Source organism: Acinetobacter sp. R933-2 (assembly GCF_030325485.1).
Classification (GTDB): Bacteria; Pseudomonadota; Gammaproteobacteria; order Pseudomonadales; family Moraxellaceae; genus Acinetobacter; species Acinetobacter sichuanensis.
Genome location: NZ_JACAIJ010000007.1, coordinates 75,783 through 191,125 on the forward strand (window position 1 = coordinate 75,783; position 115,343 = coordinate 191,125).

Sequence of the window (115,343 nt, forward strand, 5' to 3'; positions counted from 1 at the left end):
TATATGGCAGTGAACTTGCAATGCAAAACCCTTCCGCTTGGGTTAGTGTTTCTAAGCTGCCTATATGGCAGTGAACAACAGGTACAGGGAAAACATGCGGTGCGGTTTTTTCTAAGCTGCCTATATGGCAGTGAACATGTAATATTTAAAGATGATTGTACTTTTGAATTTCTAAGCTGCCTATATGGCAGTGAACGTTGTTTTCTTATCGTTTAATAATGCCCTATATTTCTAAGCTGCCTATATGGCAGTGAACGTACTATTGGCTGTAACTCAATGAGTTTTTCATTTCTAAGCTGCCTATATGGCAGTGAACATTCAGGCGCGTCATTGGGGTAGAGGGCTATATTTCTAAGCTGCCTATATGGCAGTGAACACATTATTGAAGCCCCTGCCACAATCGCTGCGGTTTCTAAGCTGCCTATATGGCAGTGAACTTGTTCTTTGGTCTAAACTTGATACACCAAAATTTCTAAGCTGCCTATATGGCAGTGAACATTTTGGATGCAGATAAAACAGTCATGACTTTTTTCTAAGCTGCCTATATGGCAGTGAACGTATTGAGACAGGACTTGAATTAGTTGCCGATTTTCTAAGCTGCCTATATGGCAGTGAACACATGCACTTCGGGCAATGGCGCTAATTCTGATTTCTAAGCTGCCTATATGGCAGTGAACGGGACAATATCATAAAAAGTAAAGATATAACAGTAAGTTAAAACCTAAAATATCAAAATACCCAAGTTTTAAGCCATACCTATAACTTATTGATTTTATTAAAGTGTTAAAGAGTCAAAAAATATTGGGTAAAATCTTCTCTTACCCAATAGCTTAATTTAACAACCTATTCTCTTAAAAACCATACATCACTGTATTATTTTAAATAATAAATCAAAATATCTACCACATCGCATACAGCCAACTCACACCTTTCATTTTCATAAAAACGAGCAGCTTTCATCGAGTTATTCCCTATTTGATATTAACGGTAAACCATTCCACCATCCGTCAAAATAGACTGACCTGTCATGTAATTGGCATCTTCACTTGCTAAAAAAGCGACTAAGGATGCAACATCATCAGGGGTTTCAGCACGCCCCAAAGCAATCCCCTCAACATATTTTTTATAAGTTTCACCGACTGGTGCACCCGTGATTTCAGAAAAACGTTGGTCTATTTCAACCCACATATCTGTGCCAACCACACCCGGACAATAACTATTTACCGTAATAGCAGCACTGGCATACTCTTTTGCAGCAGCTTGAGTTAAAGCCCGAACAGCAAACTTTGTTGCAGAATAGACACCCAATAAAGCAAAACCTTCATGTCCTGCAATTGAGCAGGCATTAATGATTTTTCCAGCATGTTGACGTTGTTTGAACTTATTTGCCGCAGCTTGTATGCCCCAAAGCACACCACCAATATTTATATCGGTAATTTTACGAAACTCATCTGGAGTCACTTCAGCTAAAGCTTTTACTTGGGCAATACCTGCATTATTGATCATGATATCAAAACCATTCAGCGTTGCTTCTGCATCATCAATTGCATTGCTGATCTGAGTTAAATCAGAAATATCTGCAATATAAGTTGTTGCTTTAACACCAAATGCTTCAACTTCATTTTTAACTGCATCTAATTTGTCTTGATTCAAATCCACCAAGGCAATATGTACACCTTCTTGCGCTAATCGAAGTGCAATCCCTCGACCAATGCCCTGTCCTGCACCCGTAATCAATGCAACTTTATTCTGTAATCCTCTTGGCATAGCTCTACTCCTTAGATATGAATCACTCTTTGTAATGACGCTAAAATAGATTCGTGCATCGCTTCAGACAAAGTTGGATGTGGGAAAATCACCTGCGCTAAGCTTTCATCTGTCGCTTCAAGATATTTCGCGATCGCAAAGCCTTGAATATGTTCAGTCACTTCATGACCCACCATATGTGCGCCGAGTAACTCGCCAGTTTCTTGATTGAAAATAGTTTTCACAAAACCTGCTGCATCGCCCAGAGCCAAAGCTTTACCGTTGGCTTGTAATGGGAATTTACCCACATTAATGTTTAATCCCGCAGCTTTAGCTTTTTGTTCAGTCAAGCCAATACTCGCCACTTGTGGATGAGTAAAAATACAAGCAGGTATCTGTGTGCGATCTAAAGTATGCACATTGGCAACACCTGCAATTTTTTCTACACATAAAATGGCTTCATGACTCGCCTTATGTGCCAAACATGGTGCGCCTGCAACATCACCAATGGCATAAACACCCACTACATTGGTTTTGCAGTATGGATCCACTTTGATAAAACCATTTTCAAACTCAATGCCTAAAGTTTCTAAACCAAGATGTTGTGAATTGGGTTTTACACCAATTGCAGAAAGGACTTTATCCACTGTAATGACTTTAACTTCGGATGATGTTTCAACATGACATTGAACTTGCCCATTGGCTATTTCAACTTTCTGAACGGCTGATGCAGTTAAAACTTGCATACCCTGCTGTTCAAACTGCTTTTGCACATACTTTGCTACTTCTGCATCTTCACTTGGTAAAATTTGCTTGGCAATATCAACGAGCGTGACCTCGCAACCCAAGTCTTGATACAAACTGGCAAATTCACTGCCAATTGCACCAGAGCCAATGACCAAAAGAGATTTTGGTAATTCTTCAGGTACTAAGGCTTCTTTGTAGCTCCAAACATACTGACCATCGACAGGAACTTGAGGTAAATTTGCCGCTTTTGCGCCTGTTGCCACAATAATATGTGGCGCTGAAATCTGTTGTTTTTTCCCATCAGCATCGGTTAATTCAAGTTGTTCTTTGGCAATAAATTGCGCTCTAGCAGTAAAAACCGTAACTTGATTTTTTTTCAGTAATTGTCCAATGCCTTGAACCAATTGACTGGACACCTGACGACTATGTTGCACCAATTGTTTGATATCAAAATCGACGGCTGTCACATTAAAACCAAATTGCTGTGAATGTTTAAGTTGCTGAGCAATCGCTGCACCACTCAACAAGGCTTTGGTCGGAATACAGCCCCAATTTAAACAAATACCACCTAAATGTTTTTCTTCAACAATGGCTGTTTTTAAGCCCAGTTGGGCTGCGCGAATCGCAGCCACATACCCACCCGGACCCGCACCAATGACGATGACATCAAATTGCGTATCTGACATTTTATTCTCCTACACCAAAATCAATGCAGGATTTTCAACAAACTGCTTAAAGGCTGCTAAGAACTTTGCACCCAATGCACCATCAATCACTCGATGGTCACATGACAATGTTGCTGTGACAATTTGACGAACGACAATTGCATCCCCCTCAACCACTGCACGTTTTTCTGCTGCGCCCAATGCTAAAATTGCACCTTGTGGGGGGTTAATGATCGCATCAAATTGTTTAATGCCGAGCATCCCTAAGTTTGAGATACTAAAACTACCACCCTGAAACTCGTCAGGTGCAAGTTTGCCTGTCTTAGCACGTGTTGATAGATCACGCATATCATTTGAAATCTGCGCCAGAGATTTAGTATTCGCCGCTTTAATGATGGGCGTAATCAAACCATTATCAATGGCGACAGCAACAGAAATATCCGCCTGATCGAACTGTAATATTTGCTGATTTTCCTCATCAAACTGTACATTGACCTGTGGTACTTTGATCAATGCTGCCGCAGCAGCTTTAATCAACATGTCATTTATTGACAGTTTAACTTGTGGGACTGTTGCATTAATTTGCTGACGCAAAGCTTGAACTGCATCGACATTTAAATCGACTGTTAAGCGAAAATGTGGTGCATTACGTTTTGCAGCTTGTAAGCGTGAGGCAATGGCTTTACGCATCCCATTCATTGGAATCGCTGTCACTTGAGGCATTGCTGATGCAGAACAACCTACAGTTTCCACAATGGTTGGGTTTTCACGTTGATAAACCGCTTCAACATCTTCTTTCGATACTCGACCACGTGAACCTGAAGCTCGGCAGTCATGCAAGTTAATACCCCACTGTTGCGCCAAACGACGTGCAACAGGCGTTGCCAGAACATGACTATCATCTGCGGTAGATTTTGCAGCTTTCGTACCTGCCTGATGACGAATATCTGCCCATGCCCCACCTGCTGTGCGTACAGCAAGCTGAATATCTTTGACACTAATCCGACCTTCACGTCCAGAACCTGTGATCTGTGCCAAATTAACATTATGTTTTTCAGCCAATTTCAAAGCATGTGGTGTAGCGAAAATATCATCGACTTGCTGATAACCTTGCAAGGTAGTAGGTACTGAATAGCCACCTTGCGCAACAGGTTTAGTTGCTTTTGGCACACTATTTTGTACAGGCACAGCCTGAACTTTAGTTTCAACTGCTGTGACTGCCGCTTTTTCAGTCACAACGTCTACAGATTTTGTTTCACTTACTGAGGCTGTTGAACCACCTAAAGATTGTGCAAACGCCTCGATTTCTGTATCAGACACTTGGCTATCTGCACAAATGGCAATAATGCCACCAACGATTAAAGTATCACCTGCTTTGGCAATAATCTTACGTAATGTACTGTCGAATGGCGCTTCAAGTACATTGACGATTTTTGTGGTTTCAATTTCACAAATCTCATCACCCTTGCTAAAAGTCGTACCTTCTTCAATTAACCATTGGGCGATGGTACCTTCTTCCATTGACAAACCCCATTTTGGGATTTCTAAGGTTTTAATTTCGCTCATCCTAAGCCTCCAACGTTTTACGTACAGCCTGTTCGATACGTTCTACACTTGGTAACCATTCTTTTTCCAATACAGGTGAAAATGGCACAGGTGAATGTGGTGGTGTCACCAATTCGATAGGAGCTTTTAGATAATAAAAGCCTTTTTGCGCAATCAATGCCGCGACATCGTGTCCAAAACCACAGCGAGCCGCAGACTCATCGACAATCACCACACGACCTGTTGAAGCCACTGACTCCAAAATCCCGTCTTCATCAAGTGGTGAAATAGTGCGAGGATCGACCACTTCAACCGAAATGCCTTCTTTTGCCAGTTTATCTGCAACTTCATTGGCACGGTGTACCATTAAACTAAGCGCAATGATTGTGACATCTGTGCCTTGACGTGTGTAATTTGCAACACCAAATGGAATGGTATATGAACCATCAGGTACTTCATCTTTAATGTCATATAAAAGTTTATGTTCACAGAACACTACTGGATCGTCATCACGAATAGCTTGAATGAGTAAACCTTTCACATCATAAGCACTTGATGGCACAACAACTTTTAGCCCCGGTACAGCGGCAAAGACGTTATAAGGTGATTGAGAATGTTGCGCCGCAGCAGAAAAACCTGCACCAATCATCCCACGAACGACCATAGGCGCTTTGGCTTTTCCACCAAACATATAGCGAAATTTTGCAGCTTGGTTATACAACATGTCATGACACACACCGTAGAAATCCATAAACATCAAGTCTGCGACTGGACGTAAACCTGTAGCTGCTGCACCTGCTGCCATCCCAATAATTGCAGATTCGGTAATTGGGGTATCAATCACACGCTCAGAACCGAACTCTGTCCAAAGTCCTTTGGTTACCCCAAGTACACCACCAAAACCTTCGAGTTTATTGTCATCGGTATTTTTACCACCATGACCACCACGAACATCTTCACCGACCACGATCACACTAGGATCGCGGCGCATTTCTAATTCAATCGCTTCTTTAATTGCGTTTCGATAACTTTTATTTGGCATTGCTTTACTATTCCTTTAGTAAGAGACATAAACATCAGTTGTCAATTGGGAGACTTCTGGATAATCAGCAGCACGTGCTTTGGCAACTGCATCATCAACTTTGGCTTTCGCTTCTGCATCTATTGCATCGAGTTTGGCTTCATCAATTTTGCCTTTGACTTTTTCACGGAAAATTTTCAAAGGATCCTTATGCGCTTTGACATAATCGAGTTCTTCTTTTGAACGAATCAACCCTGGATCACCCTCAAAGTGACCATAGAAACGGTTGGTAATGGTTTCGATCACACTTGGACCTTCACCATTGCGGGCACGTTGAATGGCTTTTTGCGCCACGTCATACACAGCAAAGAAATCAGTCCCATCGACTTTTTCTGCAGGCATACCAAATGCGGCTGCACGTCCTGCAATATCTTTGCTGCCAACGGCATAATCATGCGCTGTACCTTCACCAAAACCGTTATTTTCAAAAACAAAAATTACAGGGAGTTTGAGTACTACTGCCATATTCATGGCTTCAAAGGTCAAACCTTGGTTCGAACCACCATCACCTGTAAATGACAAGCCTATGCCGCCTGTTTTTAAGGTTTTGGCTGTCAACGCAGCGCCTATTGCCAATGGTGGACCACCACCAACAATCCCATTCGCACCCAACATGCCTTTGTCCAAATCGGCAATATGCATCGAACCGCCTTTACCTCGACAAAGCCCATCATCTTTACCAAAAATTTCCAGCATCATGCCGTGAATATCACAACCTTTGGCAATACAATGCCCATGTCCACGATGTGTTGAAGTGATAAAATCTTTGTCCGTCAGGTTTTCACAAATACCTACAGCAACTGCCTCTTCACCACTGTAAAGATGAATAAATCCCGGGATATCACCTGTATTATTTTCATCGTGAAGTCGGTCTTCAAACTCACGAATATCTCGCATCCTTCTGTATGCCGCGAGCAATTGTTCTTCCGTTAATTGCATATCTGTTATCCTTAATTTCTACTTTTAAAATTAAAAAATCATTTTTAAATTTAAATCATGGTATTTAAAAACCCGTATATAAATATAAAATTATTTTCATTAAAAATAATATTAGACTAAAAATATTTTAAAAATAAATTATTCAAAAAAATTTAAAAAACAGTCATTTAAAAAGCAAAAAATATTTTAAATAATTTTTAATTTTCATCATCTTAACAAAACAAACCTTTAACCAACCTTTATTTTATAATATTAATATTTTGTGTCGATTTATTTATAAATAAAATAGTTTAAATATAATTGACACAGATTATAAAATATCATTCTATATTTAATTATTTTAATTAATGGACTATTTAAAATGGATTTAAAACGTTCAGTCATAACAGGTCAAAAATTACGTGGTGCAGATAAAATGGCACGTATTCCTGTCAAAATTATTGCCACAGAACATATTCCTAAAAAACCTGAGTGGATTCGCACTAAAATCAGTCATCCTGATGAAATTCGGCGTATTCAAGATTTATTGCGCCAGCAAAAACTACATACTGTCTGTGAAGAAGCTGCTTGTCCTAACCTGCCACAATGCTTTGGTGGTGGCACAGCTACGTTTATGATTATGGGCGACATTTGTACACGCAGATGCCCTTTCTGTGATGTTGCACATGGTCGCCCAAGTGCCTTAGATATCAATGAACCAAAACATTTGGCAGAAACGGTGAAAAACCTCAATTTAAAATATGTCGTCATCACTTCAGTTGATCGTGATGATTTGAAAGATGGTGGCGCACAACATTTTGCAGATTGTATTACTGAAATCCGTAAAACCAGTCCAGAGACACTCATTGAAATTTTAGTGCCTGATTTTCGCGGCAGATTAGACATTGCCTTAGAAATTTTAAGCGAAACTCCACCTGACGTGTTTAACCATAATATTGAAACAGTTCCACGCCTGTATCGCGCGATGCGTCCAGGATCAGATTATCAGCATTCATTAGACTTACTCAGAAAATTTAAACAGCTTCGACCTGATATTGCGACCAAATGCGGCTTAATGGTTGGACTCGGTGAGCTTGAAGCTGAGGTGATTGTGTTACTCAACGACTTAAGTGATCATCAAATCGATTATGTGACAATTGGACAATATTTACAGCCTTCTAAGTCACATGCACCCATTCATCGTTTTGTATCACTCAACGAGTTTGAACATTATCAGACGCATGGGCAATTATTGGGCTTTAAAAATATTTGGAGTGCACCTATGGTTCGTTCAAGTTACTTTGCTGACCGTCAATATCGTGGTGAAGCTGTACCACGACCATTTTCACGTGAAAGTTTTTAAATGAATATTGTAAAAGCTTTATCATTTAATCTATTTCTTATCACAATTTTTTACCATTTGAGAATAAAATAATGATATGTTTATAAGCGAATTAACATCATTGATCAGCTCAAAATCTATGCTGTTAATGATGTAACAACAGGACATAACACTCTTATAAATATAAAAAATACAGAGTGTTAAATTGATATAGCTCGATCATGAAGGAATATGATATGAATCTATCGAACAAAATACAACATGCACAGCAACCTTTACAAACGACACATTTTACCAACCTTAATCCCGTCAGTGCAGCGCCCTTACTTACACTCAACCAGAGTGATCAACCTTCTCTATTTTGTCGTTCTATTCAACATAATCAGCATGATTTACTTAAAATTGCTGAAGATTCTGGCATGGCAATCGGAATAACAGACCATCAAGGTACACTACTCTGGACATGGAGTAGTCAGCCAATGTTATCATCAGCAGAACAAGCACATTTTGTTGAAGGCGGACATTGGTCAACTCAAGCTGTGGGAACAAATGCCATTGGTCTAGCATTAAACAATCAGGTATCCAGTTGTGTTTATTCACATGAAAATCAAATGCAAAGCGTACAAGATTGGGTATGTTATGCAGCACCTATTTTAGATTCTGTTTCAGGTGAATTTCATGGCGTAATTAACTTATCAACCAAATATAAAAAACATACATCTTTAGGGCTTTTAGCTGTAGAACGCTGTGCTGAACTTGTCAAACGCGCCATTCAAATTGAAAAAAATAATTTCTTATATATTAAAGCACTAGGCACACCACAAGTCCAATTTAATCAACATATTTTACCGCTTACACATCGTCAAATTGAAATTTTATGTATTTTAGCACTTCATCCTCAAGGCATTGCTTTGAATGAACTACATTATATTTTATACGGTGATCGTAATGTCAGTGAAAAAACCTTAAAAGCAGAAATGTCTCAACTGAGAACATTATTGCCCAATTGTATTTTGTCTCGACCTTATAAGTTGACTTGTGAAATTCAAACTGATTTTATACGCGCAGAGCAATCTTTAGATGCAGGATTTCTTGCCAGTACATTTTCACTATATAAAGGTAGTTTTTTAAGTAAATCCGAAAGCCCATTTCTGAGCACATGGCGTGATTGTTTTGATGCGCGTTTAAGTCATTTAATTTATCAAATGCAAGATATTAACCAATTACTGCGTATAATGAGTAAAATTCCAGAAAGAATTGATGCTGCTCAACGCTTATTAGAATTGCTGCCAAGCGATAGTCCACATCGAAATCTTTGTTTAAAACTTCTTCATGCCTAACATAAAATACATTAACAACTCAAAATGGAAATGTATAAAATTGAATGAGAAAAATGGTGGATGCTTTGACCCAACAAGTATTTTATTTAATAAAAAACAAACTTTTCAAATATTTCAGTATATTGACAGTATTTTCAGCACTTCCAATGCAGGGTTTTGCAGAAACAGATCAACAACTTATGGCTGCGGGACAATGGCGTGATCCTGTCACAAAATTAATTTGGATGCGCTGTTCGATTGGGCAATCATGGTCAGGTTCTACATGTACAGGTGATCCACTTATATTTCATGATTCTAAAGACGCTGAAAATGCGATTAAAAAACTCAATGCTGCGGGTGGCTTTGCAGGTAAAACCAATTGGCGTTTACCTCAAATTAAAGAATTGGTCACTATTCGTAAATGCAGTCAGGGCTGGAGAAAAATAGGAGATATTAATTTACCTGAACGAGAGCGCAGAAATTTTGGTCAAGATCATGAACTCGAAATGACAAAAATACCAAAAGGAGGCAAAGTACCAAAAAACTGTACTGTTCACTCAACTGCGCCAACTTTAGATACGCATATTTTTCCTAATACACCACCTAATGGCGAATATTGGTCAAATTCTTTTTCATGGCAACCCATCGGTTATCAATATAAAGCATGGCATGTAGCATTCGGATCTGGCTTTGTTGCACGTACAATTAATTATACTGATTATCAGGGTCTTGCGCGTGCAGTACGCGAGCGATAATTGATAAAAAACACGACTAAGGGAATATTTAAAAAGGCAGATCCAACTAGAAAATTTCTAGAATTAGCACTTTAGCTAACTCTAGAAATGACCAAAAAAATATAACTGGGTTGAGTTTAAAGCCCTAAACGCTTTAAATCATGATTTTGATTCAACTTTATTTTTAATGAAATGATTCAAAATTTACCAAGCAATTGGCTGATTTTGATAGTCTACAAAATAGATTCCTGCTTGCCCTGCATGTTGCTCAATTGTATTAACCAATCCACTTGTACTCTCTTGCACACTTAGAGGTGCATTACTTCCCCCCATATCTGTTTGAACCCATCCTGGCATTAATGCAAAAATACTATGCTGACTTCCTGCACGAGTTGCATAGCTACGCAATAACATATTTAATGCAGCTTTACTTGCTCGATATACCTCAAAGCCACCTTCCGTGTTTAAAGAAACACTACCTAAAGCAGATGACATCACTGCAATACTGCCTTGTTTTTTAACTAAATGTGCTAAAGTTTCAATAGCACGTAAAGGACTTAAAGCATTAGTTAACATTAAATGGGTGAACTCATCTGTACTAATTTGCCCAACGGTTTGTTGAGGATCATCACTTACTCCTGCATTTACCAATAAAATATCCAATGAAATATCATCTAATTTTTCAGATAATTTTTTTAGATCATCAGATTGGTTAATATCAAGTTGATAAATACTTAATTGCGCTTCAAAATTTTTTTTCAAAAGTGCTAAATTTGTATCTGGTGCAAGAGTACGTTCTGTTGCAATCACTTGCCAACCTCGTTCAAGATATTGCTTAACCAGCCCTAAACCAATTCCTCGAGAAGCACCTAAAATTAATACTGTAGATTGCAATTTTGTATCAACCATAATGGTTCCTAAATAGTTAAAATAAAGATTTAGTTATATAACATATTGGAATTTTATCGTAATAATTAATATATTTTTTATCCACATTTTATGAGGAAATTTAGTTGAACTACTTTTAAAGTCATAAACATTTTCATATTATTTATGATTTATTTGCTATCTGTAAAAGCAAACGAGCATATTAAAATTTTTGATTTAGTTTCTCTAAATTGCCTATATGGCAGTGAACTATAATATAGAGAAAATAAAAGATATAACAATAAGTTAACACTTACAAATAACTCAAGTTTTAAGACTTTATTTTATCCAGTTGATTTTATTAAACTATTAAAGAATATAAAAATATTGGGTAAAATCCCTCTCTATCTATTGATGTATTCTAACATTTGATATTTTCTAAAACTACAACTATTTAATACAATTAATAGATCATTAATAGACAATTTAAATTTATAAAACAACCCTATATAAAAATCAAAAACACTCAAATGTGTAGCAACTTGCTTCACTTTTTTAAATTATTTTATTGATAAAAATGTCATAAATTTTTTAATCATTGTTTATTTTCGCAAAGACAGCCTATATTTTATAACCATAAAATTGGTGGTGTTCCCAAAAGTATGCTGAAAGAAAGACTGGTAAGAATTTGATACGAGAAGGAAATGCAAAATATGCAAACGCCAATTTATCGATGATCATGCATTGAGTGATCAAGGTTGTCACTCTGGTATCAAAAGTAAAATACTACGTCTGATAGTGCGAGGCAGTGGTGTCAGAGATATTGCCGAAGTTGAAAGAGTGAGTATGGGTAAGGTTTTACGTATGCTCAGCCAATCAAAATATCAACTTCAAGCACGGCAAACTCATTATGAAATCCTTGAAATAGATTATTTTTGGATTTTTGTTGGTAATAAGCAAAATAAACAATGGTTGATTTACGCCCATCATCGAGAAACAGGTGAAATCGTTGCTTATGTATGGGGTAAACGAGATTTAACCACAGTAAAACGACTTAAATTAAAATTAAAGCAGCTAGGTGTAAGCTATACCTATATATCAAGTGATAATTGGGATCGCTTTGTTACGACCTTTAAAAAAAATGTAAGTTGATAGATAAGTTTTTCACTGTGGGTATTGAGGTCAATAATTACCGCTTACGCCATCGGATTAGGCGAGGGTTTAGGAGGAGTTGTAACTTCTCAAAAAAGCTGAATAATCATTTCAAAGCCTTTGATTTAATGTTCTTTTATATCAACAATGGATTCGTGTAATGGCAGCATACTTTTTGAAACACCACCCAATATTCAAAGCTGATCTAAAGAAAATATGTTGTGTAAATCAAAGAAATAAAGCCGAAACTTTATTTCTTTTTTACTTCAAGTAGATGTTGAATAAATTCAAACCTATATTCGATCTAATGTTGGTTGTTTATAATTAAACTGTGTTTGCTCTTCAATCGCCAAAGCAATATTAAACACTTTCTGCTCTTGGAATGCTGGTCCAATAATTTGCAATCCAACAGGTAAACCTTCAATCAAACCACAAGGAATACTTAAAGCAGGCAGTCCCGTTAAATTACTTGGACCTGTAAAACGAATAATATGATTTAATAAATCAACATCTTCACCATTCATTTTAGCAGTAGCGCTGCCAATATCTGGAGGCAAAATAGGTAAAGTCGGTGCAATAAGTACATCAATTTCTTTAAATATATCTGTAAATTGCTGCTTTAACTCTCTTCTTAATTGCTGAGCTTGCAAATACTCAACAGCCGTCGGCAATTCTCCCAATTCAAATAATAAGCGAATGTCATCACCAAAATCATCAGGGCATTTTTGTAAATCTTCATGATGAATCGTTGCGGCTTCTGCCAAACTTGTAATTAATTCAGCATATTCAGCATTTTTCAAAGCAGGAATGGAAACTGTTTTAATGATCGCACCACGCTGCTCAAGCTGCTCTAATTGCTTACGAATGAGATTTTCAATCTCATGATCAACTTGATGAAAAAAATACTCCTCGTTGATTCCAATTACTTTGCCTTTCACATCTTGATCTAATAACGCAACATAGTCTGGTATTTCAACATGTTTAGATGTTGGGTCACGTACATCAAAACCAGCAATTACTTTTAACATTGCAGCAGCATCGGTCACTGTTTTAGCCATTGGACCAATATGATCTAAAGTCCATGCCAATGGAAAGCAACCATATTTTGCAACAAGACCATGCGTTGGCTTTAAGCCAACTAAACCACATGCAGAGGACGGTATTCGTATTGAACCTGCGGTATCTGTTCCTAAAGTAATGGTTGACATTCCAGCCGCAACAGCTGCACCAGAACCACCACTTGATCCACCCGGAATCTTTTCTACATTCCAAGGGTTATGACATGCACCAAAATGAGGGCTATTATTGGTAATTCCCCATGCATATTCGTGCATATTTAATTTACCAATAATAATGGCGCCAGCAGCTTTGAGTTTTTCAATCACAGTTGCATCATCATCAGAAATAAAATTCGCATGAATTTTGGATGCCATAGTCGTGACTTCACCGCCAAGATAAATATTATCTTTAATACCCATCGGGATACCGTGAAATACGCCCTTATATTGCCCTTGCGCAATCTCTGCATCAGCTTGAGCCGCTTCAGCTAAGGCTTTTTCTGTACGAAAAGAAATATAAGCATTTATTTCCGCATTACAATCTTGAGCATGTTGTAACATCAGTTTAGTTAAATCAACTGAGCTAATTTTTCGTGTTTGAATGTGCTGTGCTAATTCAGTAACAGAGAGGCTAAGTAAATCTTTATTTAACATGATCACCTCCCGCAGTATTCACCAGAGCAATGTCATAATCATTTTTCGCTTGACTTTGAACCAGCTCTTTCAAAGCTTTTATGCCATTCCAACGTTGCTCTAGTTCTGTTTGGGTTTTTGGATTTACAGGCACAGAAAGGCGCTTTAACATGTCCGCTGCACTAATATCCATTTATATTCTCCTATTCCTTGAATTTTTATCTATTATTACGCATATCAATATTTTATTAATCCAATAAAATAGCTGTAAAAACCCCAACCACATAGTGAATGAAATTTAAACAAGCCTCTAGTAACTTACAGTATAATTTTACCAAATGGAATATTTTTTAAATTTAAATATATAAAAATCATATTTTTATTTTTTATGTAAAATCCACAATAAACACCAGTAGTGAAAACATCTAACTTTGATTATTTTTATTTTAAAATAAAATTCAATAAAAAAACGCCCGATATAATTGATCAGGCATCCCATTATCCAATAATTTTCACGATCACCTGATTAAGATTAAATCTCAATAATGATCTTTCCTTGCTTATTCAGCTTAAATTGCTCAAGTGCCTGCGCAAAATCCTGAATAGGATAACGACCACAAATCAAAGGCTGAACATGACCTGCGCGATATAACTCAATAATATGTTCATGTGCTTGTTGTACCAGTTCAGGTTTAAACTTCTGATAACTCGTCCATTGTACGCCTGTAACCGTAATATTCTTTAACAATACATAATTGGCTTTAATGACAGGGATTTGACCACTTGCAAATCCAACGATGACCGCACGACCACACCATGACAACGCACGCAAACTCTCATCAAATAATGCACCACCAACAGGATCAATTAAAATATCAATCTGCGTATTTTTTAATTGATCACGGATACAGTTTTTACTGATGTTTTCGGCTACAAAAACCACCTGATCTGCACCACTTTGCTGAACAAGATCTGCCTGAGCCTGATTACGCACCACAGCAATAATCTTTGCACCCAAACCTTTAGCAATTTGCACAGTTGCCATACCTATGCCACCACCTGCGCCATTAACTAAAACAGTTTCACCTGCTTTTAGATCAGCACGATGCACTAATGCAAAATATGCAGTTTGATAAACCAAGCCTAAGGCTGCTGCATCTGCAAAAGGTAGATCTTCAGGAATAATGAGACATTTTGCAGCATCGACCTGTAATTGCTGCGCATAACAACCATGTTCAGCATTTACTAAAATATGATCACCAACTTTCAGATGTTTCACATCGACTGAAAGCTCCGCAATCACGCCTGCACCATCCATGCCCGGTGTAAAGGGAAATTCAGGAATAGATTGATACTGTCCTGACATCATCAGCAAATCAGGGTAATTAACCGATGTTGCTTTCATGGCAATACGTACCTGCCCTTGTTGCAATGGAGTCAACTGCTGCTCCTCAAATTGATGATCCGAACTATTGTCACTAAATGCCCGAACGGTAACTGCTTTCATGGTTTTTCCTTAACTTAAAAAGACAACAGGATGAATACTTTTAAAATACCCATCCCAAATTATAAAAATTGATTAATAATTAATATCAGAACAGCACAGCCAAACGTGTTGCCTGATTAATCGCTCTTAGTGCATCAAGCTCTGCGGCAACATCTGCTCCCCCAATAATATGCACATCTAGATTTCTTAATTTCAGTTGATCATAGAGCGTACGATTTGAATTTTGCCCTGCACATAAAATGACATGATCTACATCCAATACATGTTGCTGACCATTTAGGGTGTAATGTAATCCTGCATCATCAATCTTGTCATAGCTGACACCCCCAATCATGTTCACTCCCGCCTGACGCAAACGTGATTTTAAAATCCAACCTGTAGACTTCCCTAAATGTCGTCCTAAAGATTCTGCTTTTCGTTGTAACATCGTGACTTTTTTACTGACTTGATGCGGTTGTGCTTCTATCAAACCACCCTGACTTTGAATTTGAGCATCCACACCCCATGTTTTAAAGAAGACCTTTTTATCAAGGGATTCTGCCCAGTCACCCAACAAGAATTCAGCCGTATCAAAACCAATGCCGCCTGCACCAATAATGGCAACTTTTTCACCAACATGAACAGCTTTGCTTAAGACGTCCAAATAAGTCACGACTTTAGGATGATTGATCCCTTCAATTTCAGGGATGCGAGGCGTGACACCTGTTGCAATGACAATGTCATCAAATTTTTGCCGTGCAAATAGATCAACTTCAACATGAGTATTCAACTGTAGCGTTACACCTGCTTTTTTTAGTGAGACATTAAAATAACGCAGCATTTCATTAAATTCATTTTTCCCAGGCACTTGTTTTGCCAGATTTAACTGACCACCAATCTGACTTGTAGCTTCATATAAGGTCACGTGATGACCACGTTCAGCAGCATTAATTGCAAAGCTTAAACCTGCAGGACCCGCTCCAATCACCGCAACATTTCGTGGCTGTTGCGTAGGTTGCTCATCAAATTCAACTTCATGACCAGCACGGGGATTGACGAGACAGGTAGCTGTACGATCTGTAAAAATACGATCCAGACACGCCTGATTACATGCAATACAGGTATTAATTTCCTCTGCTTTGCCCAAACGGGTTTTCAGTGCAAAATCAGGATCTGCCAACAAAGGACGCGCCATTGAAACCAAATCACAGGCACCCGATGCAATCAATTCTTCTGCAATTTCAGGTATATTAATACGGTTAGATGCCATGACAGGAATTTTCACTGCCTGTTTAATATTTTTGACTGCATCTGACCAAGCTGCACGTGGTACTGTTGCTGCAATAGTGGGTACTGAAGACTCATGCCATCCCACACCTGTATTAATCAAATCAGCACCCGCAGCCTCAACCTGACGGGAAAATTCAGCAATCTCCTCTGCAGTCATACCATCTTGCATCAAGTCAATACAGGAAATACGATAGATCACCATAAACGGCTGTCTAACGCGCGCTTTTACAGCTTTAATAATTTCAAGTGAAAAACGGATTCTATTTTCAAATGAACCACCAAATTCATCTTCACGGTGATTGGTCAGTGCAGAAGTAAACTCATTCAGCAAATAACCTTCCGAGCCCATAATTTCCACACCTGCATAACCTGCTTGCTGTGCCAAAGCAGCGCTATGGGCAAAACTTTCAATCGTTGCCCAAACCTCTTCTGTACTTAATGCTTTAGGCTTGAATTGATTAATACGTGCCTTTATTGCTGATGGTGCAACACAGTTTTCCACTTTGGCATAACGCCCTGCATGTAAAAGCTGCAAAATAATTTTTCCACCTGTCTGAGTGACCGCTTGTGTAATGATTTGATGTTCAAGCAATTGCGTCGAATCATTTAAATACAATCCGCCTTCGTCCATAACACCTTCAGGCACAGGAGAATATCCACCTGTTAAAATAAATCCAATTTCCCCTTTGGCACGGGTTGCATAAAAAGCCGCCAAGCGCTCATGTGGTCGATCTAATGTTTCCAAACGGGTGTGCATTGCACCCATGACCATACGGTTCGGGATATCAATTCCTGCGATTGTAATCGGGGCTACCAAATGAGGATAATGTTCCATTCTTTGCGTCCTGTGCTATCAAGGTTAATATATCAATATATTTACCTATATTTAATATTTTTAGCACAATTTTTCAACTATTTTTGCAATAATTATTAAAATTAAGTCAATATAATGATATTAAAAACAAAAAGCACCCTCTTAGGGTGCTTCTTATAACATAACGATTAAACTCTACCGACCAGTTTTCTTGCGACAATTTCTTTCATAATTTCATTGGTTCCACCGTAAATTTTCTGAACACGTGCATCTACAAAAAATCTTGAGATTGGGTATTCAGTCATATAGCCATAACCACCAAATAATTGTAGAAGTTGATCGGCTATTTTCATTTGCATATCTGTACTAAAACATTTTAATGCAGCAGCATCATCCACACTTAACAACCCCTCTTGGTATAAATTCAGGTTACGCTGATAAAATGATTGTGTTGCCAAAAAGTCAATCTGAGCCTGTGCCAATACAAAACGGGTATTTTGAAATTTATCAATACTGCTACCAAAAGCTTTACGTTGTTGTACATATTCAATTGTGACATTCAATGCACCCTGAATCGCACCGACTGAATGCGCAGCAATGACTGTACGCTCACGTGGCAACTCCTGCATCATATAAACAAAACCTTGCCCTTCCTCACCGAGTAACTGTGACTTAGGTACTTTGACATGGTCAAAAAACAGCTCTGAAGTATCTTGTGAATGTAAGCCAATTTTGCTCAGATTATTGCCTTTTTGAAAGCCTTGCAAATGACTGTCCACCAATAACAATGAAACACCTTTCGCACCTGCTTTCATATCAGTTTTACACGCAGTTAATACCAGATCAGCATGCTGACCATTGGTAATAAACGTCTTTGAACCATTTAAGATATAATCTTCACCATCTCGTAAAGCAGTACTGCGAATGGATTGTAAATCTGTACCCGCCCCTGGTTCTGACATTGCTATTGCACCCACACATTCACCCGATGCCATTTTAGGCAGCCAATAGTGCTTTTGTTCATGTGAGCCTTTTTTCTCCAGATAGGGTGCAACGATATCTGAATGACACAATAAACCTGTGGACAATGCACAAAAACCTGCTTTAGCAGATTCTTCCACCAACATAAATGAATATTGAGTCGGAACACCATAGCCGCCATATTCTTCAGGCATATCTACGCATAAAAAGCCATTTTCACCCAGTTGGTTCCATACTGTACGTGGCATTAAGCCATCTTGCTCCCATTGCTCATAAAAGGGTGCGATGTGTTCTTGTAAAAACCGTTTAAATGTATCGCGAAATAATTCTAAATCAGCATCATATGCTTGCATAATCTCATCCTTAACTATTGATAAAGATGAGAAAATGACCACTAAAAATGTATTTTGTAGCGCAATTTAATCCAGATCATTCAATGAAACCTGACTCATGCCCTGATTTAACTTATTAATAAAATGAACCAGTGCCACTTTGTCATCAAACATAAAACCATTGAGTGCCTGACTGTAAAATTCATAAATTTTCACTTGCAAGCCATCCCAATATATGCGCCCTTTGTCTGTTAATTTGACCAATTTGACACGGCGATCAACCTCATCAGAAAAGCGCACCACATAGTCATCACGCTCCAGTCGCTTGAGTACACCATCCAAATTTTGTCGACTTACACTGAGATACTCAGTCAAATCTGAAAATGACATACCATCTATCACTTTTTTACGGGATAATGCACCCAAAACAGCCCAGTTGACAGGTGAAATGCCAAGCTCTTTACTGCTTTGTCGATCAAGCAAGTTTCCTGCCTGAAACAATCTAAAAAAAAGTCGGTTATGAATGCCTGATAAAGTTGGATCCAACTCAGGAATTTGATCCTCTTGCATTAGATAAATTCCTTCGTATTTTTTCTACAATTTCGAATGATCAATTGACTCATCTTTGTGCCTATATAATAAATCGGAGAGTATGCTGTTCTTTTGACTAAGACGCTGATCATATCAAATCATCATATTCAGTATCACTTAGCATGCCCATGCAACCCTTAAATTTCAACTGAGATTTTGAGAATATCGATCTCAAGCGTAATAAATTTAAGTGATATGCCGAATTATTACATAAATTTTGGACGATTAACGTCCTGTAAACTCAGGTTTTCTTTTCTCAAGAAATGCCTACATACCTTCCTGCGCATCCTCAGACTGCACCACTTGCTTAAAACTTTCAGCTTCAAATACCAAGCCATTTTGCAGTGCATAATTCTCTGCATATTGGAATGCTGTCAGCACCTCTTTCAATGCAAAAGGTGCCTTCTTAGCAAATCAGTCAATTGAGTGACTTCATAATGTTGCTGAAATGTTTAATTTTCAACCCATCAAAAACACCGATAATTTTACACTCAAGGTCATTCCCCTTTTTTAGAAAAGTCCTGACGAAAATCTGGCTTACGTTTTTCAAGGAATGCTTTTACACCTTCCTGAGATTCAGCAGAGTCATAATATAATGCCAATGCCTGCATTCCCATTGCACTGATCCCTCGGATACTTTCTGAATCGGCATTAAACGATTTTTTCGCAATTGCCAATGCTGTCGGACTTTTTTCCATCAGTTCACGACACCATAGATCAACTTCGACATCCAAATCCGCCATCGGTACAACGGCATTAATCAGCCCCATTGCCAAAGCATCCTGAGCTTTATAGCGACGGCACATAAACCAGATTTCACGGGCACGTTTTTCACCAACCACACGTGATAACAACGCGGTACCAAAACCGGGATCGACTGAACCCACTTTAGGACCGACCTGACCAAACTGTGCAGAATCTGCCGCAATCGCCAAATCACAACACGTTACCAATACATTACCGCCACCAATAGCATAACCATTCACACGAGCAATGACAGGTTTTGGTACATCACGAATAATAGTTTGAAGCTCTTCCACAGGTAAGCCAATCGTGCCACGACCATCATAACCACCATCATGTGCCGACTGATCACCACCTGTACAGAAGGCTTTTTCACCCACACCCGTCAATACAATCACACCAATGGATTTATCCCAACCCGCGCGTTGAAATGCATCTATCAGTTCATCGCAGGTTTTTCCACGAAATGCGTTGTACTTTTCTGGACGATTAATAGTGATGCGTGCAACGCCATCTTTAACTTCATATAAAATATCGGTGTAATTTGTCATTTGTAAAATCTCTATCGTAAAATTGATGAATTAAATCGCTTAACCGTGCATGGTTAAGCCGCCAGATACAGAAATAACCTGTCCTGTAATAAAATTGGCATCATCGCTTGCCAGAAAAGCCACTGCACCCGGAATATCCTCAGGTTGACCCAGACGCTTTAATGGAATTGCACGTTTTAAACCATCATAAATTTTTTGACCAAACTCGCCATCACCTGTAAATGACTGTAATAAAGCCGTATCTGTAGGACCAGGACAAACCACATTTACACGCACATTATTTCGTGCTGTTTCACGTGCAAGTGTTTTACTGAATGAAATAATACCACCTTTACATGCAGAGTAAACCGACTCACCTGATGAACCTACACGACCTGCATCGGATGAGATATTGATAATCTTACCACCGCCATTCGCCACCATTTCAGGGACTACCACATGTTGTAAATTTAATGGACCCATCAGGTTAATAGACACCACTTTTTCCCAAAAATCTGGTGTAGTATCAACAAACTGTTTTGCAATATCCCAGCCTGCATTATTTACAAGCACATCTATTTGATTGAACTGTGTTTTGATCTGTTGCGCTGCCGCACTCACTGCCGCATGATCCGTAATATCAAGCTTTACCAGCATTAACTGTGCATCATATTGTGCAAACTTTTCTTTTAACTGCTGCAAACCCTGTTCATTTAAATCACAGGCAGCGACTTTAGACCCTTCCTCAAGAAAACGCTGTACCAGACTCGTTCCGATTCCACCTGCTGCACCCGTAATCAGTACAACCTTATCTTTTAATCCACGCATGTTTACACTCCGATCATTTGAAATTTTGACAAAATTATTCTGTTCAAAATTCAACACTTAATTTCCACTTAATAATTCAATAACATGTTGACGCAATTTAAATTTTTGCAACTTTCCAGTAGAGGTGCGTTCTACATCCTCAAAGAAAATATGTTTTGGTGTTTTATAGCCTGCCAATATTTTTTTACTGTGAGCAAACAGCTCTTCCCGTGTCGTTTGTACATATTCAGGATGTAATTGCACAATCGCACAAGGCACCTCGCCCCACTTTTCATCAGGTACTGCCACGACTGCTACTTCATGCACCGCAGGATGTGTCAGTAAAGCTTCTTCCACTTCAATCGAGGAAATATTTTCACCACCTGAAATAATGATGTCTTTTAAACGGTCTTTGATTTCGATATAGCCATCTGCATGCCAAACTGCAAGGTCGCCTGAGTGATACCAATCACTTGCAAATGCTTCGGCTGTCGCTTCAGGATTCTTTAAATAACCTTTCATGCCAAGATTGCCCTGAAACATGATTTCACCCATAGTCACACCATCTTTAGGCACAGGCTCACCCGTTTGATGATCTGCAACTTTGAGTCGCCCACCCACTGTGGTAATTACGCCTTGGCGACACATCTTGTGTAAACGTTCATCTTCAGACAAAGTCTTCCAGTCTGGCTGATGCTCACAGACCGTATTAACACTGTGCTGCTCTGTCATACCGTAAACATGCAAAACTTTAAAACCCAATTTTTCAGTCTGTTTCAGCACTGAAAATGGTGGCGGAGCACCTGCACAGCACACTGTGATCTCACGATCAGGCTGCTGCCAATGCTCAGGTTTATTTTCTGCCAAAGTTGCCAATACCGCAGGGGCACCACTAAAATGTGTGACACCATGTTCCTGAATCAAGGTATAAATATCTTCTGCAACTACTTTTCTTAAACAAACATGTGTGCCGCCTACTGCTGCAAGTGCCCAGACATGACACCAGCCATTACAGTGAAACACAGGCAATGTCCATAAATACACTGGACGAGCAACCTGATTAAAACCCGCATAAATCACCGCACCTAGTGCATTTAAATATGCACCACGATGATGATAAATCACCCCTTTTGGCTTACCTGTAGTGCCTGAGGTATAACTCAGTGCAACAGCATTCATTTCATTTTCAGGAAAATGCACCTCAATCTGCTCTGGTGCTTGTGCTATAAAGGTTTCGTAGTCAATTTCTTCTGCTCTTAAATCCGCCTTTGCAACATCATCAAGCACCTGAATAATCTGAATCTCTCGCTCAGACAGCTTAACTGCCTCACGAATCAGCTCAATAAACTGGTCTTCCACCACAATAATTTTGCTTTCTGAATGCTGCAAAATATAAGCAACTGTGTTCACATCCAATCGAATATTCAGGGTGTTAATCACCCCACCAGATAAAGGCACACCAAACTGCGCTTCAAGCATGGCAGGGCGATTGGTCACAAAAAATGAAACCGTATCTTCTTTTTTAACACCCGCATGAATTAAAGCTCTTGCCAATTGAAAACAGCGCTCTGTGTACTGCTTCCATGTAAAACGACGCTCGCCATCAATCACAGCAATTTGATCTGCATAAACATCACGTGCGCGTTCTAGCAAACTGAGCGGAGTTAATGCCTGATAGTTAGCTGCTCCCTGATACATTCCCTGTTCAAATTTAGACATGATTTTCCCTTCGTTCAATAATTCCCTGTGTAGCCCAAACATCGCAAACCACATCAATAAAAAATGAGTACCAATGCTAAGCAATGAAATATTTATATCAATATATTGTCATATATGTCAACACCTTGTTTTATTCGAAAAAATAGAAAATTATTCAGATATATAATTAAACCAAATTTAAAAATAAAATATAATGAATAAAATCAAATATATAAAATAGAAATTAAAAAATAATAAGTAAATATATTGACAAATATTTTTTAATAAATACATTTAACATGGTATTTATCGCAGTTTAAAACAATCAAAAACACCTAAAGAATTTCAATTATAGGTAAATATAGTGACATATTTCATTTGATCAAGGAGATCAAAAATGCAGTACATAGATGTACAAAAAACCATAGATAATGCGAAGTTCAACCCTTTCCACCTAAAAGTACTTTTATGGTGTTTCCTAATCATTATTATTGATGGTTATGATATTGCTGTATCTGGAGCAGCCATTCCATCAATCATGGAAGAAATGGGGGTGACAGCATCGACAGCAGGTTTTATGGCAAGCTCTGCCTTGTTTGGCATGATGTTTGGTGCAATTTTCTTTGGCACACTGTCTGAAAAAATTGGGCGGAAGTGGGCTATTTCCATTTGTGTCTTTATTTTCAGTTTTTTTACCGCTGCAGCAGGCTTATGTAAAGATCCTGTCAGTTTCAGCATTATGCGATTTATTGCAGGTTTAGGCATTGGGGGCGTCATGCCAAACATTGTTGCGCAAATGACAGAATACTCACCTAAAAAAATTCGTAGCTTCATGACGACAATGATGTTCTCAGGATATGCCATTGGCGGTATTTTGGCTGCATTGATTGGCAAACAATTTATCTTAAGTTTTGGTTGGCAAATTGTCTTTTTTGCCGCAGGCGTTCCTCTGCTTTTAATTCCATTTATTTTAAAATATATGCCTGAGTCCTTTGCCTATTTGGTTAAAAAACAAAAATTTGATGAAATTCACACAACATTAGTCAAAATTCAGCCTGATTTAATCATTCACTCCGAGACTCAGTTACATTTCAATGAAGTCAATCAAAGCAGTGCTGCACCCATCAAAGAGTTGTTTAGCCACGGCAGAATGCTCAGCACTTTCATGTTCTGGATCGCATTTTTCACAGGTTTATTTATGGTTTATGCCTTAAGTACATGGCTCACCAAATTGATGGCAATGTCAGGTTATAGTCTAGGTTCAGCACTGAGTTTTGTAGTCGCTTTAAATCTAGGTGCTGTGATGGGCTGTGCAGTTGGTGGATGGTTGGCTGACCGTTTCCATATTAAATGGGTATTGATCAGCATGTATTTTTTAGGCAGTATTTTCCTTTACTTAATGACCATTAAAATGGATAGCACACTGCTTTATCTGGTTGTGGCTGCCATTGGAGCATGTTCTACAGGCGCTCAGATTGTGGCTTATGCATATAGTGGTCAGTTTTATCCAATGTCAATTCGTTCAACAGGCGTTGGAATGGCGACAGGCGTTGGGCGTTTGGGTGCGATTGTTGCACCATTGATTATTGGCGTTATTGTCAGTCTGAATTTACCATTAGAACAAAATTTTTTAGTGATTGCTTCAGCAGGTTTAATCGGGGCAATTGCCTTAGCGTTTATTCAGCATGACCGTGCTGCTGCATAAACTCAGATGAACCCGCCTCATGAATTATTGTGGGTAAAAATGCATTTATATAACAAAGCTATTTGAATAATGAAAAAAGACCTATCACCTTTTAGATGATAGGTCTGCATTGCTTAGAAACTATAGGTTGCTTTAATAAAGTAGTTACGACCGTACAACTTGGTATTAAAACCTGTATCTTCATCCTCTAAATCAATATCAGTAATGTTTTTAATGCCATAATCCAAAATCACACTTGGTGTTAGATTTGTAGAAAATGCAAGATCATACGTTGTATATGATGGTAGTTCTTTACCATTGCTCAACATTTGTGTACCGATATAATTCGCACCGACATTAATTTTATAGTCTTCTACTGGCATCCAATACACTGAGGTATTCCACATCCATTCTGGGCGCTCATTCAACTCTTTGCCCGTGGTTTTGTTTTCAGTGTCTAAATACGTAGCATTGGTTTTTACACCAAAATCATCATTGAAATTATAGCCTGCTGCTAGTTCCACCCCACGTAGCTTCGCTTTTGCAATATTGTCCCACTTATATGGAAAGTTTACTGGATCAGTCGATGCCTTATTGGTCACACGTTCAATCAGGTTTTCGATATTATTATTAAATGCTGTTACATCAAAATTCCATTGCGGACGTTTAACCGAGAGTGAAACTTCGTAACTGGTGCTTTCTTCAGGTTTTAAATCTGAATTCCCAGTAATGTAGCAACTTCCACCACACGAGATGAAACGATAATTATTATCTAACTGATATGGACCAGGTACTTTATAGGCTTGACCAATACCACCTTTGACCACAACGCCATCAAGCAGTTCATATGCTAAATAAGCTTTTCCTGTGGCTTTACCATCAAAGTTATCAAAATCATCATAACGACCACCAAGCGTAAGGGTTAAATCATTCGTAATGTGTGTATCATTTTGCAAGAATACGCCGTAGGATTTTTGTTCTGTACCACCTGTACTTGGATAACCTGCTGTATCTGTGACTTCTTGGTCTTTATAGTCAGCACCCAATGTTGTGTTATTTAACCACCAATCAAAATTTGTAAAGACACGCGCAATTGAATTCTCTTGTTTGTAGTTACGAGCTTTGGGAGCATCATAATCGGTATCGTAATCATAAATTTCGCCAGTTTCTTTACCGATATAGGCTTCAGTCTTACCCCAACTCCAATTCCCTCGATGCGTTAATCCAATATTAGTACGCTCCATCTGCATTTCTTGAGAACCACGCGCATGGTCTTGTGTTAAAGGACGGTCGTCTTTGCTATAGTTCACATCAACATCAATCTCTTGTTGATCATTGATATCCCAAGTCAATGTACCATTAATATTTTTGGTATCTTTCTCTACGAAATAAGCACCATCATTTGCAGTTGTACCGTCACGGTACCAAGCATCACGTTGATACGCATCACCTGTTAAGCGTAACGAGAGTTGATCTGTAATACCTGTATTTAAATTAAAACCATAACGGAATTGATTTTTACCATCGCCACTATCTGCGCGGTTAAACTGTCCGAACACTGAACCTGTGATTTCACCTGGTTTAGCTTTTTTGGTGATGATATTAATCACACCACCCATAGCATCTGAACCATATAATGAAGACATTGGACCACGAATCACTTCAATCCGCTTAATACTGTTTAATGGAATAGCACTCCAGTCAAAGTCATTACCACGCCACATTGCGCCTGATGAAGACATACGCTTTCCGTTTAACAATATGAGCGTATAACTACCCGAAGTATCTTGCATACCACGAATAATGATTTTGTCTTGTCCTGTATTATAGTTATATACGCCTGCTTCTTTTTGTAATACATCAGCGACGCTTAATGCTGCACTACGCTCAATTGCTTCACTGGTAATCACACTTATTGACGCAGGTGCTTTTTGTACATCCTGTTCTTTTAATGATGCACTCAGCACAAGGGTTTCTAGCGTTTGTACCTGTTGTTCGGTTTGTACACTAGCATCTGTAGCATATACCTGCGTTGCCAGAAACATTGTTACTGTAATAGCTAACCCCAGTCTTGTTTTTACCAATTCCATTCTTTGTTCTCCACGTCATCACAAATTGATAATGATTATCACTTTAATTTTTCGGTATCTTATAGATCATACTTCCTTAATGCAAACATAATTAATAAATTTAATGATAATGATTACCATTATTGTTATTATCTTTATTAATTCTCAAACCATTGAAAATGACAAGAAAATGCTATCCAAATTCTTTATTTCCCGCCCCATATTCGCTACCGTGTTTGCACTGATGCTTTTATTTATTGGCATTTTGTCCATGTTTAAAATGCCAATTGAACGCTATCCAAATCTGGCTCCGCCCAGTGTAAGTGTCGGTGCAACTTATCGTGGTGCATCTGCCGAAACCGTAGAACATAGTGTTACGCAAATTTTAGAGCAACAAATCAAAGGGTTAGATGATCTACTGTATTACACCTCCAGTAGTCAAGCTTCTGGTCGCAGCAGTATCGACATCTATTTCAAGATTGGAACCGACATAAACCAAGCGCAAATTCAAGTTCAAAATCAGATGAATGCGGTATTAAGCCGATTGCCAGAACAAGTCCAACGACAAGGGGTTGGTATTTGGAAATCTACAGGTGATTTATTGCTTATTGTTGGTTTATATGACCAAACAGGACGTGCCAGTAACATTGACCTCGCTGATTATATGGTCAATCACTTGGAACAACCGCTCTCGCAAATTCAAGGTGTAGGTGAAGTTGATGTCTTTGGTTCTGGTTATGCCATGCGTATTTGGCTCAATCCACTCCAACTGAAAAATTATCATCTCATTCCAGATGATATTGAAAGCGCGTTGAATGATTACAATACACAAATTGCCGCAGGTTCAATTGGTGCCATGCCATCATCGACCGAGCAAAATATTTATGCCAAAGTCACCGCAGGTTCGCGCTTAAAAACTATTGATGATTTTAAGTCAGTCGTCATCAAAGCCAACACAGATGGCAGTTTGGTGTACTTAAAAGATGTGGCAAAAATTGAGTTAGGTGCTGAAGAATATGAAAGTATCAACACCTTAAATGGCTACCCATCTGCAGGTCTAGGCATTACGCTTACACCTGCCGCTAATGCGATTGAAACAGCAGCCCTGATCAAAGAAAAAATAAATCAAATTCAGCAGCATCTCCCTGAAGGGTACCAACTGGTTTATCCACGTGATAACACGCCATTTATTCAAGAATCCATTCGCCAAGTCATCATGACCTTAGTCGAGGCGATTTTGTTGGTGGTCATCGTCATGTACCTCTTTTTACAAAATTGGCGCGCAACCCTGATCCCGACCATTACTGTTCCAATCGTGATTTGCGGCACATTCATTGTCCTGCATCTGCTGGGCATGAGTATTAATACTCTAACCTTATTTGCTTTGGTACTGGCAATTGGTTTATTGGTTGATGACACCATTGTGGTGGTAGAAAACGTCGAGCGTCTCATTCATGAACATGACATGGACATTAAACAGGCTTGTTTAGCATCAATGCAGCAAATTACTGGAGCATTGATTGGAATTACACTGGTACTTACCGCTGTGTTTATTCCCATGAGTTTTTTCACAGGTTCTACAGGCGTCATTTATCGACAGTTTTCGATCACATTGGCATCCTCCATGCTGCTATCGTTACTGGTCGCTATTACCATTACCCCTTCTCTGTGTACTTTATTATTAAAAAAACGAAAGACTCATCCTCCTAAACCTCCACAGAAGTGGCAAATTTGGGTTGATAAGAGTATGCAAAATATTGCTGGCTTTTTTTCTACATGTGCACAAGCCCTGATTCAATATAAATGGAGCAGTTGCATATTTATTGTTTTTCTTAGTCTGGTCTTAACCATACTATATCGTGCCCTCCCCACCAGTTTCATTCCTAATGAGGATCAAGGTTTAATTGCCATCCAATATAGTTTGCAGAACAGTGCCTCTTTATCTCAAACTCAAGCGATTGGTCGACAAATTAATGACTATTTACTGACACAACAAAAAGACAATGTGAACACTGTGTTAGTCGTTAATGGGCAAAATTTTTCAGGTAATGGCGCACATTTAGGTTTGGTATTTGTTTCTCTAAAACACTGGAATATTCGAGATTCGAAACATCGAACTGCTTTTGCTTTACGTAAAAGCATTCAAGCCGATTTAGAGAAAAATCTTGAAGCTAAAGTAATGGTTGGTTTGCCACCAAGTGTTTCAGGCTTAGGTCAATCCGATGCGATTTCGCTATGGTTACGTGATTTAAATGGGCAAGGTCGTGAGAACTTGAGTAAAAAGTTTGAACAAATGGAAAGTATGAGTCAGCATTACAAGGCTTTTCAACATCTCTCTCCTTTAGTACCTGAAAATAAAGCAGAAATCTTTGTGAATATTGATCAGAATAAAGTCAAAATTATGGATGTAGAATCAGATGTCATTCGCAGTACCCTAGCAACGGCATGGGGCGGAAGCGATGTAAATGACTTTATAGAACGTGGACGGATTAAACCCATTATTTTACAAGGCGATGCACCATATCGTTCTAAACCCGAAGATTTAAACCAATGGCATGTGCGTAATCGTTCAGGTGACATGATTCCCTTCTCCTATTTTGCAGAATCACATTGGACGGGTGCACCAGAAGTGCTTAATCGCTTTATGGGATTACCCGCTATTGAATTGGAAGCGAATGTTGCTGCGGGTTATAGCTCTGGACAAGCCATGCAGGAAATTACAGCATTGGCTCAGCAACAACAAGATGTTGATATTGCTTGGAGTGGCTTATCCTTGCAAGAATTACAATCTAGTCATCAAGCCATTTATCTGTACATTGCATCCATTGCTTTTATTTTCTTATGTTTAGCTACACTCTACGAAAGTTGGAAAATTCCTTTCATTATTTTATTAGGCTTGCCATTGGGAATTGTAGGTTCAATTATTGTGGCATGGATCTTTAATTTACCCAATGATGTCTATTTCCAAATCGCTCTGCTTACAGGTATTGGATTATCTTGTAAAAATGCGATTTTAATTGTGGAGTTTGCTTCGAAAAACTATTTAGCACATAAAAATGCCACACAAGCTGCACTTCAAGCATTAACACTACGGATTCGCCCTATTTTAATGACGTCATTGGCTTTTGGGGCAGGTATTATTCCACTTGCTTTGGCAACAGGTGCAGGTGCCAATAGTCGTCATGAAATTGGCATGAGTATTTTGGGCAGTGTGGTGTTTGGTACGATCCTCGTCCCTTTATTTACGGTATTTCTATTTACTTTGATTCAAACTGCACGACGTCCAGCACTTTCCATATTCTCTGCGAAACAAAAATATGCAGATGACCAAACCAGTGATCCGATTTAATTTCTGATATTACACATTGGATTTAAATTAAATAGCTGAAAAAAGCAAAAGCTAAACTTACACGACGGGATCTTACATCTAAAGTTGAAATTTGGGATTAGCCACTGCGTCTTGCACTTCGTCAAAGTATACTTTGACTTGCTCAGGCTCGACCTACTTTTGTTTCGGCAAAAGTAGGCAAAACCATTGTCATCCGCAAAACTCGTCGATCACCGCAAATTGATAAATACATCGCAGAAACATTTCTACCTAAAGTAGTCCTGCCTCAAACACGTTGCGGATGACGTTTTTGCGTATCCACATTTTTCTAGCTCCAAAGTTTAATTTTAGAGTTACTGCGTAACATCAGTTAATTTTAAATAAACATTTAAGAAGTCATTAAAAAACCGAGTGATATACAATCACTCGGTTTTTCTATTGTTACTATGCGTTAAGCGGCAATTTTCTCGATCCAAGCATCTAAGGTGGGTTGCTCTGCTAAATCCTCAAAGCTGACACGGCTTCCATAGGCTTGCCATACACCCACTAAGGTCATTAATCTGACCGAATCTAAACCCAAGAGCAGCAAGTCATCCTGCAATTGAATTTCTTCAGCAGGAAGCTGCAATTGCTCACTCACTGCACGTAAAATGCCAGCCTTAGATAAGGGATGAACTTTTTTCTCGCGACTGCTCGACCATGCTGTCAGCACTTGATGTGTCGACATCACTTGCGCGCAACGGGTACTTGCATATTTTAGGGCGAGATCATGCTCTTCACGGCTAAAATCAGCCAAAGCATCCCCCACTAAGAAGGGCTTAATATTCAGCATGAAAGCTTCTGCGGCACTTAATAAACAGCCAATATGAGCATAAACGCCACAAATCATGAGTTGATCACGTTCCCAATCTTGCATAAGCTGCTCAAGATTAGAAAATTTAAAGGCACTGTAGCGCCATTTTGTCAGCACAATATCTTCGCCAACAGGACTTAATTCATCGTGAATTTTGGTCTGCTCTGGGTCATCTTTTAAACCTGTGCCCCAAAAGTCGGTTAATAATTGGCGATGCTCTGGGGTCTGATCCCCCAATTGTGCGGTATAAACCACTGGAATATTGAGCGCGCGAGCCTGTTCTATCAAGGCTTTGGTATGCTGAATCAACTCAGGAATGGGTGCTTGTGATTGATCATAAAAATCTAAAAAATATTGCTGCATATCATGCACCAGCAAAACTGACTTTTCAGGATCAAGTGCCCAACGGGTTTTATTGTTAAAAAAATCATCTGCCTGTGGCATAGGATAACTTGCGATTTTAGGGATACTCATTGTTTAGACCTAATTGATATGTAGAAGTTTTAAAGTTGTTTCACTAGTGTTTTTTTGTCTATTTTCCCAAAAGCGGTGTAAGGAAAATGCTGAATAAATTCAACTCGATCTGGAATTTTATAATGTGCTAAACCATAATCTTTGAGATACTGACGTAAATTTAAGCCTCGGCGAATTTCACTTGGATCATCTTGCTGCGCTTGCCACGAAACAAAAGCACAGCTCTTTTCGCCCAGTACATCATCAGGCATGGCAACTAATGCCACCAATCGCACTTGTGGGTGAGTAATCAAAGCTTGCTCAACTTCTTCAGTAGCAATTTTTTCACCACCGCGATTAATCTGTTCCTTAGAACGTCCTTCAACCACTATGCATCCATCTTCTAAAATACGAACGAGATCTCCCGTTCGATAAAAGCCGTCTGGGGTAAATGAGCGAGCATTATGTTCTTCCGCTTTATAATAGCCACGAATGGTATAGGGTCCACGTGTGAGCAAATGCCCAACTTCACCTTGAGCCACAGGTTGGTCATCTTCATCTAAAACAAGAATTTCATCGTCTTCGGAAATTTTAAGACCTTGCGTATGGATGATTTGGTCTTTGTGCATACCGAAGCGAGTGTAATTGACCAAGCCTTCAGCCATTCCAAAGACTTGTTGTAAATTTACATTGAATTCATCTATAAGACGGTTCGCAACTACATCAGCCAGACGTGCACCTCCCACTTGCAAACAGTGCAAGCTCGACAAGATATCATCTTGATCACGTGCGGCTTTATCCATCCATGGGCGCACTAAAGCAGGAACTAGACAGGCATCTGTGACTTGATGTTTTCTAATGAGAGCGAATGAAGTTTCTGGGCTTGGATCTGTACCTAAAACCACTGCACCACCACTATAGAAAATACCTAATGCCCCCGCAGAACTCATGGAAAAGTTATGTGCCGCAGGAAGTACCATTAATAATTTAGAGTGCTGATTTAATTCACAAATCTTGGCACTTTCCCGCACGCTATATAGATAGTCATCATGTGTACGTGAAATTAATTTAGGAATTCCAGTACTTCCGCCCGAAAGTTGTAAAAATGCAACTTGATCTGCTGTACTGGCTTGGTTAACTATGGGCTGCACTGGATTGTCTTGAATTTCCAATGTATATAACGCTGAGATGGAGTCAAACTCTGCTGTTTCACCTAAAACAAAAACCTGTTTTAAGCTTGGATTGGACTGTTGGCACTGCCGAGCCAAAGCACGATAATCAAATTTTTGTGTACCAAAATCAGCACAAAAATATGCATTGGCTTCCGTTTGTTGAAAAAAACTATTTACTTCTGAAAATCGATGCGCTGGCAGTGACATAATTGGCAATGCACCTAATCGAATAAGTGCAAAAAAAATGATGTAAAAGGCATGATGGTTTGGCAATTGCACAACAGCTTTATCACCACTTCGCAAACCACGTTGATATAAACCAGCAACGCAGCAATCAACAGCAGAATTAAACTGCCGATAAGTAATTTTTTGCTCAGCACAATAAATTGCAATATTATCGGCATATTTTTCAGTGGCTTCATGTAAAAACTCACTTAAATTCTGTCCAATCCAGTAGCCTTTTTCTCGATATTTTTGTGCAAATTCTGCTGGATATGCGACCGCACCGTCTAAATATGTTTGTGGCATTGTTCTCATCCTTATATGGAAATCTGTTCAGGTGACAGCCCAAAGCCATCAAGAACTGTTCTAAATTTTGCAGCTGTTTCTGCACATTCGGCAGATGGATCTGAAGCAACAACAATGCCTGCTCCTGCAAAAAGACGAGCCGTTTGCTCATATACTCGTGCACAACGTACAGTCACCGACCATTCGCCATTGCCTTTGGCATCTGCCCAACCCATCGTTCCTGCAAAAAGTTCTCGATTAAATGGTTCAATCTCTGCAATTTTTGTACGTGCCAACGCAGTGGGCTGACCACAAATCGCAGGTGTAGGATGTAACTTTTCTACTAGATCGAATACATGTGTTTGTTCGTCCTGCAAAACCCCTTCTATTTGTGTCGCTAAATGCCACAAACGTTTGGTACGAATCAAACTTGGCTGCTTGGGAACATGCAAATTTTTACAAAATGGGCTGAGTTGATCGGCAATCATTTCAATCACTAAAGCATGTTCATATTGATCTTTTTCAGAAGATAACAATTGCTGTGCATTGTGCTGGTCTTGCACTGGATCTATACTGCGTGGTGCAGTACCTGCAACAGGTTTACTCCAAATTCTTTGTTGTTGCTTGGCGATTAATAACTCTGGGCTTGCACCCAAAAACCAGCCCTCTTGCTTCGGATTCCGTGCGACTGCATAGTTATAACCATCTGGATTATGTTTGGATAAATTATAAAATAGTTTCGATATATCAATTTTTTGATCGAAATCTAATTGTAAAATTCGGGCTAGAACCGCTTTATCCAATTCTTTATTTTTTAAAGCGTGTACTAGCCCCTCTACCGATTTCTGAAAGGCATCAGCACTCGGCAGATAAATTGAACCATCGAATGTGTTGCTTAAATCATAATCTGGCGTAGAAAACAGAATTTTTTGATAGCACTGTGCCTGTTGCATCACCATCAAATTCACATCTTCTGCACTGCTAAATGGAAGCCCTCCCATCAAAAGTGCATGTGGATTACCTTGCTGGAGTGCGTCTTGTAATTGTAATCTTGCTTGCCTCAGCCAATTGGACAAACTCTGCTGTGAATCAACCTTTACATCCGCCAGTTTTTGGTTGCTATGCAATACATAGTCTGGTGTGCTAAATAAAAATGCCGGTCTATCACCACAATGTAAAACCTCAGAAGCTAGGGCGATTTGAGTTTCGGTCAAATTATTTTGCTGAATAAAATAAGGGGGTTGAATGGACATCCCTCTTCTCCTTTTTTATTTCATAATCCAATGATTTTAATGACTATTTAAATTAACGATTGCGTTAAACACCAAGCGTTGCACCACCATCTACCACAATTTCCTGCATGGTAATTTGTGAGGCTTGATCTGAAAGTAAAAATGCAACGGTATTGGCAATGTCTTCGGGTTGCGCCATACGTTTTAAGGGAATACCTGTACGGAATTGAGATAAATCGCCATCTAAAATACTCGCTGGGGGGTGATCATCTTCCCATAACTGTTTCTGCATTTGCGTCAATGTTGAGCCTGGTGAAACTACATTTACCCTGACGTTAAAAGGTGCAACCTCCAAACCCAAATTACGGCTGAAATGACTTAATGCTGCTTTGGTGGTGGCATACATGCCCAACTGCGTTCTTGCCATACGCGCACTGTTTGAACTTACAGTGACAATACTGCCGCCACCCTGCTCACTCAAATGCTTTGCCATGTACTGGCTCAACATAATTGGTGCTTGTAAATTGACCGCAAGTGAATGTTGCCAGTCTTCTAATTTGGCACCTAAAAGCGATGTCATTTTCAGAATACCTGCTACATTCACTAAACCAATCACCGTATTTTTCTGGACAATCTCTTCAAGTAAATTCTGTACCTGATCGTATTGGGTAATATCTTGAGTTACGGCTTGCCAATGTCGTTTCTGTTCAGCACGCAGTTGTTGTTCGATCTCCCAACTTTTGGAGTCTGGGTTGGTATCAATGCCAATCACATCAAAACCTTGTTCTAATAGTTTCAGGGCAATTGCTGCTCCAATTCCTCTTGCGGCTCCTGTTACCACGATGGTAGAGCTCATAAATTACTCCGAGTCATTTTGACCATAAATGAAGTCAGGCAAAATAATCGCAAATAATTATCATTATTATCAATAGCATTTTATTACGCATAACGTCGCACCCTCATGGTTTCGTTTAAAATTCAATCTAAATTAAGACCTATATTATTGATATTTATTGTTTTAAATTTATTATCGGTTTTTTAATTGATTATAATGATAATCATTATTATTTACGACTGATAATCATTCTGATAGATTGATGCGGAAATTTCCCAATACTTGGACTTTAGATGGAGCTAAAATTTCATCCTACTCATTCACTGTTAAATCAAGAAAATGTTGGTTCAAGCACGTGGTGGGAGCAAATAAAACTATACTCTAACCCTCTCATTACTCACCATAATGGCAATAGTCGATGTAGCTTTATTTGGAAAAAAAAGGGAAATAAAAACAATATCTTAATTGATATTTACTCACAAACACCTTCTATCTATCAACAATGGAATCTATTTCATCAACTCGAAGGCACTGATGTTTGTGTCTATGAAATTGATTTACCTCAAGACTGGTTTGGCAGTTATGTGATTGTTGAAACTGAAGATGATCCACCTATGACAAATGAAGCGGTGTTACGTCGCAAATGGTGGATGAGCCAGTTACAGCATTTTGCTCAAGCTGATCCATTGAGCGCACATCCTCGTTATTCAGGACAAATTGCATGTGTGATCAATCAATTACATCTAAATCCACATACACCAAGCAAAGTAGAAAAGCTCAATAATCTACCAGATGTTCAGTCTAAAACATGGTTTAGCCATCGATTAAAAACGCAATATCAAATCGATTTTTTTTCAACAGCGTCGCTCCATCATCAACAAAACCAACCTCATAGTTTGCCAGTATTACTTTTTTTAGACGGTCAGATTTGGAGTGAACAACTGCCTTTGCTGCTCTTTCTAACAGATCGAACCGCGTCACAAAGTATTTTTCCTGCCACATTTGTATTTATTCATTCTGATGCTGCAAAACGTCAGCACGACTATGGTTGTCATGATGATTTTAGTCATGCGTTGGTTACTGAACTGCTTCCGTGGTTACAACAGTTTGATCTGCGGATAGATACCCAACAAACGTCGATTATCGGGCAAAGTTTAGGTGGATTGTGCGCGATACACAGTAGTTTGTTATATCCCAACTTCTTTCAGCATGTAGTGGCGCAGTCGGGTTCCTATTGGTGGTCTGATTTAAAAAATAGCCCATTTTTACAAAGTCGTCATCATCAATACCTTGTAAACCAATCGACTAAAACAAATGAAAAATCTCAAAAATACTTAAATTTTATCTCTAAACAAACATCTCAGCAGAACCTATTTTTTAGACATTGTCTGCACAGCAGTATGTCAATGACTTGGACACCAACCCAATTTCACATTAGTTCAGGACATTGTGAAACCGATATGTACAAGCTTTCGCAACAACTCGATCTGCACTTAAAACAAAATGGAAGTCACTCCTCATTTCATCGCTATTACGGCGGGCATGACCCTGTCAATTGGCACAAAGATTTACTTCAAACCTTAAACAACATTCTTTCATCAAAACATCTCAGTAAGGATAACAAACATGAGCCAGCTACAAGAAAACTATCTGAATCCATTTGATAATGAGCAACTTCCTTTTCAAGTCTTAAAAAATCAACACGGTGAATATAGCTTATGGCCTGCAACACATCCTGTACCACAAGGATGGGATAGTCAGTTTGGTCCTGATAGCCGTGGGGCTTGCATTGACTATGTCGAAAAGCATTGGCATTCAATCAATCCATTTCAGCAGGCTTAAGGGAGTAGCAGCATGAATCAACCATTATCCTACGTACTTCATCATGATGCGAGTTATCCAATGCAGTTTCCGCTGTTATCTACGCAGCGTGGCATTTTCCTTGCTGACCATTTAAGCGAAATTGAAGATTTATACGCGATCGCACATTGTTTGGAACTGCCGAATAACATTGATCTACACCAATTTAAGCAGGCGATTCAACAGGGGCTTTCAGAAGCAGAATCCGTGACTGCAACTTATTCTACACAGCCTGATCATGCTGTTTTGCACGTGCAACCTGAATCTCAAATGGTGATTGAAGAGTTTGATTTTCGCCATCTCCCACCTAAACAGGCAATGCAACGAGTGTGGGATTGGATGCCGACCGATCGTGAACATGCTAAATCGTTAAAGCAAGATCAACAGCAATTGTACCGCCAAGTCCTATTTATCACGCATGACACGATCTATTGGTATCAGCGTTATCATCACATTATGTTAGATGGCTTTAGTTTAATTAATCTGAGCAAGCGGATTATTGAAATTTATCAGCAAATGGCTGCTCAACAAACACCAAAACCCTCTCCCTTTATTGCTTTACAAGAGGTAATTCAAGAGCGTTTGGCTTATGAAAATAGTCAACAGTTCAAGACCGATCAACAATTTTGGCAGCATTATTGTGAAGATCTCCCTTCACCCATCACGCTCAGTATTCATCATGCTGCAGCGAAAACTACAGCGCGATTTATTAAGCATCAATTACGCTTTTCTCAAGGTATTCTAAAAGAAACTCAAGATCTTGCTACACAATACAAAGTCGCACTTCCCGATATGATGATGGCTTTGTCATTATTGTATCTTTACAAAATGAGTGACAAAGCTGATTTAGTCGTGGGCATTCCATTCATGCGTCGTCTTGGCTCTAAAGCCATCCGCTCGACCCTACCTACAGTCAATGTCCTGCCCGTTAAATTTCAACTCTCGCCACAAGAAGATTGGCTGAGTTTAGCCTTGCAGGTGCAGCAACAATTACAACGCATCCGCCCACATCAGAAATATGATGCTGAACAAATTCTACGCGATCTTAATTCAATTGATATTCACGAGCGCATTTACGGTCCAATTCTGAACTATAAAGCTTTCGATCAAGACCTGAACTTGAACGATCATCAGGTGAAAACACATCATATTTCGACAGGTCCGATTGATGATTTTGAGTTTTCATTTATTGTGCACAATCAGGAACTCATCATTGAGTTACGTGCCGATGCGCTGCGTTATACCCAAAATGAATTATTTGCACATGGGCAACGTCTCACGCTGCTTTTAGAACAAGGTTTATCATCACCTCGCCAAGCCATTCAAGATATTAATATCTTGCCGAAGTCAGAAGCACAAGTACTGATCAAAGCAGGAACTGGTGCGAAGATTTCTCATCCTGAAAAATACAACAATATTTTAGATATTTTCTATGAACAAGCGGCGCTATACCCTGACCGTATTGCACTAATCAGTGGTGAACGAGAGCAGCTCTATCAGCTCAGTTTTTCTGAATTAAGTCTTAAAATTAATCAACTAACACGCTACCTTCAAGCACAAGGTGCGCAAAAGAATACTGTGATTGCGGGAGCAATTCCACGCTCTGCAGAATCTGTGGTTGTGATGCTTTCTGTCCTGAATTCAGGGGCGAGTTTCTTGCCTCTCGATTTGGATTATCCGATTGATCGGATGCAAATGATGTGTGAAGATGCAAATCCGCTGTTTGCCCTTACTACGCAGTCACTGACCAATCAATTACCCAAAAACTTAAAGCAAATCCATCTTGATGATACCAATGTAATTGCAGCCATCCAAGATCAAGACTCAAGTACCATTCCAGCAATACAGCGCCATTTTGATTTTCAAGATGTAGCTTACGTTATCTTTACGTCAGGTAGTACAGGGCGTCCTAAAGGGGTGATGAATACGCATGGTTCATTGCTGAATCTCATTCTCTCGCATCGTGACACCATTTATCAACCTGCCTTAAATGCGGTGAATCAACAATACCCACATCGTCCACTACGTGCAGCACATACTCACTCCTTCTCTTTTGACTCGTCGTGGTTGCAAGTCTTTTGGATGTTATGGGGACAAGAGCTGCATATTTTTGATGAAAATATGCGCCGCGATGCTTGGGGCTTGGTTCAGGAAATTCAGCATCGTCATATCGATACTTTAGATTTACCACCTTCTTTTTGTGCACAAATGATCACCAATGGTTTATTTGCCACAGATCAACATCATCCTCGTCTGATCCTGATTGGCGGTGAAGCTGCACCTTTGGCGTTATGGCAGCAATTAAATGCGCAAACCCATTTATTTGCACATAACTTATATGGTCCAACCGAATATACCGTGGATACCTTCCGTGCTGAATTAAAACAGACGGATCGTCCAGTGATTGCCAACCCAATTGGCAATACCCAAGCCTATGTACTGGATCGCAATTTACAATTGTGTGCTACGGGCGTGATTGGAGAGCTATATATTTCTGGCTTTGGGATAGCTAATGGCTACCTTGGGCGCGCTGATTTAAGTTCAACGCGTTTTGTTGCCAATCCCTTTGATGTTGGGCAACGTATGTATCGAACTGGCGACTTAGTGCGTTGGAACAATGCAGGTAAATTGGAATTTATGGGGCGCTGTGATGACCAAATCAAGATCCGAGGTTATCGGGTAGAAATTGGTGAAGTTGAAAATGCCTTATCCATTCTGCCTAATATAGAAAGTGTGGTGGTCATTGCTGAACCGATTAACAATAGTCATCGCCTATTGGGCTACTGTGTAGTCAAAGATTTGACATGGAATGAAGAACAAGCGGAACAGTTAAGTCAGACTTATTTAAGCCAATTACGTCAAAATCTCCCTGACTATATGGTGCCTTCAGCATTGACGGTCATGCAGCAATTCCCGCGAAATGTCAGCGGTAAGGTCGACAAAAAAGCCTTGCCACGCCCACAAATTCGGACACAAAGTCGCATCGCACAAACACCTGAGCAACAATTGCTCTGTGATTTGTGTGCTCAGATTTTGAAAATAGAAAATATTGGTATTGATGACGACTTTTTCATGACGGGTGGCGACAGTATTTCTGCCATTATGCTGTGTACACACTTACGTAAACAGGGTTACATGCTTAAACCAAGTGATGTATTCCAACTTAAAAATATTGCAGCTTTATCTACATGCTTGCAAAAACTGGAGCAGCAACCTAGCATTCCTCAGCAGCTACATTCACTTATAGATGCAAAGATTACCCAAAAGATCAAAGCTGAATATGGCAATAATTACAATGTTTTGCCCTTGTTGCCATTGCAAAAAGGCATGTTATTCCATGCTCAACTAGAACAGCAGCAAGCAAGCTATAATGCCTTTACTCAAATCAGTCTGTACGGTGAAATCGATCCCTTACGCTTACAACAAGCACTGAATACTGTTTTACGCAAATACCCTCAATTGAGTGGTTGGTTTGATACCCAAAATACTGAAGAACCGATTTTTATCTATACACAACAGCCAACTCAAAATTGGCCGTTAACAAGCTTGGTCTGCGGTACGGATCAACTAGAAACGCAAATTCAACACGCCTTGCAACACACTATGCAATTGGATCAAGAATATGGCGCACTGCGTACAGTCTTGATTCAACATACTGCACAGCATGCGGAATTAATCATTATCGTCCATCACTTGCTGACGGATGGCTGGTCTACCCCCTTATTTATACAAGACCTGATTGATGCCTACCAAGATCCATTGACTCCGCTCAAAAGCTTAACTGATTCATACCATGACGTGGTGATGCAACTTATTCAGCAAGATCATACTGCTGCACGCCGCATTTGGGCTGAAGATTTACAGGATGCACAACCTCTCATTTTATTTGAACATGCAAAAAAACAAGCTGTCGAAGAATATGCTTATCAACTTAGTCCAGCACTGAGTACCCAATTGGAGCAACGATTACGTAAGGCAGGCATTACATTAAATGTCTTCATGCAAATGATCTGGGCAATGACCCTACAGACTTATGCCTACCGCGAAGAAATTGTTTTTGGTACGCCAGTTTCAGGGCGCACTGCCCCAATTATGGGTTTAGAACAACAAATTGGTTTGTTCCTAAATACCATTCCTGTTCAAATAAAATTGAACATGCAACAAAGCCTGTGGCAACAACTGGATCATTTGCAACACAGCCATGTTTGCCACCTCGAACAAGATGGTATGGGACTCAATGAAATTCAAACCCTGTTGGGTAAAGGCAATTTGTTCGATACATTATTAGTTGTTGAAAACTATCCTGATCATCATTACTTAAAGCAACAATTGGGTGATGCTAAAATTGAAAAACTGACCAATCGCGGCTATAGCCATTATCCATTGGCATTATTGGTCATTCCTGATCAATCGATTGAATTACTGTTAGAACATCGTGGTGTAATCGCTCAGCCTGAACAATTGATGGCACGCATGGTTCAATTCATTGAAACTGCATTAGATCAACCTGATCGGGTATTAGCAGAATATTCTTTACAGCTTCCTAAAGAAGCACAACATCTAAAAGCCATCAACCAAACACAGCATGCTGTGCCAGCAACGACTTTACAGCAACTCTTAAACAAAGCTGCGAAGCAATATCCTCAAGCCTTAGCTTTGGTCGATGAACAGCATCAACTGAGTTTGCAACAGGTTCGCGAACAGGTCTATGGCTTGGCACAGCAACTCCAACAGCACGGCGTTCAAGCAGGTGATGTGATTGCCATTGCCTTACCTCGTTCGGTCAAGCTCAGTCTCGCAATTCTTGCTGTGATTGAAGCAGGAGCAGCGTATTTACCGATTGATCTACAGCATCCAAATGAGCGTATTCAATATATGCTTCAAGATGCACAGCCACGACTCATCATTACTGAAGCATCATTACTGCCCGATGCTCAAATACCACGTTTTAACTTTGATGCTTTACTCACCCCCGACGCACTCGCATTGGTAGATTATCAAACGACGCTTGTGAGTCCACAACACCCTGCCTACATGATTTATACATCAGGCACAACGGGGCAACCTAAAGGCGTTTTGGTTTCCCACCAAGCAATTGTCAATCGAATTTTATGGATGCAAGACCAATATCCACTCAATACTACAGATGTGATTTTGCAAAAAACTCCAAGTACTTTTGATGTTTCTGTTTGGGAATTTTTCTGGTCATATTTAGTCGGGGCACGATTGGTCATGGCACCAGAACATGCGCATAAAGACCCACTAAAACTGTTAGATATTATTCAAAAACAAGGAATCACCACACTACATTTTGTGCCTTCGATGTTATCGGTTTTTGAAAATGCAGTGAGTACCTTGATGAGTGCAGAACAGCGTCGTTCACTTCCGCTGAAACGCGTGTTCTGTAGCGGTGAAGCATTGCCGATTGCATTAGCTACAAACTTTTTTCAGCATTTCAGTTGTGCTTTATACAATCTATATGGTCCGACTGAAGCTGCGGTAGATGTGAGTTATATGAATGCTCGTACGCCATCAGCAACTCAGGAAAATAGTGTTCCGATTGGCTATCCTGTATGGAACACCGAGCTGTATATTTTGGATCAATATTTGCGTCCTGTTCCTATAGGCGTACATGGCGAACTCTATATTGCAGGTGAGCAATTGGCGTTGGGCTATCACAATCGTCCTGATTTAACGGCAAACCGTTTTGTTGCCAATCCATTCCAAGTTGGCAAACGTATGTATCGTACGGGTGATATTGCACATTGGCAGGAAAATGGCAGTATTCAATATGTTGGACGTGCTGATGATCAATTAAAAATTCGCGGTCAACGTGTCGAATTAGGTGAAATTGAACAGCAAATCCGTCTAATCACACAGATCGATGATGTGGTCGTACACCCTGTTGCATTGAACGCATCACAAGAACCCCAATTAATCGCTTATGTAAAAACAAACACTAGCTTAGACACTGCCTCTCTGAAAAAGAAACTGGCAAAAGCCTTACCAGCCTATATGTGCCCAAGTCATTTTATGTCGCTGGCTGAATTCCCCCTCAGTCATAATGGTAAGTTGGATCGCAAAGCTCTACCAAAACCAACTCAGTTAGACACACAAATCAAGCGTTTACCCAACTCTAAAACCGAACATAAAGTTGCCATCATCTTTAAACAACTTCTAAATATTCAAGAAGATATATCAGTTGATGCCGATTTCTTTGCACTAGGTGGGCATTCGATTTTAGTCATGAAATTGGTGATTGAGCTGCGTAAAGTATTCAATCAATCCCTACCGATGGGCATGCTCATGACTCAAGTCAGCATTGAACGTATTGCTGCACTGTTACTTTCACAAGAGCGCTTACAGCATGTAGAACAAAACGGAATGCAACCAATCTTGCACATCCGTTCAGGAACGACTCACCCACTGTTCTGTTTCTCTCCTGGCTCAGGCTCTGCATGGCAATACACCGCTTTGTCCCCGTATTTAGACCCAAATATCCCGATCATCGGTTTACAGTCGCCACGTCCTGAGGGTTTACTCGCCAATAGTGCATCCATGGATGAGTTAGCAGAGAAACAACTGGAGTTAATTCGCAGCATCCAACCACAGGGACCCTATAGTTTCTTAGGTCATTCTTTAGGTGGCACAGTCGCATATGCAGTGGCAGCAAAACTTCGTGAACAAAATGAACGTGTTGATTATCTCGGTTTATTAGATACTTACCCTGCGGAAATCCACCAATGGTTAGACCCATCGGTAGAAGAAATGAATGCCGAAGCCGAACAAGAGCAGTTCTTTAATGATATTTTAGAAGAGGCTGATGTTAGTCTGTACCAAGAAACTCAGCGCTTACAACAGGACATTTTTGCCAACTATCGTGATGCAGTACGCTTGTTAAAACCGTATAAAATGCCAAAGTTTGATGGTCATTTACATGTGGTCGTGGCTGAAAAAGATTTGCTACCTTACATTCAGCCTCAAGCCCAGTGGGAGCCGTTGGTAGCACAGCTTTCTATCACAACCATGTCAGATGCAAATCACAGCAATATTCTATCCCCAAAACAATTGCAAAAATTAGGTCTTATTTTAAATACACACATTGAGCATGCACGTCAGTTAAAAGGTGCAGATCATGTCCTTTAAAATGCTGCTGACAGATTTTAGTATACTCAAAACCAATCGCCATTTTCGCAATGTCTTTGTTGCACGTACCTTGTCTTTATTGACTATTGGAATGTTGATTGTGGCAATTCCGCAACAAGTCTATCAAATGACGCATGATGTATTTCATGTTGCGATTGCCACTGCGATTGAAGGCATTGCCATGTTTATTGGTTTATTGCTGGGTGGGGTTCTATCTGACCGCTATGATCGAAAAAAGCTGATTCTGTTTGCTCGAAGCTTTTGTGGTATTGGCTTTATCGGATTGGCTTTGAATGCGATGTCTAACCAACCCTCGCTGAGTTTGATTTATGTTTTTAGTGCATGGGATGGTTTCTTTGGTGCCTTAGGTGTCACGGCGATGATGGCAGTCATGCCCATGATTGTTGGGCGCGAAAACATTGTGCAAGCGCGCGCGGTGAGTATGCTTTCCGTGCGACTCGCCACCGTGATTGCCCCAGCCTTGGGTGGCATTATTATTGCAGCGAGCAATGTCGCTGCTGCTTATTGGATTGCAGCCATTGGTACTTTATTGACTGTCATTCTGTTACTAAACTTACCGAGCCTCAAGCCTTCACAACACGGTGCTGTCATGGAATCCCCGCTACAACAGCTCTTGCAAGGTTTTAAATTCGTTTTTCAAAATAAGATTGTCGGTACGACCATTTTGATTGGCACTCTCTTGAGTTTCAGCAGCGCCATCCGCATCGTCTTCCCGCAAATGGTAGAACAACAGTTTGCAGGCGGTGCATTTGAATTAGGATTGATGTATTCGGCTGTCCCCTTAGGCGGTATCATCGCTGCATTTCTCAGTGGTTGGACCAATCAACTGATTCGTCCTGGCAATATCATGTTGTATTTCTGCCTAGCTGTTTTTGCCTGCATGATTGCGATCGGTTTAAGTTCATGGTTCAGTCTGACTTTGTTCATTCTGGCTGTGTTTGGTTATTGCGCTGCTGTTGCAAATTTACTGCAATACAGCATCGTACAAGGTCATACACCAGATGACTATTTAGGACGCATTAATGCCATTTGGTTGGCTCAAGATGCTTCAGCAGATTCTATCGCCACTACGGGCATGGGCTTACTCACTCGATTACTTCCAATCACGAGCAGCATTTTCTATTTTGGTCTGATCAGTCTATTGCTGGGTTTACTCTGTCTGATTGGCTTTACAGGAATTCGTAAAGCTGGGTTGCAAGATCCGAATTTACAGGAAAGTTAATCTGCTTTAACTCAGAAGAAAGCGCCATGCTTCCTTCTGAGTACTAATATCTATATGAGGCGCTGTATCTCTAGATCAATGCTATTTTTGGTCGGTCTTATATACCCAAGTCAGTACATAATCTTCCTGTATCTCCCAATAGCCCTCATACTCTTGAACCAATTGAAATTTATTCTGAATTTCATTTGAAAACTTTAATTTAACACATCGGCTTGGTAATGAAATTTCAGTAATCGCCGCATCTAGAAAATCAATATAGTGTTTAACTTCAGGATAAACGGCTTTATACAAGCTTTCCTTAAGGGAAAAAACCAAAGTCAAAAATTGCTGAAAACTTAATTCTGATTTTATCTCATCCCAAATTTTATAATCTTGATGGTTCAGAATCAGATGCTGACCCTCTGTAATCAAAGCCTCACTGACCCAATGTTCAATATCAATACCCAAATAAGCTGTAGATGCCGATACCACGACTACAATCTGATTTTTCGAATGGCTAATACTACCTCGAAATGGTGGAGTCCACTGTGGTAATCGCTGCGAAAGTGAAGTCACTCCTTCATAAACCTCATAATACTGCATCAGTATTGCCTGTATTAAAATTCGCCCACTATAAAACTCACTCAGCCGTGTTGATACAGCTTGCTCTAGATATTTTGGTGGTATGATATTTTTAAAAAGATGCACATCAATATGTTCTAAATCCAACTGGTAACAGACGCAGTCCTGCATCAGCTCAAGTTTTTGTGCATGTTCAAATACGTAATCGGTAAAATACTTTTGAAAATATAATGGCTCATTCATTGAAAATACAAAATAAGTTGAAGGTTCACAAAGGACGTCATTGTTAAAGGAAATTTAAATAGGATTCATCATTAGATATGCTAGTAAATAGTATTAAATTTCATTTGTAAATGATTATCAATTATATATACTGTCTAGCAAATAAACAATCGCTTATGATTTATCATCCTTATGAAAACGTTCGGAATCATACTTACGCTCTTAGGCACCTTCAGTATTTATTGCAGTCATTACAATCAAAATTTACTCGCATCTCCGCTTCCCAAGATTTTCAAAATAATTGGTCTTGGATTGCTGTTGCTCGCACTCATTGTGCTGTTAATCAGTTTGCCTAAAGTCGTCGCCTGCTTTGTTTGGGTCGTGTTAATGATCTTGGTTTGGTCGCATATTCCATTTATTACACTCTTTAAACGCAGGTTAAACCCATGAAAAATAAAATTGAAAAGACCATCCAACCAGACTGGTGGTCTAAATCTTTCGCTGGGGCAATCTTTGGATTAAGTTTGGCGATCGCTTTAGGAAATTTAATCGTGGTGATTGGCAAACACTTTATTGCAATGGATTTATTGGTGCAGCTCGCCATGTGGAGTATTCCTTGGTTATGGATGCCACTACTTTTCATCAGTTTTTTATTTCACACTGGCAAAGCCGCAATTTTTTATATGGCAGCCGCCAATCTTCTTGCCTATGCCTGTCTATTTCTATTACGAGGATAATCCATGAAAGTCCGTTCCGATCTCATGAAACTCGCTAAAAGTATGCATACTTGGGTGGGAGTAAGTTCAGGAATTTTACTCTTCATTTGCTTCTTTGCAGGTGGTTTGAGTATGTTTCAACATCAAATTAGCCAATGGGCAACCCCGCAGGAGCAGATCTTATCTGCAATTAAACCTGAACAATATCAGCAACTCATTCAACAAGTTCAAGCTCAATATCCAGCAACGGAAAAGTCCTTTACTTTAAATCTTCGTTCGACAGAACATCAATATGCCCCATTACTATGGAAAGAATCTAAACGTAATGAGGGTTTTAATATTGCACAAAGCACATGGCTTGCCAGTTTAGACTCACAAGGTCAATTAATTACACAGCAGACCAATCTTTCCAAAGCGGGTTGGCTCATTGAACAATTACATGAAACAGCTGGTATCCCCGGAATGGCTGGTCACCATGGATTTGGCGTCTATGTCATGGGTGTGGTTGCCATTTTATATTTTTTGGCGCTCATGACAGGTCTGCTTCTACTCTTGCCGACTTTGGTTAAAGATTATTTTGCAGTCCGCCCCGGCAAAAATAAAAAGCGTTTTTGGTTGGATACACATAATGTGGTTGGGATTACCAGTCTGCCCTTTCACATCATTATTTGCATTTCGGTTATTGTTTTTGCATTTCATGATTTCTTTTATGACTCGATTGGACAGCTTGCACTTAAAGGCAAACCTGTGTTTAGTCCAAGCAAGCAAGAGCAAATATATATTCCTTCAACTCAACTCGATATTGATAAAATTTTGGCACAAGCAAAAAAAATCGCTCCTGAATATGCTGTCGATTACATTGAGTTTAATAATTTAGATCAACCTCAAAAGGCTTCAGCTCGTATCGCTTTATATAGCAGCGAACAAATGCTGCGTGGTGCATCCAATGATTTTATGCGCATGCATCCCTACCAAGTTGAAAAGTTTAATTATAGCGGAATCAATACTCAAACCGATGCAGGTAACAAACTCATTAATGCCATGTTCAGCTTACATTTTGGCAGTTTTGGTGGTGATACCGTACGTTGGATTTATTTTATTTTTGGCATGGGCGGCGCATTTTTATTTTATTCTGGCAATATTCTATGGATTGAAACACGGGCTAAAAAGCAAAAACGCGCTCAAGACCCAATTCCTACACAGCGTAAAGATGTTACATTCTTTGCTAATCTCACGATTGGCACATGTTTGGGCTGTATTTTAGCCATTACAGGGACGCTTCTATTCAGCCGTTGGTTCTATGCCATCTTAGATATTTCTAGCATGAATCATTTCTTTATGTATAGCTATTACAGTATTTTTCTGATCTGTACTGCCTATGCTTTTGTTATCGGGTATGCCAAAGCTCTACCACACTTACTCGCCGCTATTGCGATCAGTTTAGCTCTCATTCCATTGACCTCATTATTTGCATTTCTCATCCCACATACTGGGGTTTGGCTGCATCATAATATGGTGATTTGGATTGATATCATCGCGTTCTGTACTGCACTCATGTTTATGCGCTTTTATCAACAAGCACAAGATCGCGCTAAAATAGCGAGCGCAGGTTCACTCTGGGCACCATAAACTTATCATCTTAAGCATAATCGTGATTACACGGTCATCATGATTTATGCTTAAGATAGATTCTGACCAAAACTCTATGCACATATACCCATTTTAGGATAATGCTGATCAGTCAAGAGATGTTTGTTTGATGATTAGCATTCATACTCAATCCAAGAAATTTTCTATCTGACCTGAGTTATAATGTATTTTTCTCAAATATGATTAATCCAATATGAGCACCTCTAATGACCCTTTACATGGCAAAAAACTTGCTGATATTTTAGATGAATTACTAGACTACTATGGTGGCTTTGAAGGCTTAAGTCGTAAAATTGAAATTAGATGTTTTTGCATAGACCCAAGCGTTAAATCATCATTGCGATTCTTGCGTACCACGCCATGGGCACGTGAAAAAGTAGAAAGCTTATATTTATACGTCTTACGCCAAAAGGCTAAACAGAAGTCATAATTGTTAATAATCAGATATTCCTGCTTAGCTTCGTCATATAAATTTATACCAAAGTGTAGATGAGATTGATTGAGCATTGATATGTTGGTTATTATTGTTGATTTATACCCAAAATATAGTGCCCAAAAATCAAAGTACACTGCCCTACCTTAAATGACATCACACAAAATAAAAACACTATATATCCGTTATATATAGTGTTTATTAAAATACTATTTATGTTGTTTCAAGTATTTTATGTCGGTGACTTTTCATCAAGTTGGTTATTCAGGTAGGGTATGAAAATGTCAGTTTTTTTATACGATTATTTAATCAGCATTTTTCAACCACCCCTGCTGCATGGCGTGACATAAATTGTTAAATTTCCATCATCTGATCAACCTGAGTCATCTAGTCAATTTTAGATCAACACTTTAACTTCATTCAAACATATCTATATGAATTTCAAATAGATTTATATTTATTTATGCTATTTACACCCTATATATGGGAATCTTATTCCCTTATTAAAGCTTTATGATGAGGACATGTAGCAAAATAGAGTAAAATATGACTGATTTAGTTCTCCCTCCCCACTTGGCACAGCATCGTGCATTTACACGTGTTTTTCAGCCAAATAAACTTAGTTTTGGCTTGATCGCCCCTTTTAAAGGCTATGCAGACAGCCCTATACCTGATATGTCCGATCATGCCGAACTTGCAAAAATGGCAGATAAAGGCGGGATTTCAGCTTTATGGATCAGAGATGTCCCATTCTATGATCCAAATTTTGGAGATGTAGCACAAATCTATGATCCTTTTGTAGACTTAGGTTATCTAGCAGCGATCACTGAAAATATTACTTTAGGTACAGCAGGTATCGTTTCGCCATTACGTAATCCTGTGCTCACCGCAAAACAAGCCACCTCTGTAGACCAACTCTCAGGTGGGCGCTTTCTCTTAGGCATGTCTAGTGGTGATCGTCCTGTAGAATATCCTGCTTTCGATTGTGAGTTTGAAAATCGTGCAGAACGCTTTCGTGAAGCATGGCACATGATTCGTACATTGACAGAAAATAAATTCCCTAAAATGACTACAGAACATCATGGTTCTTTATCAGGGCAAATCGACTTAGTTCCCAAACCGATACAAGGTCGACTGCCTATGTTAACGATTGGACGTGCACGTCAAGATATGTCATGGTTTGCCAATCAATCCGATGCTTGGATTTGGCATGGCGTCGATCCAAAACGTTCAAAAAGTATTGTACAAGAAATTGAACATCTAGGAGATGGCAGCATATGGCATCCTTTTGGCTATGCTAATTTTCTCGACTTAAGTGAAAATCCTGATGAGCCAGCACATTTGTATAATAATATTTTTTTAAGGACAGGTCGTAACGCACTGATGGAATTTTGGGAGCAACAGCGTCTAGATGGTGTCGCTCATATTACACTGAATTTAAAACCAACGCGTCGCCCTACCAAAGAAGTTTTGCAAGAACTCATCGAAGATGTTGTTCCTCACTTTAGTATTTCTACTCATTTAGAATGAGTAGATTTTATTATTGAGCTTTGTCTGAACTCAAAATACTGCTTATTGGACATAAATACCCCCCAATAACATTCATTCATAGTGATCAATTTAGACGTGAAATACCCCTATTTTGCGTCTATTCATTACGTTCCCAAGGCGGAAGATCTCCCCATTGTTCCACGAGATCATCAATAAACATACGAATACGAGGTGATAAATGTTTTTTACTTGGATAAATAATTCGAATAGGCTCATCTGTCAGCGCATAATCTTCTAGCACTGCAACGAGTTTTCCTTGATCAATCGCTTTTTTAGTTAAATAAGCAGGTAACTGAATAATACCAAATCCTAAAATAGCTGATTCCAAAATTGCATCTGAGCTATCTATTTTCATTTTTTCAGCACCATCAAAAACCCAAATTTGATGATCAATTTTAAATCGCCAGTTTTTACGTTGTGCGCTGCCATTAAAAAAAATAGTATGATGCTTGTATAAATCTTGTGGCTGCTCTGGATAACCATTTAACGCTAAATATTCAGGTGAAGCACACGTTTGCATACGCTGCCAACCAATTGTACGTGTCAAAAGCCGTGAATCTTCCTTAGGTTCACCAACACGAATACCAATATCAAAACCTTCATCAATAATATCGACAAAACGATCAGTAAATGAAATATCTGCATTTAAAGCAGACCATTTTTTTAAAAATTGATGTAATACAGGCAAAATATACTGATGCCCTAGCGAATGTGGTGCTGTAATCTTCAATGTTCCTGTCGGATGAATTCGTCGTGTTGCCATCACCTGATCAATTTCATCCAGATTTTGTAATAATTGCTGGCAGTACTCAAATAAAATACGACCGTCATCAGTCAAACTCAGACTACGTGTAGTGCGATTGAGTAAACGTACTGCCATTTGTTCTTCAAGTCGTACAATACTTTTACCAATCGCTGAGCGTGAAAGCCCTAAATGTTTACCTGCTTGAGTAAAACTGCCATATTTCACAGAACTCACAAAGGCAGATAAATCACTGATACGATTGATTTCCATACATATTACCTAGTTTAAATACAGCCCCTCAATAAGGGAAAATTATTCTACAATATTTTAATTATAATCAATTTAATCTTATTTTTTAGCAAATTTATGCATAAAAACACACAAAAACCCTTTGTGATTATTAGAGATTTCATCTAATAAATTAACTAATGCAAGAAGTCCAATCACCATCAATTTATCAACTCGCTCAAGTCTTTTGTCACCTTATTGGATGACTTTTTTATCAATAATACATGCTAATATTTTTTATTTATTGTCAATATTTATAGATTTTCATCTGTAATGCCGATGAAGCATCATGTAATAAACCACGACTTAAATACTTCTTTGTGATCCAAGTCAAAATCACAATCCAAAATAGTCATTTCACTTCTCATTCAATGTATAAGGATATACATGTTAGAAATTATATCTGTTATTTTCCCAATCTTTATAACGATTTTTATTGGCTATCTGAGTCTGTACTTTTCTATATTAAATAAAGAGGCGATGAAGGTCATTGGGCTATTTATTATTAAAGTTTCATTGCCTTGTTTGTTGTTGGTCAGTATTTCATCTCAAGATTTTCATTCGTTAATACAAATACCTTATCTCATGAGTTACGGTCTTGCGTCGAGTATCGTCTTTATTGTGACTGTATTGATTTATTTGAAGAAATTTGAAATGCCGATGAGCTATGCCGCTGTTATGGGAATGGGCGCAGCAATGTCAAATACAGGATTTATTGGCAGTGGTTTACTGTATTTATTCTTAGGAGAAAAAGCAGCGATTTATTTTGGTATGACTTTTTTAGTCGAAAATTTTATCGTTTTTTTAATGTTTCTCATTTGTCTTGAGTTAGGTCAGCAGCAAACATCCGTAAAACAAATTTTAAAATCAGGACTGATGAATATTGTTAAAAATCCATTAATTATTGCACTTATTTTAGGCTTTATATTCAGTGCTTCGCAAAGACAATTGCCTGAAATTTTACAACTTACGTTAAGATCAATAGGTCAAACTTCAGCACCGTTAGGTTTATGTGTCATTGGTGGCAGTTTATACGGTATTTCTCTCCATACTCAACAGAAAATAGCGAGAGATATTGTCATTATTGCTGGTTTAAAACTGATTATCATGCCTCTCTTGGTTTATGTTATTTTTTTAATCGTTCCAAACACTTCAAAAGAAATGATTTTTGCTGGCGTGTTACTCTCGAGTGTTTCTATGGTTGGGCTATATGCTGTTTTTGGGCAACAATATGATATGCAGAAAGTTCCTCCTATTTTACTGGTGACGACTTTATTGTCTATTGTAAGTATGAGTTTAGTGATTCATTATCTACGTGTTTAAGAAAATTCTATATAAAATAAATGATAAAAACCCTGAAATTTCAGGGTTTTATTTTTTATAAAAAGTTAAACCAAAATCAAACTAAGGACGGAAAATAATCGGGCTACCATTCATAAAACGATTAAAACGGAATAATGCTAAATCAATTTTAGGTGTTCTTTGCATGACTAAATCAGCCAGTGCCTCAGCAGCAGCAGGCGCTACAGTCAAACCATTATAAAAACCTGAACCAATAAACAAACCTGAAATGCTATCTACTTGTGATAAATATGGTAAATGATCAGGCGTTGTTGTTAAAAATCCAGCCCAACTTTCTTGCAAAGTTCTTTGATGATCTGCCGTATAGTCTGTATAACGTTGTATTGCATCATTTAAAGGTGGTGTAAAAACTTCAGGAACCAATACACGATATTTTTGTAATGGTGCTAAGCCATTTGCCTTGTAACTATGCATATTTTTATATTCAAACTTTAATGTATTAATATCAAATACAGGTGAAAATTGCCCTTGCATCGCAACCAATGCTTGCATTAATTTTGGCATGTTTTTCAACATATTCACAGTGATAGGTAAACGTACAGCAGGCGCACAAATATCGACGCTATTTTGACTAGAATAACGAACAGCAATATCACTTTCCGCTGAAATTAAAGGAAATTTTTGATTCATTTCAAATCTGTTTAGATCTATAGCTGATGACCCAACACGCGCAATACTGGCAAATGCCATAAATTGTGGTAAATCTAAACCCAAACTTTTTGCTAAATAGGGTGTCCAAGCTCCCCCAGCAAGAACAACTGAGTGACACTTTATTTCACCCAACTCTGTTGCAACGCCTATCACTTTTCCAGCTTGTGTTAGTATTTCTCCAACCGCGCAGTTTTGAAATAATTGCCCTCCTTTGGCTCTAAAAGCTTCCGCAACAGAGGAAGCAAAATGCTGAGGTTCAGCACAAGCATCACTCGGTTGATGTAATCCACCCACAAAATCTTCTTTCCAATGATATGATTTTTCTTTGAGTTCTGTCTTGGTCATTATATATCCATCAATGCCTTCAATATCTTTGACGGTATTCACCCAATCTTCTGCAGCAGCTAGACCTTCTTCAGACAAAAAACCTGTGACAGAACCTGTTTTGACATAGCCTGTAGGACCTTGTACACGCTGATCAATATCTTTCCAAAGTACTTTTGCACGTGCAACCATTTCTAATTTAACACGGTCTGAAAATAGGCTTTCGATATATCCCAAAGAACGTCCAGATGACTCGCCTGCCACGCTGCCTTTTTCACAAAGTACAACTTTTAAGCCACGTTCAACTAAAGTCAGAGCAGTTAAACTGCCTATATTGCCTGCACCAATCACGACCACATCCACTGTTTTAGGCAATACTGAGTCACTTTGTACTTTCCGTGCGCGTGATATACCCTGATCTAAACTCACTCCTCCTCTATTTTTTAAAACAGCAAAACCTGATCGTGTTAAATGTTTAAATATTTGCCCATACGCTACAGTAGAGTCCTGAATATGCCCTTGTTCGCTCATAACTGTGGCTCCAAAGTCGTACCATCACTAAATCGACTTAAACGAAAAGTATGTAAATCAGGATGCTCTGACTGTTTCAATAATAAATCACTTAACATTTCTGCCAGTGCAGGTCCCCATGAAAAACCATAACCACTTGCCATCAAAACATAAAAACCCTCTATATTATTTACTGCACTCGCAATAGGTGCATTATCCTGTGTAAAAGCGACTGTTCCACTCCAAGACTCAGTAATAGATTTTGTTTTTAAATGCGGAAAAAATTTAGACATCAATTGTTTTGATGTTTCTGCAGCAGTCAAATCAACAGCACCTGTAAAGCTCCGATGTGTTTCAAAAGGTGAGCTTTGATGATGATTCCATGTTCGTTTTATTTTCCAGTCATTGAGTGTATTTTGACCAAAATTAACTTTAACGCCTTTAGAACCACCTAACATTTTCTGAATAGGTAAAAACTTTTTATATAGTTTCATTGCATCACGGGTGATAGGTGCGCTCATCCCAGTGATCAGTCCTAATGAATATCCACCATCAATTTGTTTACGCCATGCAAAAGCACCTTTACCGCCACATCCCATAGGACTATCTTTAAAGTCTTCTACTCTTCCCATTGACATAATTACATAAAGTTGAGGAACATCAATATGATGATGTGCGCAAAAAATCCGTGTCCATGTATTAACTGCTGAAATAACCTGAGAAGTTTGAATATATCCTTTTTCAGTAAATACCCCATGCACTTTTTTTGCTTGTAGATCTAAACCACGTACCGCACATTGTGTCACAAAAATGACATCTCGCTTTTTGGCAGCCTCTGCGATCGCAGCCGTTGTGAGCACAGGTTCAATACAACCATCGGTTGGTGCAGTAATTGCACCATAACATTGACCTGAAAATTCGGTGGCAATGCGGCTGACTTCATGTGCTTGCAAAATTTTAATATCAGGATCGACATGTGACTGCACAGAGGTCAACCAATCTTGATAAGACTGAAATTCTTCGGCAGATTCTGCAAAATAAGTGATACCTTGTTCACGATAACCCAATTCGCCGATTTCTTGCTGTAACGCTCGCCATAAGTACTTACTACGTCGAGTCAGTTTTACTTTATGTTCCGAAGTGAGCAATTGAGATACCCAACCAAAAGCTTTACTAGAAGACTCGCAAGCAATTTCACCTTTGTCACATACCACAACTTTTTTGCCTTGTTTCGCTAAATAATAAGCGCTCAATACACCACAAATCCCTGCTCCAATAATGACAACATCAGCAGACTGCGGTAAAACATGCGTGCCCTTTACTTCCACAGACCTTAACACACCTAAAGCAGTGTGACGTGGCTGCGGCAATAGTTGAATTGAATTGAGTGCCGTATCAGAAATCATAGTTTTTTTCATGATCTATGCCCTTCTATACTTCAGATTTTTGTAGCGTCATCCATTCAATATGCGCTCTTATTGCTTGTTGAGCTGGGTTGAACCAGCCTTTATTTAAAGCATAATCCAGCATATGATTTAGACTCGACATCCAATGTGCATCTTGTAATTTATGTCCTGCTTGCTGTTTAATAAAATCTAGGCTCAGCTCTGCATATTCCTGATTGATCACAAGCCCTGCTTTCGCTTGGATAAAATGTTCTATGACTTGATTGACATCACCATAAGCTTCGACATGAAAGTTGTTAAAGTCATCTAGCTCTATAATTTCTATATGTGTTTCTGTTGCAATAATTTTCATATTTTCTCTCAGATTAGACGTGTATGATCTATTTGCTTGCTCTACTTGCTTGCTCTACTTGCTTGCTTTACTTGCTTAGTCTGTTCATTTTTAGACTTCACGATTTTCTTCACGAATACGGATCACTTCTTCCATGTTGTCGCCTGCTGCGATATGGTGATAAATACTGCTTTTGTTTTTCTTTAAAAATAGTGCATAAAAAAAGCCAAATACAAATGCAAACAAGACCAATAAAGGCAAATAGTTCGTCCATGCAGCTTCCATTCCTGTAATAAAGTTAAATCCCTTTAACTCGATATACATCGCCATGACTAAAAGTATGATTGAAAAAATAGGTGCGAGAAAAGTTTTCCACCAATGACCTTGGCTCTTTTTACTACGCATAAAATAGCCAACAACAGCCAAAGAAGACAAAATAAGTAATGATGTACCACTAATCGCAGCAACACCAAAACCAAGTGGACTTAGCTGACTATAAGGACTGATCCCACATGACACAGAAAAAATAATGACAACGCATGACACTGCAATTAAGGTAAATGCAGCATTTGAAGGTGCGCCATTTCGATTTAAAGTCGCAAGATAACGAGGTAAAATTTTATCGCCTGCTAAACCATTTAAATAACGCGCCATAAAATTAACAACGGCTAAAGTACAGATCATTACTCCAAGCACAGTGACAACACCAAATAAAAACAATCCTGTTTCGCCTAGCGATGCTTGAATAACCGCAATAATAAAACCAAAAATATGTTGAGATATGACTTGATCCATCAAAGTTGCTGGACTAGAAAATGAAATAAGTGCCCATGAAACGAGAAAAAAGGTTAAAGATAAAATGGTCACTGATATTGCTAAAGCACGGGGAATCATTTTTTCAGGATTACGGGTTTCGGGTGCATATAAAGCACCTGCTTCTAAGCCTTGAAAAACCAAAAATGAAAAAATAAATGCAACATGCCAATTACCATATTGAAATATATTCCATTGAATCACTTCAGGAGAAAATGTCGCTTGAATGCCATGTAAATTAATAATTCCTATCAGTAAAGCTGCGATCAGTAATAATTCACAAATAACGATCAGACCACCAATAAATGCGCTAAAATCAATCTGATTCCATACCATCACAGCAACAAAAATAACTAAGCCGACCAGACTCGTTTGCCAACTTAAATTAAATCCTAAAGATGTAACTGTTTCGCCAATCACCGCAGAACCTACAGCAAATGAACCTAAACACCCTGATACATATCCCACAACCGCGATCATGGCTGCACCTACCCCAAAAGGCTTAGCAATGCCACGACAAATATAACTATAAAAAGCTCCAGGACGGCTAATTTGACGTACCATTTCAGCATAACCAATGCAAAATAAGCCAATAATTGAACCTGCAAGTAAATAAGTTAATGCCGAAGATGGTCCACCAAAGGCAAGTCCTAAAGGCAAGGTTGCCATCACCACAGATAAGGGCGTTAAAGCGGCTAAAATAAGTACAACGATTTTCCATGTCGTCAATGTTTTTTGCGGCATGCCGACTTCTTGCACATCAGCACGAGCAAATTGATTTTCTAATGTATTGCTCATAGTTGTTCCTTCAAGCATTGATGATGAATTGCAACAAGCAAGCTTTGAAAGGGATACTGATAGGATCAGCAGATATATGACTGCAAATGGAATTAATTTAATATCAACATATTATTTGTTCATCCATGCTCATTTACTTGCTATGCAATAAAAATTGCATCCTCAATTGAATATTCTCTATTTTTTAAATATGTAAAAATCATTTTTTATACATTTTTAGATGAATTCAATCCCTTCAAAGCAAGACTTGTAGAAGATATCCGAACGTCGTCCATGCTCCATTCGGAAATTTTGATTAAATACGCTAGTCTATAAACACATTTGAGTTGTCATTCTGTATGACTGCGCCCTTATATGCCCAGACTTCAAACTCAACCTTCATACGTGAATCTACTAAACCGACGATTGTCAAAGCGGCACTTGCTGTTCGTACACCATTTAAATATTGACGTATTACAGCATCAACAGCCAAAACATCTTTCTGATCTGTGATATAGGGTCTAAACCATACAATTTGATTCAAAGCGCTGCCTTGACTTTCTAGCATCATCTTGATTTTCTCAAATGCGCTTATGGCTTGCTCAGTGACAGAAACTGAAATATGACCCTTAGCATCATGCCCACCAATACCACTGATTAAAATCCAGTCCTCATTTGCCAAAAAATGTGCAAAAGGATGAGGGGGTTCTGGTTGTGAATTTGAATGCCAAACAGCTTTATTCATGTTCTATTCCTTAACCCTGTGTCGTGTTGGTTTCTTCCCATTTTCGAATCACAGGATCTTCACCAGGAATTGCATTTTTCCAAATATCAATTAGATAACCATCACGAACAATGGCTGGGCTTGGTACATCTTTGCGACGTTTGACAGCATATTCCATTGTGGTGTCAAAACCTTGTGGAGAAGTCCGTTCATCCAATGGTTTGCCATTTTTACGAAAATGCGGCAATACTTCTTGTGAAAAAATGGTGAGGCATTTATCCAATAACCAACGTTTTTTAATACCTGTTGAAAAGTTCAATAGAACACGACCACAGCCTGTTTCTAAAATCGTTTCTTCTAATTTTTCAATCACTGTTTGTGGAGAGCCGACAACAACCCAGTTATTATCGATTAAATCTTGTAGCGTCATTTTTTTGGTATCTAAACCATAACCATTTGACAAAATAGCTTTCATTGAGTTTAACGAGGTATAACCTGGTGGAAAGGTTTCTACTGCGGATGTTTCAAAATAATTTTGGTAATCCCATAAATATTCTGCCTCTACCTCTTTACGTGCAATTTCATCGGTTTCTGCAACATGTACCTGAATCACACACGCACTTTGTTTTGGGTCTGGTTCATAGCCTTCTTTACGACATAGTTCACGAAATTTATCCATCGTTGCTTTCATTAAAGGACGATGATTCAATACAGTTTGATAGGTATAACGACGTTGCGCAGCGAGTTCTAAGGTTTCTAAAGAACCCCCACTTGGCAATAGAAAATCTACTTTATGATCTAAACGTGGCCATACATTGACATAATTTTGATTAAAAAACTTACCTCGCCATGTAAATGGTCCAGGCTCACTCAAAGCTTTCGCTAAGAGATCATGACCTTCTTTATGACGTTCACGCGCAGTTGCTGGATTCATACCTAAAGAATGGTATTGTTGACCTAAGCCCATCGGTAAGCCAACAATTAAACGTCCATGTGACATTTGACTAACCAATGCAATCTCTTCTGCCAAACGTATCGGAGACTGGTAAGCATTTAACAAAGGTCCACTCGCCACAATTTTTAAACGAGAAGTTCGGGCTGCAATATAAGCTGCTGCAACCATACCCGATGGAAAAGGGTTAATTGGTCCATTGTGCTGCTCTGTAAATGCCACTCCGTCTAAACCATATTTTTCCATACTCACCAGTACGTCCAAAGTATTTTCTAAAACGTTCTGACCTTGAATTGGATCATAATAAGTATTCGGTAAATCAATATAAATTGACTTTGATGGACGATCACCAGAGTACGGAATATTTGGATAAACGCCTTCTACTGTTCCAAAAAATTCGACATCGTGTTTAATTTTGCATGCATCTGAGTTTGATGTTGTCATATTCAATTCCTTTTTGATCTATTTTTACGCTTTTTCTATAACTTTTTGATTAAGGCTGCCAATCAATGCATCAGCTTGCTTACTTTTATTAATAAAATTGACAATGAGATCAGTCACTTCTTTTGGGTTTTCATAAACTAAAGCGTGGCTGGTAGGCGAATTTTCCACATGACTTAACGTTTTTAGCTCACTATTTGGCAATAACGCTGCATAACGAACAGGTTGTAAATTTCCTGTAATACGGTCATCTTCAGCAGCAATAATCAATGTCGGTGCTTGAACACGCTGTAAACGTCGATTGAGCTTATAGTCATAACGTGGATTCCAAAATAAAAGTGCCGATGTTACATCTTCATGAAAAGCTTGCAAAATATCTTGAACACCACCTTCTTGTGTTAATAATTCCTCATGTTCAGCCGCACGACCATTAAATAAAGCAGCCAAAGCCGCATCTGGCTGAAAACGAAATACATCAATGAAGGGTTCATCTTCAATATGAAGACCTAATGGCGTGACTAAAGTCACAGAAGCATAACGCTCAGGAAAATATACCGCTAAATTTGCAGCTAACCACGCACCTAAAGATGTGCCCACCAAATGAAAATTCGTCAGATTCATTTTTCGGAAAAAAGCATCATAATGTAAGACAAAATCTGCCCAAGAATGTTGATCATCAAAACGTGGCGTATCGCCATAACCTGGATGCTCAGGTGCAATCACATCAAATTTTTCAGCTAAAGCTTGATGTATAGGTCCCCATTGGCGTGTTCCTGCACCACCATGTAAATACACCAAAGTTTCACCCTGACCTTCACGACGATATGCGACTTCTAGCCCATCGACCTCAATAATTTTAGGTTCTGTCCAATTTTTCCATTGACGTGTCGCAAACTTTGCAGTGTCAATCTTTAGGTTTTTGATTAATTCAATTTGAGGCATGTTGAAAACTCCGAGAATATCTTGCTCACTAATCTCGGCTGAAAATAGGATTTAAACAATCACATAAAAAGGTGACAAACAAAATGACAAGTCACCTTTCAGGAGTAGTGTATTTTTTTGCAGCGTATGTAGATTTTATTTAGGAACAATCAAAAAGGATTGTGAGCTGAGCTTTACTTATCAACACACATTTCTCTTTAAGGACATACGATGAATACACATACTTCTATTTTTGATACCGCTGCACTCCGTACAGCTTTTTCTCACTATCCGTCAGGTGTTGTTGCGATTGCTGCACGTCATCATGATGAAGACCATGCACTTGTTGCAGCAGCTTTTAATGTTGGAATCTCACTTGAACCTGCATTGGTCAGTGTTGCCATTCAAAACACATCATCGACATGGCCTATTCTAAAAAATGCAAAAGAGTTGGGAATCTCTGTCTTTGCAGAACACCAGAAAAGCTTGTGTCACCAGATTAGTGCTAAAGATAAAAGCAAACGCTTTGAAAATATTGATATTTCTTATGGTGTCAATAATGCAATGTACCTGCCTGAAGCATCACTTTATTTTACCTGTGAAATATATGCTGAATATCCTGCAGGTGATCACACCATGGTTTTGCTCAAAGTTAAATCTTTCACGCAAGGCAATCATGAACCTATCGTTTTTCATAAATCAAATTTCAGAGTTTTAGATAAATCTGAATAATGTTTTGGTCAGTATAGCTAAAAAATACTGACCTTTTTTATTTCTAAATATCACAGATCCAAGGAAAAGGACTTCGATTAATGAAACTAAAAAGTTTATTTAAGCCTTCTATTTTATTGTCTTATCTCATTTTTACACAGCATAGTTTTGCAGCTCAAATTTATCAGGATAACGAAAAACAACTCAATGTTGACTTAAGTAGTTGGGTAGGAATATTTAATTCACAAGAAAACTACTACCCCACAGATCAAAATGGTAGTCAATGGGCTGAAGGCTTTATTAAATATGGTTTTTCAGGAAAAATAAATACTACAGCAGATAGCCATATTTATGGTGCTATTGCAGGCGTTACTTCTTTTACACGTGGTGATGGAGACATGGCAGGTAATAGCCGTGGCACAGAAAATAAGTCCTCTTTAGAAGATGCCTACATTGGCTGGAAATCAGGAAATTTATTACCAATTCTAGGGGAAAATGGTTTAGATATTTCTTTTGGTTCGCAAGTTTATCATTTAGGTGATGGTTTTTTAGTGACCGATGATAGTGCAAATTTAGGTGAGAATCGTAACTTTGAAGATGCAGACAGTCAGATGGTAAACCGTGGTGGAGCGTATTATACAGCGGCTCGTCGTTCATTTCATAAAGCTGCATTGATTAAAGTAGGTCAGGCAGAAGGCTTAAAAACAGAATTGGCGTGGGTACAATCCGATAATCCCATTCACGCATCTTCTGAATTTGCTTCGCTGGATTTAAGTTATAAAATAGGCGATCATCATATTGGCGCAGACTATATTCAGTTTTTAGATTTCAATCAAAACCAAGCCATGCGACTCAATCCAACGATATTTATGCGTGACAATATGCAAGTTTATAGTCTATATGGCACAAGTAATATGGGTATAGAAAATGTCAAACTTGGATTTAATTATAGCCGACAAGAAAAAGAAAAAAATTTAACTGATGAATATGAGGTGATTGATCAAAAACATCATGATCAAGCTTGGTATGCAAGTGCTGGTTATCATTTCACTCAATTACCATGGACGCCCACTGTAAATTATCGCTATACACATTATTCTGAACATTGGGATGCGATGTTTGTAGGTGTGGAAAAATTAGGCACTTGGATTCTAGGGGAAGTTGCAGGGAATTTTGCAGGACCATTTAATAGTAATGCAAATATTCACATGATTGGTCTAGAAGCTTTTCCTCATGAAAGTTTATTATTGGGTGCAAATTTTTATAAATTTGAATCTATTGACACCAAAAATCAACCCAACTATTCGGGCAAAGAGTTCGATTTTTTTGCAATGTATCAAGTCAATGATACCCTTTCTCTTATTCCTGTTTTGAGTTTCTATAAGCCTGAAAAATCAGCAAAAAATAATGGGAGTCAAATCGGTTCAGACAAAACGAATATTTTTGCAGGGCTTATAGCAGCAATTACCTACTAAAGTTTAACCAACGGCAAGCTAAAAAAATAATCATAAATGGCTTGCCATCGTTGATAAAAATAATACACTTTAGAAAGATCTAACTTTACTTCATTAAGTAAATTTAAATATTTGAATGAAAATTCTCTAAAAATTGCTAATAGGATGTTAGCAAAAAATTTAACTTAGCTTACATAAAGGAATATTATGAATATTTCAACTGAGGCGCTTACATCATTAATTTCTTCAAGTGGTTCAAATAATTTTGGTCATTCACTACTGAATCTATTTCATGAAAATTTAGGAATTATTGCTTGTTTAGGTTATCAATATACTGAAAATCAAAAAAAACCACGTAAGCTCATGTCCTCTTACAAAATTGATTTTAATAATCATCAAGAAATTGATGGCAGTATAGAAACATGGATGTCACTTGATTATGATACAGATCCATTATTTAAATACATTCAATATAATTCTACATTTATTGCCAGTACGCATTTTTTAGATATTAATACCTTAAAAAGCAATGATAAAAACTCTAAAATTATTTTAGAAAAATATTATGATCCTTTCGAAATTGGTGAAGAAGTCGCATGGAGCTATAAGGTTGGTGATCATTTTTATACAATTAATTTATGTCGCCATAAATCAGCACGACGTTTATTAAATCATCAAAAGTTATTCTTAACACGTATATCCAATTTAATTGTTCAAAGTACTGTTCAACATGCAAAATTGATGCAGTTAAATCATCCAACGCTTATAGATACATCTTTTGAAAACCAACAGCAAGTTATTGAACACTCCTCATCTGAAGAACGTCAGCTTAAAATTGAAAAAATTAGCCATATTTTATGTCGTTATGGATTAACGCATCGTGAGTCTGAAATTTGTGCGTATATCACCTTAGGTTATAGTGCAATTGCGATTGGTTTAATCTTAAGTATTTCGATTAATACCATTGCGACTCATCGTAAGCGGGCTTATGTAAAATTAGAAATTTCATCACAACGAGAGCTATTTAGTTTGGTTTATAGCCATAAAACTTATCAGACCTAAAAACTTTATATATCAATAGAATATACCTAAAATTTCAATATATTCTATTGATCATTTTGAAAATGGACAAATTTTTCATAGATAAATACTTTCATTTAGAAAAATATACTGTTAAGAAAACCCACCATACATTCAAATCGTCTTTTATATTTGATTCAAAGCAAATATTGAATTTTTATAAATTTATTTAAATAAATACGCACAATAATTTTTTATCCACAAATAAATTAAAAATATTGATTGAAAATCGTTGTTCTATCCTATATAAAACTACCTATCGTTAGGTAGTTAAAGTTGATTTATATGAATACATCCGTGAGTTTAAAACTCACCATATCTCTCGCAATTATTGTTGCATTAGGTCCAGCAGCTATTGATATGTATTTAGCATCTATGCCAAATATGGCAAAAGATTTACATACATCTTATGCATCCACACAAATTACACTGACTGTATTTCTTATTTTTATGGGAGTCGGACAGCTATTTTTTGGTCCTTTATCTGATTCAATTGGACGCAAAGTGCCATTATTATTCGGCTTGATCATCTATATTGGCGCTTCGTTTTGGGCAGCTTTGGCATCAAGCCTAGAAAGTCTGATTTGTGCAAGAGCATTGCAAGGCATTGGTGCTTCTATGGCAATCGTTATTGTCATGAGCATGGTACGTGATTTGACAGAAGGAAAAGAAGCAGCCCAACTTTATGCTTTACTAAATACGATTGTGGCATTAGGTCCAATCGTAGCACCTGCAATTGGCGGTATTGTGGGCGCTCACTATGGCTGGAGAGGCGTCATGTTTGCTTTAGGCTTTTTAGGAATTTCTGTTTTTTTAAATACCATTTTTAACTTGAAAGAAAGTTTAGCTGTAAATAAACGCATTGAGCTAAATTTATATGCTGTCTCACAAAGCTATATAAAAATTTTAAAAAACAAAGTATTTATTTTTAATTTACTTGCCTTATCTGCAGTCTATTTCTTTTTATTTTCCTATATTGGCGGTTCATCATTTGTTTATCAAAAAAATTATGGCTTAAGTTCAGAACAATTTGGACTTGTTTTCGGCTTAACCAGTATTTGTTTAATTATGGGTGCTTCCTCATCTGCTTATTTAGTCAAGAAAATGGCGATTTCACGCTTAGCCATGATTGGTGCTGTTATGATGATGTTTGGTAGTAGTCTTTGTATTTTTATGCACACTTTAGATATCGGTCTTATTGGCATTGTGTCTGGTATTGCATTTGGTTTATTTGGGTTGGGTATATTAGAAGCAACGCTTATGGCGATTGCAATGGACTCACAAAAAACGGCTTTAGGTTCAAGTGCAGCATTATTAGGTGCATTTCCGATGCTTCTTTCTTCAACTGCAACGCCTCTTGCTGGTCAATTGGTTGAATTAGATGCCTTATATTGGTTAATGTTATTGGGTTCTATTGGTCCCTTAATTTTGGTACTGGTATTTATGGGAACTCGAAATACGCAAGCACACGCGCTTCATCACTAATTTTTTATAGGAACTCATCCCATCATGACAACATCTCGCTCAAAATCTAAACAACGTATTATTGATGCGGCTTTTGAGCATTTTGTTCGTAATGGCTACGAAGGTGCATCTTTAAATACGATTGCTGAGGCTGTAGGCATTCGTAAAGCATCTATTTATACACATTTTAAAAGTAAAGATGCTTTATTTTTAGAGTTATTAGAAGATGCATTAACAATTGAATGTACCTATCTTGAGACCTGTTTTCAGGATCATTCAACTTATGAATTACCTGGCGAAGCGTATTTATATGCCATTAAGTCTCGTTATGAAAATGCAATTACTTCACAGTTTTTGACACGAATTGCTTATGTTCCGCCTACACATCTTATAGATCATGTGATTGAAGCATATAGAAAATATATGGAAAACGTCATGAGATTATTCAAGGCTGAACTCTCCCAAGCACTGATCAGCCCACAAGATCAAGAGCTTTATACAGATGCATATTTAGGAATCTTAGATAGTTTGAGTGTAGAATTGCTCTATGATGGAACGATGTATGAACGTCGTCTTTATGCGATGCTGATGTTATATCGTAACAGCATGAAAAAATAATTTACATAAATATCAATAAAATAAATTATTGAGTGATTAGCACAAATGATTGTACTAGTCACTGATTAAATAATAAGTGAATTTTCATTCATGCTTATAAAATTAAAATCGCTAGATCTTTCATTTTAAAATGGCATTAAAAATTTTGATCATTTTACAGGTGCTTTAGGTATGTGAACAATCAACATTAAAAGGCGTTTAACTAAAGGAATAAAGATTAAAATTAATGGATAAGCAACGACCCATGATAAACACCAAATGGAAAGCCACTTATAGAAAAAACCATCTACCCAGCCTTGATTCATAAAAAGATTAAAACAAGATAAAGATCCACTCATTAAGCCTGATAAAAATAAAGGCATCAACCAAGACATATGTTTTACATGGATTTTCTGTATCTTAAAAAAAGAAGTTTTTTGCATCGTTTAGCAACTCATATTCATTCATTTAAAAAATACAACAATGGTTCTAAAGCTTTTTAAGTGACTTAATCAACTCAATAAAATGTGGTAAAAATTCTTTAAATAAAGGAATTTCTTTATTTTCTAATAACACTTCTCCCATTAACTTTAGTCCGACAGCAAAAGGCTTTACCGACTCATCATTCAGTAGATTTTTTTCCTGTAAATAACCGAGTACTTTAAAAATATCATCATGATTATAAGCAGTGAATGTTAGATCCTGTTCATAGGTGGATGGATGCCCTTTGGCATCGGCAATATGTTTTACAATAACTTGATACTCATGCTGTTTCATGATTGCGCCTCATTTTTTATACGACTAATCTCAACAGCGGCTTGATCAATACTTTTTGCAATTTGATGAATAATTTCATCATTCAACGTATTGTTTTTTAACTGAAGTCTTAATGCTGTTTTTAAATTTTCCATTGCACGATGAATATCTAAATATTGATGATTATTTTGAATTTTGCGTCGGGTTTCTAAACGACCAAATAGATGTTCTAATTGATCTTTTTGATCTGTTAAATACTCTCTTCCAGAAAGTGTAATTGTATAATGTTTACGTGCACCTTCTCGCTTTTCTACATCAATAAATTGCATATCTTCTAGATATGCCAAAGTTGGATAGATTGTCCCTGTACTTGGTGTATATCCACCGCCAACGAGATCACCAATTTCTTTAATAATTTCATAGCCATATCTTGAGTTTTTTTCGATTATCGCAAGAACTAATAACTTCATATGCCCAGATTCAAATAATCGGCTTTTACGTGAGCTTTGATCCGAATCATTCAACAATGTATTACTCAATATTTCATTCATAAATCTAATCAACACAAATTCATTAAGATATATCTTAATAAGTCTTAATAAAAATCTCAACTAAAAAATGAATGTAAATTTATCTCACTTATTCAACATTTTTAAATGTATGAAATAAATCTAAAAAATTATTGAAGTATTTTTTTGGCTTTATCGGGACAAATACAATAGCTGCTTATAAAAATTTTCAAGCAATTTATTTTGACTAAAATTTAATATTCTCATTACAAAAAATAAATCTATATTATTGTTCTAAATATATTTATATAAATCCCTAACTCAACAGTTAGGGATTTATTTTCAGTTTAAATCTCATGTTATTTTGACTAAAATGGTCGACCACCAGCGAGACTAACACGCTTTAACAAACGTCGTTGATCCGCAGGAAACGGCTCACGAGAATGTAAAGTCGCTTGATTATCCCAAAATACAATATCCCCAACTTGCCAGTGATGTTCATATTTAAATTCAGGTTTTAAAATATGTTCACGTAACTGAGCAACTAAATCACTTCCTTTTTGATCATCATAATTTACCAACTCAACTTCAGAACGTGTATTTAACCATAGTGCTTTACGTCCAGATTCAGGATGTGTTCTCACTAAAGGATGTGGATAAGCATGCCCTAAAATAGGTTGATCTTTATAACGATAATATGGTGTATTTATTGCATAATTTTGTTGACCATTATTACTTTGTACACGAACAAATGGGTTATAGGTAATTAACTGTAAATGTTCAATATGTTGCTTTGTTTGTTCATCTAAGGCGTCATATGCTTTGATTGTATTATACCAAGATGTTTTTCCACCCAATTTAGGTAGCTCAACTGCATATAATAACGAACCAAATGAAGGTGTTGGCGTCCACTGATGATCTGCATGGGGAGACAATTCACCATTCCCTGTATAATCACCTTGTCCTACCGCATTGGACACAGGAACGACATCAGGCGGTGTACCTGTATCTAATGCACTGCCTAAAACAGGATTATCAGCACTTGGTCTAAAAATAGCGCCAAAATAACTAGAAAATGCTAAAAACTGTAAATCATCCAAACTTTGTTGCTTAAAAATCAAAATTAAATGTTCAGCCAAAGCCTGCTTGAGTTTAAAAATAGTTGCTCCCGATTGTGCTTTACGCGCGTCTAAACCATACACTTCTGCACCTAAAGCCTGATCTTTTAATGGTACTATTTTAATTTCATTATCATTTTGGAGTTGTTCAGAAAAATGCCATTGTGGCGCATTCTGAATGGCTTGTGAAAGTTGGCTTAAATTGGTCATTTTTTCATTATCTCATCTGATATCCTTTTAATATTCAGATTAAAACAATCAAAAAATCTTACAAATGTTAAAAAATGAATAGCTTATCAAATAAATTTACGATGCCAAAGAACAAGAAAAAATCATTTAAAAAACTCGATTAAATTTCAAAATAAGTCACGTTTTTTTCAAAAAAATGCCATTTAATGCTCTAGTAAGTCAGCTTTATATTAAAAAATTTTAAATAATCAAAAATAAATGATTAAACATTCAAATCAAAGCTGATTACTTTATTTTAATGATATTTTGATCAATGAAAATAAATTATGCGATTCAAGACAACTTTTTCAATCGGTTTAACTTCTCTATTTATATTTGGACTAAGTGCTTGTCAAAAACCTGAAACACCTGTGTCTTCTAGTAAAAAATCTAATGCATCACAACAAGTTACCACAATTAAAAATATTACTGTTGGTTATCAAAAATCAGCGCTTACACTCCTCATCGTCAGACAACAAAAATTACTAGAACAACAATTTCCTGAGGCAAAAATTCAATGGAAAGAATTTCCAGCAGGACCGCAAATGCTTGAAGCTCTTTCGGTTGGAGCTGTAGATCTGGGTTTTGTGGGAAATACTCCGCCTATTTTTGCTCAAGCTGCAGGGAAAAATATCAGCTATGTTGCCTATGAAGCTGTACCTATTCGTTCACAAGCTCTGATTATTCCTGATCATAGTTCTATTACTACACTTGCTGATTTAAAAGGAAAGCGTATTGCTGTTCAAAAAGGTTCTAGCTCGCATGAGCTACTTGGAAAAATATTAGCAAAAGCAAATCTAACTTGGTCTGATATCGTGCCTGTTTGGTTAGCACCAGCTGATGCGCGTGCCGCCTTTGACCAACATGCTCTTGATGGATGGGTCATTTGGGATCCTTTTTTAGCGGTCGCAGAACGTGATACCAAAGCGAAAGTACTGATTGACGGTGCTTCATTTCCTGCAACTTATCAATTTTATATTTCAAATCCTCACTATTTAAATGCTCATCCTGATGTTGTCAGTAAATTTATCACTGTAGCGAACAATGCAAACACATGGATGACACAGCATCCTGAACAAACAATCACTTATTATGCTCAAGCCATTGGGCAAGATCCGAATATTGCAAAAAAGTCTTTAGATAAACGTCCTAAAGATATTACTATTCGTGCTGTAAACTCAAATATTTTACATTCTCAACAACAAATTGCTGATTCTTTTTATACAGTTAAATTAATTCCTCAAAAAATTGATATTCAGAAAGCGGCATGGCTCATTCAATAAATAAAAGATGAATGTTCTAAATAAAAAATCAAGACAACATGACTAAATTGAAGATGTTGTCTTGATCTTAAGAGACGACTAGCGAATAAAGCTTAGTTCTTTACTAATTCGCTCCAATACAGGCGCTTTTTTTGCTTGAAACTCTGCTTTATTTTGCTGAATTAAATTATTTCCTTTGGTATCAATTGAAATAATTAAGGGTCCAAACACTTTGACTCGATTGATCCAAAGCGTTTCAGGCATTCCCAAGTCTAGCCATTCTGCACCTTCAATTTCCTCAACCTTCGTCGCAGCCAATACGGCACAGCCACCAGGAAAAATTGCATGTACCGCTTTAAATTCCTGACAACCTGCGGCTGTTTCAGGACCCATTCCACCTTTTCCAACAATCAATTTTACACCCGTTTTTTCAATAAACTGGCGTTCAAATTTTTCCATACGCATACTGGTCGTTGGTCCTATCGATACCATTTCATATTGCCCATCTTCTTTTTTTCGGACAATTGGACCTGCATGAAATATTGCACCACCCTCAAGATTGACAGGTAACTCACGCCCCTGCTCAATCAATCGTCGATGTGCCACATCACGACAAGTCACCAAACGACCTGTCAAATACACAACATCGCCAATATTTAAGTCTGCTAAATCTTCATCTTTGATGGGAGTCGTTAAAATTTTCTTCACAGTACAACTCCTTCATGAGATAGAATTTCATAAGACATATCTGAGTTAATTTTGATCTTGCCACGTCGATGTGCCCAGCAACCTGTATTCACTGCCACCCCAATAGTAGAAGGATGACGGGCTGAAGATTCAATATTGACCCCCATAACACTGTTATTTCCAGTCAATCCCTGTGGACCAATGCCAATTTCATTTAAACCTTGTTCCAACAAATCTTCCATCAATGCTGCACGTGAATTTTCACTTTTCGAATCGACAGGACGCATAATGGCAAGTTTAGACAAGCGTGCTGCTGTCTCAACAGAAGTTGAAACGCCGACACCAACCAAAAGCGGTGGGCAAGCATTGACGCCTCGCTCTGTAATGACATCCATCACAAATTCAGCAACGCCTTCATAGCCTTGACCAGGCATAAGTACTTTGGCAGCGCCAGGCAAGGTACAACCGCCACCCGCCATATAGACATCTATGGTACAACTGTTTGATTCAGGGACAATACGCCAATCCAGCCACGGAATTTGTGTTCCTGTATTGGTACCTGTATTTTTTTCATCAAAAGTTTCAACCGCATTATGTCTTAATGGACCTGTACGTGTAGCTTCTTCAGTCGCCTCTCTTAAAATATCCTGTAATTCACCTAATAGCGGAAAATTTGCACCCGCTTCGACAAAGTACTGAATTACACCCGTATCCTGACAGCTAGGACGATTGAGGCGATCTGCCGCTTCCTGATTTTCATCCATAGAATCATAAATCGACTTTGCCAAAGGATTGGTTTCCAATGTTCGCAATTCAATGAGCTTACGTTTCACATCTTTGGGTAATCGTTTACCAATATAAGCGGTAAATTTTGCCATGGTATCAGTCAAAGACTCGACTGCAATTTGCTTGTCCATGTGGTACTCCTCTTCAATATCTACAATTTTTAAATTACTGATTTACGGTTTTCGACACACTTAATTCAGGCTTTTTGGTCATACTTAAAATCACTGTGAGCAGCGTCGAAAGCACAAGCAAACCCGCAACAAAATAAAGTCCACCTGCATAACTTCCAGTCTGATCCTTGATCCAACCAATCATGACAGGACCTGCAAAACCACCTAGATTTCCGATTGAGTTGATGGTTGCAATGCCTGTTGCAGCAGCAGTTCCAGATAAAAAGATCGTTGGCATACTCCAAAGTGGAGGTTTTGAACAGCTGATGCCAATATTGACGATGGTCAATGCCGCAATCAATCCAAGCATGTTATGACTGCTTGCTGCGATCACTAAACCTATTGCCGCAAACATACAAGCAAGTGCGACATGCCAACTGCGTTCACCTGTACGATCTGAGTGTCGTGACCACAGCACCATTGCAACCACTGAAATAAGAGGCGGAATTGCATTGACCAATCCTACTGTCATCGACGACACGCCAAGATCTTTAATAATTTGCGGTGCCCAGATACTTAAAGTGTATAAACCCGCCGATGTTCCAAAATAAACCAATGCCAGTGCCAATACGCGTGGATTTATCAGACCACGTAAAATGCTGTGATGTTGCTGATTGTCTTTACCAACATCTTCATCCTGCATGGTCTTTACCAACCAAGCACGTTCATCATCTTTTAACCATTTCGCTTGTGCAGGTTTATCCGTCATGTAGAAAAATACGATAAAACCTAAAATAACCGCAGGAATGGCTTCAATCACAAACATCCATTGCCAGCCTGCAAATCCCCATATCCCATCCATTTGCAACAATGCTGCGGAGAGTGGCGAACCAATGACCACCGCCATTGGGGCAGCAGCCATAAACATGGCTATAACACCAGCTCGATGTCGGGCAGGAAACCAATAAGAAAGATATAAAATGATGCCTGGGAAAAAGCCTGCTTCAGCGACGCCTAATAAAAAACGCATGACATAAAAGCTTGTTGAACTTTCAACAAAAGCCATTCCACCTGCCACTACTCCCCAAGAAAGCATGACACGTGCAATCCAGATGCGTGCACCAACTTTATGTAAAATGACATTGGAAGGGACTTCAAATAAGAAATATCCCAGAAAAAAAATACCTGCTCCGAAACCCAAAACGGAAGCACTAAAACCCAGATCTTGTTTCATGGTCAGGGCGGCAAAGCCAATATTGACACGGTCAATATAGGCAATTAAATATAAAATCATGATAAATGGAACAATACGCCAGCTGATTTTTCTTAGCGTCCTTTTCTCAATATCCATGTCCATCTGCTGTCTCCATATGATGTGCGTTAACCCGTCAATTGCCCCATACAGCGTGATGGCAAACAATTAACCTGGCGCTAAGCTCCCCGCTCTTCATCACATTCCTTATATGATGTTTTTTTGTTTATAACCTGAGTATTTTCAAAGCACTCATTGCTACAGGGGGGTAACGTGATATGCATATTAGATACTTTTCAAAATCAATGAATCGATATAAAGTTAAAACACTATTGCAAAAAATTTATTAATCATGCACTCAGATAACGAATTAGCCTTCTTTTGCTTACTAATAAAACAAGGTAGCCTGGTGGCAACTGCCCGAGAGTTAAACCTCACACCACCTGCTGTTTCCCGCCGTTTAAGTCATCTTGAAGAGCGTTTAGGCGTTCGACTGTTAAATCGAACAACGCGTCGGATCAGCCTGACCCATGAAGGTGAAATTTATTATCAGAACGCGCTGAGAATTTTGCGGGAAATTGAAGAAATGGAGCAACTTGTTGCTCGTAGTCGGACATCTCCGAAAGGTTTATTGCGTGTAAATGCCCCTTTTGGGTTTGGTCGAACTTATATTGCGCCGTCTATTTCTTCCTTTGTGCAAAAATTTCCTGAAGTCGAAGTACAACTACATTTAACAGATCGCCCCATTGCATTGCCCAATGAAGCCATTGATGTTTCGATTCATTTTGGTCAACTGCCTGACTCACGTCTGATTGCCAAACGCATTGCTGAAAATCGCAGACTCTTGTGTGCAGCTCCTGCTTATTTAGAACATGCAGGTATTCCACAAACGCCAAGAGATTTGACCTCACATCAATGTATTGTGCTTAGGCAAAATGAAACTGCTTATGCCAATTGGCGTTTTTCTAAAGGCGAGAAAGAAGACACTGTTAAAGTTCATGGCAATTTAAGCAGTAATGATGGGCAAGTCACTTTGGATTGGGCATTAGATGGGCATGGAATTTTGATGCGTGCAGAATGGGATGTCGCTAAATATCTAAAAAGTGGACGCTTAATTCAACTTTTAAAAGAATACCAAACCCCTCCTGCTGATATTTATGCGGTATATACAGATCGTTTGGAACATTCACCCCGAGTTGCTTTTTTTCTGGAACATTTGATACATCATCTCAAGCATTCAACCTCCCTGAAAAATGAATCATGCATCAACTAAAAATCAAAACATGTTGTATTCAACCTGAGTCACTTACACCGCAAAACAACCCAACAATGATATAAACACTATGGAATCGGGGCTTTTCAGGCACTTGGTCTGGGAAGCACATTCCCGAATAGATGCTCTACCATGACTTTACATTTTTTTGATCAGGCAAATATCAAGTGAAAAGTTATCAATTTCTAACCCCATTTACTCTCCCTAATGGTGTTGAAATTAAAAATCGTGTTGTATTAGCCCCCATGACTGAACAAATGGCATTTCAAGATGGCACAGTAACTCAAGAAGAAATCAGTTATTTACAACAACGTGCAGGTGGTGTTGGCTTACTCATTACTCCTGTAGCCTATATCAATCGTGAAGGTAAAGGTTTTGAGGGACAATTAGGAGCAGATCATGACAGTAAAATTGCAGGATTGAGAAAGCTTGCATTTGCAATAAAGTCGCGTGGCGCAAAAGCGATTTTACAAATTTTTAGTGCAGGTCGTATGACCAACTCCTACATTACTCGTGGCTTACAACCTGTCAGTGCCAGTGCCATTGCAGCGCCAAGAAATGGTGCAGAAACTCCTCGTGAACTCAGTCATACTGAGGTTTTACAACATATTCAAGATTTTGCTCAGGCAACCCGACGTGCGATAGAAGCAGGCTTTGATGGTGTAGAACTACATGGTGCAAATACATATTTACTACAGCAATTTGTTTCACCACATTCTAACCGTCGTACAGATCAATGGGGTGGTTCATTAGAAAAGCGCTTATCTTTTCCTTTGACTGTTATTGATGAAGTTATGAAAATCAAACAACAATTTGCTGATCCATCTTTTATTGTTGGTTATCGTTTATTACCTGAAGAGATAGAACAACCCGGTATCAGCTTAGCAGATACTGTTTATTTTGTAGAAAAATTACAAGATACAGCTATTGATTATATTCATGTTTCAATGGGCAATGTGTGGCGTACATCCGTGCGTGACTCATCCAATACTGTCCCAATTATTAGCCAAATTAAACAGGTATCAACTCAAAAACCTGTGATTGCTGTTGGTCATATTCGTACACCTGAACAAGCTGAAGCAGTTATAGAAAAAGATGCTGACTTTGTAGCATTGGGTCATCAACTGATTATAGATCCAAACTGGGTTGAAAAAGTCATGTCAGGACAACAGGATACGATTCGTTATCAGCTTCATGTCGCAGACTTAGATGACTTAGGCGTAAAAGCGCCATTTTTAGAGTTTATTCGAGATATGCCAGGTTTTGACATTATTGGACTTGGTGATGAGTCACAAAGAATTATTGATAATGTAACCTATCTATAATTTTTTCTATTTTCCCCTATTGTGCTTTATACAAAGTCATTTTTGTTGATTGACAATAGGGGGAAATTAAAACCCATATTTAAAAGCACTCAAATTTTTAAAAACTAAAACCAATATTTAAATTTACACGATACATCCATTTATCACTATTTTCTGAAGTTGCTGAAGTAAAGCCTGTACCATTTGTTGCTCCTCCGATGATATTAGCATTTTTACCCCATGTATAATCCGCCCAAACCATAAAAGGAGAGGCAATAAACATTGCTCCTGTTGTATTCATCTGTGACGCTGCCCAATCACTGCGTTCTTTATCAAAATAACTATAGTCATTGTAGAAACGAATTGATTTAAGCTTACCCATATTTTGCACAGGTAAAGTATAGGCTAAGTTTAAGCTGGCTACTGTGCCCTCTGATGCAATAAAATACGCTGGCGTTAAACCATTTGCTCCCATCAGCGTCATATCATCATTGACCCCGTCAGGATTCTCTGCATCATATTGATAATGGATCACAGAAGATTGTAAATTCCAACGCTGATAATTACTGTTGCTATGTAATCCCGCAGCATAATAGTGCCCATCTTTCGCAGTGGTTTTATTATGAAGCTGTGCAATCGCACCTGAAATGCCCACTTCATGTTTACCTAAATTTTCATTGCCAAATTTATGTACAATGCGTGCATTGAATTGATTTTTCTTTTCATTTTGGTAAGCAGCCTGAAATGGCAAATGATTTTCTGACAAATCATCATAGGTGGCTGACTCTGGAGAATAACGTAAATTTGTTGCCAGCATTTGAGGATAATAACCTAATTTAATATCCCAATCTGGATGGTTATAATTCCAGTTTATCCCTGGCGCTGCATTATTGCCATATCCTAAAAAGAACGGGATATGATACGTCCAGCCATTTTGTGGGTATGGGTAAATTGCAAAAGGTTTATAGACAAATCCTGCTTCAATGCTTTGTGTCGGGCTTAAGTTATATCCCACATATGCTTTTTCAATTGAGGTCATTTCTTGATCTTGAATGAGATAACTGGCATTTAAATAAGCATCGTCAGATTTTCCTTTTAAATCCAAACGAAAAATATCAAAGTCCAGTTTACCAAAACCACGATTTTTACTCGCATCCCATTGTTCATATCTGTGATTTAAGCGTATTACCCCACCCACTTTAAGCGACTGCGTACCATCTTCACTTTTCCATTGAAGCGGATCATCTGCAGCCTGAACTGACATTGTCATCGCGCCTAAACTCAGCATCGCTATGAATACTCTAGTATTATGATTCATGATATTTCCCTATATGTACAAAATTTTATATACAAAACTTTGTTTATTTGTTGTTTTGACTAAAAAAATGAGCTGCTTTTTACAACTTAGTTTTTTATTGCATCGGTCTTATTGAAAGATCCCCATAGTCCTTGCATGGTTTTACACCCTACTTAAATGGTGTAAATCAATACTCAAAACACGTATTGTATTTTAAGCATCTGTTTTTAAATCATTTTAAAGCTGTGTGACTCATCCTAAAATCACACAGGCAAGCTAAAATTTTAATCAGTGAGCATTCAATCAATACAACTTTTTCTGAGGTGGACCTGCAAATTTCAATGGACCAATGGCATTCATATCCAACTCGATCACAGCAGGACCGTTCAAATCAATTGCTGCCTGAATCGCAGTTTTAAACTCATCCGCACTGCCGACTTTCCAGCTTTTCACGCCCATCGACTCGCCTAAGGCTTGATAGTCAGGTGTATGCAACTCATTGAAATATTGGCGACCACCAAAGTAATTATTTTGAATACCACGCATCACCCCATAACCGCCGTCATTCATAATCATCAGCACCATGTCAGTATTTTCTTGTGCCATGGTTGCAATTTCACCAATACCTAACATCAAGCCACCATCACCCACCAAACCCACAACTTTTTTATCTGGATTGGCAATGGATGAACCAATTGCATGTGCCAGACCTAAGCCAATCGCACCTGCTAAAGAGTGAATGTTTTTATTCGGAGTTTGTACTGGAAATAAGCGGCTGCCCCATGTACTGCCTGACATGGTAATGTCACGTACAAAAATCCCATCTTCAGGTAAAGCTGCACGTAAATGATCACAAATCAATGCATATTGATCCATTTGTGTACGCAATGCCTGAATTGCATCTTCACGCGCTGCCTGAATCTCAGCATCATAAGCAGCATCGACCTTGGTTGTGCCATACAATGCCTGCGCAACTCGTGCCAAGCTATCTTTAGCATCTGCACAGATAAATTGAGAAACTTTATAATTACGTTGCTGCGCCACAGGATTGGCATCAATCTGGATAATGCGTTCAGGAAATTCAACTGAATAGGTTTTGGTTTCATTACTGCGTAAACGCGAACCCACCACCACGAGTAAATCAGCCTCTTTTATCAATTTTTCAACGGCTGCCGAGTTGTGAAATGCTCTCAGTGAACGTGGATGATCATCCGCCAATACACCTCGTGCATGTGTCGAAGACACCACGGGAATACCTAAATCTGCAAGGGCTTTAACTTCATCTACGGCATTTAACGTACCGCCACCAATCCAAAATACAGGACGTTTGGCTTGTTTAATTTCCTCAGCAATCAGATTGATTTCCACCTCTTCTGCTTGTGGCAGTTGCATGGCTTTTACAGGACCTAAATTTGCAGGTAACTCAATTTCCGCAGCTTGTACATCAATTGGGATCTCCACACTGACAGGACCCATTGGCACAGTCGTTGCTACACGAATCGCCTCACGAATCACACCTACTGCATTATCGGGACTGGTGATTCGAAACGCAGCTTTGCTTGATGCTTTTAAAAATGTTAACTGATCTTTGGTTTCATGAATGAAACTCGCATCACGATCTAAATATTCACGTTCAACTTGACCTGTTAAATGCAATACAGGACTGCCTGCATTCAGGGCTTCAATCAATGATCCAACCGCATTTCCTGCACCTGCACCTGTACTGGTCAATGCCACACCGAGTCCTTTAAAACGTGCATGTGCATCTGCCATGGTGACCGAACCTGCTTCTCCACGAGCTGCGACAAAGCGCATTTTTTCACGGCGTCCCACTGCATCAGCAATAGGTAAATTATGAATAGAAATCACACCATAAATACTATCAACTTGATGTTGTTCTAAAACACGTGCGATTGCTTCGCCTACATTCACTTTTTCCATCATTTTCATTCCTTAATTTTTCAATTTTTTCATCATATTTTGAGTTTTTTGGCTAATCTGACCATGGATTGGCGTGTTCGTTTAAACCCAGATAAATACTTTTTTGCTGCATATAAGACAAAATGCCCAAACGTCCTTTTTCACGCCCGATCCCACTGTCTTTGAAACCACCAAATGGCGCACTGATCGAGAATTTTTTATAGGTATTGATCCAAACCGTTCCCACTTCTAAAGTACGTGCAATTTTCCATGCTTTACGATAATTTTCAGTCCAAATTCCTGCTGCCAAACCAAAGCAACTGTCATTGGCTTGAGTGATAAGATCCTGTTCATCTGTATAAGACATCACCACCAATACAGGACCAAAAATTTCTTCCTGACACGTTTGTGCGCTATTGTTTAAACCTGTGATAATGGTCGGCTTATAAAAACTACCTTTGGCAAATTCACCTTCGGTGATCGCCTCACCACCTGTCAGCACCGTACCGCCCTCTGCTTTTGCAAGTTCCACATAACGATGTACTGATTCCAAATGCTTTTGGTTAATTAATGACCCCATATGAACATTTGGCTGTTCAGGATGCCCTACGCGTAAACCTTCAGTGATCTCCACCAAACGCTTTAAAAACGTTTCATAAATTGATGCATGTACAAATAAACGTGAACCTGCAATACATGCCTGACCTGCTGAACTAAAAATTCCGTAAGCCACTCCTTTTGCTGCAATTTCAAGATCCGCATCAGGAAATACGATGGTTGGTGACTTGCCACCTAACTCTAAAGAAGTGGTGATTAATTTTTCTGCTGCAATATGCGCTAAATGGCGCCCTGTGGATGTCCCACCCGTAAATGAAATTTTCCGTACTAAAGGATGTTGTGCAATTGCATCACCAATGACTGAACCACGCCCAATCAAAACACTCAAAATACCTTTTGGCAGACCCGCTTCTTCAAAAATTTTAGCCAACTCCAAAGCAATTAAAGAAGTTGCTTCCGCAGGTTTTAAAATCACTGCATTCCCTGCTGCAATTGCAGGTGCAAGCTTTTGTACTTCACTGGCAATCGGTGAGTTCCAAGGCGTAATAGCAGCAACCACACCCACAGGCTCATGCACACTCATGGTCAAAAAGTCTGAGGCACGCTGTGTGGTCAGCTCTTCATTCAATGTTTCACATGCCGCAGCATTAAACCGTGCTGTTGCAGCCGCACTCATCACTAAGGCACGGGTTTCTGACAAAGGTTTACCATTATCACGGGTTTGTAATTTGGATAATTCATCTACGCGCGCTTCAATAATATCAGCAACACGATAGAGAATTTTGGCACGTTCATGCGGCAAACAGTTACGCCATTTAGGTTTACGCCAAGCCTGATCTGCTTTTAAGATCGCTTCTTCAACATCTTCCAAACTTGCAGTAGAAATTTCTGCATTTACAGAATTGTCGGCAGGAAATAGACTTTGAATGACATTGCCACGTCCTAAACGCCATTCTCCTGCGATATAAATTTCTTTTACCATGCTACTCACCAAAATTCCTTTTTAAATCTGAATCGCATCTACACTATTGCGACATGCACGAATCACGCTTAAAGCAGCCAAAGTTGATGTTTTTGGATTGCTTTCCAAAGGTACACCAATCATTTCAATACTCATTTGCCCAAAACGACCTTCTGCAATGATGGTATGTTTATTTTGGCTAATATTTGGATCTACAGTCAGCTCAACCATCGTTTCATCCAGACCAATTCCTGCAAGTGCGATGGTTGCTGCCACATTGGCATTGGCAGGAAAATTGATAGCTGCTTCACGTGCAGTGCCACGATAAAACACCGTTGCTTCTGTCACTCGATCTAAATCCACCAGTTGTTCTGCATAGCTGCCACGCCAACTATTTGGACTTTTACATCCTTTATAAGTCACTTTTTCCAAGCCACCTTCTTTGGCTGCTGCAATGCCATCAATGCCTGCAATTGCCCCTGCCAATAAATGAATATGTGCGCCTGACGTTTCTGCAACTTTTTGTAATTTTTCAAAAAAAACAGTATCTGCCAATGTTCCGACCGAAATTAGACCGAGATTCCAACCCTTTGCGAGTACCTTTTCCGCATGTTCTTTGACTGCTGCCTGACCCGCAACTTCTATCACATAATCAGGTTGCCCCTGACATTGCTGAATATCTGAAATCACTTGTACATCTGCGGCAACTTGCCGTTGCACACTCGCCACACTGCGTTCAGGGACGACTACCCATTTCAGTGCCAAGTCTTTTGGTAAATGTGTACGCACTTCATTTGCCATGGCACCAAAACCAATCATCATGAGTTGTTTCATAACATCCCCCCCTTATAAATGCTTCTTAAAGCCACCAGACACATCGATGGCAGAACCAGTGGTATACGATGCCAAAGGTGAGGCTAAAAAGACCAAAGCACGTGCAGGTTCTTCGGGCTTACCTAAACGCGCCATAGGAATGCCACGTTTTTTCGCAATATTGCCGATCCACTGTTCCCATGTCTGATGAAGATCTGAACGGTTTTCAAAACGGCGTTTCCACTGTGCTGACTCGACCATACCCAACAAAATCGAATTCACACGGATGTTGTATTGTGAAAACTCATGTGCCAATGAATGTGTCAAGTTAAGTAATGCTGCCCGTGCAGATGAGGTTGCGATCATGTGTGGTTCAGGTTGCAGTGCCAATAAAGAATTCACATTAGTGATTGAGCCACTATTTGATTGTTTCAACGCAGGTAAAAACGCACGAATTGGATGTAATACACTGAAATACTTCAACTCAACTTCTTTAATCCAATCTTCATCTGCTGTGTTTTCAAAATCGGATACACGTCCTTGACCTGCGTTATTGATTAAAATATCAACACCATCAAATTGCTTTTGCACAAGATCTGCAAATTTTTGTACATCTGCCTTATCTAAAACATTACATACAGCGGTAAAGACTTTTGCATTTGGATAACGCGCTAAAATTTGCTGTTTAGACTCATTTAAACGCTGTTCATCTCGTCCACACCAAGCAACACATGCGCCTTCTGCCACCAAAAGTTCTACTGTTGCCAGTCCAATACCTGATGAACCACCTGTAACGACCGCTTTTTTATCTTGTAATTGGAAGCTCATTTTCCGTTCTCACATCCCTGTGTCATGTAGTGACAATAAAATTTGGTTAAACTGTTCAGCTTGGTCTAAATAACTGAGATGACCTGCATCTTCGATTTCATAAGATTGATTTAACTGAAACTGATCCACCAATTGCTGAATATCCTGTGGTAGTGTAATGTCATCTGACATGCCTTTAATGACATACGCATTTGGCTGTTTTGGGCTTAAATAAGACTGTATAGCGTCATAAGCCAATAAATATGAAGCACCCGTAAAGCCTTTTAAGCTAATGTTTTGCATAATATTTTCAATCAGTTGCAATACATCTGCTGTGGCATGTGCCACCAAATATGGTCCTCGTGATTGAGCCATGCCCACTGCGCCGAGTTCCTGTAACATTTTTGGACGTTTTTCAAAAACATCCCGTTGTTTTTGTGGATCACAACCTTTATATCCTTGTGCCACATTGGCAAGTACCAACGCCTGCACAGATTCAGGATATAAAGCGTTAAATGCTGCGGCTTGCATCGCACCCAATGAATGTCCAACCAAAATCGCTTTTTGAACACCCAAGCTGTCCAACATCGCTTTTAAGCGCTTTGCATAGTCTTCGGCATTGGGTTGCACAGTGCTTAAATGGTCAGATTGCCCATAACCCGGTGCATCCCATGCCATAACATGAAAATGATGACTCAACGCTTGCAACTGTTTGACCCACGAGCCTGAACCTGAACTGATCCCATGTAGCAATACAAGGTGTTGCCCCTGACCTGCTTCACGATAAGACTGCTGAACGCCATCAAAAGAAATGGTTTTCAATTCAAATGCGGCAAGTTGCTGAATTAAAGTCATCATTACCTTCCTTATCTTTAGCGTTTAATCTGAGAAAGTGGATGCTCAGGTGGATAATTTGGAATCGTAGGTTTACCTGTGCCCAACATCACACACATCAAGGCATCTTCTGTTCCTGGGTTATATAAACCACGGTAAATTCCAGGTGGAATAGAAATCAGATCACGTTCTTTTAAACGGGTTGAAAATTTTTCACCCTCATGTTCAATAAACAGGTCGATTTCGCCACGCAACATGAAAAAAACTTCTTCTACATCATGATGAATATGCAATGGACCTTCACACTCAGGTGGAAGTACCATGGTTGAAAAAGTAAAGTTTTCCGCAGGTACGGTATTACCATCGGTTGCTACACCTGTTGCACCTGTTCCCATGTAGCGCATCTGCGCACGGCGATATTTTGGGTCATAATCTGCCTGAAATTTCAGTGCATCAAAGTCATAACTACGCGTTTCAAAACGTGCAATACGCCCATCCATCCAATCTTCCAATGATTGCCCTTCTGGCTGTTTCCATGATTCAAATTGTTGTACTGACATAAGTTTCTCCTATGATCGCTCCGAGTTTTAAAAGTGTTGCAGCGATCCAATCTGGTAAATTGAGCCCCTCAGTATTCAAGAAGGAGCTGTTGATCCAATGAATTAATAACGCTTCAGCAAAGGTGCCAAGAAAAAGGAACCTATAAATGCCACTGCTGCCAAGAACGTAATTCCGATATTAAAACTGCCTGTTTGCATGACAATTGCACCAATCACTACAGGCGCTGCGGCGCTGGCAAAATTACCCAGTCCATTGAAAATCCCGCCTGCTGTTGCCCCCACATCTGCTGTGGTAATACGTGCTAACAATGCAAATACAGCAGCAACTCCGAAACCCCATGACATTGCACTGAGTGACATTGCCAAAATCACCATCATGGGTTCTTTTGCAATGACCATCACGTACATAAAAACACCCGCCAGTAATAAACCACCACTGACCTGAATTGCACGTTTACCCATTTTGTCTGAAAAAAATGCGCCAACGACTTCACCAATCAACATGGCAATAAATGGAAAGCTTGAATAAATACCAAATTCTTTTAAATTAAAGCCTTTGTCTTGAATTAAATATGACGGTACCCAACTGTTTAAGCCCCATAAATAAGTCATCAAAGCAATATTGAAAACACACAACAACCAGAAAGCAGAATTCGTCATCAAAGCTTTGGTATTGCACACATGCGTTTTAAAATTCACACGTTTTGCTACACCATCTAGATCGACTGTGCGTTTAAGTTGTAAATTACGTAAGCCAAATATGATCAAAGCCAATACAATAAACGTCATTGCACCCATGACGAAAAAGGTAGTGTGCCAATCATAATGTGCGAGTACGAATGCGGTGATTGGGAAACCTAAAAAAGCACCGATAGGTGTACCCAATAAAAACATCGTGGATGCACGTGCTTGCTGACGATCTGTATACGTCTGTTTGACAATGGTATAAGCCAATGCAAATAAAGGACCTTCAGCTAATCCGAGTAAAACGCGCAAGGTCATCATCATTGAATAATCTGTGGTAAATCCCATCAGAATCATCAAGATGCCCCATGAAGTCACACTCCAAAACAACATTTTTTTAGGGCAAAAAATATCACCCAAAAAGCTGAGAAACATGGATGAGAAACCATAAGCCAACAAGAAGCTTGTCATCAACCAGCCTAGTTTTGCTTTATCTTGTCCAATCCCCATTGCATTCTGAAATGTTGCATCAGAAAACAATACGGCAATACTGATTTTGTCAAAGAAAGCCAACACAACGCAGATCATTAAAATAATCGCGGGTGTCCAATGCTTTAACCCTGTTTTTACATCATGATCCATGGGAAAATCCTTTAATTCATGGCTGATATTTTTGTTTTGAATCCTTACTTCAGTTGCATTAGATTAAAGTCAATATCTTGCAATTGGGCTGGATCTAACTCTCGCTGACTGGTCATCCATCTTTTCCCCAGTTTCACCAGTTTTGAGTCATTGACTGAAATCATATTAAGAAGTTGATTCTGTTCATTTAAATATAAAAATGCTTGTTGCGTTTCGTTAACTTGACGAACAATCATTTGATGCGTTTTTTCAGGTTGATAGGTACCCAAAATCTGAATATTGCATTGGTACTGATCCGACCATAACCAAGGAATATCCTGATAAGCCGTCATTTCCCCAAGCATTGACTTAGCTGTTGCAATCGCCTGATTTTGTGCATTTGCCCAAGACTGAATGCAATAACCTAAAGTAGGATGAATCGCAACATCACCTGCAGCATAAATATCGGCATCAGAGCTTTGTCCAAACTCATTAACAACAATGCCATCTTTAACATCCAACTTTGCTAAAACTGCCAATTCTTTGGCTATTTCTGCACCTGCCCCAACCACGACACAGTCAAATTGTTTTAGCCTAATCTCATCGTAAAAAACTTCTACTTTTTGATTTAGTGCCTCAATTAAATGCAATTTCGTTGCATTTAAATGAACCACTACACCTGCATTTTCATGTAATTTTTTTAAATAATCTGAAACCTCAGGGCTTACACTACGCGCACAAAGACGAGAGCCATATTCAAAAATTTCAACTTTTTTACCCTGTTGGCATGCAGTCGCTGCTATTTCAAGCCCGATCCAACCTCCACCAATGACAGCAATATGTTTAGCTGACTTTATTTTCTCTGCTAAGGTCTGACAATCGTGAATATCACGTAAGGTATAGACATTTTGCATACTCGACCAAGTGGCAACAGGAACACGCGCTCGACTGCCTGTGGCAATTAATAATTTGTCATATGGCAAAACTTTGCCACTTTCCAAATGTACAGTTTTATCTGTAGTATCCAAACGAACTGCATGATCTGGCTTATGCCATATCACTGAAAAATCACTGATTTGATCCTCAGAAAATAAATTTAAACTCGTAAGCTCAGCTTCTTGTGCTAACACTTGTTTAGACAAAGGTGGGCGCTCATAAAAAACATGCGTTTCATTCGACACTACATGAATTTCACCTGTAAAACCCTGACCACGGAGTGTATGGACTGCCCAACCTGCGGCTTGCCCTGCACCGACAATCACAATTTTATTCATGTTGATCTCCTTATCATTTTGAATGACTAAGCAGGTTTAACCTGACGGCGGGTTTCATGATCAAGCCCTCCTTCGATTGCCCACTCAGTAAACAGTTCAAGGCAATGCTCTTCTTCACGTGGTTGCCATGCTTCAGTTAAATAATCATCATTGGTGTAATATTCAAATGCACCCCCCAATGGTGAGTTGACATACCAAAAATAAGCAGACGAAATAGGATGACGTCCCGGACCAATAAAAGTCGACCAATCCTGACGATTCATACTTAAACCACCGCCAATCACCTCATGAATATCACGCACCACAAAAGCAACATGGTTTAAACCCGCAGGTTTATTCGGTATAGACAGTAAAAATAAATCATGATGAAAACCTTCACCGCGGCAGCGTAAAAATGCGCCACGCTTGCGATAAGCATCTGACAAATAAAAACCTAATTTTTCAATATAAAATGCCTGAGTGGTTTCTAAGTCTGGTGTAAAAAATACGACATGCCCAATATCGACAGGTTCAGCTTTTTCATATACAGGACTGGCAGCATTAATACGTTGAATATTGCCAAACTGGTTCATTCCTTCGGTTTGTACCGTAGGTAATTCATGCGTAATACTGTGTTCAAATCGGATCGTCATTCCATTTGGATCACGACATTGCACAAATGCAGCTGAATTGTCAAAATCAGGTTCATTGCCCAATTTTTCTGCTAAATTTATTAAATCCTGTGAGTTTTCAACGCCCCATGTCACTTCACGTAAGGTCGAGCCTGCTTCAATGGCTTCAGGTAAACGCGCATCTGTAATATCAAACAAATAGATTTTGCAACCATTCTGTGTTTGATATAAATCTGTACTTTCAATATCCGTTGCAACAGCTTTTAAACCAAAATCAGCTAGAAATGTCTTTGCCTCTTGGCGGTTTTCAACGCCAAATTTAAGGACTTCGATTCCTGTAATCATGTCTTACTCCTTAATTAAAGACGAAACCGCCATTAACCAAAATATTTTGCCCAGTCACAAAAGACGATAGGTCTGAAAGCAAGTAAATGGCTGTACCATTGATATCCTGTGGCAGTTGCTGTCGCTGTATAGCTCTTCCATTCACATACAAATCATGACGTGACTGTGGAACATATGTTGTCGCCTCAACCAATGTCAGCCCTGGACTGATGGTATTGACACAAATATTGTCTGCCCCCAACTCACTTGCCATAGAACGTGTCATGGAAATGATGGCACCTTTACTTGCTACATAAGCCATCAGATTAGGCGCACCCCATAATGCTGTATCAGATGCAATATTGATGATTTTTCCCTGTCCTGAAGCTTTTAAATGTGGAACACATGCTTGTGAAACCAACCAAGTGCCTTTGACATTGATGTTCATGACACGATCCCAAAGTGTTTCGTCATAAGCCATCATGTCAACACCACCAACACCCGTTGCTAGCGCTGCACAGTTAATCAACCCATCTAATCCACCTAAAAGTGCAACTGTTTGTTGTACTGCTTGCTGAATAGACTGTTTTTGGCTCAAATCTATCGTGACGGAATAAACGACTAGATTGTTTTCTGCTAACTTTTCAGCTTCTTGTTGCACCAAGTCACTTAAGATATCTGCCATGACCACTGCTGCACCTGCTTCAGCTACAGCTTGGGCGAAATCTCGTCCCAAACCTCGCGCCGCACCTGTAACAAGAATACGCTTTCCCTCTAAAAGTGATTGCTTAGCCATTGGCAACTTCCTGAATAGCAATTCGCTGATCTGACACATTGCGCAAAGACATGATTTTTTTAATTTGTTTCTCAGCTTCTTTTTTCATTAAACGGCGTAAGCGAGATAAACCTACGTCATGCTGATACAAAAACTCATGTTGACGGGCATTCGGTGCCATATTTTCCAAAATAATTCGATCTTGTTCCAATACATCCCAATGTAATTGTTCTAAATGGTTTCGATATAAGAAACGCCATACATTGCGCTGCCATCCCTCGACTTTGCGACAACGCCAGAAGAAGACGCGAGTATTTTTTGCATCAATTGGCGTTGCAAAACCTACAATCCAAAACTCACCACCCGGTCCAAATGACTTACGGTATGGAATTGATAAACGTAACCATGCTGCACCCGTTTGACCGTATTCCACCCAGTCAAAGTTCACACCAGTTTGCCCTTCTTTTTCAAAAATAAAACCATCTTCGGTTGGGCGATGCTTCATCTCAGCAGTACGTTCACCATCTGCCATTGAGTGTGAAGTGCAATGCAAATAGGTTCCATGCATTGGATCCATGACATTATCAATGGCATATTGGTGATTGACTTTCCAATCCGCCATACACAGAAAAGAACTCCATTCCTCACTAGACAACTGATCAGGCAATGCTAACTCAGCAGCTTGTTCAGCATCATTCAAGCCAAACCAAATAAAAATGGCATCGTTCATTTCTTTGACTTGGTACGATTTAACGCAATCTGAACCTTTCAATGGACAGTCATGTACCGCAGGGACATCCTCAACAACACCGTCATGGCGAACTTCTACACCGTGATACCAACACGCAACCCGATTGCCAAGATTCCAACCCAGTGATAATCGTGCCCCACGATGCGGACAACGATCTTCAAGTGCATGAACCACACCTTGGTCATCACGCCATACCACAATATTTTCGCCTAAACGCGTAATACCAACAGGATTCGAAGCCACTTCCCAACTTGCCAATACGGGATACCATTGATCACGTAAACCTAAATCCAAATATTGTTCTAAATTAATTTCTGTCGTCATGAGAAAATCCTTTTCTTAATAGCCCAAACGCTGCATTTCTGCTGAGAAACTTTCAGCCGTCCATAAATCCCCTGCTATCGTTCTAAAACCTTGCAGGTTTAAAGCATTAGTTAATGCGTTTAATTCGGTCACATTTTGATTAAAGGCTTGCATTAAATGCTGTACAAAATCTAATTCATATTCGCTAGGTGCACGACTACGGTTTTGCCAAACCAGATGTTCAACTTGTCCCGGAATCTGAATATTGTTAATTCCTGCTTCTGTTGAAGGCAGTGCATGGTTCCATTTCGCAAGTTTTTCATTAAAGTTTTTCATGTGAATATTTCCTTTTCTTCATGATCAATTAACGTTTAAAGCTGAACTTGGACTTCGCCATTTTCAACTCTGACTGGATACGTACTTAAATTTCTGCATCCCGGACCACTTTCTAATGCACCCGTTTCTAAATTAAAAATTGCTTCGTGCAATGGGCACTCAACCGTCAATCCTTCAATAAAGCCTTCAGTTAATAAGGCAAAAGCATGTGGGCAGACATTTTCAACAGCAAAGAAACGCTCTTCGATCATAAAAACGCCGATTTTTTTATCTTCAAATTCCATTGCTTTCGGCTCTTCTTCAGCAATTTCATTGGTTTTACAAACAGTGATCCAATTCATCTTGTTATCTTCCATGTTTTATATGCAAAACATAATTTAATATTTAAAACATTAAGCATAGGATAATATCTGAGCGATTTATTTGTCAATTTTTATAATTCATTTAAAATCAATATATTGATTATTTTTTACATTTTGCAATGTTTTATTTATAAATAAATGTTTTGTATATAAACATTGTTGTCTTAAAAAAAGGACGTTAGAATAGTGATTTAATTTTGTCATCCAACAATGATAAAGGTGAGCATGACAATGGATTTAATAAACAAAGACACAACTGTGGTACAAGAAATCGAAAGCAATAATGATGAACGCTACCTTGTTCCCGGCTTAGTTCGTGGCTTAGCCATCTTAAAATTATTTGATCAACATCAGCAGGAAATGACGATTTCTGAAATTGCAGAAAAAATTGATGTCAATCGCTCCAGTGCTTTTCGTTTGATTCACACTTTGGAACATTGTGGCTACCTAAGAAAAATGTCACAAAAGACCTATGCTTTGGACAGCAATGTTATGGCACTGGGTTTTAATAGTTTATCTAAATCATCATTGATTGATTTGGCGATGCCTCTTATGCGTGAACTTAGAGATAAAATTAAAATTGCGGTACATCTCTCTGTTTTAGAAGGCACAGATATTGTTTTTATTAGTAATGTACAATCAAATGGTGCATTTACCAGTAATGTACATATTGGTACGCGTTGGCCTGCACATGCTACTGTGATTGGACAATTAATTTTGTCACAGCTTACAAATGCTGAAATCAAAAAACGTTATGAAGGCATGACGGACTGGAAAGTTTATTCTGAACGTACCCCGCATGATATAGATTCACTCCTGCTTCGATTACAAGAAGTGCGTGAACAGCGTTTTATGGTGAGTTGGGGGCATTTTAATACGGATATGGCAGCCTGCGCAGCACCAATCTATAATCAAATCAATAAAGAGGTCAATGCAGTTCTATCTGTTAGTTGTCCAATTAGCACTTATACCGAAGAACAATTTAGACATGAAATTGCGAATGATGTTGTCGAGTATGCCCATAAAATATCCCAATTTATTTATGTTTAATTTATTTATCTGATGTTACGCATTGGATTTAAATTAAATAGCTGAAAAAAGCAAAAGCTAAATTTACACGACGGGATCTTACATCTAAAGTTGAAATTTGGGATTAGCCTTCAGCTCGACCTACTTTTGTTTCGGCAAAAGTAGGCAAAACCATCTTGCGGACTCAAAATATATTTTGAGGATCCTCACCGCAAAACTCGTCGACCACCGCAAATTGATAAATACATGGCAGAAACATTTCCACCCAAAGTAGTCCTGCCTCAAACACGTTGCGGATGACGTTTTCGCATATCCACATTTTTCTAGCTCAAAAGTTTAATTTTAGAGTTACTGCGTAACATCAGTTATTTATGTTGAATTGTTTCTTTGCTCTATTGCAAAAATAAAACGCTGTATTAAATGCAATTGTTGCGGCTTATTTTGGATTACAGCAAGTTTTTAAGCTTGCTGTAATCTTGGTATTGATCACGTAGGAAAAATCAAATCGAGATCTATTTAGCTTGATTGTTCTCTTCAATGATTCTATTAAAACTGATAAGCATAAGTGGTAAACACTCGATTTTCAGTATAATCACCACCAAAATTATTTTTATAATTGATATTAAACCACTGTAAACCAAAACCTTTAAACAAACCTTGTTTGACTTTATAACTCAAAATCACATCCAATTGTTGTTCTTTGGCATGACTTCGCTCAGCAACTTGAAAACCATCGCCACGAATATATTTCAGATCTAAAACTAAATTCGGAATGACCGAGTCGAATTGGTATTGATAATTGACATGTAGTGACTTTTCCTTAGCACGACTAAACATTGCTTGTGTCCAATTGATATAGCCCAATACTGGCACTGTATCAATCATTGGAAAGGCATCATTTCCAGCGATTTTTTGATATCCCAAGCCTAATGTATGATTTTTCCACGAGACATTTTGCAATATCCCATAGTATTGACTGTCTATATCGCCTAGTTTTTCCTGACCAGTTTCTTGATTATCATAAAATCTTATTTTACTGTGCAACTTAAGTTGTCGATATGGTTGTTTGATATCTACACCAAGATGAATTTGTTGATATAAATCTTCTAAATTTCCATAATATGCGTTTAGAAAATATTGATCCGCAAATTTATATTTATAGTTCACATAATTTAAAGCATCTGATTCAATCCCTTTCACACTAAGTTTACGAAAGTCCTCTTCATTTCGTGGTGAAAACCGATTGATTTGTCCTATTTCTAAGTTTTGATTTAAGTCTTCTATTTGATAAGTAATACCTTTATATAAAGTGACCAATTGACGCGCATAATCTGTCGTTGCCAAAGGCGTATCGATCCATAATTCACCCCAATGAATTTTTTGATTTTCATATTTTAGTGCTACAGAACCTGCAATTTTTTTATAATGTTCAGCTTGCTCGCCTGTGGTCTGATCAAAAGGCAAAATAACATCATTAATATGTTGGTCTTCACTTAATCGTTGCGCATATTGCAAAGAGCCTGTGACCTGTAATGCTACTTTATCAGTAAGCTCATACTGTCCTTGCGTTCGCGCAATAATCCCTTGACTCCAACTTCCTACATCTGCTTGTTGGGCATCATATTTCCGATCTGCATATAAATTTTTCAATAAAATATCTGTGGTTAAGCTTTCTGCGGACACAAATGTGCTATATCCCCCAAATCCGACTAGAATTGGAAGCCCATATTTTTTTAACATTGTTTTATTCCTTTAATATATTTTTGTTTTAACCACGCTAAAGTCAGCATGATGTTGCTTATTGCACGATTCCATGGTGCATAAGCTTGTAAATAATCACGTAGATCTACGATGTGGCTTATCAAAACCACATCGTATTCAAAGGATTAATCGGTCTGATTTTTTAAAAATTCGGGCTGAACACAGGTGTCATAAAAACAATTCATTTGACCATATTTATAGCGCACAGGTGCATACACTACACCAACATGTTTGGCATATTGATCCCACGCTTTCGCCATTTTTTCGGTTTGTTTTGTATTGCTTAATGCCAAGTTATGTAGAAAACTTGGATCATTTTTTCGGTTATAGAGTTCCCATTGCCCTGTACCATACGGTGGTGCTTGCATTTGAACAGCCCAATCCCCTTGATAATAAGCACGGCGAGTATTGAACTCCCAACCAATCCCACGTTCAGGCTGCTTTTTACCTTGCAAAGTAGGTAAAATTGAACGACCTTCCATTGCTAACAATGTTTCACCTTGATTGGTTTTAGGACGTTTAATATTTGCCAGATCTAACATCGTTGGTACAAAGTCAATCACATGTGCTAAATCATGATTAAGATTGGCTTTTTTCTTTTGGTTTGGATATTGAATAATCGCAGGAACACGAATCCCTCCATTTGCTAAATAACTCTTAAAATAAGGATAAGGTGTAGAAGAAACTTGCGCCCACTGTGGTCCAAGCGCTACATAAGAGTTATCTTTACCCATATTTTCGAGGCTATTATCAAATGTCTCATCGACCCATTTACGGATACCATTTTTATGTGCTGTCGTACCTAAGGATTCTGGTGTTGAAGACTCTGCACCATTGTCAGAAATAAACAATACAATGGTATTGTCTAGCTCACCATTTTCTTCTAAATGCTTAAAAATTCGACCAATATTATGATCTAGATTATCAATCATGGCGGCATAAACTTGCATGGTTTTGGCTTGGTCTGCTTTTTGCCAAGGCGTGAGTTTATCCCATGCTGGAAATTTATCTTTAAAAGGATTATTAATTTGCGTGTTAGCAGGAACAATGCCCAATTCAATTTGTTTCTTTAAACGCTGTTGACGTACCACATCATAGCCATCTTCATATTTTCCTTGATATTTTTTTAAATATGCATCAGGTGCTTGCAGTGGCCAATGCGGACTGGTATATGCCACATAAGCAAAAAATGGCTCACCTTTTTTACGGTCATCTTTTAGATAACTCAATAATTTATCGGTATAAAAATCGGTTGAATAGAAGTTATCGGGTAATGACGCATCTTTGCCATCCTCTTTATATTTAGCAGGATAATTTGGAAATAATGCAATTTGTTTAAAATGATCTGCACCGCCTGGCACCAAGATAAATGATTTATCAAAACCGCGTGCATTAGGCAGACTATCCTCACCCCCACCTAAATGCCATTTACCTGTCATATAGGTTTTATAACCATTATTTTTTAATACTTCTGGCAAAGTCATGACACGGCGATTTAATTTCCCTTCATAACCTGCTTTACCGATTTGCTCTGGCTGTAAATACTCTGCCATCGTCCCCAAACCAGCTTGGTGATGATCATTGCCCGTCAATAACATCGAACGTGTGACTGAGCAAGTTGGACCTGCATGAAAATCGGTGAGTGTGGTTCCATTTTGTGCCAATTTTTTTAAGTTAGGCGTTGGGATTTCCCCACCAAAAGGTTCAATGTCTGAGTAACCTAGATCATCCGCAACGATCAATAAAATATTGGGTTGTTTCTGAGTCTGAGGTGCGGCAGATGTGATGCTTGCGAGTGCTAAGGGAATCATAGCCCACATGAATTTATTCATCATAAAATATTCCTTTTTTACGATCATTGTTGTTTTGCGATTTAAATCATGCTGTTCAGCATTGATACAATTGAATGGCTCAACTTCAACCTCATCCAAAACAAATTAAAGTTGAGCCGAAAAACACGCTTGTACAAAAATAAAGTACAAAGCTCCCCCTTCACTCAATCAAAAGTGAATTAAATGAAGTGGGGTTTTAAATTAAATGGATAATATATTTTTTAAAGCTGTTTTAAGTTCAGCAACTGGTGCTTGTGGTAAGGTTTGCATACGCCAAGCAATGTGATGGTCTGGACGTACCAAGACACAACCTTGCTCTTCAATATCTCGAAGTGCTTCCCAATCACCAAAAGTGTCGAAATAATCCATTCCTAAACCAATTTTCACTACTTTGATCGGGCATGATATTTCTTTTGAGATCTCTGCAACTGCGGCTTTCCATGCATCACCACCATGCCCTGTAAGCAAGGTAAATTGCCCTTTACCACACAAATCAAGTGTTGAAAATTGTCTGCCTCGACGATCATGCAGCCAAGCATGTGGTAAACGCGCACCCGCCCAAGTGGTCGCTTGGTAATACAATTCAGCATCTTGAAGGTATTTCGGTTCAGGGCGTTGATCCGCAATCACAGCACAACTTTGATAACGCTGTCCGATTTGAACACCATTACAATTAAATTGGTAATTTTGCAGTTGAATCGCTTGATGCAATTCAGCACGTTTTTGTTGACTATTTTCCGCTTCACCAAAGATTAAATCTAAAGCTGCCTGACCATCTTCTAAGCTTTGTTCAGGTTTGAACCCTAATGCGTTGGCAATCGGTAGCATATTTTCCACACTACGCATGGCACGGTCTACAATCTGCTGTCCTACAGGTTGACGTTCTTGTGTATAACTTTCTAAAAGCCCTGTACCTGCATGTCCTTTTAATACCAAAGCAAGTTTCCATGCCAAATTAAAGGCATCCTGAATAGATGTATTGGTACCTAGACCATTGGCTGGTGGATGGCGATGTACCGCATCCCCCATACAAAACACACGTTTATGCCCATATTTTTCAGCCACAATATGATTGATCTGCCATTTGCTGGTCGATAAAATTTCAATCGGTACACTATCATCCCCAATTACTTGATGTGCACGCTTGATCACTGCTTCTTCGCTTAAATCAGGCTCACCTTGTGCAGGATCATACATATACAACATGACCCACTCATCCCATGGTTTCACGCAGATAAATGTACCACTTCCCACCCAATAATCACTACCAGGTTGCACAATCCAATACAGCACACCAGGACGATGTTCACAGTATTTACGAAGATCAGCTTTAAGCCAAACATTGACCGCACAGCCTAAACCATGTTGACCTTTTAAAGGTAACTGAAGCTGCTCAACCACTTTACTGCGTGCGCCATCCGCACCAATCATATATTGCGCTCGAACTAAATAGATTTCGTTCGTAATACGATCCTGAATACGTGCAGTTACACCCTCATCATCTTGGGTGAAATCTAAAAACTCATGATTAAAACGCATATCAGAGCCTGCCCGTAAAGCTTCATTAGCAATGATTGGCTCCATCACATGTTGTGCAATATTACACATAGAGGATGGACTCGATTGCTCATATTCAGATTTACGATCAACTGCTGTTCCCCAAGCTTGTAGACGTGCAATTTCATCGCCTGCAAAACTGGTCGCCCAAACATTATTTTCCATAAAAGCTTGCGGCACTGCGAGTTTTTCTACTTCTTCCTCGATTTGTGCATCACGGAAGACTTCCATGGTTCGTTGGTTGGTAATATGTGCACGTGGGCTATTAGCTGTCCAACGATATTTGTTGATCAATAAATTTCGAATACCATACTTAGACAAGAGTAGTGAAGTGGCTAAACCTGCTGGACCACCACCGACAATCAGTACAGGGATTTCAATCGTTTTTGTATTTTGCATCGTAAATTTCCATTTTCACTTATTTTTAACTGATGTCTGATTCAGTTAAGCTTCAAAATTTGTCACAAACTCATCTGGAACTTCGGGTCCCCATAAGTACAGTGAGTCTTCGGCAGGATGAACTTCAGCTTGCCAATTTAAATCTGCGGGAATAAAGTCAATATCATAGGAATATTCGCTATAACTTCCCCAAGGATCACGTACATAGTAAAAATAATTTGAACCTAAAACGTGTCGACCTAGTCCCCAGCCTTGCGTCCAACCTTGATCCATCATATGTTTAGCGCCAAGACCGACCTCTTCAACCGATACAACATCCCAACTACAGTGATGAAAGCCTTTCGCAGAAGATTGTGCGAATGCAATCGTATGATGATCTGCTCCATGCACTGCATGTAAAAATGCAACCGCATCTTTTGAATAATCAGAAAGTTTTAAACCTAGCGCTGTTTCATAAAACTGAATTGAACGCTCAATATCCGAAGTAAAAAGCAAGATATGTGACAAACGTGTAGGCTGAACTTTGGCAGCATTGCGACGAAAAGCTGCACCCCGTTGACCAGATACTTGTGTTTTTTTTGCGCCTATATCCTTTTCATCGGGTGTGACTTTTTGACTCACAATGACTTCAACATTAACACCATCTGGATCGATAAATTTAAAGCCATCCTTCCCAAAAGCATTCTGAAACAAAGTCGTCATCTGTCCGCTTTGTTCAACACGCGCATTGAGTGCTTGTAAATCTTCGGCATAAGCACCAAAAACAATTTTGCGCAGTCGCTTTTTATCTGAGGGATATAAATATGACCACACATGCTGAGAACTAAAAGTTCTTAATGCAAGATACTCATGCGCTTCTTCAACATCCAAACCAAAATCTGTGTAGAATTTTTTCGCTGTCTTTAAACAAGGGACATCCAATTCATAATGATCTATTGAATGTACACCGAGCTTTCGTCCTGAAAGCATTTGTCCTAAAGCCATGTTTACATCTCCATTTATTAAACATGTTTAAGTCTTAATTCAAATAATTTGCCGTATCGTCCTTGATGCTTATTCCTTTAACGATCAGATTTATTCGTTCACGATCGGATTTGACAACAAACCGACTTTTTCAATTTCTACTTCGCACACATCACCATGTTTCATAAATAACTGCGGTTTACGTGCAAAACCAATGCCTGCTGGTGTTCCTGTAACGATCACATCACCCGCTTCTAGGGTAATCGCTTCTGAAATTGTGCTGATTAAAGTTTCAATATCAAAAATCATATCGTCTGTATTGGCTTGTTGAACGACTTCGCCATTTAAACGTGTGGTGAGTAATAAACCTTTTGCACCTGCTGGAATTTCATCAGCAGTCACAATGTCTGGACCAAATGCACCTGTGGCATCAAAGTTTTTACCTACAGTCCATTGCGGCGATTTGAATTGATAATCGCGGATCGAACCATCATTGAACACTGAATAGCCCATGACATAATCCAGTGCTTGATCCTTCTGAATATGTTTGCCAGTTTTACCAATAATCACAGCTAACTCACCTTCAAAATCCAATTGATCCGAACATTGAGGCTTTAATATATGCTGTTGATGACCAATTAAACTTGATGCAAAACGCGGGAAAAGCGTTGGATAATCAGGCTGTTCATACGGCGACTCACTGGTATGGTCTGCATAATTTAAACCGACACAGATGATTTTGGGTGGCTGTGCAATCGGTGATAAAATTTCTAATTCACTTTCTACCAAATAATCGGCAGCGTTTAACACTTGAAACGCTTGCTCTAATGCCTCTGCGCCTTTTTGAATTAGGGTTAATAAATCACCTGGGTAATTTGCTGCATTTTCTAATAATCCCTTAATACCCTTTTCATCACGCACTGCGATACCGTGAATTCCATTTTTTGAAAAGCTTAAAAAGCGCATTTTAAAATCCATTATGTGTTGTGTGTAATATATATATAAACTTAAAAAATATATTGTCAATAAAAAAATATATTTTTATTTTTAAAAAATATTTGTTATAGTGATTTCTAAGTTTTAAAAATTTTGCAAAATGTATGACCTCTGAAAAAAATCTTAGTCAAACTGAAAATGTTTATCTCAGTATTCGTGAAGAAATTATTTCAGGCATGCTTGCACCTGGAATTAAAATAAAAATTAATGACCTATGTAAAAAACATGAAGTCAGCTTAGGTGCAGTTCGTGAGGCATTATCACGCCTGACTGCTGAAGGGTTAGTACAGTCTGAAGCACAAAAAGGGTTTAAAGTCACACCTATTTCGATTGAAGATTTGGAACATTTAGCGATTGCTCGAATTGAAATTGAATCAATTTGTTTAGAATATTCCATTCAACATGGAGACTTAGATTGGGAGTCAAATATTTTAGCCACTTTTCATAAACTGAAAAGAACACCTGAACGTATGACAGAAAATAATAAAATCACAAGCCCTGACTGGGAACACATTCATCATCAATTTCATTTATTGCTTGTTTCAGCCTGCCCCAATACATGGTTACTCAAAGTACGTGAATTTCTCTATGCACAAAGTGAACGCTACAGACGTTTATCAACACATTATGATGATAAAAGCAGAAACTTAGCAGAAGAACATGAACAGTTAATGAATGCCGTGATTCATAAAGACACTGCATTAGCAAAATCAATTATTAAAAATCATATTTTGCTTACAACAGAAATTATCCTCAATGCGATGAAAAATTAGTACAAATTATTCATATATTTTTATGCTTTAAAATTGAATTTAAATTAAAAAATTGAGTTGAAACCATGTAAAAGTCTCAATATTTGAATCAAGGCTTTTTAATGATCAACTAAAATATGTACATTTTATCAACTAAACCGTTCTACCGCCATCGACTGGAAATTCCACCCCTGTAATAAATGATGCCTGCTCAGAACATAAATACAGTGCGGCATTGGCAACATCTTCAGTTTCCACAAACCGTCCCATGGGGATGGTGGCAATAAATTTGACTCGATTTTCAGGGGTATCAGGTACGCCCATTGCAGATTCCAAAATACCCGTTGCACCCAAAGTTGGACAAATGGCATTGACCCGAATATTCCACGGTGCAAGTTCAACCGCCATCGACTTGGACAACATATTGACTGCGCCTTTAGAGCCGTTGTACCACATCAGTCCAGGACGTGGGCGAATACCTGCTACCGAACCAATATTTAAAATCACGCCACTTTTCTGTGCCTGCATCAAGGGAATAACGGCATGGGAAAAGTTAAAAATCGACTTTACATTGACCCTAAACACCTGATCAAAAGAGGCTTCATCGACATCAAGCATCGGCATATTTTTATGCGTCACCCCTGCATTATTAACCAAAATATCAACTGTTCCGTATTGTTCACGAACCTGTGCAACCGCCTGCTGTACAGCTTCAAAATCACCGACATCAACCTGAACGGCGGTTGCCTGCTGACCAATTTCTGTTGCTACTCGCTGTGCTGCCTGCACATTCAAATCCAATATTGCCACCTGCGCCCCTTCCAAGGCAAAACGCTTGGCAATAGCTTCTCCAAAACCTGAACCTGCACCTGTAATAACAGCAACGCTATCCTTAAGACTTAACATACTTCTTCCTTACGATTAAAACTCAAATATTCATTGTTCAATTCAAATACTTTTACTGATCGAAGCATCACCCACGGCGATACTTGATTTAATGTACAGGTGCTTTTTCCAGATCTGACTGCTTTACACCCAATTCAGAACGCACCACTTGTTGCTCAAAACCTGCTCGATCCAATGCAGCACGTTCACTATGATCCATTAAAGAAACCGCACAACTGACAATAAAAGCCAAAGGCATAGAAAACAGTGCGGGATTGTCATAAGGGAAGATCGCCTGTGCATAACCCATGACACCGACCCAAACGGTTGGTGACAAGATGACCAAAACAATGGCTGAAATAATGCCCGTGAAACCGCCCCATAACGCACCTTTAGTGGTGAGATCTTTCCAATACATGGCTAAAAACAGTACAGGGAAATTTGCCGATGCTGCGATGCCAAAAGTCAGCCCCATCAGGAATGTAATATTCATTTTTTCAAATAAAATACCGCAAGCAATCGCAATAATTCCGAGTGCAACCACTGCCATTCTTGAAATATTCATTTCCTGTTTTTCTGTGGCTTTGCCTTTTTTGATGACTTTTTGGAACAGATCATGTGAAATCGCAGATGCTCCTGCCAGTGTCAGTCCTGCGACCACGGCAAGAATCGTGGCGAATGCAACGGCTGAAAGAAAGCCCAATAATAAGTTACCACCCAATGCACCTGCCAAATGGATCGCAACCATATTCGAACCACCAATCAACTCGCCACCAAGTTTGCCATCGACATAAAAACTCGGATTGGTGCCAATAATCGAAATTGCGGCATAACCAAGCAAACACACTAAAATAAAGAAATAACCGATATAACCTGAGGCATAAAACACCGATTTACGTGCATCTTGTGCATTGGATACAGTAAAGAAGCGCATTAAAATATGCGGTAATCCTGCCAAACCAAAAATTAAGCCTAATGATGTGGATAATGCATTGATCGGATTGGACAACATCGAACCGGGTTCAAATACTTTTTGTCCCAATTGGTGATTTTGAACCGCGGCAGCAGCTAAATTATCGAGGCTAAAATCAAAATATCTGAGACATAGAAATGCCAGTACTGTGCCACCGAATAATAATAAAATCGCTTTGACAATCTGAATCCATGTCGTTGCCAACATGCCACCAAACATGACATAGACCAACATCAGACAACCGACCAAAACCACAGCAACGTTATAATCTATGCCAAACAGCAGTTTAATCAGCTGTCCTGCACCTACCATTTGCAGCAGCAAATAACAACACACAACGATCAATGAACCGCAGGTGGCTAAAATTCGGGTTTTATCCGGATCCAAGCGATAGGACACGATATCTGCGAAGGTGTATTTGCCTAAGTTGCGTAAGCGTTCCGCCATTAAAAAAGTTAAAATCGGCCAACAGACAAAAAAACCAGTGACATAAATAAAGCCATCATAGCCTTTGAAAAACACCATGCTTGATGCACCCAATAACGTGGATGCAGACATATAGTCCCCCGCAATTGCCAAACCATTTTGTCGGGCTGAAATTGAACCACCCGCGGTGTAAAAATCTTCTTTGGAATGGGTTTTTCGCGCTGCCCGCCAAGTAATGATCAAGGTCATCAAAACCACGGTGGCAAACATACCAATCGCTGTCCAGTTCAAACTTTGGGCGGTGGCTGCTTGTGCATGTCCACTAGAGGCAATCAACACTGTCAGCAAGAGTAACTTATTCATACTGATACTCCCGCTTGAGTTGTGCTTTGATACGATCAAAGTGTTGATTGGTAATGTAAATATAAATTCCTGTAATCAACCAACTCAGAATAATCACCAAAGCAGCAATCGGCATACCAATGGTAATGACACGATCACCCAATGTTTGTGCCAAAATCTGTGGTGAAAAACTTGCCACCCCAATAAAAACAAAATAAATCAATAGCACACTGAAACTCAGATATAGGGCAAAGCGATTACGGGCTTTAACCATCTGTTTAAATTGGCTGTTTTGTATAATTGCGGCTTCTATATTTTCATTGTTTTGCATATCAAAAATCCTTTTTTTGATGATCTTCTTTAATGACCGTGTTAATGGTCTTGTTTACTGACTTTGTATCGTCCTAAACCACACTGAGTTGCTGAAAGTAGTGTTGATATTGTTCCCTGAGTTGTTTTTTGCTGATTTTCCCTGTTGGGGTATGCGGTATTTCTTTGACAAGAACTGTGGCTGAAGGCAGTGCCCATTTATGTAACAACTTGGAAAGATACAACTGCATCTCTTCATGACTAATATTTTGATGATCTTTCGCCACCAGCACCAATAAAGGTCGCTCGCCCCATTTGGCATGCTCAACAGCGATCACCGCGGCTTCATGCACTTTGTGATAACCCATTGCCGCATTTTCCACTTCAACGCTACTGATCCATTCTCCACCTGACTTAATCATATCTTTGGCGCGGTCGGTGATGTGCATATAGCCTTGTGTATCAATGGTTGCGATATCGCCTGTATCAAACCATGTAGAATTTTGCTGTGGATTGTGTTGCTCCGCTGAAGCATTGATATAATTTTGTACTACCGTATGCCCACGTATTTCCAAGACACCTTCTTGCGTACCATCAAATGGCAGTTCCGTCCCATCCAAGTGCTTCAAACGCATTTGCATACCAAAAATCGGACGACCACATTTCACCACTTGCTGATCAAAATTTTCAGAAATCAATGCCGTACGATTAATAGCACCGAGTGAACTTGTTTCGGTCATGCCCCAACCATTTTCCAGTTGGATGCCCAAGTCCTGCATGCTTTGAATTAAGGCAAGTGGCGCAGCTGAACCCCCTGAAATTGCTCTTTTTAAATTCAGCTGAAGCTGTGGATGTTGTAGCAGATGATTTTTTATTGATGTCCACACGGTCGGCACAGCCATAGAAATATCGACTTGTTCTTGCTGCATGAGTTGCACCATCTTGTCGGCTTGCCCTGCAAACTGATGAGGCCACACCAACTTCGCGCCACATAAAACCGCATTAAATGGCATATCCCACGCACTGATATGGTAAAGCGGTACCATCGGCATCATCACACTTTTTGAATGCAAACCCACAACCTCCACCATACTCATGCTCATCGCATGCAGAACCGTACTGCGATGTGAGTACAACACACCTTTGGGTTGTCCTGTGGTGCCTGAGGTATAACACAGACCACTCGCCTGCGTTTCCTCAATGTCTTGCCATGCATAGCTTTCAGGTTGGTACTGAATCAGCACTTCATAAAACAGAAAAGGAAAACTTGCGGTTAAACTTGGATTGATATCGCCAAGGACAATCACATACTTTAAAAATGCTGAAAAATATGGATAGAGTTGTTCTAAAATCGGCAGGTTTTCAGGTTCAACCAAAAGCACTTCATTTTGTGCATCACAAATAATTTGCTGAATTTGTGCTATTAACAGCTTGGGATTAATGGTGTGATAAATACGCCCTGAACACGGAATCGCATAATGCAGTTCCATATGTTGATGTGTATTCCACGCTAAAGTCCCTACTTTGGCATGTTGCGATATTTTTAATTGATCCAGAACGTGAGCAAACTGTGCCACACGTTTAAATGCATCTTTATAACGATAACGATGCACCGTTATACCATCCGACTTTAAAGACACAATTTCTTGTTCTGCATGTACCATCATTGCATGGCGCATGATTGAGGTGATATTCAAATTGCAATGCATCATCAGTCCATTCATGATTTTGGTATCCTTACACAATTTCCCAATTGAGTTCAGACAGACTATTGCAATGATGATGCCAACTTTTTATTTTATATTTTTCAATAACTTATTATTTACCTATATTTCAAAACTGAAACCTTTTTCAATTCTGAAATTGCAAAATTATTAATTTTTCAATAACTTCATTTTGCGCCATAAGGTGGTACGGCTGATATTCAAATTTTGCGCCACAATATCCAGATTGCCATCGGCAGCATCAATCGCCTGTTCGATCAATTGTAACTCCTGATTGATCTTTACGGCTTTTAAAGGACTCTGTTCCTGCTGATCTGCTTTTTGAAAAATTTCAGGAATATGTCGCTCAATCGAATGCTGTGACAACATGCTTTGATCCAAACGACTCATGACTGCCAAACGTTCAATGATATTTTCCAACTCACGAATATTGCCCGACCAATGATATTTTTGTAGCGCTTTCAGCACATGCTCAGGCAACTGCTCACGGCTTAAATCATGCTTGCTTAAAAAATGCGATACCAATTCCAGAATATCGACACGGCGCTGTCTCAGCGCAGGCACAAAAACCCGTAAAATATTCAGGCGATAATACAAGTCAGCGCGAAACTCACCTTTTTTCACCTGTTCTTCAAGATCACAATGCGTGGCTGCCAAAACCCGAATATTGACATGATGGCTGACGATCGAACCCAGTCGATTGATTTGACGTTCTTGTAACACCCGTAAAAATCGAGTTTGTAAATGCAATGGCATATCGCCAATTTCATCTAAAAATAGCGTGCCATTATGCGCCGCCTCAATCAGTCCGACTTTGCCATTTTTTTTAGCACCCGTAAAAGCACCTTCTTCATAACCAAATAGTTCACTTTCCAAAATACTTTCAGGAAATGATGCACAGTTAATCGCAACAAAAGGTGCTTTTGCCCTTGCACTGTATTGATGAATACTTTGTGCCAATAACTCCTTACCTGTTCCGCTTTCACCTGTAATTAAAATTGTAGCTTCAGTTTGAGCATATTGTTTTGCCAATTCAATGCTTTGTAAAAATTGTGGATCTTTACTGATCAGATCTGAAAAACGATAACGGGTATTGAATTTTCGGCTTGAAACTTTACGAAACTCACTGCTCGATTTTTCAAAACTTTCCAAATCCTGAGCACTGAGAATAAAACCATCAATATGTTCATTTTTTAATACAGATAAATGTACCGCCAGTTTTTTCGCACCCACCGTCAAAATCTGATGGCTATTGTCCAAATTCAGATCCAAATGCTGAAAAATATGATGTACCGATTGATTTAAAACCGCTGTGGCATGGATCCCCAGCAATTCAGTCATGGATTGATTGATAAAACGGATATTGCCTGTATTGGAAATAAAACAAATCCCATCGGTCAAATGATTGAAAATTTCAGTCAGACGTTGGGTATGTTGTTTTTCTTCACGGATTTTGTCCAGTCGTTGCAAGGCACTTTCAAGATGATCGTGCAAGGCATTACTGCTGATTGCAAGTTGTGCTGCCATATTGAGACTGAGTGCCATTTCCACAGCCACAGGCGAACCAATCACCGCATCAAATTCTTGCTGTTGTGCCAGCTCCACCGCTTTTTTGGCAGCCAGATATGAATCATAGCTAAATTGCTGAATTTTTAGGGCAAAGACATCGGCATATTGGGTCAGATTGACACTTGAAGTACTGCCCAGAAGTGCGATTTTTTGATACTGTTTTAAATTGGAAATGGCTTGGATGACATCAAAAGCCCCTGTGCGAATCGGATGAATTTCAATAGGCAATTTTTTCTGTAAATAATGTGCTGTCGCTCCAGTACAGAGTAAAATTTCACTGCCATTTTCAACCAATTGTTGAGCAACATCCAACACATCGGAAATATGACATTCGACAAAACCAATTTGATCCGTATGGATTTTGGCAATGGTTTGCTCTGCCAATGCCCGAAAGCCATTAATAGATGGCGTTTTAATATAACTCACCAAAATATTAATCGGCTTTTGATTCAGCATGTTACGATCTTCCTATAATATTTCTCTGTTGTTCAGCAAACCGCTATGCAATGGCTGAACAACTATGTCCACAATCTACTTTTATTTCTACGCCAGTCATTCCTCGACCTGCTTCCGATGCTAACAGTAATAGTGCGCCATTTAAATCGGAAAATTCAACAAATCTACGCATCGGAATGCGTTTTAAAATGGCTTGTCCTGCTTCGCTCGTTAAATAATCCTCATTAATTTCAGTGACCATATAACCCGGTGCAATCGCATTGACCCGAATATTAAAACGTGCCAATTCAACCGCCATCGCTTCGGTCAAATGTTTGAGTCCTGCTTTGGATGCACAATAAGGAGCAACCCCCAAGTTAATGCTTTCAGATAAAATCGAGGTAATATTAATGACGGAACCCGCCACTTTTTGCTTCACCATATGCGACACGACTTCCTGTGCGCACATCCACGGTGCTTTTAAATTTGTCCCCACAATGACATCCCAATCTACATCGCTATAGTCTAAAAAGCGTTTGGAATCGCCCACACCTGCATTGTTGATTAAGACATTTACATGTACTTGTTTTTGCTCTAAATCCTGTAACATTGTCTGAACCGCAGTACGGTCATTGATATCAAATGTATAGCGATGCACTTGAATACCGTAGTCTTGTTCCAACTGCGTTTGCAACTGTTGTAAACGCTCTTCACGGCGGGCACAAATAATGATATTTGCACCTTGTTGCGCATAAAACTCCGCAATGTGTTGCCCCAATCCACTTGAAGCACCCGTCACCAAAATATTTTTTCCTTTTAAATCAAACATGCTTTTTCTTCCTTGAAGTTAATCTTAAATTTTCCCATTTAATAATTTTTTTGAAATACTCATACGATGTACTTCATTGGCACCATCATAAATACGGAAGCCACGGGCATCTTTAAAAATTTTGCAGACTAAGTTTTCATCGGTAATCGCCTGCCCACCCAAAATTTGCAAACTACGATCAATAATTTTCCAGATATTTTCTGAACTGATCACTTTAACCAAGCTAGATTCATAATTGCCTTTATCATTCAAATCCAACACTTGCGCACAATAATGCACCGCCAAACGTGTGCTAAGCAGCTCCATTTCATTGTCCGCCAGCATAAAACCAACACCTTGATGATCTCCCAAACGCTGACCAAAAGACTGGCGTTCACGTGCATATTGAGTGGCAATATCATGCGCACGGCGGGCTTGCCCCAACCAGCGCATGCAATGAGTCAAACGTGCAGGAGCTAAACGTACCTGTGCATACTTAAAACCTTTGCCAATTTCACCCAAGACATTTTCTTTGGGAATACGCAAATTCTCAAAACGTAAAATGCCATGACCACCTGCAAAACAGGAATCCATCGCATTCATATTTTTTTCCAGAATAAAGCCTTCTACATCGGTGTCAGTCAAAAACATCGAGGCAGAACCATCTTCCATTTTCGCCATGATAATTGCCACAGAAGCACCATCTGCACCTGTAATCAACCATTTACGTCCATTAATCACATAATCATCACCATCCAATGTTGCTGTCGTCAGTAACATGGAAGGGTCAGAGCCTGCGCCGGGTGCAGGTTCAGTCATGGCAAAGCATGAACGAATTTTGCCTTCGACCATCGGCTTGAGCCAACGTTGTTTCTGTGCATCACTCGCGACTATATCCAACAAATGAATATTGCCTTCATCGGGTGCATGAATGTTCATCGCGATTGGACCCAACGGAGAATATCCTGCTTCCTCAAAGGCAACGGCTTTCTGTACATGTGTCCACGCTTGTCCGCCCATTTCCACACTTGCATGCGGGGTCAGCAAACCATGTTCACGTGCTTTTTCAATCAATTCAGCACGTAATTCAGCACTTGGACCATGACTGTCCTGACGTGGGTCTTGCTCATAAGGAATCACCACCTGTTGAATAAAATTGCGAACTTTTTGTTGTAATTCAATTAAATCCTGACTCAGCGTCTTCATACCCTTTCCCCTTTAAATCCATTGGTACGCATATAAATGTTGTAAACATGATCCAAAGCATTTTCAGATTCATTTATTTTTAAAATGTTATGTGCAGTAAAATTTTGTAGTAAAATCCGACTTTCCACGATTTGCTGATCTTGCAGATAAAAATCAATAATGTTCAGACAAGCATAATTTTGTTCCTGTACCTGAACATCATGTTGTGGTAAGCCCTGTACCCAGTTCAGCACCATTCGATTGACCGCATCATGCGCAGAAACCAAGATATGTTGTGTACCCTGCTCAGCTTTAGATTGACTTTGCTGTGCCAACATCTGCTGAAACCATGTGATCACCCGTGTTTCAAAATCAGTCCATGACTCACCTTGCAAAAATCCATTCAAAGCAAATTTTTTCGGGTAATAAGCTTTTTTAATCAGCACTTCTGCCTGATCTACAGGAATGTCCTTGAGCCGACCTGATTTAATTTCACGAATCTCATCATAAGAATCAATATCTTTTCGAGCTTGTTGCCTTGCCAAAATTTCGGCGGTCTGTATTGAACGGGGCATGGTTGAAGAAAAAATCTGATCCATCTGAATGGCTTGTAAATGCTCAGCAAGCAATTGAATTTGTTGCTGACCTTGAGCAGATAAAGGTGCATATTTCGGATTGATCGGCTGTTGTGCGGCATCGAAATAATCAACATGACCATGTCGAACCAGATAAAGACGTACCATCGACATGTTTAACCTGCCTTGGTCATATTCAAATCAAGCTGATTCAATTGCTGTAAAAGTTGCAACGCCTGTAAGTCAGATTGCTTCGCCATTTCTGCACATAACTGCTCTGTACTTTGCTCCAGATCCTGCACAGGAAATTGGAAATAATCCTGTAAAATTTTCAACTGCTGTTGTTCATTTTGTGCCGCACTTTCAATATAATTTTTGACCAGTTGAAAACTGCGTTGTAGCATCAAAATATGATATTTCGACTCGGGATGTTTGCTTAGCAACTCATGTTTTAAAGTGGCTTGGCTTGCCTCGATCAGTTGTAAAATCTGAGTTTGATTCATTCTTTATCTCCCAGAATATCGAGAATATTTTTTTCCAGTTGTGGTACTAAAAATGCAGTTAATGCCAGTTCCAGCGAAGGCTGCTTATTATCCAGATTACGATTGGCTTGTTGCAGTGCGATAATCGCCCAACGTACATGCGCCAAAATATGCCAAAACTTCAATTCAAATTCAGGAATAAAGACATCTGCACGTTCTGCATAGGCTTGCATGAAATCCTTATATGCACCGATGCCGCCTGCGACTTGGGTAGTTTGACCAAAGCGCCAGCATTTTGCGGTGAACCAACCGATATCTTCCCGGCGATCGCCCCAATGGGCAAATTCCCAGTCTAAAATGCCCGACACATGATCATGGTCTATCATGATATTGCCCGTACGATAATCACCATGTACCAATACCAGATCATCAATCACAGGCTGATGTTGTTGCATCCACTTCAGCGCAAATTCCAGAATTGGATGATGCTGATTCAGTTTATGTAGGTGTGATTGCAACAATTCAATTGACTGATTTAAATAATCGGCTTTGATCGGTTTTGGAATAATTTTTTCTATTTCAGCGTCCGCAGAAATGGCATGCAAATCTGCAAGTCGCTGTCCGATATCCTGTAAAATCGTTACTTGAAGCTCAGGCTGTTTCAGGCGTACCAATTTATGCCCTTCTGCAATGCCAGTTATTTTCTGCATCACAAAAAAATCACTGTTTAAGGTATCACCTTTGCTTTGAAACAATAAGGGCTCAGGTACACGAACATTCAGTTCATATAAACGCTGTAATAAGTCATATTCCTGTTTACGGTCGGAACTGGCTTCGACGCTGGTTTCGGCATTTTTGCGAAGGACAATTTCATAATCGGCATGTCCACGTTGACCCTGAATCGCCCAGTTTTCCTGAATCGCACCACCACTGAGTTTTTTAATTGGCATGGGTGAGGCGGTGTGAATATCTAATTTGTGCAATAACAGCGTTTGCAATGCCTGCAACTGAGTGCCATCCATAACATATTTCCTTTTTGTGTTGCATTTTCCACAGGGTATGATTCCCATATTTCATTTTGTAAATGCAAAGAGTGTGCCATATAAAATTTATTTTATTTTCAATAATTTATACTTTTAAAATATTTTCACTTTTGCAAAATTATTTCAAATTTGAAAAATATGATTTCAATTATAATCATTAAGTCTAAAATTTGAACTCAGCTATTTATTGTTTCATGCATTTATTAATTTAATAATCTATCAACTTTTTAAATAGTTTATTCAAAAAAATATAAATTGGATTTATCAAAAAAAATCATTAATGATAGATTTCATAGTTATTCACTCGGAATTAAATCATGGATCGAAAAATCAAAATTGCTATCATTGGTGGAGGCATCGCAGGTTTAGCACTTGCAACAAATTTAGTTAAAAACAAAAATTTAGACGTATATTTATTTGAATCTGCACCACAATTCTCAGAAATTGGTGCAGGTATTTCATTTGGAGCAAATGCCGTTAAAGCGATTCATTTACTTGGCTTAGGTCAAGAATATGAAAGTATCGCAGATCAAGTCAAAGCACCTTATCAAGATATTTGGTTTCAATGGCGTAATGGCTATACAGATGAATATCTTTCTGCCTCACTAGCACCAGAGATCGGACAGTCTTCTGTACATCGTGCTGATTTTTTAGATGCACTCATTCCTTTAGTTGATCAAAAACATGTACATTTTAATAAACGTGTAAAACAGGTTGTAGCAACTGAAGAAAGTGCAAAGATCTTTTTTGAAGAGGGTGACATATTTGAATGTGACTATGTTATTGGTAGTGATGGTATTCATTCTGTAGTACGCCAACATGTACTTGAGTCACAGGGTTTAGAACAAGTTAAACCTAGATTTTCAGGAACGTGGGCATATCGTGGTATTGTTAAATATGCTGACTATAAACAGGAAATTTCTCGTTTAGGTCATGATCCAGAATTAGCTGATGTACCACAAATGCTATTAGGTCATGATAAACACATTTTGACTTTCCCGATTCGTCAAGGCGAAGAAATTAATATTGTAGCCTTTAAGTCTGACCGCAATCAGACCACACTCCCTGATCATACGCCATGGACTATGCCAACAGATCAGTCAAGCATGCTCAAAGATTTTCATGATTGGGGGCAAGGAACCCAAGCATTACTCAATTTAATTGATCATCCAACGATTTGGGCATTACATGAAATAGAGCCTTTAGAAACTTATCAAAATATTTATAAAAATGTCATTTTGATTGGTGATGCTGCCCATGCCATGCTTCCTCATCAAGGCGCAGGTGCAGGACAAGGTTTAGAGGATGCTTTGATTTTAGCGCAATTATTTAGTGTATCAGGAGTCAGTATTGAACATCTTTCTGACATTTCTAGCATTTATGAAGAAATAAGAAAGGAAAGAGCAATAAAAACTCAGAATACTTCTCGTGAATCTGGAGAAATTTATGAATTATATGCACCACAATTTGCTAATTTTACCGCAGTAGGTGAACACTTAATACATCGCTTTGATTGGTTATGGCAACATGATTTAGAACAGGATGTTTTAAATGCTAAAACACAATTACATGCTGTCCTTAAAACTCAACTGGAAAGCTGCTGAGATTAATCTCTCAGCTTTTTTATTTTTAATTTTATGTTTCATCGACTAGGGATGTCTTTATGAATACATTAAATGCAAACGAAATTATTGATCATGCCAAACTTAAAGGTATTCATTGGCGTGTAATTTTACTCAGCGCGCTTATTATTATCTTTGATGGTTATGACTTGGTCATTTATGGTGTTGCTCTACCTAAGCTTATGCACGAGTGGCAAATTGACCCCATGACTGCTGGATTTTTAGGAAGTTTAGCACTTTTTGGCATGATGTTTGGTGCCATTATTTTTGGAAGTTTAAGCGATAAATTAGAGAAGTATGGCTTCAGTCGTAAAAAATTAATTGCAGTATGTATTATTATTTTTAGTGGTTGTACAGTGTTATGTGGCTTTTCTTCATCACCAAATGAATTTGGATTTTATCGTTTTCTCGCAGGATTAGGTTTAGGTGGTGTTATGCCAAACGTAATTACGCTGATGACTGAATATGCGCCAAAAAGACTCAGATCTACACTGGTTTCACTCATGTTCAGTGGTTATGCAGTAGGAGGAATGTGCTCTGCTTTATTAGGAATGTGGCTTGTTCCTGTCTATGGTTGGAAAATCATGTTCCTTTTAGGTGGATTACCTTTGATTCTTTTGCCTATCATTTGGAAACTTCTACCTGAGTCAATTGACTATTTAGTACGTCAACAAAAAAATGAGCAAGCATTAAAAATTTTAAAGCAAATTGATCCTAATATTCAAACTAATCTTGATACAAGAGTACATTTACATCAAGAAAATCAACAATCATCACAGTCACCATTAAAAGACCTGTTTTCTGAAAGTCGAGGAATCACAACACTATTGTTTTGGGCCAGTGTGTTTATGGCTCTTGTTTTAGTTTACGCTTTAGGAAATTGGTTGCCTAAATTAATGATTGAAGCTGGCTATGATTTATCAACAAGTCTCGTCTTTTTATTTGCACTCAATATTGGTGGTATGTTAGGTGCTATCTTTGGTGGTTTTTTTGCTGATAAATTCAGTCTACCCAAAGTATTGCTGATCTTATTTGTAAGTGGAGCCATTTCTTTATTTTTATTAAGTTATAGTTTGCCTACAATGCTTTTATATCTCTGTGTTGCCATTGCAGGAGCAGCATCGATTGGCGGACAAATTTTATTACTTGCTTATATGTCACAATATTATGCTCCTAATATTCGTGCTACTGGTTTAGGAATGGCATTAGGCGTAGGACGTTTAGGCGCGATTTTAGGTCCAATTTTATGTGGTTGGCTACTGAGTCTAAACCTTCCCGTACAATATAATTTTATTGCTTTGGCAATCCCATGTATGATTGCAGTATTTAGTGTTACTGCGATTTATCTGCGTAATAAACGAATTGCAAAGGAAACATGCATCGATAGTAAAATTGCTTATTGACAGTATGTGACAAGAGGGCAATAGCCCTCTTTTTTAATGTCAAAGTTTATAGGGATACAAAATTGATTGATCTGAGTTTAATTAAAGTCTTTATCATTATTTATCAAACTAAAAATATTAGCCATGCAGCCGAACGTTTAAACCTCAGCCAACCCTCTGTGACTTATAATTTAAATCGTTTACGTAAAATTTTAAATGATCCTCTTTTTATACGTGATAAATTTGGTGTTAAACCCACGAAGCTGGCTGAAAACCTTTATCCTACTTTTTATGAGTCAATTGTCAAAATCGATCTTGCAATTGATTCAGCAAAAAACTTTGACCCATTCACATCAAATAAAACTTTCCGTTTAGGTGTTTCTGATCTAGGTGAAATCTGCTTATTACCATCTTTAATGCAATATCTTGTTCAACATGCACCAAACATAAAATTAGAAATTGAAGAAATCCATTCAGATAAAGTCGAAGAATGGCTAATAGAAGGTTTTATAGATGTTGCTGTATTTAATAGCAGCTACACTATTATGCCGCAAATTGAGTCTCGTAATTTATTTGAAGAGCATTATGTTTGTATTGCCAATAAAAACCATCCTCGTATTCAAACAGCGCTTAACTTAACCCAATACCTTTATGAAAGGCATATTTCAATTAAATCATCTACGGGTCATATTGAAATTGATCAAAGAATTAAAGAGCTAGGTTATAGTAGAAAAATTATGTTAGAAGTTCCACATTTTAGTGTATTAGAAAATATTGTTAAGAACTCTGATCTTTTAGTTACCTTACCTTCACGCGCTGCTGCCGTATATCAAAGCAATACTGATGTAAATATTTTTCAGCTTCCTTTTGAAGTTCGACCTTTTAATGTCAGTGTAAACTGGTATAACCATAGAGATGATGTAGAAGCTCGTAAATGGTTTTGTTCAATTTTAAAAAATATTTTTAGTACTTTATAAATAACACTACGCTTACATTTAATTTTTGTTTGTTCATTTTAAAAAGTGTAGCAAATTGCTACACTGATTTTTTATTCTTTATCAGCAAGTTTTTTAAAAATTGCTCTAAATCTGACAAACTTTTTTCATCAAGCTCATTCATTTTTAGAGATACTTTTAAAGTACTGTGATCAAATTTAATATTACCTGCAACTTTTCCATCATATTCAATTTTATGTACAATCGAGGTTTTTATGGGTTGCTTGGTCTGCTTTGACTTTAAAATTTTCTCTGCAAATAACGCAAGTTTCGTCTGTTCAACTTCTTTATTCAGTAGTTTTTGCCATGCTTCCAATAAAGCAGCCTTAGCAAAATCATGCTCTGCATAATCTGATAAAAACTTTTTGACTGCTGTTGCAGCAGTTCGTGCAAGTAATGCTGGCTGTTGTTCTAAATCATCAATAAGTTCTTTAGGTAATTTTTCAAACGAAAGATATTTATACATATCTTCACGATTCATACCTAAAGATTTAGCTAACTTTTGCTTATTCTTTTTTAACTTTTCATCTAAACCATTTAGTCCAACATAAATTTCATAATCTGTTAGATCTTCACGTTTTAAATTTTCAGCTAATGTTAATAAAGCAACATCTTCATCTGAAGCATCAATCACAATAACTTCAATGATATTTTTATTTAAAAATTGATGTGCTCTTAATCTACGCTCACCCGCAATCAGCTCATATTTATCGTGTAGTCTGCGCACTGCTATAGGCTGTAATAAACCAATCTCTTCAATTGATGCAGCTAATTCTTCAATATCATTCTGATTAAAGACTTTACGGGGCTGATTTGGGCTGGGTTGTATATCATTAATTTGAACATTGCGACGTAACTCTTTAACATCATTAACATGTTCTTTTTGTGCAAGTTGATGCTTTTGTGTATTTTGTTGCAAACGTTGCGCTAAGAGTTCTTTAGTACTGACCATAATATCCTCAAAAGTCTTATTTCACACGACTTACAATTTCTTTAGCAAGTTGCTGAAAAGATTTTCTAACTTTAGTATTTTTATCCAAGACAAGAAGTGATTGCTGCAAAATAGCTGCTTGATTCACTTTAGTACTCATTGGAATAGTGGTATTGAGCAATTCACCCACTTGAGTAGAAGCTTCATCTCGAATCAATTTACAGACGTTCTGGCGTTCATCATGTTTAATGAGTAATGCACCTAACAATTTTAACTCAGGATTTATTCTGCGAATTTTACTTAAATGATTAATTAAGTCAGTAACCCCATATAAACCATATTGAGATCCTGATTCAATGGGTATAATGACATGTGTAGATGCAGCTAAAGCATTACTCGTTAATAGTTTTAAACTGGGTGGGCAATCTATCAAAATATAGTCATACAAACCTTTAAGTAGTTCTAACTTACTAGAAAGTTCCTCTGATGGTCTTGCAGCATCATCTTTGAGTTGATCTTCTGTTTTACCTAAGTTAAGTGAACCATAAATAAGTGAAACATTTTTAAAGTTTGTTTCTTCTTCTAAAGCATCTGATAGTAAACTTAAGTCTCCAACCAAAAGTTCAGCAGACGTTGTTTCTACTTCGCTAGGATGACGTAATCCTATGTGTAAACTCGCATTGGCTTGCGGGTCTAAGTCAATCACTAATACCTTATTTCCTAAATCTGCTAATTCGGCTGCAAGATGAACTACTGTTGTAGTTTTCCCACAACCGCCTTTATGGTTTGCCACAGCAATGACTTTAGTTGATATACCAATCATAATAAACCTCATTTGAGTTATTGTAATATAGTCAAGTTTGTAGCAACTTGCTACACTTAATTCATATTAAAGTCGTGCCATGCTCTAAAATGGCTATACGTTTAATTGATAAAATCTCGGTATGAAGCATAAAATTGATTAAATATTTTCAAGCTGAATTTTACGCTCATCAATCATAATATACTGTAGCAACTTGCTACAGCTTTTATTATCATAAATTTTCTGAATTTCAATTTGCTATTTAACAGAATTTATTTCTTACTCTAAAAAAAGAAATAAACCATTCTGCCAATTAAATTCACTAATATCTGTAATGAAATCTC

Annotated in this window: 96 protein-coding genes, 1 pseudogene and 1 CRISPR repeat array; of the genes and pseudogenes, 28 read left to right on the forward strand and 69 right to left on the reverse strand. The window is 38.6% G+C overall.

All coding sequences use genetic code 11. From position 1 onward, the window contains the following. Window positions 1-48 precede the first annotated feature (48 nt). A CRISPR array of direct repeats spans window positions 49-677; the repeat unit is 28 nt; unit sequence TTTCTAAGCTGCCTATATGGCAGTGAAC. 304 nt (window positions 678-981) lie between these two features. Genes HX005_RS09910 through HX005_RS09930 form a run of 5 tightly spaced genes read right to left on the reverse strand, consistent with a single transcriptional unit; the run spans window position 982 to window position 6,723 of the window. Next, complete coding sequence (locus HX005_RS09910; protein ID WP_286377224.1) at window positions 982-1,767, reverse strand: acetoin reductase; 786 nt, start codon at window positions 1,765-1,767, stop codon at window positions 982-984. A gap of 11 nt (window positions 1,768-1,778) precedes the next feature. Next, window positions 1,779-3,179, reverse strand: coding sequence for a dihydrolipoyl dehydrogenase (gene lpdA, locus HX005_RS09915; RefSeq protein WP_286377225.1), 1,401 nt, complete (start codon window positions 3,177-3,179; stop codon window positions 1,779-1,781). A gap of 9 nt (window positions 3,180-3,188) precedes the next feature. Further along, window positions 3,189-4,724 carry a dihydrolipoamide acetyltransferase family protein gene (locus tag HX005_RS09920; protein ID WP_286377226.1) on the reverse strand — a complete coding sequence of 512 codons (1,536 nt, stop codon included), beginning with the start codon at window positions 4,722-4,724 and terminating at the stop codon, window positions 3,189-3,191. 1 nt (window position 4,725) lies between these two features. Next, window positions 4,726-5,745 (reverse strand): alpha-ketoacid dehydrogenase subunit beta, encoded by a 1,020-nt coding sequence (locus tag HX005_RS09925; protein WP_286377227.1) that lies wholly within the window; start codon window positions 5,743-5,745, stop codon window positions 4,726-4,728. 15 nt (window positions 5,746-5,760) lie between these two features. Then, window positions 5,761-6,723, reverse strand: a complete 963-nt coding sequence (locus tag HX005_RS09930) for a thiamine pyrophosphate-dependent dehydrogenase E1 component subunit alpha (protein ID WP_107007932.1) — start codon at window positions 6,721-6,723, stop codon at window positions 5,761-5,763. A 361-nt stretch (window positions 6,724-7,084) separates the two neighbouring features. Here HX005_RS09930 and lipA point away from each other — a divergent pair, with 361 nt between their 5' ends. The 3 genes from lipA (at window position 7,085) to HX005_RS09945 (ending at window position 10,118) form a co-directional block, all read left to right on the forward strand. Further along, window positions 7,085-8,065 (forward strand): lipoyl synthase, encoded by a 981-nt coding sequence (gene lipA / locus HX005_RS09935; RefSeq protein ID WP_286377228.1) that lies wholly within the window; start codon window positions 7,085-7,087, stop codon window positions 8,063-8,065. A 215-nt stretch (window positions 8,066-8,280) separates the two neighbouring features. Continuing rightward, window positions 8,281-9,384 carry a helix-turn-helix domain-containing protein gene (locus tag HX005_RS09940; protein ID WP_286377229.1) on the forward strand — a complete coding sequence of 368 codons (1,104 nt, stop codon included), beginning with the start codon at window positions 8,281-8,283 and terminating at the stop codon, window positions 9,382-9,384. A gap of 146 nt (window positions 9,385-9,530) precedes the next feature. After that, on the forward strand, window positions 9,531-10,118 hold the full coding sequence (locus HX005_RS09945; protein WP_107007940.1) for an Lcl C-terminal domain-containing protein: 588 nt from the start codon (window positions 9,531-9,533) through the stop codon (window positions 10,116-10,118). 183 nt (window positions 10,119-10,301) lie between these two features. Here the strand turns inward: HX005_RS09945 and HX005_RS09950 are convergent, their stop codons facing one another. After that, complete coding sequence (locus tag HX005_RS09950; RefSeq protein WP_286377230.1) at window positions 10,302-11,006, reverse strand: SDR family NAD(P)-dependent oxidoreductase; 705 nt, start codon at window positions 11,004-11,006, stop codon at window positions 10,302-10,304. Between the two features lie 660 nt (window positions 11,007-11,666). On the opposite strand from HX005_RS09950, the pseudogene HX005_RS09955 reads away from it, so the two are divergent. Beyond that, a pseudogene (locus tag HX005_RS09955) lies at window positions 11,667-12,277 on the forward strand (IS1 family transposase); the annotation flags it as partial. Between the two features lie 132 nt (window positions 12,278-12,409). Here the strand turns inward: HX005_RS09955 and HX005_RS09960 are convergent. The 10 genes from HX005_RS09960 to HX005_RS10005 form a co-directional block, all read right to left on the reverse strand. Beyond that, entirely contained in the window at window positions 12,410-13,828 is a 1,419-nt protein-coding gene (locus HX005_RS09960) for an amidase (protein ID WP_286377231.1), read from the reverse strand. Continuing rightward, window positions 13,818-14,000: a hypothetical protein gene (locus HX005_RS09965; protein WP_107009375.1), complete on the reverse strand. Its 183-nt coding sequence runs from the start codon at window positions 13,998-14,000 to the stop codon at window positions 13,818-13,820. The genes HX005_RS09960 and HX005_RS09965 overlap by 11 nt, the downstream gene beginning before the upstream one ends. 339 nt (window positions 14,001-14,339) lie before the next feature. Beyond that, the gene (locus tag HX005_RS09970; RefSeq protein ID WP_286377232.1) at window positions 14,340-15,314 is read right to left on the reverse strand and encodes an NADPH:quinone oxidoreductase family protein; all 975 of its coding nucleotides are present in this window, start codon (window positions 15,312-15,314) and stop codon (window positions 14,340-14,342) included. An 85-nt stretch (window positions 15,315-15,399) separates the two neighbouring features. Then, on the reverse strand, window positions 15,400-17,418 hold the full coding sequence (locus HX005_RS09975) for an NADPH-dependent 2,4-dienoyl-CoA reductase (RefSeq protein ID WP_286377233.1): 2,019 nt from the start codon (window positions 17,416-17,418) through the stop codon (window positions 15,400-15,402). 167 nt (window positions 17,419-17,585) lie between these two features. Then, entirely contained in the window at window positions 17,586-18,731 is a 1,146-nt protein-coding gene (locus HX005_RS09980; RefSeq protein ID WP_286377234.1) for an acyl-CoA dehydrogenase family protein, read from the reverse strand. Between the two features lie 66 nt (window positions 18,732-18,797). Continuing rightward, on the reverse strand, window positions 18,798-19,280 hold the full coding sequence (locus tag HX005_RS09985; RefSeq protein ID WP_286377235.1) for a MarR family winged helix-turn-helix transcriptional regulator: 483 nt from the start codon (window positions 19,278-19,280) through the stop codon (window positions 18,798-18,800). Window positions 19,281-19,568: 288 nt separating this feature from the next. Then, on the reverse strand, window positions 19,569-19,691 hold the full coding sequence (locus HX005_RS09990) for a hypothetical protein (RefSeq protein ID WP_286377236.1): 123 nt from the start codon (window positions 19,689-19,691) through the stop codon (window positions 19,569-19,571). Between the two features lie 107 nt (window positions 19,692-19,798). Beyond that, window positions 19,799-20,596, reverse strand: a complete 798-nt coding sequence (locus tag HX005_RS09995) for an enoyl-CoA hydratase-related protein (protein WP_286377237.1) — start codon at window positions 20,594-20,596, stop codon at window positions 19,799-19,801. A gap of 39 nt (window positions 20,597-20,635) precedes the next feature. Continuing rightward, window positions 20,636-21,403 carry a glucose 1-dehydrogenase gene (locus HX005_RS10000; protein WP_286377238.1) on the reverse strand — a complete coding sequence of 256 codons (768 nt, stop codon included), beginning with the start codon at window positions 21,401-21,403 and terminating at the stop codon, window positions 20,636-20,638. A 57-nt stretch (window positions 21,404-21,460) separates the two neighbouring features. Further along, window positions 21,461-23,101 (reverse strand): AMP-binding protein, encoded by a 1,641-nt coding sequence (locus HX005_RS10005; RefSeq protein WP_286377239.1) that lies wholly within the window; start codon window positions 23,099-23,101, stop codon window positions 21,461-21,463. Window positions 23,102-23,477: 376 nt separating this feature from the next. On the opposite strand from HX005_RS10005, the gene HX005_RS10010 reads away from it, so the two are divergent. Further along, entirely contained in the window at window positions 23,478-24,785 is a 1,308-nt protein-coding gene (locus tag HX005_RS10010) for an MFS transporter (RefSeq protein ID WP_286377240.1), read from the forward strand. 113 nt (window positions 24,786-24,898) lie between these two features. Here the strand turns inward: HX005_RS10010 and HX005_RS10015 are convergent, their stop codons facing one another. Continuing rightward, a complete protein-coding gene (locus HX005_RS10015; RefSeq protein WP_286377241.1) occupies window positions 24,899-26,854 on the reverse strand; it encodes a TonB-dependent receptor plug domain-containing protein in 1,956 nt (651 codons plus the stop codon). Window positions 26,855-27,023: 169 nt separating this feature from the next. Between HX005_RS10015 and HX005_RS10020 the strand changes: the two genes are divergently transcribed. Then, window positions 27,024-30,182: an efflux RND transporter permease subunit gene (locus HX005_RS10020; RefSeq protein ID WP_286377242.1), complete on the forward strand. Its 3,159-nt coding sequence runs from the start codon at window positions 27,024-27,026 to the stop codon at window positions 30,180-30,182. Window positions 30,183-30,612: 430 nt separating this feature from the next. Here the strand turns inward: HX005_RS10020 and HX005_RS10025 are convergent, their stop codons facing one another. The 4 genes from HX005_RS10025 to HX005_RS10040 all read right to left on the reverse strand — a co-directional run bounded on the left by HX005_RS10025 (window position 30,613) and on the right by HX005_RS10040 (window position 35,234). Further along, a complete protein-coding gene (locus HX005_RS10025) occupies window positions 30,613-31,488 on the reverse strand; it encodes an isochorismatase family protein (RefSeq protein ID WP_286377243.1) in 876 nt (291 codons plus the stop codon). A gap of 29 nt (window positions 31,489-31,517) precedes the next feature. Continuing rightward, window positions 31,518-33,167: a (2,3-dihydroxybenzoyl)adenylate synthase gene (locus HX005_RS10030; RefSeq protein ID WP_286377244.1), complete on the reverse strand. Its 1,650-nt coding sequence runs from the start codon at window positions 33,165-33,167 to the stop codon at window positions 31,518-31,520. 11 nt (window positions 33,168-33,178) lie between these two features. Then, window positions 33,179-34,399 carry an isochorismate synthase gene (locus HX005_RS10035; RefSeq protein ID WP_286377245.1) on the reverse strand — a complete coding sequence of 407 codons (1,221 nt, stop codon included), beginning with the start codon at window positions 34,397-34,399 and terminating at the stop codon, window positions 33,179-33,181. Between the two features lie 64 nt (window positions 34,400-34,463). After that, on the reverse strand, window positions 34,464-35,234 hold the full coding sequence (locus tag HX005_RS10040) for an SDR family oxidoreductase (protein ID WP_286377246.1): 771 nt from the start codon (window positions 35,232-35,234) through the stop codon (window positions 34,464-34,466). Window positions 35,235-35,506: 272 nt separating this feature from the next. Here HX005_RS10040 and HX005_RS10045 point away from each other — a divergent pair, with 272 nt between their 5' ends. From HX005_RS10045 to entS, 4 genes are read left to right on the forward strand one after another with little or no spacing between them, the layout of a single operon-like run. Next, window positions 35,507-36,877 (forward strand): alpha/beta hydrolase-fold protein, encoded by a 1,371-nt coding sequence (locus HX005_RS10045; protein ID WP_286377247.1) that lies wholly within the window; start codon window positions 35,507-35,509, stop codon window positions 36,875-36,877. Continuing rightward, complete coding sequence (locus HX005_RS10050; protein ID WP_286377248.1) at window positions 36,840-37,055, forward strand: MbtH family protein; 216 nt, start codon at window positions 36,840-36,842, stop codon at window positions 37,053-37,055. Before HX005_RS10045 ends, HX005_RS10050 begins: the two co-directional genes overlap by 38 nt. A gap of 12 nt (window positions 37,056-37,067) precedes the next feature. Then, window positions 37,068-44,219, forward strand: coding sequence for a non-ribosomal peptide synthetase (locus tag HX005_RS10055; RefSeq protein ID WP_286377249.1), 7,152 nt, complete (start codon window positions 37,068-37,070; stop codon window positions 44,217-44,219). Beyond that, a complete protein-coding gene (entS, locus tag HX005_RS10060) occupies window positions 44,209-45,462 on the forward strand; it encodes an enterobactin transporter EntS (RefSeq protein WP_286377250.1) in 1,254 nt (417 codons plus the stop codon). The genes HX005_RS10055 and entS overlap by 11 nt, the downstream gene beginning before the upstream one ends. 81 nt (window positions 45,463-45,543) lie before the next feature. Here entS and HX005_RS10065 read toward each other — a convergent pair whose 3' ends face one another. Further along, window positions 45,544-46,266 carry a 4'-phosphopantetheinyl transferase family protein gene (locus HX005_RS10065; protein WP_286377251.1) on the reverse strand — a complete coding sequence of 241 codons (723 nt, stop codon included), beginning with the start codon at window positions 46,264-46,266 and terminating at the stop codon, window positions 45,544-45,546. Window positions 46,267-46,691: 425 nt separating this feature from the next. On the opposite strand from HX005_RS10065, the gene HX005_RS10070 reads away from it, so the two are divergent. The 4 genes from HX005_RS10070 (at window position 46,692) to HX005_RS10085 (ending at window position 50,574) form a co-directional block, all read left to right on the forward strand. Then, window positions 46,692-46,982, forward strand: a complete 291-nt coding sequence (locus HX005_RS10070; RefSeq protein ID WP_107009356.1) for a hypothetical protein — start codon at window positions 46,692-46,694, stop codon at window positions 46,980-46,982. 3 nt (window positions 46,983-46,985) lie between these two features. Continuing rightward, window positions 46,986-48,590, forward strand: coding sequence for a PepSY-associated TM helix domain-containing protein (locus HX005_RS10075; RefSeq protein ID WP_286377252.1), 1,605 nt, complete (start codon window positions 46,986-46,988; stop codon window positions 48,588-48,590). A 214-nt stretch (window positions 48,591-48,804) separates the two neighbouring features. Continuing rightward, window positions 48,805-49,041, forward strand: coding sequence for a VF530 family protein (locus tag HX005_RS10080; protein WP_107009354.1), 237 nt, complete (start codon window positions 48,805-48,807; stop codon window positions 49,039-49,041). Window positions 49,042-49,590: 549 nt separating this feature from the next. Further along, window positions 49,591-50,574, forward strand: coding sequence for an LLM class oxidoreductase (locus HX005_RS10085; RefSeq protein ID WP_286377253.1), 984 nt, complete (start codon window positions 49,591-49,593; stop codon window positions 50,572-50,574). A 118-nt stretch (window positions 50,575-50,692) separates the two neighbouring features. On the opposite strand, the gene HX005_RS10090 is transcribed toward HX005_RS10085, so the two are convergent. After that, window positions 50,693-51,610 (reverse strand): LysR family transcriptional regulator, encoded by a 918-nt coding sequence (locus HX005_RS10090; RefSeq protein ID WP_286377254.1) that lies wholly within the window; start codon window positions 51,608-51,610, stop codon window positions 50,693-50,695. 405 nt (window positions 51,611-52,015) lie between these two features. Here HX005_RS10090 and HX005_RS10095 point away from each other — a divergent pair, with 405 nt between their 5' ends. Next, window positions 52,016-52,951, forward strand: a complete 936-nt coding sequence (locus tag HX005_RS10095; RefSeq protein WP_286377255.1) for an AEC family transporter — start codon at window positions 52,016-52,018, stop codon at window positions 52,949-52,951. Window positions 52,952-53,032: 81 nt separating this feature from the next. Here the strand turns inward: HX005_RS10095 and HX005_RS10100 are convergent, their stop codons facing one another. The 7 genes from HX005_RS10100 to HX005_RS10130 form a co-directional block, all read right to left on the reverse strand. Next, complete coding sequence (locus HX005_RS10100; protein ID WP_286377256.1) at window positions 53,033-54,496, reverse strand: NAD(P)/FAD-dependent oxidoreductase; 1,464 nt, start codon at window positions 54,494-54,496, stop codon at window positions 53,033-53,035. After that, the gene (locus tag HX005_RS10105; RefSeq protein ID WP_286377257.1) at window positions 54,493-55,893 is read right to left on the reverse strand and encodes an NAD(P)/FAD-dependent oxidoreductase; all 1,401 of its coding nucleotides are present in this window, start codon (window positions 55,891-55,893) and stop codon (window positions 54,493-54,495) included. The genes HX005_RS10100 and HX005_RS10105 overlap by 4 nt, the downstream gene beginning before the upstream one ends. A gap of 13 nt (window positions 55,894-55,906) precedes the next feature. Next, on the reverse strand, window positions 55,907-56,233 hold the full coding sequence (locus HX005_RS10110) for a hypothetical protein (RefSeq protein WP_286377258.1): 327 nt from the start codon (window positions 56,231-56,233) through the stop codon (window positions 55,907-55,909). A 90-nt stretch (window positions 56,234-56,323) separates the two neighbouring features. Continuing rightward, on the reverse strand, window positions 56,324-57,823 hold the full coding sequence (locus HX005_RS10115) for an APC family permease (RefSeq protein ID WP_286377259.1): 1,500 nt from the start codon (window positions 57,821-57,823) through the stop codon (window positions 56,324-56,326). A 304-nt stretch (window positions 57,824-58,127) separates the two neighbouring features. Beyond that, window positions 58,128-58,547: a RidA family protein gene (locus HX005_RS10120; RefSeq protein WP_286377260.1), complete on the reverse strand. Its 420-nt coding sequence runs from the start codon at window positions 58,545-58,547 to the stop codon at window positions 58,128-58,130. A 10-nt stretch (window positions 58,548-58,557) separates the two neighbouring features. After that, window positions 58,558-59,922, reverse strand: a complete 1,365-nt coding sequence (locus HX005_RS10125; protein WP_107009345.1) for an LLM class flavin-dependent oxidoreductase — start codon at window positions 59,920-59,922, stop codon at window positions 58,558-58,560. 24 nt (window positions 59,923-59,946) lie between these two features. Beyond that, entirely contained in the window at window positions 59,947-60,861 is a 915-nt protein-coding gene (locus tag HX005_RS10130) for an alpha/beta fold hydrolase (RefSeq protein ID WP_286377261.1), read from the reverse strand. A 210-nt stretch (window positions 60,862-61,071) separates the two neighbouring features. Here HX005_RS10130 and HX005_RS10135 point away from each other — a divergent pair, with 210 nt between their 5' ends. The 5 genes from HX005_RS10135 to HX005_RS10155 all read left to right on the forward strand — a co-directional run bounded on the left by HX005_RS10135 (window position 61,072) and on the right by HX005_RS10155 (window position 66,167). Continuing rightward, the gene (locus tag HX005_RS10135; protein WP_107009343.1) at window positions 61,072-61,572 is read left to right on the forward strand and encodes a flavin reductase family protein; all 501 of its coding nucleotides are present in this window, start codon (window positions 61,072-61,074) and stop codon (window positions 61,570-61,572) included. A gap of 80 nt (window positions 61,573-61,652) precedes the next feature. After that, complete coding sequence (locus tag HX005_RS10140) at window positions 61,653-63,026, forward strand: hypothetical protein (RefSeq protein ID WP_286377262.1); 1,374 nt, start codon at window positions 61,653-61,655, stop codon at window positions 63,024-63,026. Between the two features lie 186 nt (window positions 63,027-63,212). Further along, window positions 63,213-64,067 (forward strand): helix-turn-helix transcriptional regulator, encoded by an 855-nt coding sequence (locus HX005_RS10145; RefSeq protein ID WP_286377263.1) that lies wholly within the window; start codon window positions 63,213-63,215, stop codon window positions 64,065-64,067. Window positions 64,068-64,370: 303 nt separating this feature from the next. Continuing rightward, window positions 64,371-65,570, forward strand: a complete 1,200-nt coding sequence (locus HX005_RS10150; protein WP_286377264.1) for a multidrug effflux MFS transporter — start codon at window positions 64,371-64,373, stop codon at window positions 65,568-65,570. A 24-nt stretch (window positions 65,571-65,594) separates the two neighbouring features. Then, window positions 65,595-66,167, forward strand: coding sequence for a TetR/AcrR family transcriptional regulator (locus tag HX005_RS10155; RefSeq protein ID WP_286377265.1), 573 nt, complete (start codon window positions 65,595-65,597; stop codon window positions 66,165-66,167). Between the two features lie 149 nt (window positions 66,168-66,316). Here the strand turns inward: HX005_RS10155 and HX005_RS10160 are convergent, their stop codons facing one another. The 4 genes from HX005_RS10160 to HX005_RS10175 form a co-directional block, all read right to left on the reverse strand. After that, window positions 66,317-66,589, reverse strand: a complete 273-nt coding sequence (locus HX005_RS10160; protein WP_286377266.1) for a DUF2798 domain-containing protein — start codon at window positions 66,587-66,589, stop codon at window positions 66,317-66,319. 46 nt (window positions 66,590-66,635) lie between these two features. Next, window positions 66,636-66,923: a DUF3861 domain-containing protein gene (locus HX005_RS10165; RefSeq protein ID WP_286377267.1), complete on the reverse strand. Its 288-nt coding sequence runs from the start codon at window positions 66,921-66,923 to the stop codon at window positions 66,636-66,638. Then, window positions 66,920-67,453: a PadR family transcriptional regulator gene (locus HX005_RS10170; protein WP_286377268.1), complete on the reverse strand. Its 534-nt coding sequence runs from the start codon at window positions 67,451-67,453 to the stop codon at window positions 66,920-66,922. The genes HX005_RS10165 and HX005_RS10170 overlap by 4 nt, the downstream gene beginning before the upstream one ends. A gap of 326 nt (window positions 67,454-67,779) precedes the next feature. Then, window positions 67,780-68,739, reverse strand: a complete 960-nt coding sequence (locus HX005_RS10175; RefSeq protein WP_286377269.1) for a TauD/TfdA dioxygenase family protein — start codon at window positions 68,737-68,739, stop codon at window positions 67,780-67,782. A gap of 305 nt (window positions 68,740-69,044) precedes the next feature. Here HX005_RS10175 and HX005_RS10180 point away from each other — a divergent pair, with 305 nt between their 5' ends. Continuing rightward, the gene (locus tag HX005_RS10180) at window positions 69,045-70,040 is read left to right on the forward strand and encodes an aliphatic sulfonate ABC transporter substrate-binding protein (protein WP_286377270.1); all 996 of its coding nucleotides are present in this window, start codon (window positions 69,045-69,047) and stop codon (window positions 70,038-70,040) included. Window positions 70,041-70,118: 78 nt separating this feature from the next. Here the strand turns inward: HX005_RS10180 and ttdB are convergent, their stop codons facing one another. From ttdB to HX005_RS10195, 3 genes are read right to left on the reverse strand one after another with little or no spacing between them, the layout of a single operon-like run. Continuing rightward, complete coding sequence (gene ttdB, locus HX005_RS10185; protein ID WP_107008621.1) at window positions 70,119-70,727, reverse strand: L(+)-tartrate dehydratase subunit beta; 609 nt, start codon at window positions 70,725-70,727, stop codon at window positions 70,119-70,121. Continuing rightward, window positions 70,724-71,623 carry a L(+)-tartrate dehydratase subunit alpha gene (gene ttdA / locus HX005_RS10190; RefSeq protein ID WP_286377271.1) on the reverse strand — a complete coding sequence of 300 codons (900 nt, stop codon included), beginning with the start codon at window positions 71,621-71,623 and terminating at the stop codon, window positions 70,724-70,726. The genes ttdB and ttdA overlap by 4 nt, the downstream gene beginning before the upstream one ends. 34 nt (window positions 71,624-71,657) lie before the next feature. Further along, window positions 71,658-72,959: an MFS transporter gene (locus HX005_RS10195; RefSeq protein WP_107008619.1), complete on the reverse strand. Its 1,302-nt coding sequence runs from the start codon at window positions 72,957-72,959 to the stop codon at window positions 71,658-71,660. A gap of 247 nt (window positions 72,960-73,206) precedes the next feature. Here HX005_RS10195 and HX005_RS10200 point away from each other — a divergent pair, with 247 nt between their 5' ends. Both HX005_RS10200 and HX005_RS10205 read left to right on the forward strand, forming a co-directional pair. Then, the gene (locus HX005_RS10200; protein WP_286377272.1) at window positions 73,207-74,127 is read left to right on the forward strand and encodes a LysR family transcriptional regulator; all 921 of its coding nucleotides are present in this window, start codon (window positions 73,207-73,209) and stop codon (window positions 74,125-74,127) included. A gap of 167 nt (window positions 74,128-74,294) precedes the next feature. Further along, window positions 74,295-75,452 carry an NADH-dependent flavin oxidoreductase gene (locus HX005_RS10205; protein WP_286377273.1) on the forward strand — a complete coding sequence of 386 codons (1,158 nt, stop codon included), beginning with the start codon at window positions 74,295-74,297 and terminating at the stop codon, window positions 75,450-75,452. 97 nt (window positions 75,453-75,549) lie between these two features. Here the strand turns inward: HX005_RS10205 and HX005_RS10210 are convergent, their stop codons facing one another. The 14 genes from HX005_RS10210 to nirD form a co-directional block, all read right to left on the reverse strand. Then, on the reverse strand, window positions 75,550-76,719 hold the full coding sequence (locus HX005_RS10210) for a hypothetical protein (RefSeq protein ID WP_373431858.1): 1,170 nt from the start codon (window positions 76,717-76,719) through the stop codon (window positions 75,550-75,552). Between the two features lie 312 nt (window positions 76,720-77,031). Next, window positions 77,032-78,672 (reverse strand): thiamine pyrophosphate-binding protein, encoded by a 1,641-nt coding sequence (locus HX005_RS10215; RefSeq protein WP_286377274.1) that lies wholly within the window; start codon window positions 78,670-78,672, stop codon window positions 77,032-77,034. A 49-nt stretch (window positions 78,673-78,721) separates the two neighbouring features. Continuing rightward, window positions 78,722-80,188 carry an aldehyde dehydrogenase gene (locus tag HX005_RS10220; RefSeq protein WP_286377275.1) on the reverse strand — a complete coding sequence of 489 codons (1,467 nt, stop codon included), beginning with the start codon at window positions 80,186-80,188 and terminating at the stop codon, window positions 78,722-78,724. A 21-nt stretch (window positions 80,189-80,209) separates the two neighbouring features. Continuing rightward, window positions 80,210-81,001, reverse strand: a complete 792-nt coding sequence (locus HX005_RS10225; RefSeq protein ID WP_286377276.1) for an aspartate dehydrogenase — start codon at window positions 80,999-81,001, stop codon at window positions 80,210-80,212. A gap of 12 nt (window positions 81,002-81,013) precedes the next feature. Further along, entirely contained in the window at window positions 81,014-81,808 is a 795-nt protein-coding gene (locus HX005_RS10230; RefSeq protein ID WP_286377277.1) for an SDR family oxidoreductase, read from the reverse strand. A 9-nt stretch (window positions 81,809-81,817) separates the two neighbouring features. Continuing rightward, window positions 81,818-82,645, reverse strand: a complete 828-nt coding sequence (locus tag HX005_RS10235; RefSeq protein ID WP_286377278.1) for an alpha/beta fold hydrolase — start codon at window positions 82,643-82,645, stop codon at window positions 81,818-81,820. Window positions 82,646-82,659: 14 nt separating this feature from the next. Continuing rightward, window positions 82,660-83,181 (reverse strand): cupin domain-containing protein, encoded by a 522-nt coding sequence (locus tag HX005_RS10240; protein WP_107008610.1) that lies wholly within the window; start codon window positions 83,179-83,181, stop codon window positions 82,660-82,662. 102 nt (window positions 83,182-83,283) lie between these two features. Then, the gene (locus HX005_RS10245) at window positions 83,284-84,507 is read right to left on the reverse strand and encodes an MFS transporter (protein WP_286377279.1); all 1,224 of its coding nucleotides are present in this window, start codon (window positions 84,505-84,507) and stop codon (window positions 83,284-83,286) included. Window positions 84,508-84,551: 44 nt separating this feature from the next. Then, on the reverse strand, window positions 84,552-85,760 hold the full coding sequence (locus HX005_RS10250) for an NAD(P)/FAD-dependent oxidoreductase (RefSeq protein ID WP_286377280.1): 1,209 nt from the start codon (window positions 85,758-85,760) through the stop codon (window positions 84,552-84,554). Window positions 85,761-85,786: 26 nt separating this feature from the next. Continuing rightward, a complete protein-coding gene (locus HX005_RS10255; protein ID WP_286377281.1) occupies window positions 85,787-86,716 on the reverse strand; it encodes a VOC family protein in 930 nt (309 codons plus the stop codon). A gap of 10 nt (window positions 86,717-86,726) precedes the next feature. Then, window positions 86,727-87,491: an SDR family oxidoreductase gene (locus HX005_RS10260; RefSeq protein WP_107008606.1), complete on the reverse strand. Its 765-nt coding sequence runs from the start codon at window positions 87,489-87,491 to the stop codon at window positions 86,727-86,729. Beyond that, window positions 87,484-88,545 carry a Rieske 2Fe-2S domain-containing protein gene (locus HX005_RS10265; RefSeq protein ID WP_286377282.1) on the reverse strand — a complete coding sequence of 354 codons (1,062 nt, stop codon included), beginning with the start codon at window positions 88,543-88,545 and terminating at the stop codon, window positions 87,484-87,486. The genes HX005_RS10260 and HX005_RS10265 overlap by 8 nt, the downstream gene beginning before the upstream one ends. A 15-nt stretch (window positions 88,546-88,560) precedes the next feature. Further along, window positions 88,561-88,860, reverse strand: coding sequence for a recombinase-like helix-turn-helix domain-containing protein (locus tag HX005_RS10270; RefSeq protein ID WP_286377283.1), 300 nt, complete (start codon window positions 88,858-88,860; stop codon window positions 88,561-88,563). A 35-nt stretch (window positions 88,861-88,895) separates the two neighbouring features. Then, window positions 88,896-89,201: a nitrite reductase small subunit NirD gene (gene nirD, locus HX005_RS10275; protein WP_286377284.1), complete on the reverse strand. Its 306-nt coding sequence runs from the start codon at window positions 89,199-89,201 to the stop codon at window positions 88,896-88,898. A gap of 252 nt (window positions 89,202-89,453) precedes the next feature. On the opposite strand from nirD, the gene HX005_RS10280 reads away from it, so the two are divergent. Further along, window positions 89,454-90,272, forward strand: coding sequence for an IclR family transcriptional regulator (locus tag HX005_RS10280; protein ID WP_286377285.1), 819 nt, complete (start codon window positions 89,454-89,456; stop codon window positions 90,270-90,272). 525 nt (window positions 90,273-90,797) lie between these two features. On the opposite strand, the gene HX005_RS10285 is transcribed toward HX005_RS10280, so the two are convergent. The 6 genes from HX005_RS10285 to HX005_RS10310 all read right to left on the reverse strand — a co-directional run bounded on the left by HX005_RS10285 (window position 90,798) and on the right by HX005_RS10310 (window position 97,729). Beyond that, on the reverse strand, window positions 90,798-91,991 hold the full coding sequence (locus HX005_RS10285) for an OprD family outer membrane porin (RefSeq protein ID WP_286377286.1): 1,194 nt from the start codon (window positions 91,989-91,991) through the stop codon (window positions 90,798-90,800). Then, window positions 91,985-92,122 carry a hypothetical protein gene (locus HX005_RS10290; RefSeq protein ID WP_286377287.1) on the reverse strand — a complete coding sequence of 46 codons (138 nt, stop codon included), beginning with the start codon at window positions 92,120-92,122 and terminating at the stop codon, window positions 91,985-91,987. The genes HX005_RS10285 and HX005_RS10290 overlap by 7 nt, the downstream gene beginning before the upstream one ends. Window positions 92,123-92,137: 15 nt before the next feature. Continuing rightward, window positions 92,138-93,847, reverse strand: coding sequence for an arylsulfatase (locus HX005_RS10295; protein WP_353621996.1), 1,710 nt, complete (start codon window positions 93,845-93,847; stop codon window positions 92,138-92,140). Between the two features lie 198 nt (window positions 93,848-94,045). Beyond that, window positions 94,046-95,800 (reverse strand): FAD-dependent monooxygenase, encoded by a 1,755-nt coding sequence (locus HX005_RS10300; RefSeq protein WP_286377288.1) that lies wholly within the window; start codon window positions 95,798-95,800, stop codon window positions 94,046-94,048. A 45-nt stretch (window positions 95,801-95,845) separates the two neighbouring features. After that, entirely contained in the window at window positions 95,846-96,784 is a 939-nt protein-coding gene (locus HX005_RS10305) for a VOC family protein (RefSeq protein ID WP_286377289.1), read from the reverse strand. A 90-nt stretch (window positions 96,785-96,874) separates the two neighbouring features. Further along, complete coding sequence (locus HX005_RS10310) at window positions 96,875-97,729, reverse strand: fumarylacetoacetate hydrolase family protein (RefSeq protein ID WP_286377290.1); 855 nt, start codon at window positions 97,727-97,729, stop codon at window positions 96,875-96,877. Window positions 97,730-97,863: 134 nt separating this feature from the next. Between HX005_RS10310 and HX005_RS10315 the strand changes: the two genes are divergently transcribed. Then, a complete protein-coding gene (locus tag HX005_RS10315) occupies window positions 97,864-98,532 on the forward strand; it encodes a GntR family transcriptional regulator (protein WP_107008598.1) in 669 nt (222 codons plus the stop codon). Between the two features lie 132 nt (window positions 98,533-98,664). Here HX005_RS10315 and HX005_RS10320 read toward each other — a convergent pair whose 3' ends face one another. From HX005_RS10320 to HX005_RS10365, 10 genes are all read right to left on the reverse strand, one after another. Continuing rightward, complete coding sequence (locus HX005_RS10320) at window positions 98,665-99,417, reverse strand: glucose 1-dehydrogenase (protein WP_286377291.1); 753 nt, start codon at window positions 99,415-99,417, stop codon at window positions 98,665-98,667. Between the two features lie 88 nt (window positions 99,418-99,505). Then, the gene (gene actP / locus HX005_RS10325) at window positions 99,506-101,158 is read right to left on the reverse strand and encodes a cation/acetate symporter ActP (RefSeq protein WP_286377292.1); all 1,653 of its coding nucleotides are present in this window, start codon (window positions 101,156-101,158) and stop codon (window positions 99,506-99,508) included. Then, the gene (locus tag HX005_RS10330) at window positions 101,151-101,468 is read right to left on the reverse strand and encodes a DUF485 domain-containing protein (RefSeq protein WP_107008595.1); all 318 of its coding nucleotides are present in this window, start codon (window positions 101,466-101,468) and stop codon (window positions 101,151-101,153) included. The genes actP and HX005_RS10330 overlap by 8 nt, the downstream gene beginning before the upstream one ends. A 73-nt stretch (window positions 101,469-101,541) precedes the next feature. Further along, window positions 101,542-103,173: an AMP-binding protein gene (locus HX005_RS10335; protein ID WP_353621997.1), complete on the reverse strand. Its 1,632-nt coding sequence runs from the start codon at window positions 103,171-103,173 to the stop codon at window positions 101,542-101,544. A 147-nt stretch (window positions 103,174-103,320) separates the two neighbouring features. Further along, on the reverse strand, window positions 103,321-105,195 hold the full coding sequence (locus tag HX005_RS10340) for a sigma 54-interacting transcriptional regulator (protein WP_286377294.1): 1,875 nt from the start codon (window positions 105,193-105,195) through the stop codon (window positions 103,321-103,323). A gap of 43 nt (window positions 105,196-105,238) precedes the next feature. Next, window positions 105,239-106,003 (reverse strand): SDR family NAD(P)-dependent oxidoreductase, encoded by a 765-nt coding sequence (locus tag HX005_RS10345; RefSeq protein ID WP_286377295.1) that lies wholly within the window; start codon window positions 106,001-106,003, stop codon window positions 105,239-105,241. 24 nt (window positions 106,004-106,027) lie between these two features. Beyond that, entirely contained in the window at window positions 106,028-107,188 is a 1,161-nt protein-coding gene (locus HX005_RS10350) for an acyl-CoA dehydrogenase family protein (RefSeq protein WP_286377296.1), read from the reverse strand. Beyond that, a complete protein-coding gene (locus HX005_RS10355; protein ID WP_286377297.1) occupies window positions 107,185-107,916 on the reverse strand; it encodes a histidine phosphatase family protein in 732 nt (243 codons plus the stop codon). The genes HX005_RS10350 and HX005_RS10355 overlap by 4 nt, the downstream gene beginning before the upstream one ends. A 2-nt stretch (window positions 107,917-107,918) precedes the next feature. Next, entirely contained in the window at window positions 107,919-108,245 is a 327-nt protein-coding gene (locus HX005_RS10360) for a hypothetical protein (protein ID WP_286377298.1), read from the reverse strand. Next, entirely contained in the window at window positions 108,242-109,246 is a 1,005-nt protein-coding gene (locus HX005_RS10365) for a phosphotransferase family protein (RefSeq protein WP_286377299.1), read from the reverse strand. The genes HX005_RS10360 and HX005_RS10365 overlap by 4 nt, the downstream gene beginning before the upstream one ends. Before the next feature lie 338 nt (window positions 109,247-109,584). Between HX005_RS10365 and salA the strand changes: the two genes are divergently transcribed. The 3 genes from salA (at window position 109,585) to HX005_RS10380 (ending at window position 113,248) form a co-directional block, all read left to right on the forward strand. After that, window positions 109,585-110,871, forward strand: coding sequence for a salicylate 1-monooxygenase (gene salA, locus HX005_RS10370; protein ID WP_286377300.1), 1,287 nt, complete (start codon window positions 109,585-109,587; stop codon window positions 110,869-110,871). A gap of 59 nt (window positions 110,872-110,930) precedes the next feature. Further along, window positions 110,931-112,292, forward strand: coding sequence for an MFS transporter (locus HX005_RS10375; RefSeq protein WP_107008588.1), 1,362 nt, complete (start codon window positions 110,931-110,933; stop codon window positions 112,290-112,292). Window positions 112,293-112,357: 65 nt separating this feature from the next. Further along, window positions 112,358-113,248: a LysR family transcriptional regulator gene (locus tag HX005_RS10380; protein ID WP_286377325.1), complete on the forward strand. Its 891-nt coding sequence runs from the start codon at window positions 112,358-112,360 to the stop codon at window positions 113,246-113,248. Window positions 113,249-113,306: 58 nt separating this feature from the next. Here the strand turns inward: HX005_RS10380 and HX005_RS10385 are convergent, their stop codons facing one another. Together HX005_RS10385 and HX005_RS10390 are read right to left on the reverse strand one after the other, a co-directional pair. Further along, the gene (locus HX005_RS10385; protein ID WP_286377301.1) at window positions 113,307-114,218 is read right to left on the reverse strand and encodes a ParB/RepB/Spo0J family partition protein; all 912 of its coding nucleotides are present in this window, start codon (window positions 114,216-114,218) and stop codon (window positions 113,307-113,309) included. A 16-nt stretch (window positions 114,219-114,234) separates the two neighbouring features. Further along, window positions 114,235-115,011 (reverse strand): ParA family protein, encoded by a 777-nt coding sequence (locus HX005_RS10390; protein WP_107008631.1) that lies wholly within the window; start codon window positions 115,009-115,011, stop codon window positions 114,235-114,237. Window positions 115,012-115,343 lie beyond the last annotated feature (332 nt).

Coding starts and splice junctions, on each gene's coding strand:
- HX005_RS09910 (WP_286377224.1), bottom strand. CDS start 1,767: ATGCCAAGAGGATTACAGAATAAAGTTGCATTGATTACGGGTGCAGGA.
- lpdA (WP_286377225.1), bottom strand. CDS start 3,179: ATGTCAGATACGCAATTTGATGTCATCGTCATTGGTGCGGGTCCGGGT.
- HX005_RS09920 (WP_286377226.1), bottom strand. CDS start 4,724: ATGAGCGAAATTAAAACCTTAGAAATCCCAAAATGGGGTTTGTCAATG.
- HX005_RS09925 (WP_286377227.1), bottom strand. CDS start 5,745: ATGCCAAATAAAAGTTATCGAAACGCAATTAAAGAAGCGATTGAATTA.
- HX005_RS09930 (WP_107007932.1), bottom strand. CDS start 6,723: ATGCAATTAACGGAAGAACAATTGCTCGCGGCATACAGAAGGATGCGA.
- lipA (WP_286377228.1), top strand. CDS start 7,085: ATGGATTTAAAACGTTCAGTCATAACAGGTCAAAAATTACGTGGTGCA.
- HX005_RS09940 (WP_286377229.1), top strand. CDS start 8,281: ATGAATCTATCGAACAAAATACAACATGCACAGCAACCTTTACAAACG.
- HX005_RS09945 (WP_107007940.1), top strand. CDS start 9,531: ATGCAGGGTTTTGCAGAAACAGATCAACAACTTATGGCTGCGGGACAA.
- HX005_RS09950 (WP_286377230.1), bottom strand. CDS start 11,006: ATGGTTGATACAAAATTGCAATCTACAGTATTAATTTTAGGTGCTTCT.
- HX005_RS09960 (WP_286377231.1), bottom strand. CDS start 13,828: ATGTTAAATAAAGATTTACTTAGCCTCTCTGTTACTGAATTAGCACAG.
- HX005_RS09965 (WP_107009375.1), bottom strand. CDS start 14,000: ATGGATATTAGTGCAGCGGACATGTTAAAGCGCCTTTCTGTGCCTGTA.
- HX005_RS09970 (WP_286377232.1), bottom strand. CDS start 15,314: ATGAAAGCAGTTACCGTTCGGGCATTTAGTGACAATAGTTCGGATCAT.
- HX005_RS09975 (WP_286377233.1), bottom strand. CDS start 17,418: ATGGAACATTATCCTCATTTGGTAGCCCCGATTACAATCGCAGGAATT.
- HX005_RS09980 (WP_286377234.1), bottom strand. CDS start 18,731: ATGCAAGCATATGATGCTGATTTAGAATTATTTCGCGATACATTTAAA.
- HX005_RS09985 (WP_286377235.1), bottom strand. CDS start 19,280: ATGCAAGAGGATCAAATTCCTGAGTTGGATCCAACTTTATCAGGCATT.
- HX005_RS09995 (WP_286377237.1), bottom strand. CDS start 20,596: ATGACAAATTACACCGATATTTTATATGAAGTTAAAGATGGCGTTGCA.
- HX005_RS10000 (WP_286377238.1), bottom strand. CDS start 21,403: ATGCGTGGATTAAAAGATAAGGTTGTACTGATTACGGGTGCAGCAGGT.
- HX005_RS10005 (WP_286377239.1), bottom strand. CDS start 23,101: ATGTCTAAATTTGAACAGGGAATGTATCAGGGAGCAGCTAACTATCAG.
- HX005_RS10010 (WP_286377240.1), top strand. CDS start 23,478: ATGCAGTACATAGATGTACAAAAAACCATAGATAATGCGAAGTTCAAC.
- HX005_RS10015 (WP_286377241.1), bottom strand. CDS start 26,854: ATGGAATTGGTAAAAACAAGACTGGGGTTAGCTATTACAGTAACAATG.
- HX005_RS10020 (WP_286377242.1), top strand. CDS start 27,024: ATGCTATCCAAATTCTTTATTTCCCGCCCCATATTCGCTACCGTGTTT.
- HX005_RS10025 (WP_286377243.1), bottom strand. CDS start 31,488: ATGAGTATCCCTAAAATCGCAAGTTATCCTATGCCACAGGCAGATGAT.
- HX005_RS10030 (WP_286377244.1), bottom strand. CDS start 33,167: ATGCCACAAACATATTTAGACGGTGCGGTCGCATATCCAGCAGAATTT.
- HX005_RS10035 (WP_286377245.1), bottom strand. CDS start 34,399: ATGTCCATTCAACCCCCTTATTTTATTCAGCAAAATAATTTGACCGAA.
- HX005_RS10040 (WP_286377246.1), bottom strand. CDS start 35,234: ATGAGCTCTACCATCGTGGTAACAGGAGCCGCAAGAGGAATTGGAGCA.
- HX005_RS10045 (WP_286377247.1), top strand. CDS start 35,507: ATGGAGCTAAAATTTCATCCTACTCATTCACTGTTAAATCAAGAAAAT.
- HX005_RS10050 (WP_286377248.1), top strand. CDS start 36,840: ATGAGCCAGCTACAAGAAAACTATCTGAATCCATTTGATAATGAGCAA.
- HX005_RS10055 (WP_286377249.1), top strand. CDS start 37,068: ATGAATCAACCATTATCCTACGTACTTCATCATGATGCGAGTTATCCA.
- entS (WP_286377250.1), top strand. CDS start 44,209: ATGTCCTTTAAAATGCTGCTGACAGATTTTAGTATACTCAAAACCAAT.
- HX005_RS10065 (WP_286377251.1), bottom strand. CDS start 46,266: ATGAATGAGCCATTATATTTTCAAAAGTATTTTACCGATTACGTATTT.
- HX005_RS10070 (WP_107009356.1), top strand. CDS start 46,692: ATGAAAAATAAAATTGAAAAGACCATCCAACCAGACTGGTGGTCTAAA.
- HX005_RS10075 (WP_286377252.1), top strand. CDS start 46,986: ATGAAAGTCCGTTCCGATCTCATGAAACTCGCTAAAAGTATGCATACT.
- HX005_RS10080 (WP_107009354.1), top strand. CDS start 48,805: ATGAGCACCTCTAATGACCCTTTACATGGCAAAAAACTTGCTGATATT.
- HX005_RS10085 (WP_286377253.1), top strand. CDS start 49,591: ATGACTGATTTAGTTCTCCCTCCCCACTTGGCACAGCATCGTGCATTT.
- HX005_RS10090 (WP_286377254.1), bottom strand. CDS start 51,610: ATGGAAATCAATCGTATCAGTGATTTATCTGCCTTTGTGAGTTCTGTG.
- HX005_RS10095 (WP_286377255.1), top strand. CDS start 52,016: ATGTTAGAAATTATATCTGTTATTTTCCCAATCTTTATAACGATTTTT.
- HX005_RS10100 (WP_286377256.1), bottom strand. CDS start 54,496: ATGAGCGAACAAGGGCATATTCAGGACTCTACTGTAGCGTATGGGCAA.
- HX005_RS10105 (WP_286377257.1), bottom strand. CDS start 55,893: ATGAAAAAAACTATGATTTCTGATACGGCACTCAATTCAATTCAACTA.
- HX005_RS10110 (WP_286377258.1), bottom strand. CDS start 56,233: ATGAAAATTATTGCAACAGAAACACATATAGAAATTATAGAGCTAGAT.
- HX005_RS10115 (WP_286377259.1), bottom strand. CDS start 57,823: ATGAGCAATACATTAGAAAATCAATTTGCTCGTGCTGATGTGCAAGAA.
- HX005_RS10120 (WP_286377260.1), bottom strand. CDS start 58,547: ATGAATAAAGCTGTTTGGCATTCAAATTCACAACCAGAACCCCCTCAT.
- HX005_RS10125 (WP_107009345.1), bottom strand. CDS start 59,922: ATGACAACATCAAACTCAGATGCATGCAAAATTAAACACGATGTCGAA.
- HX005_RS10130 (WP_286377261.1), bottom strand. CDS start 60,861: ATGCCTCAAATTGAATTAATCAAAAACCTAAAGATTGACACTGCAAAG.
- HX005_RS10135 (WP_107009343.1), top strand. CDS start 61,072: ATGAATACACATACTTCTATTTTTGATACCGCTGCACTCCGTACAGCT.
- HX005_RS10140 (WP_286377262.1), top strand. CDS start 61,653: ATGAAACTAAAAAGTTTATTTAAGCCTTCTATTTTATTGTCTTATCTC.
- HX005_RS10145 (WP_286377263.1), top strand. CDS start 63,213: ATGAATATTTCAACTGAGGCGCTTACATCATTAATTTCTTCAAGTGGT.
- HX005_RS10150 (WP_286377264.1), top strand. CDS start 64,371: ATGAATACATCCGTGAGTTTAAAACTCACCATATCTCTCGCAATTATT.
- HX005_RS10155 (WP_286377265.1), top strand. CDS start 65,595: ATGACAACATCTCGCTCAAAATCTAAACAACGTATTATTGATGCGGCT.
- HX005_RS10160 (WP_286377266.1), bottom strand. CDS start 66,589: ATGCAAAAAACTTCTTTTTTTAAGATACAGAAAATCCATGTAAAACAT.
- HX005_RS10165 (WP_286377267.1), bottom strand. CDS start 66,923: ATGAAACAGCATGAGTATCAAGTTATTGTAAAACATATTGCCGATGCC.
- HX005_RS10170 (WP_286377268.1), bottom strand. CDS start 67,453: ATGAATGAAATATTGAGTAATACATTGTTGAATGATTCGGATCAAAGC.
- HX005_RS10175 (WP_286377269.1), bottom strand. CDS start 68,739: ATGACCAATTTAAGCCAACTTTCACAAGCCATTCAGAATGCGCCACAA.
- HX005_RS10180 (WP_286377270.1), top strand. CDS start 69,045: ATGCGATTCAAGACAACTTTTTCAATCGGTTTAACTTCTCTATTTATA.
- ttdA (WP_286377271.1), bottom strand. CDS start 71,623: ATGGACAAGCAAATTGCAGTCGAGTCTTTGACTGATACCATGGCAAAA.
- HX005_RS10195 (WP_107008619.1), bottom strand. CDS start 72,959: ATGGACATGGATATTGAGAAAAGGACGCTAAGAAAAATCAGCTGGCGT.
- HX005_RS10200 (WP_286377272.1), top strand. CDS start 73,207: ATGCACTCAGATAACGAATTAGCCTTCTTTTGCTTACTAATAAAACAA.
- HX005_RS10210 (WP_373431858.1), bottom strand. CDS start 76,719: ATGCTGAGTTTAGGCGCGATGACAATGTCAGTTCAGGCTGCAGATGAT.
- HX005_RS10215 (WP_286377274.1), bottom strand. CDS start 78,672: ATGATGGAAAAAGTGAATGTAGGCGAAGCAATCGCACGTGTTTTAGAA.
- HX005_RS10220 (WP_286377275.1), bottom strand. CDS start 80,188: ATGGTAAAAGAAATTTATATCGCAGGAGAATGGCGTTTAGGACGTGGC.
- HX005_RS10225 (WP_286377276.1), bottom strand. CDS start 81,001: ATGAAACAACTCATGATGATTGGTTTTGGTGCCATGGCAAATGAAGTG.
- HX005_RS10230 (WP_286377277.1), bottom strand. CDS start 81,808: ATGAGCTTCCAATTACAAGATAAAAAAGCGGTCGTTACAGGTGGTTCA.
- HX005_RS10235 (WP_286377278.1), bottom strand. CDS start 82,645: ATGATGACTTTAATTCAGCAACTTGCCGCATTTGAATTGAAAACCATT.
- HX005_RS10240 (WP_107008610.1), bottom strand. CDS start 83,181: ATGTCAGTACAACAATTTGAATCATGGAAACAGCCAGAAGGGCAATCA.
- HX005_RS10245 (WP_286377279.1), bottom strand. CDS start 84,507: ATGGATCATGATGTAAAAACAGGGTTAAAGCATTGGACACCCGCGATT.
- HX005_RS10250 (WP_286377280.1), bottom strand. CDS start 85,760: ATGAATAAAATTGTGATTGTCGGTGCAGGGCAAGCCGCAGGTTGGGCA.
- HX005_RS10255 (WP_286377281.1), bottom strand. CDS start 86,716: ATGATTACAGGAATCGAAGTCCTTAAATTTGGCGTTGAAAACCGCCAA.
- HX005_RS10260 (WP_107008606.1), bottom strand. CDS start 87,491: ATGGCTAAGCAATCACTTTTAGAGGGAAAGCGTATTCTTGTTACAGGT.
- HX005_RS10265 (WP_286377282.1), bottom strand. CDS start 88,545: ATGACGACAGAAATTAATTTAGAACAATATTTGGATTTAGGTTTACGT.
- HX005_RS10270 (WP_286377283.1), bottom strand. CDS start 88,860: ATGAAAAACTTTAATGAAAAACTTGCGAAATGGAACCATGCACTGCCT.
- nirD (WP_286377284.1), bottom strand. CDS start 89,201: ATGAATTGGATCACTGTTTGTAAAACCAATGAAATTGCTGAAGAAGAG.
- HX005_RS10280 (WP_286377285.1), top strand. CDS start 89,454: ATGGATTTAATAAACAAAGACACAACTGTGGTACAAGAAATCGAAAGC.
- HX005_RS10285 (WP_286377286.1), bottom strand. CDS start 91,991: ATGTTAAAAAAATATGGGCTTCCAATTCTAGTCGGATTTGGGGGATAT.
- HX005_RS10295 (WP_353621996.1), bottom strand. CDS start 93,847: ATGATGAATAAATTCATGTGGGCTATGATTCCCTTAGCACTCGCAAGC.
- HX005_RS10300 (WP_286377288.1), bottom strand. CDS start 95,800: ATGCAAAATACAAAAACGATTGAAATCCCTGTACTGATTGTCGGTGGT.
- HX005_RS10305 (WP_286377289.1), bottom strand. CDS start 96,784: ATGGCTTTAGGACAAATGCTTTCAGGACGAAAGCTCGGTGTACATTCA.
- HX005_RS10310 (WP_286377290.1), bottom strand. CDS start 97,729: ATGCGCTTTTTAAGCTTTTCAAAAAATGGAATTCACGGTATCGCAGTG.
- HX005_RS10315 (WP_107008598.1), top strand. CDS start 97,864: ATGACCTCTGAAAAAAATCTTAGTCAAACTGAAAATGTTTATCTCAGT.
- HX005_RS10320 (WP_286377291.1), bottom strand. CDS start 99,417: ATGTTAAGTCTTAAGGATAGCGTTGCTGTTATTACAGGTGCAGGTTCA.
- actP (WP_286377292.1), bottom strand. CDS start 101,158: ATGAATAAGTTACTCTTGCTGACAGTGTTGATTGCCTCTAGTGGACAT.
- HX005_RS10330 (WP_107008595.1), bottom strand. CDS start 101,468: ATGCAAAACAATGAAAATATAGAAGCCGCAATTATACAAAACAGCCAA.
- HX005_RS10340 (WP_286377294.1), bottom strand. CDS start 105,195: ATGCTGAATCAAAAGCCGATTAATATTTTGGTGAGTTATATTAAAACG.
- HX005_RS10345 (WP_286377295.1), bottom strand. CDS start 106,003: ATGTTTGATTTAAAAGGAAAAAATATTTTGGTGACGGGTGCTTCAAGT.
- HX005_RS10350 (WP_286377296.1), bottom strand. CDS start 107,188: ATGAAGACGCTGAGTCAGGATTTAATTGAATTACAACAAAAAGTTCGC.
- HX005_RS10355 (WP_286377297.1), bottom strand. CDS start 107,916: ATGTCGATGGTACGTCTTTATCTGGTTCGACATGGTCATGTTGATTAT.
- HX005_RS10360 (WP_286377298.1), bottom strand. CDS start 108,245: ATGAATCAAACTCAGATTTTACAACTGATCGAGGCAAGCCAAGCCACT.
- HX005_RS10365 (WP_286377299.1), bottom strand. CDS start 109,246: ATGGATGGCACTCAGTTGCAGGCATTGCAAACGCTGTTATTGCACAAA.
- salA (WP_286377300.1), top strand. CDS start 109,585: ATGGATCGAAAAATCAAAATTGCTATCATTGGTGGAGGCATCGCAGGT.
- HX005_RS10375 (WP_107008588.1), top strand. CDS start 110,931: ATGAATACATTAAATGCAAACGAAATTATTGATCATGCCAAACTTAAA.
- HX005_RS10385 (WP_286377301.1), bottom strand. CDS start 114,218: ATGGTCAGTACTAAAGAACTCTTAGCGCAACGTTTGCAACAAAATACA.